The organism is Amycolatopsis sp. NPDC043889 (assembly GCF_056435645.1).
This window is the reverse complement of the sequence record NZ_JBWKEC010000001.1, coordinates 76,545-187,071: the sequence shown is the minus strand read 5'-3', so window position 1 is coordinate 187,071 and position 110,527 is coordinate 76,545. Positions and strand designations below refer to the sequence as shown.

General features: G+C 68.5%; 114 protein-coding genes, 8 tRNA genes and 1 pseudogene (1 of these 123 running past the window's edge). 75 read left to right on the top strand and 48 right to left on the bottom strand.

Features of this window, described 5'->3' with window-relative positions:
• Positions 1-712 carry the 3' portion of a S1 family peptidase gene (locus AC0685_RS01035; protein WP_478223693.1) on the top strand. 383 nt of this gene lie to the left of the window's left edge, so the window shows 712 of its 1,095 coding nt (coding positions 384-1,095); its start codon lies off the left edge, out of view; the stop codon is at positions 710-712.
• 101 nt (positions 713-813) lie between these two features.
• Here AC0685_RS01035 and AC0685_RS01030 read toward each other — a convergent pair whose 3' ends face one another.
• Together AC0685_RS01030 and AC0685_RS01025 are read right to left on the bottom strand one after the other, a co-directional pair.
• Positions 814-1,218, bottom strand: a complete 405-nt coding sequence (locus AC0685_RS01030) for an SsgA family sporulation/cell division regulator (protein WP_478223692.1) — start codon at positions 1,216-1,218, stop codon at positions 814-816.
• Positions 1,219-1,532: 314 nt separating this feature from the next.
• Complete coding sequence (locus tag AC0685_RS01025) at positions 1,533-2,006, bottom strand: Lrp/AsnC family transcriptional regulator (protein ID WP_125679070.1); 474 nt, start codon at positions 2,004-2,006, stop codon at positions 1,533-1,535.
• Between the two features lie 224 nt (positions 2,007-2,230).
• Between AC0685_RS01025 and AC0685_RS01020 the strand changes: the two genes are divergently transcribed.
• Positions 2,231-3,229, top strand: a complete 999-nt coding sequence (locus tag AC0685_RS01020; RefSeq protein WP_478223691.1) for a beta-ketoacyl-ACP synthase III — start codon at positions 2,231-2,233, stop codon at positions 3,227-3,229.
• On the opposite strand, the gene AC0685_RS01015 is transcribed toward AC0685_RS01020, so the two are convergent.
• On the bottom strand, positions 3,216-4,700 hold the full coding sequence (locus AC0685_RS01015; protein ID WP_478224430.1) for an adenylate/guanylate cyclase domain-containing protein: 1,485 nt from the start codon (positions 4,698-4,700) through the stop codon (positions 3,216-3,218). The genes AC0685_RS01020 and AC0685_RS01015 overlap by 14 nt on opposite strands.
• A gap of 84 nt (positions 4,701-4,784) precedes the next feature.
• Between AC0685_RS01015 and AC0685_RS01010 the strand changes: the two genes are divergently transcribed.
• Positions 4,785-5,285, top strand: coding sequence for an FBP domain-containing protein (locus AC0685_RS01010; RefSeq protein WP_478223690.1), 501 nt, complete (start codon positions 4,785-4,787; stop codon positions 5,283-5,285).
• A gap of 894 nt (positions 5,286-6,179) precedes the next feature.
• Here the strand turns inward: AC0685_RS01010 and AC0685_RS01005 are convergent.
• Together AC0685_RS01005 and AC0685_RS01000 are read right to left on the bottom strand one after the other, a co-directional pair.
• Positions 6,180-6,995 carry a class I SAM-dependent methyltransferase gene (locus AC0685_RS01005; RefSeq protein ID WP_478223689.1) on the bottom strand — a complete coding sequence of 272 codons (816 nt, stop codon included), beginning with the start codon at positions 6,993-6,995 and terminating at the stop codon, positions 6,180-6,182.
• Between the two features lie 77 nt (positions 6,996-7,072).
• Positions 7,073-7,765, bottom strand: coding sequence for a FadR/GntR family transcriptional regulator (locus AC0685_RS01000; protein ID WP_478223688.1), 693 nt, complete (start codon positions 7,763-7,765; stop codon positions 7,073-7,075).
• Between the two features lie 74 nt (positions 7,766-7,839).
• On the opposite strand from AC0685_RS01000, the gene AC0685_RS00995 reads away from it, so the two are divergent.
• The 3 genes from AC0685_RS00995 (at position 7,840) to AC0685_RS00985 (ending at position 9,660) form a co-directional block, all read left to right on the top strand.
• On the top strand, positions 7,840-8,466 hold the full coding sequence (locus tag AC0685_RS00995) for a GNAT family N-acetyltransferase (protein ID WP_478224429.1): 627 nt from the start codon (positions 7,840-7,842) through the stop codon (positions 8,464-8,466).
• Positions 8,467-8,817, top strand: coding sequence for a VOC family protein (locus AC0685_RS00990; protein WP_478223687.1), 351 nt, complete (start codon positions 8,467-8,469; stop codon positions 8,815-8,817).
• A gap of 81 nt (positions 8,818-8,898) precedes the next feature.
• Positions 8,899-9,660, top strand: coding sequence for a sulfite exporter TauE/SafE family protein (locus AC0685_RS00985; protein ID WP_125679063.1), 762 nt, complete (start codon positions 8,899-8,901; stop codon positions 9,658-9,660).
• A 113-nt stretch (positions 9,661-9,773) separates the two neighbouring features.
• Here AC0685_RS00985 and hisC read toward each other — a convergent pair whose 3' ends face one another.
• Positions 9,774-10,829, bottom strand: coding sequence for a histidinol-phosphate transaminase (gene hisC / locus AC0685_RS00980; protein WP_340686694.1), 1,056 nt, complete (start codon positions 10,827-10,829; stop codon positions 9,774-9,776).
• A gap of 97 nt (positions 10,830-10,926) precedes the next feature.
• Between hisC and AC0685_RS00975 the strand changes: the two genes are divergently transcribed.
• The 8 genes and pseudogenes from AC0685_RS00975 to AC0685_RS00940 all read left to right on the top strand — a co-directional run bounded on the left by AC0685_RS00975 (position 10,927) and on the right by AC0685_RS00940 (position 17,824).
• The gene (locus AC0685_RS00975) at positions 10,927-11,559 is read left to right on the top strand and encodes a dienelactone hydrolase family protein (RefSeq protein ID WP_478223686.1); all 633 of its coding nucleotides are present in this window, start codon (positions 10,927-10,929) and stop codon (positions 11,557-11,559) included.
• 49 nt (positions 11,560-11,608) lie between these two features.
• A complete protein-coding gene (locus AC0685_RS00970; protein WP_478223685.1) occupies positions 11,609-12,088 on the top strand; it encodes a hypothetical protein in 480 nt (159 codons plus the stop codon).
• A complete protein-coding gene (locus AC0685_RS00965; protein ID WP_478223684.1) occupies positions 12,088-13,212 on the top strand; it encodes a PPE domain-containing protein in 1,125 nt (374 codons plus the stop codon). The genes AC0685_RS00970 and AC0685_RS00965 overlap by 1 nt, the downstream gene beginning before the upstream one ends.
• The gene (locus tag AC0685_RS00960) at positions 13,212-13,973 is read left to right on the top strand and encodes an ESX secretion-associated protein EspG (RefSeq protein WP_478223683.1); all 762 of its coding nucleotides are present in this window, start codon (positions 13,212-13,214) and stop codon (positions 13,971-13,973) included. The genes AC0685_RS00965 and AC0685_RS00960 overlap by 1 nt, the downstream gene beginning before the upstream one ends.
• Positions 13,974-13,992: 19 nt before the next feature.
• Positions 13,993-15,969, top strand: a complete 1,977-nt coding sequence (locus AC0685_RS00955) for an acetoacetate--CoA ligase (RefSeq protein ID WP_478223682.1) — start codon at positions 13,993-13,995, stop codon at positions 15,967-15,969.
• Between the two features lie 33 nt (positions 15,970-16,002).
• Positions 16,003-17,553: pseudogene (locus tag AC0685_RS00950) on the top strand (phosphatidylglycerol lysyltransferase domain-containing protein).
• 65 nt (positions 17,554-17,618) lie between these two features.
• Positions 17,619-17,708: transfer RNA gene (locus tag AC0685_RS00945), tRNA-Ser, on the top strand.
• 42 nt (positions 17,709-17,750) lie between these two features.
• Positions 17,751-17,824, top strand: a tRNA-Arg gene (locus AC0685_RS00940).
• Between the two features lie 70 nt (positions 17,825-17,894).
• On the opposite strand, the gene AC0685_RS00935 is transcribed toward AC0685_RS00940, so the two are convergent.
• The 4 genes from AC0685_RS00935 to AC0685_RS00920 form a co-directional block, all read right to left on the bottom strand.
• Positions 17,895-17,969: transfer RNA gene (locus AC0685_RS00935), tRNA-Cys, on the bottom strand.
• A 16-nt stretch (positions 17,970-17,985) separates the two neighbouring features.
• Positions 17,986-18,057: transfer RNA gene (locus AC0685_RS00930), tRNA-Arg, on the bottom strand.
• Between the two features lie 3 nt (positions 18,058-18,060).
• Positions 18,061-18,146: transfer RNA gene (locus AC0685_RS00925), tRNA-Ser, on the bottom strand.
• Positions 18,147-18,271: 125 nt separating this feature from the next.
• Positions 18,272-18,345 (bottom strand) — tRNA-Arg (locus AC0685_RS00920).
• A 689-nt stretch (positions 18,346-19,034) separates the two neighbouring features.
• Between AC0685_RS00920 and AC0685_RS00915 the strand changes: the two genes are divergently transcribed.
• Positions 19,035-19,691 (top strand): HNH endonuclease, encoded by a 657-nt coding sequence (locus tag AC0685_RS00915; RefSeq protein WP_478223681.1) that lies wholly within the window; start codon positions 19,035-19,037, stop codon positions 19,689-19,691.
• Positions 19,692-19,736: 45 nt separating this feature from the next.
• The gene (locus AC0685_RS00910) at positions 19,737-20,690 is read left to right on the top strand and encodes a NaeI family type II restriction endonuclease (protein ID WP_478223680.1); all 954 of its coding nucleotides are present in this window, start codon (positions 19,737-19,739) and stop codon (positions 20,688-20,690) included.
• Positions 20,691-20,760: 70 nt separating this feature from the next.
• Here AC0685_RS00910 and AC0685_RS00905 read toward each other — a convergent pair whose 3' ends face one another.
• Positions 20,761-22,002 carry a DNA cytosine methyltransferase gene (locus AC0685_RS00905; RefSeq protein ID WP_478223679.1) on the bottom strand — a complete coding sequence of 414 codons (1,242 nt, stop codon included), beginning with the start codon at positions 22,000-22,002 and terminating at the stop codon, positions 20,761-20,763.
• Positions 22,003-22,099: 97 nt separating this feature from the next.
• On the opposite strand from AC0685_RS00905, the gene AC0685_RS00900 reads away from it, so the two are divergent.
• Positions 22,100-22,588: a very short patch repair endonuclease gene (locus tag AC0685_RS00900; protein WP_478223678.1), complete on the top strand. Its 489-nt coding sequence runs from the start codon at positions 22,100-22,102 to the stop codon at positions 22,586-22,588.
• Between the two features lie 17 nt (positions 22,589-22,605).
• On the opposite strand, the gene AC0685_RS00895 is transcribed toward AC0685_RS00900, so the two are convergent.
• Positions 22,606-23,202, bottom strand: a complete 597-nt coding sequence (locus AC0685_RS00895; protein WP_478223677.1) for a TetR/AcrR family transcriptional regulator — start codon at positions 23,200-23,202, stop codon at positions 22,606-22,608.
• Between the two features lie 46 nt (positions 23,203-23,248).
• On the opposite strand from AC0685_RS00895, the gene AC0685_RS00890 reads away from it, so the two are divergent.
• The 3 genes from AC0685_RS00890 to AC0685_RS00880 are packed head-to-tail and all read left to right on the top strand — an operon-like array spanning position 23,249 to position 24,814.
• Positions 23,249-23,806, top strand: a complete 558-nt coding sequence (locus AC0685_RS00890) for an SDR family NAD(P)-dependent oxidoreductase (protein WP_478223676.1) — start codon at positions 23,249-23,251, stop codon at positions 23,804-23,806.
• Complete coding sequence (locus AC0685_RS00885) at positions 23,803-23,916, top strand: hypothetical protein (RefSeq protein ID WP_478224428.1); 114 nt, start codon at positions 23,803-23,805, stop codon at positions 23,914-23,916. Before AC0685_RS00890 ends, AC0685_RS00885 begins: the two co-directional genes overlap by 4 nt.
• A gap of 4 nt (positions 23,917-23,920) precedes the next feature.
• A complete protein-coding gene (locus AC0685_RS00880) occupies positions 23,921-24,814 on the top strand; it encodes an SWIM zinc finger family protein (protein ID WP_478223675.1) in 894 nt (297 codons plus the stop codon).
• Here the strand turns inward: AC0685_RS00880 and AC0685_RS00875 are convergent.
• On the bottom strand, positions 24,811-25,803 hold the full coding sequence (locus AC0685_RS00875) for a tetratricopeptide repeat protein (RefSeq protein ID WP_478223674.1): 993 nt from the start codon (positions 25,801-25,803) through the stop codon (positions 24,811-24,813). The genes AC0685_RS00880 and AC0685_RS00875 overlap by 4 nt on opposite strands.
• Positions 25,804-25,922: 119 nt before the next feature.
• On the opposite strand from AC0685_RS00875, the gene AC0685_RS00870 reads away from it, so the two are divergent.
• The gene (locus AC0685_RS00870) at positions 25,923-26,945 is read left to right on the top strand and encodes a nucleotide disphospho-sugar-binding domain-containing protein (protein WP_478223673.1); all 1,023 of its coding nucleotides are present in this window, start codon (positions 25,923-25,925) and stop codon (positions 26,943-26,945) included.
• Between the two features lie 70 nt (positions 26,946-27,015).
• On the top strand, positions 27,016-28,845 hold the full coding sequence (locus tag AC0685_RS00865; protein WP_478223672.1) for an NB-ARC domain-containing protein: 1,830 nt from the start codon (positions 27,016-27,018) through the stop codon (positions 28,843-28,845).
• Here the strand turns inward: AC0685_RS00865 and AC0685_RS00860 are convergent.
• The gene (locus AC0685_RS00860; protein WP_478223671.1) at positions 28,832-29,083 is read right to left on the bottom strand and encodes a hypothetical protein; all 252 of its coding nucleotides are present in this window, start codon (positions 29,081-29,083) and stop codon (positions 28,832-28,834) included. The genes AC0685_RS00865 and AC0685_RS00860 overlap by 14 nt on opposite strands.
• Here AC0685_RS00860 and AC0685_RS00855 point away from each other — a divergent pair.
• From AC0685_RS00855 to AC0685_RS00840, 4 genes are all read left to right on the top strand, one after another.
• Positions 29,070-29,354 carry a hypothetical protein gene (locus AC0685_RS00855; protein WP_478223670.1) on the top strand — a complete coding sequence of 95 codons (285 nt, stop codon included), beginning with the start codon at positions 29,070-29,072 and terminating at the stop codon, positions 29,352-29,354. The two genes, AC0685_RS00860 and AC0685_RS00855, sit on opposite strands and share 14 nt — an antisense overlap.
• 928 nt (positions 29,355-30,282) lie before the next feature.
• Positions 30,283-30,447 carry a hypothetical protein gene (locus tag AC0685_RS00850; protein ID WP_478223669.1) on the top strand — a complete coding sequence of 55 codons (165 nt, stop codon included), beginning with the start codon at positions 30,283-30,285 and terminating at the stop codon, positions 30,445-30,447.
• Between the two features lie 126 nt (positions 30,448-30,573).
• Positions 30,574-31,242 (top strand): HNH endonuclease family protein, encoded by a 669-nt coding sequence (locus tag AC0685_RS00845; RefSeq protein WP_038507695.1) that lies wholly within the window; start codon positions 30,574-30,576, stop codon positions 31,240-31,242.
• A 28-nt stretch (positions 31,243-31,270) separates the two neighbouring features.
• A complete protein-coding gene (locus tag AC0685_RS00840; protein WP_478223668.1) occupies positions 31,271-31,915 on the top strand; it encodes an alpha/beta hydrolase in 645 nt (214 codons plus the stop codon).
• 78 nt (positions 31,916-31,993) lie between these two features.
• On the opposite strand, the gene AC0685_RS00835 is transcribed toward AC0685_RS00840, so the two are convergent.
• Positions 31,994-32,629, bottom strand: a complete 636-nt coding sequence (locus AC0685_RS00835; protein ID WP_478223667.1) for a nitroreductase family protein — start codon at positions 32,627-32,629, stop codon at positions 31,994-31,996.
• 55 nt (positions 32,630-32,684) lie between these two features.
• On the opposite strand from AC0685_RS00835, the gene AC0685_RS00830 reads away from it, so the two are divergent.
• The gene (locus AC0685_RS00830; protein ID WP_478224427.1) at positions 32,685-33,161 is read left to right on the top strand and encodes a MarR family transcriptional regulator; all 477 of its coding nucleotides are present in this window, start codon (positions 32,685-32,687) and stop codon (positions 33,159-33,161) included.
• Here AC0685_RS00830 and AC0685_RS00825 read toward each other — a convergent pair.
• The 3 genes from AC0685_RS00825 to AC0685_RS00815 all read right to left on the bottom strand — a co-directional run bounded on the left by AC0685_RS00825 (position 33,130) and on the right by AC0685_RS00815 (position 34,819).
• Positions 33,130-33,555 (bottom strand): ATP-binding protein, encoded by a 426-nt coding sequence (locus AC0685_RS00825; protein WP_478223666.1) that lies wholly within the window; start codon positions 33,553-33,555, stop codon positions 33,130-33,132. The two genes, AC0685_RS00830 and AC0685_RS00825, sit on opposite strands and share 32 nt — an antisense overlap.
• Before the next feature lie 77 nt (positions 33,556-33,632).
• Positions 33,633-34,406, bottom strand: a complete 774-nt coding sequence (locus AC0685_RS00820) for a SigB/SigF/SigG family RNA polymerase sigma factor (RefSeq protein ID WP_478223665.1) — start codon at positions 34,404-34,406, stop codon at positions 33,633-33,635.
• A complete protein-coding gene (locus AC0685_RS00815) occupies positions 34,403-34,819 on the bottom strand; it encodes an anti-sigma factor (RefSeq protein WP_478223664.1) in 417 nt (138 codons plus the stop codon). The genes AC0685_RS00820 and AC0685_RS00815 overlap by 4 nt, the downstream gene beginning before the upstream one ends.
• A 136-nt stretch (positions 34,820-34,955) precedes the next feature.
• Here AC0685_RS00815 and AC0685_RS00810 point away from each other — a divergent pair, with 136 nt between their 5' ends.
• From AC0685_RS00810 to AC0685_RS00785, 6 genes are all read left to right on the top strand, one after another.
• On the top strand, positions 34,956-35,264 hold the full coding sequence (locus tag AC0685_RS00810; protein ID WP_478223663.1) for a WhiB family transcriptional regulator: 309 nt from the start codon (positions 34,956-34,958) through the stop codon (positions 35,262-35,264).
• A gap of 214 nt (positions 35,265-35,478) precedes the next feature.
• Entirely contained in the window at positions 35,479-35,832 is a 354-nt protein-coding gene (locus AC0685_RS00805) for an STAS domain-containing protein (RefSeq protein ID WP_126732363.1), read from the top strand.
• 54 nt (positions 35,833-35,886) lie between these two features.
• The gene (locus tag AC0685_RS00800; RefSeq protein ID WP_395862365.1) at positions 35,887-36,672 is read left to right on the top strand and encodes a metal-dependent hydrolase; all 786 of its coding nucleotides are present in this window, start codon (positions 35,887-35,889) and stop codon (positions 36,670-36,672) included.
• 186 nt (positions 36,673-36,858) lie between these two features.
• Positions 36,859-37,416 carry a TetR/AcrR family transcriptional regulator gene (locus AC0685_RS00795; RefSeq protein WP_478223662.1) on the top strand — a complete coding sequence of 186 codons (558 nt, stop codon included), beginning with the start codon at positions 36,859-36,861 and terminating at the stop codon, positions 37,414-37,416.
• A gap of 53 nt (positions 37,417-37,469) precedes the next feature.
• Positions 37,470-37,793 (top strand): hypothetical protein, encoded by a 324-nt coding sequence (locus tag AC0685_RS00790; RefSeq protein WP_478223661.1) that lies wholly within the window; start codon positions 37,470-37,472, stop codon positions 37,791-37,793.
• Between the two features lie 35 nt (positions 37,794-37,828).
• Positions 37,829-38,221, top strand: coding sequence for a hypothetical protein (locus AC0685_RS00785; protein WP_478223660.1), 393 nt, complete (start codon positions 37,829-37,831; stop codon positions 38,219-38,221).
• Between the two features lie 44 nt (positions 38,222-38,265).
• On the opposite strand, the gene AC0685_RS00780 is transcribed toward AC0685_RS00785, so the two are convergent.
• Both AC0685_RS00780 and AC0685_RS00775 read right to left on the bottom strand, forming a co-directional pair.
• The gene (locus tag AC0685_RS00780; RefSeq protein ID WP_478223659.1) at positions 38,266-39,900 is read right to left on the bottom strand and encodes an ABC transporter permease; all 1,635 of its coding nucleotides are present in this window, start codon (positions 39,898-39,900) and stop codon (positions 38,266-38,268) included.
• Positions 39,897-40,793: an ABC transporter ATP-binding protein gene (locus tag AC0685_RS00775; RefSeq protein ID WP_478223658.1), complete on the bottom strand. Its 897-nt coding sequence runs from the start codon at positions 40,791-40,793 to the stop codon at positions 39,897-39,899. The genes AC0685_RS00780 and AC0685_RS00775 overlap by 4 nt, the downstream gene beginning before the upstream one ends.
• 93 nt (positions 40,794-40,886) lie before the next feature.
• Here AC0685_RS00775 and AC0685_RS00770 point away from each other — a divergent pair, with 93 nt between their 5' ends.
• Positions 40,887-41,390 carry a GbsR/MarR family transcriptional regulator gene (locus AC0685_RS00770; protein ID WP_478223657.1) on the top strand — a complete coding sequence of 168 codons (504 nt, stop codon included), beginning with the start codon at positions 40,887-40,889 and terminating at the stop codon, positions 41,388-41,390.
• A gap of 57 nt (positions 41,391-41,447) precedes the next feature.
• Here the strand turns inward: AC0685_RS00770 and AC0685_RS00765 are convergent, their stop codons facing one another.
• Positions 41,448-42,053 carry a TetR/AcrR family transcriptional regulator gene (locus tag AC0685_RS00765; protein WP_478223656.1) on the bottom strand — a complete coding sequence of 202 codons (606 nt, stop codon included), beginning with the start codon at positions 42,051-42,053 and terminating at the stop codon, positions 41,448-41,450.
• Positions 42,054-42,149: 96 nt separating this feature from the next.
• On the opposite strand from AC0685_RS00765, the gene AC0685_RS00760 reads away from it, so the two are divergent.
• The 6 genes from AC0685_RS00760 (at position 42,150) to AC0685_RS00735 (ending at position 47,932) form a co-directional block, all read left to right on the top strand.
• A complete protein-coding gene (locus tag AC0685_RS00760) occupies positions 42,150-42,782 on the top strand; it encodes an NAD(P)-dependent oxidoreductase (RefSeq protein ID WP_478223655.1) in 633 nt (210 codons plus the stop codon).
• A gap of 83 nt (positions 42,783-42,865) precedes the next feature.
• A complete protein-coding gene (locus AC0685_RS00755; protein ID WP_478223654.1) occupies positions 42,866-43,582 on the top strand; it encodes an SGNH/GDSL hydrolase family protein in 717 nt (238 codons plus the stop codon).
• 125 nt (positions 43,583-43,707) lie between these two features.
• Positions 43,708-43,878: a hypothetical protein gene (locus AC0685_RS00750; RefSeq protein WP_478223653.1), complete on the top strand. Its 171-nt coding sequence runs from the start codon at positions 43,708-43,710 to the stop codon at positions 43,876-43,878.
• Between the two features lie 332 nt (positions 43,879-44,210).
• The gene (locus AC0685_RS00745; RefSeq protein WP_007030724.1) at positions 44,211-44,816 is read left to right on the top strand and encodes an RNA polymerase sigma factor; all 606 of its coding nucleotides are present in this window, start codon (positions 44,211-44,213) and stop codon (positions 44,814-44,816) included.
• Positions 44,813-45,292: a carboxypeptidase regulatory-like domain-containing protein gene (locus AC0685_RS00740; protein ID WP_478223652.1), complete on the top strand. Its 480-nt coding sequence runs from the start codon at positions 44,813-44,815 to the stop codon at positions 45,290-45,292. The genes AC0685_RS00745 and AC0685_RS00740 overlap by 4 nt, the downstream gene beginning before the upstream one ends.
• Before the next feature lie 111 nt (positions 45,293-45,403).
• Positions 45,404-47,932 carry a CHAT domain-containing protein gene (locus tag AC0685_RS00735; RefSeq protein WP_478224426.1) on the top strand — a complete coding sequence of 843 codons (2,529 nt, stop codon included), beginning with the start codon at positions 45,404-45,406 and terminating at the stop codon, positions 47,930-47,932.
• 168 nt (positions 47,933-48,100) lie between these two features.
• Here the strand turns inward: AC0685_RS00735 and AC0685_RS00730 are convergent, their stop codons facing one another.
• Positions 48,101-48,541, bottom strand: a complete 441-nt coding sequence (locus AC0685_RS00730) for an SRPBCC family protein (protein ID WP_340686727.1) — start codon at positions 48,539-48,541, stop codon at positions 48,101-48,103.
• Positions 48,542-48,590: 49 nt separating this feature from the next.
• Between AC0685_RS00730 and AC0685_RS00725 the strand changes: the two genes are divergently transcribed.
• Entirely contained in the window at positions 48,591-50,555 is a 1,965-nt protein-coding gene (locus AC0685_RS00725; protein ID WP_478223651.1) for an FUSC family protein, read from the top strand.
• Between the two features lie 3 nt (positions 50,556-50,558).
• On the opposite strand, the gene AC0685_RS00720 is transcribed toward AC0685_RS00725, so the two are convergent.
• Positions 50,559-51,182: an AAA family ATPase gene (locus tag AC0685_RS00720; protein ID WP_478223650.1), complete on the bottom strand. Its 624-nt coding sequence runs from the start codon at positions 51,180-51,182 to the stop codon at positions 50,559-50,561.
• A gap of 89 nt (positions 51,183-51,271) precedes the next feature.
• Between AC0685_RS00720 and AC0685_RS00715 the strand changes: the two genes are divergently transcribed.
• The 3 genes from AC0685_RS00715 (at position 51,272) to AC0685_RS00705 (ending at position 53,021) form a co-directional block, all read left to right on the top strand.
• Positions 51,272-51,610 carry a hypothetical protein gene (locus AC0685_RS00715; protein WP_340686730.1) on the top strand — a complete coding sequence of 113 codons (339 nt, stop codon included), beginning with the start codon at positions 51,272-51,274 and terminating at the stop codon, positions 51,608-51,610.
• 202 nt (positions 51,611-51,812) lie between these two features.
• Entirely contained in the window at positions 51,813-52,745 is a 933-nt protein-coding gene (locus AC0685_RS00710; RefSeq protein WP_478223649.1) for a TauD/TfdA dioxygenase family protein, read from the top strand.
• Between the two features lie 60 nt (positions 52,746-52,805).
• Entirely contained in the window at positions 52,806-53,021 is a 216-nt protein-coding gene (locus tag AC0685_RS00705; RefSeq protein ID WP_340686732.1) for an antitoxin, read from the top strand.
• A gap of 70 nt (positions 53,022-53,091) precedes the next feature.
• On the opposite strand, the gene AC0685_RS00700 is transcribed toward AC0685_RS00705, so the two are convergent.
• The 5 genes from AC0685_RS00700 to AC0685_RS00680 all read right to left on the bottom strand — a co-directional run bounded on the left by AC0685_RS00700 (position 53,092) and on the right by AC0685_RS00680 (position 58,115).
• Positions 53,092-54,045 carry a prephenate dehydrogenase gene (locus AC0685_RS00700; RefSeq protein ID WP_478224425.1) on the bottom strand — a complete coding sequence of 318 codons (954 nt, stop codon included), beginning with the start codon at positions 54,043-54,045 and terminating at the stop codon, positions 53,092-53,094.
• A gap of 48 nt (positions 54,046-54,093) precedes the next feature.
• Positions 54,094-56,112 (bottom strand): oxidoreductase, encoded by a 2,019-nt coding sequence (locus tag AC0685_RS00695; protein ID WP_478223648.1) that lies wholly within the window; start codon positions 56,110-56,112, stop codon positions 54,094-54,096.
• A gap of 9 nt (positions 56,113-56,121) precedes the next feature.
• Positions 56,122-56,658 (bottom strand): PadR family transcriptional regulator, encoded by a 537-nt coding sequence (locus AC0685_RS00690; RefSeq protein ID WP_478223647.1) that lies wholly within the window; start codon positions 56,656-56,658, stop codon positions 56,122-56,124.
• Between the two features lie 113 nt (positions 56,659-56,771).
• Positions 56,772-57,620, bottom strand: coding sequence for an SAM-dependent methyltransferase (locus tag AC0685_RS00685; RefSeq protein ID WP_478223646.1), 849 nt, complete (start codon positions 57,618-57,620; stop codon positions 56,772-56,774).
• A gap of 27 nt (positions 57,621-57,647) precedes the next feature.
• On the bottom strand, positions 57,648-58,115 hold the full coding sequence (locus AC0685_RS00680) for a MarR family winged helix-turn-helix transcriptional regulator (protein WP_125679026.1): 468 nt from the start codon (positions 58,113-58,115) through the stop codon (positions 57,648-57,650).
• A 144-nt stretch (positions 58,116-58,259) separates the two neighbouring features.
• Between AC0685_RS00680 and AC0685_RS00675 the strand changes: the two genes are divergently transcribed.
• Together AC0685_RS00675 and AC0685_RS00670 are read left to right on the top strand one after the other, a co-directional pair.
• Entirely contained in the window at positions 58,260-59,207 is a 948-nt protein-coding gene (locus AC0685_RS00675; protein ID WP_478223645.1) for an alpha/beta hydrolase, read from the top strand.
• A gap of 124 nt (positions 59,208-59,331) precedes the next feature.
• Positions 59,332-60,549: an alpha/beta hydrolase gene (locus tag AC0685_RS00670; protein WP_478223644.1), complete on the top strand. Its 1,218-nt coding sequence runs from the start codon at positions 59,332-59,334 to the stop codon at positions 60,547-60,549.
• Here AC0685_RS00670 and AC0685_RS00665 read toward each other — a convergent pair whose 3' ends face one another.
• Both AC0685_RS00665 and AC0685_RS00660 read right to left on the bottom strand, forming a co-directional pair.
• Positions 60,550-61,389 carry an oxygenase MpaB family protein gene (locus tag AC0685_RS00665; RefSeq protein WP_478223643.1) on the bottom strand — a complete coding sequence of 280 codons (840 nt, stop codon included), beginning with the start codon at positions 61,387-61,389 and terminating at the stop codon, positions 60,550-60,552.
• A gap of 45 nt (positions 61,390-61,434) precedes the next feature.
• The gene (locus AC0685_RS00660; RefSeq protein ID WP_478223642.1) at positions 61,435-62,331 is read right to left on the bottom strand and encodes a serine hydrolase; all 897 of its coding nucleotides are present in this window, start codon (positions 62,329-62,331) and stop codon (positions 61,435-61,437) included.
• Between the two features lie 132 nt (positions 62,332-62,463).
• Here AC0685_RS00660 and AC0685_RS00655 point away from each other — a divergent pair, with 132 nt between their 5' ends.
• The gene (locus AC0685_RS00655) at positions 62,464-63,060 is read left to right on the top strand and encodes a DUF4383 domain-containing protein (RefSeq protein WP_478223641.1); all 597 of its coding nucleotides are present in this window, start codon (positions 62,464-62,466) and stop codon (positions 63,058-63,060) included.
• Between the two features lie 3 nt (positions 63,061-63,063).
• Here AC0685_RS00655 and AC0685_RS00650 read toward each other — a convergent pair whose 3' ends face one another.
• The 3 genes from AC0685_RS00650 to AC0685_RS00640 form a co-directional block, all read right to left on the bottom strand.
• Positions 63,064-64,050 carry an SCO0930 family lipoprotein gene (locus AC0685_RS00650; RefSeq protein ID WP_478223640.1) on the bottom strand — a complete coding sequence of 329 codons (987 nt, stop codon included), beginning with the start codon at positions 64,048-64,050 and terminating at the stop codon, positions 63,064-63,066.
• An 82-nt stretch (positions 64,051-64,132) separates the two neighbouring features.
• Positions 64,133-65,506 (bottom strand): nitrosuccinate lyase, encoded by a 1,374-nt coding sequence (locus AC0685_RS00645; RefSeq protein ID WP_478223639.1) that lies wholly within the window; start codon positions 65,504-65,506, stop codon positions 64,133-64,135.
• A gap of 25 nt (positions 65,507-65,531) precedes the next feature.
• Positions 65,532-66,071: a DinB family protein gene (locus AC0685_RS00640; RefSeq protein ID WP_478223638.1), complete on the bottom strand. Its 540-nt coding sequence runs from the start codon at positions 66,069-66,071 to the stop codon at positions 65,532-65,534.
• 99 nt (positions 66,072-66,170) lie between these two features.
• On the opposite strand from AC0685_RS00640, the gene AC0685_RS00635 reads away from it, so the two are divergent.
• Positions 66,171-66,243: transfer RNA gene (locus AC0685_RS00635), tRNA-Lys, on the top strand.
• A gap of 565 nt (positions 66,244-66,808) precedes the next feature.
• On the opposite strand, the gene AC0685_RS00630 is transcribed toward AC0685_RS00635, so the two are convergent.
• Entirely contained in the window at positions 66,809-67,453 is a 645-nt protein-coding gene (locus AC0685_RS00630) for a response regulator (RefSeq protein ID WP_478223637.1), read from the bottom strand.
• Positions 67,450-68,553 carry a sensor histidine kinase gene (locus AC0685_RS00625; protein ID WP_478223636.1) on the bottom strand — a complete coding sequence of 368 codons (1,104 nt, stop codon included), beginning with the start codon at positions 68,551-68,553 and terminating at the stop codon, positions 67,450-67,452. The genes AC0685_RS00630 and AC0685_RS00625 overlap by 4 nt, the downstream gene beginning before the upstream one ends.
• A 110-nt stretch (positions 68,554-68,663) precedes the next feature.
• Here AC0685_RS00625 and AC0685_RS00620 point away from each other — a divergent pair, with 110 nt between their 5' ends.
• Positions 68,664-69,401 (top strand): ABC transporter ATP-binding protein, encoded by a 738-nt coding sequence (locus AC0685_RS00620; protein ID WP_478223635.1) that lies wholly within the window; start codon positions 68,664-68,666, stop codon positions 69,399-69,401.
• The gene (locus tag AC0685_RS00615; RefSeq protein ID WP_478223634.1) at positions 69,398-70,165 is read left to right on the top strand and encodes an ABC transporter permease; all 768 of its coding nucleotides are present in this window, start codon (positions 69,398-69,400) and stop codon (positions 70,163-70,165) included. Before AC0685_RS00620 ends, AC0685_RS00615 begins: the two co-directional genes overlap by 4 nt.
• A 101-nt stretch (positions 70,166-70,266) precedes the next feature.
• Here the strand turns inward: AC0685_RS00615 and AC0685_RS00610 are convergent, their stop codons facing one another.
• Positions 70,267-71,070: a GbsR/MarR family transcriptional regulator gene (locus AC0685_RS00610; protein WP_478223633.1), complete on the bottom strand. Its 804-nt coding sequence runs from the start codon at positions 71,068-71,070 to the stop codon at positions 70,267-70,269.
• Positions 71,071-71,271: 201 nt separating this feature from the next.
• On the opposite strand from AC0685_RS00610, the gene AC0685_RS00605 reads away from it, so the two are divergent.
• The 8 genes from AC0685_RS00605 to AC0685_RS00570 all read left to right on the top strand — a co-directional run bounded on the left by AC0685_RS00605 (position 71,272) and on the right by AC0685_RS00570 (position 80,953).
• Positions 71,272-72,474, top strand: a complete 1,203-nt coding sequence (locus AC0685_RS00605) for a cytochrome P450 (RefSeq protein WP_478223632.1) — start codon at positions 71,272-71,274, stop codon at positions 72,472-72,474.
• A 36-nt stretch (positions 72,475-72,510) separates the two neighbouring features.
• Positions 72,511-73,302 carry a DUF4097 family beta strand repeat-containing protein gene (locus AC0685_RS00600; RefSeq protein WP_478223631.1) on the top strand — a complete coding sequence of 264 codons (792 nt, stop codon included), beginning with the start codon at positions 72,511-72,513 and terminating at the stop codon, positions 73,300-73,302.
• A gap of 34 nt (positions 73,303-73,336) precedes the next feature.
• Positions 73,337-74,308 carry an ATP-binding cassette domain-containing protein gene (locus AC0685_RS00595; RefSeq protein ID WP_478223630.1) on the top strand — a complete coding sequence of 324 codons (972 nt, stop codon included), beginning with the start codon at positions 73,337-73,339 and terminating at the stop codon, positions 74,306-74,308.
• A complete protein-coding gene (locus tag AC0685_RS00590) occupies positions 74,305-75,096 on the top strand; it encodes an ABC transporter permease (protein ID WP_478223629.1) in 792 nt (263 codons plus the stop codon). Before AC0685_RS00595 ends, AC0685_RS00590 begins: the two co-directional genes overlap by 4 nt.
• Positions 75,097-75,116: 20 nt before the next feature.
• Positions 75,117-76,142, top strand: a complete 1,026-nt coding sequence (locus AC0685_RS00585) for a hypothetical protein (protein ID WP_478223628.1) — start codon at positions 75,117-75,119, stop codon at positions 76,140-76,142.
• Positions 76,139-78,427 (top strand): S9 family peptidase, encoded by a 2,289-nt coding sequence (locus tag AC0685_RS00580; RefSeq protein WP_478223627.1) that lies wholly within the window; start codon positions 76,139-76,141, stop codon positions 78,425-78,427. Before AC0685_RS00585 ends, AC0685_RS00580 begins: the two co-directional genes overlap by 4 nt.
• Positions 78,428-79,170: 743 nt before the next feature.
• Positions 79,171-79,237 (top strand) — tRNA-Glu (locus AC0685_RS00575).
• An 858-nt stretch (positions 79,238-80,095) separates the two neighbouring features.
• A complete protein-coding gene (locus tag AC0685_RS00570; protein ID WP_478223626.1) occupies positions 80,096-80,953 on the top strand; it encodes a slipin family protein in 858 nt (285 codons plus the stop codon).
• A 76-nt stretch (positions 80,954-81,029) separates the two neighbouring features.
• Here AC0685_RS00570 and AC0685_RS00565 read toward each other — a convergent pair whose 3' ends face one another.
• Positions 81,030-81,458 (bottom strand): nitroreductase family deazaflavin-dependent oxidoreductase, encoded by a 429-nt coding sequence (locus AC0685_RS00565; protein ID WP_478223625.1) that lies wholly within the window; start codon positions 81,456-81,458, stop codon positions 81,030-81,032.
• Between the two features lie 460 nt (positions 81,459-81,918).
• Between AC0685_RS00565 and AC0685_RS00560 the strand changes: the two genes are divergently transcribed.
• From AC0685_RS00560 to AC0685_RS00550, 3 genes are all read left to right on the top strand, one after another.
• On the top strand, positions 81,919-82,254 hold the full coding sequence (locus AC0685_RS00560) for a hypothetical protein (protein ID WP_478223624.1): 336 nt from the start codon (positions 81,919-81,921) through the stop codon (positions 82,252-82,254).
• 745 nt (positions 82,255-82,999) lie between these two features.
• Positions 83,000-83,221 (top strand): hypothetical protein, encoded by a 222-nt coding sequence (locus AC0685_RS00555; protein WP_478223623.1) that lies wholly within the window; start codon positions 83,000-83,002, stop codon positions 83,219-83,221.
• Between the two features lie 485 nt (positions 83,222-83,706).
• Positions 83,707-84,129 (top strand): DUF6292 family protein, encoded by a 423-nt coding sequence (locus AC0685_RS00550; protein WP_478223622.1) that lies wholly within the window; start codon positions 83,707-83,709, stop codon positions 84,127-84,129.
• Positions 84,130-84,165: 36 nt separating this feature from the next.
• Here AC0685_RS00550 and AC0685_RS00545 read toward each other — a convergent pair whose 3' ends face one another.
• Entirely contained in the window at positions 84,166-85,959 is a 1,794-nt protein-coding gene (locus AC0685_RS00545) for a sensor histidine kinase (RefSeq protein WP_478223621.1), read from the bottom strand.
• Between the two features lie 529 nt (positions 85,960-86,488).
• Here AC0685_RS00545 and AC0685_RS00540 point away from each other — a divergent pair.
• The 3 genes from AC0685_RS00540 (at position 86,489) to AC0685_RS00530 (ending at position 87,986) form a co-directional block, all read left to right on the top strand.
• Positions 86,489-86,824, top strand: a complete 336-nt coding sequence (locus AC0685_RS00540; protein ID WP_478223620.1) for a hypothetical protein — start codon at positions 86,489-86,491, stop codon at positions 86,822-86,824.
• A gap of 254 nt (positions 86,825-87,078) precedes the next feature.
• Positions 87,079-87,339 (top strand): hypothetical protein, encoded by a 261-nt coding sequence (locus tag AC0685_RS00535; protein WP_478223619.1) that lies wholly within the window; start codon positions 87,079-87,081, stop codon positions 87,337-87,339.
• 14 nt (positions 87,340-87,353) lie between these two features.
• Complete coding sequence (locus AC0685_RS00530; RefSeq protein ID WP_478224424.1) at positions 87,354-87,986, top strand: class F sortase; 633 nt, start codon at positions 87,354-87,356, stop codon at positions 87,984-87,986.
• 136 nt (positions 87,987-88,122) lie between these two features.
• On the opposite strand, the gene AC0685_RS00525 is transcribed toward AC0685_RS00530, so the two are convergent.
• The gene (locus AC0685_RS00525; RefSeq protein WP_478223618.1) at positions 88,123-88,383 is read right to left on the bottom strand and encodes a hypothetical protein; all 261 of its coding nucleotides are present in this window, start codon (positions 88,381-88,383) and stop codon (positions 88,123-88,125) included.
• Positions 88,384-89,063: 680 nt separating this feature from the next.
• Between AC0685_RS00525 and AC0685_RS00520 the strand changes: the two genes are divergently transcribed.
• Together AC0685_RS00520 and AC0685_RS00515 are read left to right on the top strand one after the other, a co-directional pair.
• A complete protein-coding gene (locus tag AC0685_RS00520) occupies positions 89,064-89,396 on the top strand; it encodes a MerR family transcriptional regulator (protein ID WP_340686752.1) in 333 nt (110 codons plus the stop codon).
• A gap of 134 nt (positions 89,397-89,530) precedes the next feature.
• Positions 89,531-90,085: a dihydrofolate reductase family protein gene (locus AC0685_RS00515; RefSeq protein ID WP_478223617.1), complete on the top strand. Its 555-nt coding sequence runs from the start codon at positions 89,531-89,533 to the stop codon at positions 90,083-90,085.
• On the opposite strand, the gene AC0685_RS00510 is transcribed toward AC0685_RS00515, so the two are convergent.
• From AC0685_RS00510 to AC0685_RS00495, 4 genes are all read right to left on the bottom strand, one after another.
• Positions 90,086-90,919, bottom strand: a complete 834-nt coding sequence (locus AC0685_RS00510) for an SCO6745 family protein (RefSeq protein WP_478223616.1) — start codon at positions 90,917-90,919, stop codon at positions 90,086-90,088.
• An 83-nt stretch (positions 90,920-91,002) separates the two neighbouring features.
• Positions 91,003-91,728 carry a dienelactone hydrolase family protein gene (locus AC0685_RS00505; RefSeq protein ID WP_478223615.1) on the bottom strand — a complete coding sequence of 242 codons (726 nt, stop codon included), beginning with the start codon at positions 91,726-91,728 and terminating at the stop codon, positions 91,003-91,005.
• A 170-nt stretch (positions 91,729-91,898) separates the two neighbouring features.
• A complete protein-coding gene (locus AC0685_RS00500) occupies positions 91,899-93,107 on the bottom strand; it encodes an amidohydrolase family protein (RefSeq protein ID WP_478223614.1) in 1,209 nt (402 codons plus the stop codon).
• Positions 93,108-93,167: 60 nt separating this feature from the next.
• On the bottom strand, positions 93,168-97,607 hold the full coding sequence (locus AC0685_RS00495) for a DUF6531 domain-containing protein (protein ID WP_478223613.1): 4,440 nt from the start codon (positions 97,605-97,607) through the stop codon (positions 93,168-93,170).
• 212 nt (positions 97,608-97,819) lie between these two features.
• On the opposite strand from AC0685_RS00495, the gene AC0685_RS00490 reads away from it, so the two are divergent.
• From AC0685_RS00490 to AC0685_RS00480, 3 genes are all read left to right on the top strand, one after another.
• Positions 97,820-99,343 (top strand): nucleobase:cation symporter-2 family protein, encoded by a 1,524-nt coding sequence (locus AC0685_RS00490; RefSeq protein ID WP_478223612.1) that lies wholly within the window; start codon positions 97,820-97,822, stop codon positions 99,341-99,343.
• A gap of 160 nt (positions 99,344-99,503) precedes the next feature.
• The gene (locus tag AC0685_RS00485; RefSeq protein ID WP_005149851.1) at positions 99,504-99,707 is read left to right on the top strand and encodes a cold-shock protein; all 204 of its coding nucleotides are present in this window, start codon (positions 99,504-99,506) and stop codon (positions 99,705-99,707) included.
• Between the two features lie 102 nt (positions 99,708-99,809).
• Complete coding sequence (locus AC0685_RS00480; RefSeq protein ID WP_478223611.1) at positions 99,810-100,454, top strand: GNAT family N-acetyltransferase; 645 nt, start codon at positions 99,810-99,812, stop codon at positions 100,452-100,454.
• On the opposite strand, the gene AC0685_RS00475 is transcribed toward AC0685_RS00480, so the two are convergent.
• Together AC0685_RS00475 and AC0685_RS00470 are read right to left on the bottom strand one after the other, a co-directional pair.
• Positions 100,444-101,091 carry a response regulator gene (locus AC0685_RS00475; protein ID WP_478223610.1) on the bottom strand — a complete coding sequence of 216 codons (648 nt, stop codon included), beginning with the start codon at positions 101,089-101,091 and terminating at the stop codon, positions 100,444-100,446. The two genes, AC0685_RS00480 and AC0685_RS00475, sit on opposite strands and share 11 nt — an antisense overlap.
• Positions 101,088-102,311, bottom strand: a complete 1,224-nt coding sequence (locus tag AC0685_RS00470) for a sensor histidine kinase (protein WP_478223609.1) — start codon at positions 102,309-102,311, stop codon at positions 101,088-101,090. Before AC0685_RS00470 ends, AC0685_RS00475 begins: the two co-directional genes overlap by 4 nt.
• A 118-nt stretch (positions 102,312-102,429) precedes the next feature.
• Here AC0685_RS00470 and AC0685_RS00465 point away from each other — a divergent pair, with 118 nt between their 5' ends.
• Positions 102,430-103,518, top strand: coding sequence for an alpha/beta hydrolase family protein (locus AC0685_RS00465; RefSeq protein ID WP_478223608.1), 1,089 nt, complete (start codon positions 102,430-102,432; stop codon positions 103,516-103,518).
• On the opposite strand, the gene AC0685_RS00460 is transcribed toward AC0685_RS00465, so the two are convergent.
• On the bottom strand, positions 103,515-104,471 hold the full coding sequence (locus AC0685_RS00460) for an SDR family NAD(P)-dependent oxidoreductase (RefSeq protein ID WP_478223607.1): 957 nt from the start codon (positions 104,469-104,471) through the stop codon (positions 103,515-103,517). The two genes, AC0685_RS00465 and AC0685_RS00460, sit on opposite strands and share 4 nt — an antisense overlap.
• 55 nt (positions 104,472-104,526) lie before the next feature.
• On the opposite strand from AC0685_RS00460, the gene AC0685_RS00455 reads away from it, so the two are divergent.
• From AC0685_RS00455 to AC0685_RS00445, 3 genes are all read left to right on the top strand, one after another.
• Complete coding sequence (locus tag AC0685_RS00455; RefSeq protein ID WP_478223606.1) at positions 104,527-104,919, top strand: MerR family transcriptional regulator; 393 nt, start codon at positions 104,527-104,529, stop codon at positions 104,917-104,919.
• On the top strand, positions 104,838-105,224 hold the full coding sequence (locus AC0685_RS00450; protein WP_478224423.1) for a PPOX class F420-dependent oxidoreductase: 387 nt from the start codon (positions 104,838-104,840) through the stop codon (positions 105,222-105,224). Before AC0685_RS00455 ends, AC0685_RS00450 begins: the two co-directional genes overlap by 82 nt.
• Positions 105,225-105,330: 106 nt before the next feature.
• Positions 105,331-106,317, top strand: coding sequence for an MCE family protein (locus tag AC0685_RS00445; RefSeq protein WP_478223605.1), 987 nt, complete (start codon positions 105,331-105,333; stop codon positions 106,315-106,317).
• A 47-nt stretch (positions 106,318-106,364) separates the two neighbouring features.
• Here the strand turns inward: AC0685_RS00445 and AC0685_RS00440 are convergent, their stop codons facing one another.
• Together AC0685_RS00440 and AC0685_RS00435 are read right to left on the bottom strand one after the other, a co-directional pair.
• Entirely contained in the window at positions 106,365-106,781 is a 417-nt protein-coding gene (locus AC0685_RS00440) for a hypothetical protein (protein ID WP_478223604.1), read from the bottom strand.
• Positions 106,774-107,139, bottom strand: a complete 366-nt coding sequence (locus tag AC0685_RS00435; protein ID WP_478223603.1) for a hypothetical protein — start codon at positions 107,137-107,139, stop codon at positions 106,774-106,776. Before AC0685_RS00435 ends, AC0685_RS00440 begins: the two co-directional genes overlap by 8 nt.
• A gap of 426 nt (positions 107,140-107,565) precedes the next feature.
• On the opposite strand from AC0685_RS00435, the gene lanKC reads away from it, so the two are divergent.
• Together lanKC and AC0685_RS00425 are read left to right on the top strand one after the other, a co-directional pair.
• Positions 107,566-110,118, top strand: a complete 2,553-nt coding sequence (gene lanKC, locus AC0685_RS00430; RefSeq protein WP_478223602.1) for a class III lanthionine synthetase LanKC — start codon at positions 107,566-107,568, stop codon at positions 110,116-110,118.
• A 40-nt stretch (positions 110,119-110,158) separates the two neighbouring features.
• Complete coding sequence (locus AC0685_RS00425; RefSeq protein WP_091598068.1) at positions 110,159-110,302, top strand: SapB/AmfS family lanthipeptide; 144 nt, start codon at positions 110,159-110,161, stop codon at positions 110,300-110,302.
• Positions 110,303-110,527 lie beyond the last annotated feature (225 nt).

Here is a 110,527-nt window from a genome sequence, read left to right as displayed (position 1 = left end):
CGCCAGTGAGCGCGCGGCGGACGGCGCGATCACCGGCTGGGGTGTCGACACCAAGACCAACCGCGTGACGGTGAACGTCCTGCCGGGCAAGAGCGGCGTCGTCGACTCGTACCTGGAGAAGGCCAAGGTGGACAAGGCCGCCGTCGCGGTGGTCGAGACCACTTCGGTGCCGACCCTGAAGTACGACGTCCGCGGTGGCGACGCGTACTACATCAACAGCTCTTCGCGCTGTTCGATCGGCTTCTCGGTCAATGGCGGCTTCCTCACCGCCGGGCACTGCGGCCCGGGCACGGTGACCGGTTACAACCGGGTCGCGATGGGCTCGTTCGCCCGCGCCAGCTTCCCCGGGAACGACTACGGCCACGTCCGGGTCAACAGCAACTGGGTGCCGCGCGGGGTCATCAACAACGGCACCCGCGTGAGCGGTTCGACCGAGGCGGCCACCGGCGCGTCGGTCTGCAAGTCGGGGTCGACCACCGGCTGGACCTGCGGCACCGTCGGCGCCAAGAACCAGACCGTCCGCTACGCCGAGGGCACGGTCTACGGCATGACCGCCACCAACGTCCGCTCGCAGGCGGGCGACTCCGGCGGCTCGTTCATCGCGGGCAACCAGGCACAGGGCATGTTGTCCGGCGGCAACAGCTCGGTGACGTACTTCTTCCCGGTGCGGCCGGCGTTGTCCGCGACCGGGACCTCCCTGGTCCTCGGCTGACCTCAGCCCCGGTCATCGGGGGACCGTGAACAGGACGAAGGGCGGACCGAGTGCCTCCAGCGCACTCGGGCCGCCCTTCGTCTTCGTGCCGCGGGAAGGTCTCAGACGTTGCTGATCTCCTCGATCAGCGCCTCGACGTCGAAGTGCTCGCTCTCGGAGCCGAGCGGGACGAGCTCGTAGGTGGACTCGAGGAACGACTCGACGTCCTCACGCTCGAGCTCGAACGACGCGTAGCCGTCGGGTGACTCGATTTCGAGCGTCAGCAGCGCCTCGTCCTCCGAGAGGTCGGGGCGGACGCGGACGTCGCCGAGCCCGGCGGGGTCGGTGAGGCCGGTGACGAGCAGCTCACGCGCGAAGGTCCACTCGACCCACCGGCCGCGCTCCGTCCGGAACGACACGGTGACCGCGAACGGTTCGCCGGTGTGGAAGGACAGGCGGGAAAGAACGGGCGTGCTGCTGTTGTTCAGCAGAACGAACTGGCTCTGGTGAATTGCGTCGGTGTGCACGGCCACTCCTAAGTGCTCGTGGTTCGCGCGGCGCGAACTTTTCGTCTCGGGGAGGAGATGGCCGGACACGCGCCGGATGACGCGACTGCGACGACGTTCACGCTATCGGCTGCATATGTCCATAGTGGTGTAACGCCGGGCACAGACCCCTTGCGTTCGGGTGGATACCCGTGGTGACGAGGTCGTGAGCCGGCGTTGCGCAGGACGCAACTCGCGAAGTGGCTGTTCTCGCGAGGCCCGCCCGTCGCGAGGTCCACTGAGGACTGTCCTCTTTGGAAGCGGTCGAAACTGACGCCGTCGTCCCCTTCGGCCCCTCAGGGCTCCAGTGGCAGCGTCAGTCCGGTCTTGACCCGGTCCATCGCCACCGACGTCGTGAAGTGCCGCACGTTCGGGTTGTCGAAGAACATCCGCCGCGTGAACGTCTCGAAATCCGCCATGTCCCGGCAGGTCACCACGAGCACGAAGTCCGCGTTGCCGGTGACGTAGTAACACTGCTGGACGTTGTCGTCCGCGAGCACCTGACGCCGGAACCCGTCGAGGACCGCGAGGTTCTCGCGTTCCATCTCGACCATCACCACGAACGTCATCGACAGCCCGAGCGCGCGCGGCGACAGCACCGCCACCTCGCGTTCGATCACCCCGGTCTCCCGCAGCCGCTTGATCCGCCGCTGCACGGCGGCCGCCGACAGGCCCACCTTCGCGCCGATGTGCTCGGCGATCGTGCGGGCGTCGGACTGGAGGCAGGCGAGGATGGCGACGTCCATGCGGTCGAGGTCGGGTGTGTGCACCAGGTCAGGCTAACCGGGCGGCTCTCCCGGGCGCCTGTTCTTTGCTCGCGCCTCGACGCGGTGTGCGTCACCCGATCGGGTGCTCGGTCCGTGCGCCTGGTCGCTTCGGGAAGAAGATGAGAATTCTTTGAATTGTGACCCGGAACACAACTGACGGGTCTACTGAATGGTAGCGCTTACAAGTGAATGGCAGACCTCTCATTTCCCCGCGAAAGGATTCCTTGGTGCCCTCATCTCAGGCCGCCGTTCTCGCCGGTCTCGGCTCATGGCTGCCTCCGCGCGTGGTGGGCAACGAGGAGATCGCCCAGCGGCTGGACACCTCCGATGAGTGGATCCGCTCGCGGACCGGCATCGCCGAACGCCGGGTCGTCGATCCCGGAACGTCCACTGTGGACCTCGCGGTCGAGGCGGGACGCCGGGCGCTGGCGTCGGCGGGGGAGACCGCGGCGGACGCCGTCGTGCTCGCGACCTCCACGGCCGACCAGCTGTGCCCGGCCAGCGCGCCGCAGGTCGCGACCGAGCTCGGGCTGAACGGTGTCGCCGCGTTCGACGTCAACGCCGTGTGCAGCGGGTTCGTCTACGGGCTCGCCACCGGCGCCGGGCTGATCGCCGCCGGGATCGCGCGGCGGGTGCTGGTGATCGGCGCCGACGTCTTCACCTCGCTCGTCGACCCCGAAGACCGCGGCACGGTGCCGATCTTCGGTGACGGCGCGGGCGCGGTCCTGCTGCGCGCGGGCGACCCGGACGAGCTCGGCGCGCTCGGCCCGTTCGACCTGCACAGCGAAGGCGCGCTCGCGGAACTGCTCTGGGTCGAGGCGGGCGGCGCGAAGAACCGCCGCTCGGACGACCCGCGCGATCATTACCTGGTGATGCAGGGCCAGACCGTCTTCCGGCACGCCTGCGCCCGCATGGCCGAATCGGCGCGCGCGGTGCTGGACTCCGCCGGCTGGGCGGTCGGCGACATCGACCGGTTCATCGGGCACCAGGCGAACATCCGCATCCTGCAGACCTGCGCGAAACAGCTCGGGCTCGCGGAGGACGTGATGTACTCGAACATCGAGAAGGTGGGCAACACGAGCGCGGCGTCGATCCCGATCGCGCTGGCCGACGCGGCCAAGGAGGGCGCGCTCCAGCCGGGGCACCGCGTCGTGATGGGGGCCTTCGGCGCCGGGCTGACCTGGGGCTCGACGCTGCTGCGCTGGCCGGACGTCATTCCGGGCTGAGCGCGTTCGCCTCCCAGGCGTGCGTCGGCTCCTGGCGCCCGCGCAGCTCGAGTTCCGCGTACGGCTTCCAGTGCGCGCGCTCGCTCTCCAACGCGGCCTTGAGCACCGTTTCGCTCGCCAGGATCCGGCCGTCGGCGGATTTCGCGTCCTCGGTCAGGCGCGCGGCCTCGTTCACCGCGTCGCCGATGACGGTGTACTCGAACCGGCTGCTGGTCCCCAGCTGACCGGCGAAGACCCGCCCGCTCGCGACGCCGATGCCGAGGTCGAGTTCGCCGGTCTCCTGGACGGCGTCCCGGATGGCCCGCGCGGCCGAAAGCGCCGCCGTGGGCGCGTCCGCCAGCCTGGTCGGGGCGCCGAAGACGCAGAGCGCGGCATCACCCTGGAACTTGTTGACCAGCCCTCCGCGTGCCCCGACCGCGTGCACCACGCTGGTGAAGAACCGGTTGAGCGTCTTCACGAGGTCTTCTGGCGGGGTGCGGCTCGCCAAGGCCGTCGAATCGACGACGTCGACGAACAGCGCCGTCACCTCGCGCACGTCACCCGAAAGGGAGGCGCCGTACTCCAGCGCGTGCCGCGCCACCTCGTCCCCGACGTGCCTGCCGAAGAGATCCCGCATCCGATCCTGCTCGCGGAGCCCGGCGGCCAGGTCGTTGACCGAGGTCTGGAGCAGGCCGATCTCGCTGGAGTCGTCGACCTCGACCACGATCTCTTTGTTGCCGCGCGCGATCTCGTCGAGCGCCACCCGCAGCCGGTGCAGTGGTGTCGCGACGGCCTTCGCGAGCAGGCCCGTCCCGATCGCGCCGACACCGAGGCCGATCGCCGAAAGCATGATCAGGCTCGCGACGTGGTCGCCTTGGCCGAGGTCCGGCGGGGCGGCCACCAGCAGCACCCCGAGGAACGGCACGCCGCTCGCCAGCGACCAGGTGACGACCACCCTGGTCCGCACGGTGACCCTGAGCGTCCCCTTCGGCGGGGTCACCTTGAGCGCGATCGTCATCACCGGCCGCGCGACCCATTCGGCGGCGAGGTAGGTGAGGCCGACCGTGGTCAGCCCGCCGAGCCCGATCACCAGCGCCATCCCGAGCGCGTCCATCCAGGACCCGAGCACCCGCGCGAGCGCGCCGAGCACGATCGTGCCGATCAGCCAGAGTGTCCCGCTGACGATCCCCATGTCGACCGGGAGCCGGAGCGCCCGCTCGGCCTCGGCCTTCGTCGGCGGGCGGCCGAACACGAACCAGACCGCCGTGCGCCGCTGGAGCCACGCCGTCCACAAGGTACCGACGATCAGCGACAGCGCGACGATGCCGGCGGCGGTGACGCCGAGGATCCAGCCGCGATCGCCGACCTCGCTCGGCAGGCCCTGCAGGAGCAGCAGCAACGCGACCACACCGGCACCGCACACACTGGAACCGACGCCGAGCGCGGCGAAACCGAGACTGGTCCTGAGCACCAGCCGGAACCGGCTCGACATCGTCTTCCCGCGCACCCGGTGATCGTATGACCTCCGGCGGAAAACGGTTCGCCCGTTCTCGGGTGCGCTGGTTACCGTGCGGGTATGGAACCGCTGGGCCAGGACGAGATCAGAGCGTCCTTCGTGAACTGCACCCGAGGCGAGGCCAAGGGGGTCACGCTGCCCGCCCGGCCCGAAGAGATCCCCTGGGAGAAAAGGGAATTCCTCGGCTGGCGCGATCCGAAGGCCGCCTCCCGGGCGTATCTCGTGCTGCCGTACCGCGGGGAAACCGTCGGGCTGTCCCTCCGGGCCGCTCCCCGGCCGAAGGGCCGTGTCCTGCTGAGCAACATGTGCGGCCTGTGCACAACGACACATCCGCTGTCGGACATCGCGCTGTTCTCCGGCCGCCGCGCCGGGAAATCCGGCAGGGAAGGGAACACGCTCGGCATCTACGCGTGCGCGAACCTCGCGTGCAGCCAGTACATCCGCGGCGAGTTGCAGTCGGACGTGCCGCAGCCGTTCGAGTCCCTGACGCTGGAGGAACGCGTCTTCCGGCTGGAAGACAAACTGCGCCGATTCGTCGAGCGGGTGCTGGAGTCACGCTGACGCCGCCGGGGTACCGAGCGGCCAGGCGTTGCGAAAGCCACAGCAACCTTCAACGTTGCGAAAGATGCTTTCGCAACAGACGCCCAGACCATGAGGCTCGCCAAAGCCCCGTCGGCGGCGTAGCGAAGGGCCCCCTTCGCTACCTTCAGAGTCAGGGTCCCGGCGAAGTCGTCTATCCGCTGGTCAAATGGGTGGTGGAGGGGCTCGTCACGGTGGCCTGGCATCTCTCGACCGTCCACAGGGGACCCTTTCGGGGCAGCCGTGCCCGATTCGGGCGTTTTGCGAAGGGGTCGTGAGTGGTAAAGAGGGTTATAGAGGGGTAAGGCAAACGTGGTGTTCCGGAGTTGGCAGCGGGAGTGGGACTCGCCGACCAGGCGCCTTTCCAACTGTTCATTACGGACTTTTTCCCGGTGACAGTGTCCGACTTGGGTGATTTGCACGGTTCGGCGAGGGGGTCGTGGGGGGGGGTTTTTGGGTTCCCACCCAAAACCCCCCCCCACGACCCCCTCGTGACATCGCCCATCTGGGCATCACTCGGACATCGAGTCAGCGAAAAGTGTCCTTGGTGGACACTCGGGGGCGCGGTCGGCTCCTGTCGGCCAGTCCAGAACCACGGCCGCGAAGGCCGCCTCTGCCTTGAGCCAGTGAAGGGGTCCTTCATCGCAGAGGCTCGGTCACGCCACATTCGCCCTTCCCCTCAATAGAACCGTCCTGCTCACTCACGACCACCATCGAACCGTACATATAGGCATCAAACGGACATTCTTCTGGGATTTGGAGTCCTTTGTGGACATCGTCTGTCAGGAGGTCCGGTTCGAATCGCCAAGAGCGACACTGGCCGGCGTTCATGCGACTTCGCCGGGATCCTGACCTTCAGAGTGGGGAAGGAGGCCCTCAGAACCGGAACCGCAGGATCCGCCCCATCTTCTTGAACGCCGGGAACAGCCCCGCGAACCACAGCTGCGCCCGCATCGACGGCGAAATCCGCGCCTTCACTTCGGGCGTCGCGTAATCCGTCGAGTCGAGCTTCGAGACCAGCGTCAAGCCGAGCCGTTCCAGTTCGGAGATCTCGTCGATGCCCCAGTACAGCGTCGCCTTGGCCTTGCGGACCACCGGATTCAGCTTCTGCAGCTTGATCCCCAGCCTGCTGAAGATGTCGAAGACCATTTCGCCGCCCTGCGGGAAACGCGCGATCAGCCGCCGCAGCAGTTCCTCGCCTTCGGACGGCCTTAGGTACATCGTCAGCCCCTCCGCGATCACCAGACCGGGTTTGTCCGACGGGATCTCGTCGAGCCAGCCGAAGTCCGTCACGGACGAGCCGATGGTCCGGTAGCCGTCCCGCGCGGGGTGGATCCGGGCGCGCAGATCGACGACCTCCGGGTAGTCGACGTCGAACCACCGCACCGAAGGCGGCGGGTCGACGCGGTACACGCGGCTGTCCATCCCGCAGCCGAGCTGGACGACGGTCGCGTCCGGGTGCTCCCGCAGGAACGCCGCGGCCCAGTCGTCCATCGGCTTGGCCCGCATCGCGACGGTCAAGCCCATGTCGGCGTTCACGCCCAGCGAAGCGAAGTCGTAGTCGATCTGCTTGACGGCCTCGTCGGCGGCTTTGTCGCCGAGGATCGGCCGGTCGCTGCGGGCGTCGAGTGCCCGGCCGTACAGCGTGGCGAGCATCGTCGCCTTCTCTTCGGTGAACCGGACCTTCTCCACCGCACACCCCCGTCAGAAGTTTCACAATCTTCTGAAAACTCTACTCGCGCGGATCCGCGAACGCCATCAAGGAAGCGTCAATCCCGGGTCGTGTAGTCGTGGACGTAGGTCTTGGCGTCGAGCAGATGCCGCAGGGTGATCTCCCGCGCGGCCGCCGCGTCCGAACCGCGGATCGCCTCGAGGATCGCGCGATGCTCGTCGACGGCCTTCCGGATCTGCCCGGGAAGCCGCAACGCCGCCCGCCGCTCCTCGCCGACCAGCGACAGCACCGAACGCAGCAGATCGGTGACGTCGTCGTTGCCGGCGTTCTCCGCGATCACCCGGTGGAATTCGGCGTCGGCCGCGATCACGCGCAGCATGTCGCCGTCGGCCGCGGCCCGGTCCATCTCGTCGACGGTGCCCTCCAGCCGCTCGAGCACCCGTGGCGTGTGGTCGAGCGCGAGCCGCTCGGCCAGCGTCGGCTCGACGGTGGTCCGCAGGTCGAACAGCTTCTCGACCAGGTGCTCGTGCTCGGAGAACCAGCCGCGCAGGGGTCGCTCGTCGAGCTTCTCGCGAACGTACGTGCCCGACCCCGGCCGCACCTGCACGTAACCGATGGAATCCAGCACCCGCAACGCCTGCCGCAGCGAACCGCGGCTGATGCCGAGCTGTTCGCAGAGCGCCCGTTCGGCGGGCAGTCTCGATCCGGCGGGGAGCCTGCCCGAGTCGATCATCGCGCGCAGATGGTCGACCGTCGCACTCCACACCTGTTCGCGCTCGTCGCCCGCCACGGTGCCATCCTCGCAGGTTCGGCGGAACGCCAGGAATTGTCGGTGCGGGGTGTCATCATCCGAAGATGACTGGGGTGGCAGGGCTGATCAAGGCATGGGTGCACGGCTGGGCGCTTTCGCGCGGCGTCGGGGTCCCGGTTGCCGAACCGGACGGCTACCGGCTCGACGTCGGGCGTCCCGGGCATCGCGTGAGATACGTGCTGGCGGACGCCGGATCGGTCGCGCGCCGGGCGCGTTCGCTGACAGAGCCCGGAACATGGCTGAAGGTGAGTGGTTCGCGGGACGAGGTGGCGAAGACGGTGCCGCCGGAATGGGAGGTCGGCCCGCCGGAGTACCTGATGAGCGCCCCGATAGCGCTGCGGCCGGTGATGGCCGCGCCCGAGCCGTACCGGGCGGAGCTGGTCGGCGATGGCGTGGTCACCGACGTGGTGGTGCGCGCGCCGGACGGCTCATGCGCGGCAACCGGCCGGGTCGCGATAGCCGGCGGCACGGCGGTGATCGATCAGGTCGTGACGGAGCCCGAGCACCAGCGGCGAGGGCTGGGCAGGTTCGTCATGCGCCGGCTCGACGAGGTGGCGGTCGCCGCCGGGGCGGAGCGAGCGGTCCTGGTCGCCACGGAGGAGGGCCGCGCGTTGTACCTGACGCTCGGCTGGACGGTCGACGCGGAGATCACCGCGGCTCATCTACCGGAGGAGAACTGAATGCCGGCGGTGTTCGAGGACATCTGCCTCGACGCGAACGACCACCAGGCCCTCGCCGACTGGTGGTGCGCCGCGATGGGGTACGTCCGCCGCCACCGCGACCAGCGGCCGGTGGAGTGGCCGGTGGCGATCGAGGATCCGGCCGGTCGCGGCCCGCTGATCTGGATCAACCCGGTGCCCGAGGCGAAGATCGTGAAGAACCGCATGCATATCGACGTCTTCGGCTCCGCGGCCGAGCTGGTCGCCGCCGGGGCGAAGCTCGTGCGCGCCAAGGGCGGAGACGTCGAGTGGGACGTTCTCGAGGACCCCGAGGGCAACGAGTTCTGCGTCTTCGCACCGAACGAGACATAACGGGCTCGTTGAATGTTCGACTAGACACATCCGGAGCGCGAAAGGAGGTAACGGTGCTTAGGGTGCGGACGTGAGCGCTTTATGACGTGGTGGCACGCGGTAGTGATCTTCGTCGCGGGGCTCTGGGCGGGCACCATCAACACGGTCGTCGGTTCGGGCACGCTGGTGACCTTCCCGGTTCTGGTCGCCCTCGGCTACTCGCCGCTGACGGCGACGACGTCCAACGCGATCGGCCTCGCCCCCGGCACGGTCAGCGGGGCGATCGGCTACCGGGAGGAGCTCAAGGGCTACTGGCCCCAGGTCGCCAAACTCGCCGTGGCGTCGTTCCTCGGCGCGATCTGCGGGACGATCCTGCTGCTCTCGCTGCCGAAGGACGCTTTCGAGACCGTCGTCCCCGCGCTGGTCGGCCTCGCGGTGGTGCTCGTGATCGTCCAGCCGCGAGTGGCCGCCTGGGTCGCGAAGCGCCGCGAGGAGAACGGGACGGTCCACAAGATCGGGCCGCTCCTGCTGTTCCTGATCTTCCTGATCGGCATCTACGGCGGATACTTCACGGCCGCGCAGGGCGTGATGATGATGGCCGTGATGGGGATGCTGATGTCGGAGTCGCTGCAGCGGCTCAACGGCGTCAAGAACGCCCTGTCGGCGGTCGTGAACATCGTCGCGGGCGCGATCTACGCCTTCATCGCGCCGGTCAGCTGGCCCGTGGTCGCGCTGCTCGCGGTCGGGTCGACGATCGGCGGCCAGATCGGCGCGAAGATCGGCCGCAAGCTCTCGCCGAAGGTGCTGCGCGGCGTGATCGTCGTGATCGGCCTCGCCGCGATGGTGCAGCTGCTCCTCAAATAGGACCGGCCCGATGCGCGTGCCGACTCGTCCGCGGTGCGGGATTCCCTTGCCTTGCCCTCAAAGAGGAACGGCCCGCGCTCCGTGGACGAAGCGCGGGCCGGCCGAAAGTGTGCTCAGCGCGGGAAATCCCCGGCCGCTTCGAGGAAGAGGTCGTTCTCTTCAGGTGTCCCGATGGTCACTCGCGCGCCTTCGCCCGCGAAGGGACGCACGATCAGTTTGCGCTCCAGTGCGTGCTCCGCGAACTCGGTCGTCCGCTCGCCCAGCGGCAGCCAGACGAAGTTCGCCTGCGTCTCCGGCACCTCGTAACCCTTGGCCACCAAGGCATCCCGGACACGCGTGCGCTCCGAGACGATCTCCTTGCAGCGTTCCAGCAGCTCGTCGGCCGCGTCGAGCGAGGCGATGGCCGCCGCCTGGGCGATCATGTTCACCGAGAACGCGACGTAGACCTGCTTCAGCGCGACGGTGATCGCTTCCGGGGCCACCGCGTAACCCACGCGAAGACCGGCGAGGCCGTACGCCTTCGAGAAAGTCCGCAGTACCGCGACGTTGTCCCTGCCGCGCGCGAGTTCGACGCCGTCCGGCACCTCGGCGTCGGTCACGAACTCCTTGTACGCCTCGTCGAGCACGACGAGCACACCCGAGGGCACAGCGTCGAGGAAGCGCTCCAGTTCCGCCCGCCGCACGACCGTCCCGGTCGGGTTGTTGGGGTTGCACACGAAGACCAGCCGCGTCTTGGGCGTGATCGCGGCCAGCATCGCGTCCAGGTCCAGCCCGTGCCCGGCGGTCAGCGGCACCTTCACGCTGACGGCGTTCGCCACCTGCGTGACGATCGGGTACGCCTCGAACGAACGCCACGGGAAGACGACCTCGTCGCCAGGGCCGCACAGGGCCTGGATCATTTGCTGGCAAAGGGAAACCGAACCGCAGCCGACGGCGATCCGCTCGACCGGCTCGCCCAGTTCGCGGGCCAGCCGCTCGACGAGCGCGGAAGCGGTGATGTCCGGGTACCGGTTGATGCCCTGCGCCGTCTCGGCTATGGCCTGCGCCACACTCGGCAGCGGCCCACCGGGAACCTCGTTACTCGCCAGCTTGATCGCGCCCTGGATTGTCCGGCCAGGGACGTACTTCGGCAACGATTCGAGATCCGCACGCGGCGAAACAGGTGACATCTTCGGCGCTCCTACGTCTGGGGGACGGCTCCGACACCGTATCCTCCCGCGCGAGCGCAAGCTCCGAATATTTACCTAAGAGTGGTCTGATGGAGGAATGACCCTGACGACCACCGTGGAACACCAGCACGCCAACGGCCGCACGCTGCGCCTGACCTTCGCCGAACCGGACGGTGTCGTCCGCGGCGGGCTCGTGGTGCTGCACGAGGAGGCCGATGAGGTCGAAGAGGGTCTGGGCCTGCTCCTGGCCGGTCTCGCCGGCGAAGGCTGGCTCACCGTCACCCCGCATCTCGACCGGGACGACCTCACGCAGCAGGACCTGCTCGAAGCCACCGACGCGACGCTCTCCTGGCTCGCCGAGCGCGGTGTCCAGGCGGATCTCGTCGGTGTGGTCGGTTTCGACCTCGGCGGGACGGCCGCGCTGGTCGTGGCGTCGAACCGCAGGCTGGGCGCGGCGGTCAGCGTCGGCGGGCAGGGCGTCACCGGGCTGCCGGTCCTGGTCGAGATCGCGGGACGGCTCACCAGCCCTTGGCTCGGCATGTACGGCGACGCGGGCGACGAGGCCGGAGGCGCCGAAGTCGAGCAACTTCGCGAAGCGGCGGCGACGGCGAACGTCGCGACGAACGTCGTCCACTACCCGGGCGCCAACCACCGTTTCGACGCCGACCCGGACGCGGCCGCGGAGGCCTGGCAGCGCACGCTGAATTGGTTCGACGCCCACCTGCGGTGACTCCGTTCGCGCTAGCATTCCCCTTCAGATGTGACAGGGGAGGGGGCCGATGGCACAGTCACCCGAGACGCGCGTGACGGCGCAAGCCGCGTTCGGCGCTTCGGCGCCCGCCTTGGCGCCGCTGGCGAGCAAGGTCCGGGCAGCCAAGACCGATGCCAAGAAGGGGACCGTCAAGGTCACCGAGGACGCCGCCAAGAAGCTCATCGACGCACTGGTGAAGGCACGTCAGGAGCTCGACGCCCTGATCAAAGGCTCGACGGAGTTCAAAGCGCCCTTGAAACTGGGCGACAACTTCGTCGGGCACACGATGAGCGAACGTTTCCAGGGCGCCGCGACCAAGGGGACCGAAGCGGCCGTGCCCGTCCTCACGGACTTCGCCGGTGTCCTCGAAGACTTCCAGCTCACCGTGAAGGCGGCGCGGAAGCTGTACGTCGCCGCGGACGAGGAGGGGCAGGAACGCATCGAGCGGATCGCCCGCCGGTTCGACATGGAGGACGTCGTCGACCACGAGCGGAAGGATGAGCGCTGATGCGGATCCTGCCGATGCCGTGGCCGCCGCGCGAGCCCGACCCGGAACCCGGTCCCGACAGCCTCTACGCCGACATCGACTACCTGACCATCCCGCACCGGGAGCTCTACGAGATGGTCCACAACGAGCTGGACCTCGCGAGCGCGGAAGCCGCCGCCGGGCAGTGGGCGACCATCGGGGTGGTCCTCGACAGGATCGGTTCGGAGCTGAGGGCGGCCATCGTCGCGACCGCCGACGGCTGGACGGGCGAGGGTGCCGAGAGGGCGCGTGACGTCGCGATCAAGCTCGTCGACTGGGCGAGTGAGACGAGCCTGCGCGCGGACAACGTCGCGAACTGCGTGCGCCGCCAGGCGGACATCGCCGAAACCGCGCGGCGCACGATGCCCGAGCCGCCGGGATACGCCCCGCGGCCCAAGCCGCCGGAGATACCGAAACGCCGTCCTGTCCCGGTTTCGGATCCGGATTCGACGCAGGCCATGTCGGCTTCGCCGCCGTCGGGAGGCGGTTTCGCCGAAGCCGGCCGGATCGTCGCCGAACCCACCGACGAGAACGCGCAGGACCTGCACCGTCAGGCCGCCGACGTGATGACACGGATGCAGCGGAGCTCCGGCGAGGTCTACGAGAACGTCCCGCAGTTCGTCTCGTACGGCGAACAGCCGAAGATCCTTGAGAAACCCGAGGAACCGAAGCCGGATCCCGAGCCGAAGCCGGAGACGCCGCCGGACGACTCCACGCGCAGCAGCGGCGTCGACGACGCCGGCCCGATCCAGGTGCGGGAGCCGGTCGTCGAGGCGCCGCGTCAGCCCGGCGCGAGCAGCGGTGCCGTCGTGCCGCCGCCCGGCGTCGCGGGCACGACCCAGGATCTCGGGCAGGGCAGCCGCTCGGGTGTCGGCGGGTTCGGCCCGTCGGGGCAGCAGCCCGGTCAGGTCGCCGGGACCAGGGCCGCGGCCGCGGGGATCGGCGGCGTCGGCGGGATGCCGATGGGGATGATGCCGCCGCAAGGGCAGCAGGACGGTGAAAGCCGCAAGTCCCCGGGCTATCTCGTCGAGGATTCCGACGTCTGGGGTCTCAGCGGGCACGTGACCCCGCCGGTCATCGGCGAAGACCCGAGGACCGACCGCTGATGGACTGGATCCGGTTGCACGTCGGCGAGCTGTTCCTTCTCTGGTCGGCGCACGGCCGCGACGAACTGCCCGCGGTGCTGGAGGTCCCGCACGTCGGGCGGACACCGGAGTTCCGGGCGGAACTGGTGGCCACGGCGAGCGCGACGCTGTCCGAACGCGGACTCGGCACGGTCGACTCGCCCGCGCCCGAGCTGGTGCGGCTGCTGCACACCGTCGCGAACAGCGAACTCACGCTGGACCTGCGGCTCGACGGCGACCCGGCGTACCGGGCCGTTGGCTGCGTGTCCGACCGCGGCGCGGTCGCGATCGGCGTTTCGGGCACCGACGTCGAGCTGTCCGAGCTGCGGGAGCCGCTCGTCGCCGCGACTCTGCTGCAGGCGCTACCGCCGTGCGAGCAGGGACGGGGCCTCTCGGTCAACCTGCGTGTCGACGACTACACGGCCGCGTGCGAGGCGGGGGAGCGCGGCGGGCAGCCGGCGTTCTCCGACGTCCTGCGCGACGCCGGGCTGCGGGAACCCGAGGTCATCGTGCTGGTCCGGATCGCGACGCGGCGGATCGGCGGCGGGCGGCTCGGGGCGGCCAGGAAGTCGTGGGAAGGCCGCTGGGTGCACGGCGAAGGGGCGTTGACCTGGGTGGACACCCCCGAAGGCCGCTACGGGCTTCGCCGCGATCGAGGGTGGCTGACCGTCACCCCGCTCGACGCGTCGCGGCTGAAGTCGATGGCGTACGAGCTGTTCACGGGGGCTCGCCAGAGCGGTTAACGAGGGTTAACATCGCGGGGTGACGCACACCGCCGACGCCCCAGAAGTGCTCTGGCGCCCTGAGCCGAGCCGCCTGCCCGACACCAAGATCGACGCGTTCCGCCAGTGGCTGCGCACCGAACGCGGCGTGGAGGTCGACGACTACAACGCGTTGTGGGAGTTCTCCGTCCAGCGCGTACCGGAGTTCTGGTCCGCCGTCGCCGACTTCCTCGGCGTGCGCTGGCACGACGAGCCCGGTGAGGTGCTCATCGGCGGGATGCCGGACGCGCGCTGGTTCGAGGGCGGCACGCTGAACTACGCCGAGCACTCGCTCATGCCCGGTGTCGCGGGCGCCGCGAAGGCCGACGACGAGGTCGCCGTGATCTTCCACCGCGAAGACGGCCTCTCGTCGCAGCTGACGTACGGCGCTCTGCGGTCCGCCGTCGCCTCCGCGCGGGAAGGGCTGCGCAAGCTGGGAGTGTCCAAAGGGGACAGGGTCGTCGCGCTCGCGCCGAACTGCCCGCAGACGCTGATCGCCTTCCTCGCCACCGCGAGCCTCGGCGCGATCTGGTCGTCGTGCTCGCCGGACTTCGGCGTCCGCGCGATCACCGACCGCTTCGCGCAGATCGAGCCGAAGGTGCTGATCGCGGTCAACGGCTACGTCTACAATGGACGGTGGTTCGACAGCAGGTCGACGGTGAACGCCCTGCGGGACGAGATCTCCACGCTCGAAGCGACCGTGCTCGTCGACTACGCCGGCGGCCGCCTCGACGGCACGCTCGACTGGGACCGGCTGCTCGCCGACAACGACGGCGCGGAGCCGGCGTTCGAGCCCGTCGACTTCGCCCACCCGCTGTGGGTGCTGTACTCCTCGGGGACCACCGGACTGCCGAAGGGCATCGTCCACGGACACGGCGGGATCACCCTCGAACACCTCAAAGCCCTTGCGCTGCAAAGCGATCTCGGTCCTGGCGATCGGTTCTTCTGGTTCACCACCACCGGCTGGATGATGTGGAACTTCCTCATCTCCGGGCTGCTGACCGGCACCACGATCGTGCTGTTCGACGGCAGCCCGGGCCATCCCGACCTGAACGTGTTGTGGCACTTGGCCGAGCAGCACCGCGTCACCTACTTCGGGACATCGGCGCCGTACATCCAGAGCTGCCTGAAGGCCGGCATCAAACCGTCCGAGCGGTACGACCTCACCGCGTTGCGCGCCTTGGGATCCACCGGCGCACCGCTCAGCGTCGAGGGCTTCCGGTGGATCGTCGACGAGGTCGGCAAACGTGTCCAGATCTGCTCGGTGTCCGGCGGCACGGATCTGTGCGCGGCGTTCGTCGCGTCCGCCCCGGACGTCCCGGTCTGGCTGGGCGAACTCTCGGTCCGCGCGCTCGGCGCCGCCGTCGCCGCGTTCGACGAGGCCGGGAAGCCCGTGGTGGAGACGGTCGGCGAACTGGTGATCACCGAGCCGATGCCGTCGATGCCGGTCTTCTTCTGGAACGACCCGGACGGCTCGCGGCTGCGCGAGGCGTACTTCGAGATGTACCCCGCGATCTGGCGGCACGGCGACTGGATCCGGATCACCGGCCGCGGCTCCGCCGTCATCTACGGGCGCAGCGACTCGACGTTGAACCGCGGCGGCGTCCGGATGGGCACGGCCGAGTTCTACCGCGTCGTGGAGTCGTTCGACCAGGTCGCGGACTCGCTGGTGATCGACACGTCGGCGGCGGGCAACGAGGATGGGCAGCTGCTGTGTTTCCTCGTGCTGACCGAGGGCGCGTCGCTCGACGGGGTCGAGCCCGCCCTGCGCAAGGAACTGCGCGGGGCCCTCTCGCCGCGGCACGTGCCCGACCGGTTCGTCCAGGTGAGTGAGGTGCCCCGGACGCTCAACGGCAAGAAATGCGAGGTCCCGGTCAAGAAGATCCTTTCGGGTGTTTCACCTGACCGCGCCGTCAGCCGGGATGCCCTGCTGAACCCCGACGCCCTTGTACCGTTCGTGGAGCTGGCGAGGAGCTGAACGCAGGGGCGGAACTTGGCGGGCGCTTGGCGGGTGGCGGGGGCCACCTCGGTGGCGGTGATCACCTGGGTGACGCGGCTGGCCGGACTGCTGGCCCTGGTCTCGGTGCTGGTCCCGGTCGGGCGCACCCTGCGCGGACGCGTCGCCGAATGGCTGGAACTGCCGCACGAGGCGACGGTCGGCGCGGCGACGGTCGTGCTGGTGACCGGTGTACTGCTGATGCTGCTCGCCACCGGTCTCAAGCGGCGCAAGCGCCGGGCCTGGCAGCCGGCGGTCGCCACCGCCGCGCTGCTGATCGCCCTGATCGCGACGCGGCGCCACTTCATCGCGCTGCCCGATCCGTTCATCGGCCGGTGGCGCGCGGTCCGGGTCTTCCTGCAACTGACGGTCGCCGGGATCGCGATCAACTTCGTGCTGCTTTCGGTCGCGCGGATCGCCGCGGATTTCGGCGACCGGCTGGCGCAGTCGACGCTGGCCCTGATCGGCGTGAGCGGTCCGGTGGTGTTCCCCGCGCTGTGGCTGGAAGACCTGTCGGCCGCCGTCGGCCTGCTGTTCGGGATCGGCGCGGTGCTGCCGGCGGCGTACTTCCTGCTCCGCTCGGCCGAACCCGCGCCGGAGCTGACCGACGACGAGGTCGAACGGCTCCGCGGGCTGCTGGGGGAGCGGGACTCGCTGGGGTACTTCGCCCTGCGCCGGGACAAGTTCGTGGTCTTCTCGAAGTCGGGGAAGGCCGCGGTGACCTATCGGGTGATCGCCGGCGTCGCGCTGTGCTCGGCGCGATCGAGGAGTACCTGGACGTCTGTCGGCGGTACGCCTGGACCCCGGCGGCCATGGGCTGCTCGGAACTGAGCGCGACCGTCTGGGCACGCTTCGGGCTCTAGGTGCTGGAGATCGGCGACGAGGCCGTCGTCGACACCGAGACCTTCACCCTCGAAGGCCGCGTCATGCGCGGAGTCCGCCAAGCCGTCTCGCGCACGAAGCGCGCCGGCTACACCGCGCGCATGCGGAAAGCCGAAGACCTGCCTCTCGCCGAGCTCGATGAAACTCCGCACTCTCGCCGCCACCTGGCGCGGCACCGATACCGAACGTGGCTTCTCGATGGCGCTCGGCCGTATCGGCGACCCAGGTTCGATCCTGGTGACCGCCGAACACGAAGGACGGGTGCGCGGAGTCCTCCAGTTCGTCCCCTGGGGCGAGAAGGGCCTCTCCCCGGACGTCATGCGCCGCGACCGCACCGCCGACTACGGCGTCAACGAACTGATGATCTCCGAACTCCTCCTGACGACCCCGGCCCAGCACGTCTCGCTGAACTTCGCCGCCTTCCGGGCCGTCCTGGAACAAGGGCAGCGCATCGGCGCCGGCCCCGTCGCCCGCCTGTCCGCCCGGACACTGCGATTCTTCTCACGCTGGATCCAGATCGAGACCCTCTACCGCTTCAACGCGAAGTTCCAGCCCCGCTGGATCCCGCGCTACCTCACCTACCCCGCGGCCCGCGACCTCCCCCGAGTCGGCGTCGCCGTCTTCGAAGCCGAAGGACTCGGCGGGCGCCCATATGCCCTGCTCAGAGCCGTGCGGCGCGTCTAAGGGGGGTGCCTTCCAAGGGGGTATGCGGGGTGTGTAACCTATTTGAGCAGTGGTCGTTGGGCCTGGGAGGCTTCGCCTAGTCTGGTCTATGGCGCCGCACTGCTAATGCGGTTGGGGGTAACCCCCCCTCCCGGGTTCAAATCCCGGAGCCTCCGCTGGTACCTGTTCCGGCAGGTGCTAGATTGATAACTGAACAAGCGCCCGTAGCTCAGCTGGATAGAGCATCTGACTACGGATCAGAAGGTCAGGGGTTCGAATCCCTTCGGGCGCACGTCTGGTTGAGACAGCACTAAGGCCCTCCCGTTCGCGGGAGGGCCTTTTTGTCTGTCCGTTATGGACCGTGGGGACCCACCCGGGAGTCGAACCCGGAGTCCAACGGCTTTGCAAGCCGCCGCACGACCGTCGTGAAGTGGGCCGGAGTTTCGGTCATCGTGCCCTCGGCAGGAGTCGAACCTGCGTTCCCGGCTCCGGACGTCGGCGTCGTATCCGTTGGACCACGAGGGCTTGCGGAGGATGCAGGATTCGAACCTGCGCGACGCTTGCGCGCCGACCGTTTTCGGGACGGTTGCCTTACCTGGCTCGGCCAATCCTCCTTGCTGTGCGGCCTGATCGGACGCCCGCGAGTCGAACGCGGTGACTCCTGATCCCAAATCAGGCGGGGTCGCCAGTGCCCCTCGCATCCGTCGACCGGCGTATCCCCCTCCGATACGCCGACCAGTACCCCTGCCAGGACTCGAACCTGGGACCTCCGCATTCGTAGTGCGGCACTCTGTCCACCTGAGCTACAGGGGTGAGGTGGAGACGAGTGCACGCCTCCACCGGCGCTCGTCCTGGCCGCCTTCTTCGACGACGGGGACGAGCTTTGGGAAAAGTTTCTGTAATGGTCGGCAACAAATTCCGGAGTAGCGAACTATTCAAGCCCTATCTCGACGTTGAAGAATTGCCTTCCGGGCGCACCAAAAAGAGAAGCCGTCCAGATCGGTTTCCCGATAGACGGCTCCCTGGCGTCACGCGCTATGGCGTCATGACGGGGAGCCTTCGCAGGCCGGAACTCGCTGGCCAGGCCGTGATGACGGTCGCCAACCAAGGATCGACGGACATGCGACAGCGGACGCGATGGCCGGGTGTCGGCGCCGCGCCTTTCGCTCGTGCATGTTCATCATGGCTGCTCCTGTTTTTGATCGAGTGCGTTAACTATGCCTCGACTGCTGCGACGACGCAACACATTATGAAAATGCGACCCTCTCGCTCGGTTTGAGCGCAATTTGTGCCAGCGGGGTCGTGGCTTGGTTGCGTGTGCTGGCGGGCCTGTCACTGGACGTTGACGACCTTCGGCGCCTTGCGGGGTTGTTGCCGCTACTTGCCGAAGCAACCTTCGGCTGCGTAGAGTGCGAAGGGCGCGAAGGGTGCTACGGGAGGTTGAGTTGGCTTCAAAGGGAGACCCTGGTCCTGACTGGAGGGACCCAAATCTGGGTACTAGGGTGCGGGTTGCGCTCTGGCTGGCTGCTGAAGTCGGCGAGGGCGGGCGGTTCGTCAAGCAGCAGCTGCGTGAGGCGATGCCCGGCGTGGAGCAAATCGACAGGCGTATGCGTGATCTCAGGCCAGCGGGCTGGATCATCTCGACCTACCGGGATCGAGCCGGGCTGGCGCCGGGGGAGCTCGTTCTTGAGAAAGTCGGCCTGCCGGTCTGGGAGAAGGAACATCGTTCTGCTGGGTTGCGCGTGATAACAGCGTCCACTCGCAGGCGAGTTTTCGAACGAGATGGTAATCGGTGCATCAGGTGCGGGATTCTTGCTGGCGAAATCTATCCCGACGAGACCGAAGTCTCGGCCCGCTTAACCGTGGGACACGTGGAGGCGCATAAGTACGGCTCGCCGTCAGGTGAGGAAAACCTGGTCACTGAATGCTCTCGTTGTAACGAGACCGCTAAACACCTGGCTGCACCTAGATTTGATGGGCGTCGGGTGTGGGATGAGATTACAGAGCTCCCCCGGAAGGAAAAGCAAGCAATCCTTGCCTGGATGGCGGCGGGGAAGCGCGAGCCCACTCGTGTCGAGAGAGTGATGTCGCATGTCTGGCAATTGCCTGGTGCGCAACGTGAAGAGATATTCCGGAAGCTCGGGCAATCTCTATCTTGATGACTTTGCGACATTCTTGGGTGTTTCCGTGTTGAAATCGAGGGGTTGAAAGAATTGACTATTCCTGGCATTGCCGACTATCTGGCGACAGACGCTGAGATGCTCGCGGTGAGAGATGAGCTTTATCGTCGAGACCCAAAAGGCGATAGGGTTGCGGATGTTATCCGTGACACGCTTGATCAGTTGTACGACGGGCAGCGCACGGGGCGATGGTCCTTCGATCAGCTACACAAGACCGAGAAGACTCACATGGGGACTCTTATTGAGATAAATCTTCATCGTGAGTTCGGGTTCGAAGATGGAGATGTTACGGACTATAGAATCGCGGGAATTCAGGTAGATTGTAAGTACTCGATGTCCAAAGCGTGGATGCTGCCACCTGAGGCGATCGGTCATATCTGCCTCCTCTTGTGGGCGAATGATCTTGCGCAGTCATGGTCCGCTGGCCTGGTGAGGGTTCGCGAGGAGTTTCTCAACAGGGGTGCGAACCGGGACCGCAAGAACACCCTTAAAAGGGAGGCTCATTCAGCGATCTTACCTCTTTGGGAGGATCATGGACGCCTGGCCCCTAATTTGTTCCTCGAGATTTCCGATAGTGACAGGGAGCGGATTTTTAATGCGCGTGGCAGTCGTGGGATTACTGGTCAATCGCGAGTAAACGAGCTTTTCAGGGTAGTCCAGGGGCGGATTGTGCGCAGAGCCGAAATTGCTACCGTTGCACAGCAAGACGACTCGATGAAGCGTGCGAGAGATTCGGGTGGTGCGCGATCGTACCTTCGACCCGAGGGCATCCTTGTGCTTGGACATCAAAGCAACGATCCAGTGGTCGCTCGCTCGCTGGGATTGGACCGCCCCCGAAAAGGTGAGGTAATCGCTGCGCGGGTTGTGCCAGTTGAGTTCGAGGACCCGCGTCCAAAGGCGGAAATCGAGGGGATGTACTGGGCTATCGCGCGGCCCGATGAGAAACCATTGGTGCCGGCACCGGTAGTCCCCCGCTAGCAAGTGATCTGGTCCAGGAGCGCGGCAGGGTGCGCAGGGCGGTCTTTCTCCCGGTGCACCCTGCGGCTCCTCAGCTGATGCGAGCGCGGTTCTTGAGGAAGACCTCGTGGCGGCTATGATCGCTTTGCCCGGTAAATGCCTTAAATTTGCCCAGGCGATAGAGGGTCGTTCCGTTACTGGTCACGACATCGACATCGAAGTCCCGCTGCAGGAGGCTGATCCGCCGCTCAAGGTCAGGTACATCGAGCTGGCCGTCACTTGTCTTGATCAGCGTCTCGGCCTTGACGAAATCACCGGCCTTTTTCAGTGCTCGATACACCGGGTCGTGTTCGGTTTCCCCGCGAGGCACTCTGTCGCCATTTTTGTTCAAGGCATCGTAGATGGCCTCGCCGACGGCCTTCGCGACTGGCGGAGGGAAGGCGTTCCCGATCTGGCGGTACTGCGCGGTTTTCCTGCCGGAGAAGAAGGTCCCGGGTGGAAAGCCTTGGATCCTGGCGACCATCTCGCAGGTCAGTTTGGGTCCGATGTTGAATGTGTCACCGCTTTGGGGCGGCTCGTTCGCCACGCCCATCGCGTCGACCCCTAGCAGCTTCCATGCTTCCTTGGCCCTGGTTGGGCCGAGGTCGGCTCCGCCATGTTTCTTGGATCCGCCAACAATCGTCGGCGCGATCTTGTTGGCCTTCTTGGCCCATTCGGCGGCGCCTTCCCAGCCGGCTGATCCCATGAGCTTCTTTAGTGTCTTGCCGACAGTAGGCGCTTTGCCTTGCGGCTCAGGCCAGACGAAGTAGTCGGCATACTTGGCTTCCAGTGCAACGAGGACGAACCTGGGCCGTAGCTGTGGGACGTTGAAGTCGGAAGCTTGCAGAAGCCGCCATTCGGCGAAGTAGCCCATCGTGGTCAGGCGATCCAAGACGTGCTGCCGGTAGCCGGCGAACCTTGGCATGCTGAGTCCCCGGACGTTCTCGAGTAGCAGGGCACGGGGCTTGAGCTCAGCTACTTGCTCGACCGTCCAAGCGAAGAGGTCGCGTTCGTCGTCTGCCCCGAGCTGCTTACCGGCGATCGTGAATGGAGGGCAGGGTACTCCGCCTGCGAGGAGGTCAATTCCCTTGAACTCCTTAGCGAGCCCCCAATTCTTGGGGTCGGCGACATCGCCTTTGATTACATCGTCCGCGATACCTTGCTGCTTGAGTGTTTCGCACGCGTTATCGTCGAGTTCGAAGGCGAGCTTGTGATCGAATTGGGCCTCGTGCAAGCCAAGGGCTTGGCCGCCGGCGCCAGCGCAGATTTCGATCGCCTTGAGACGTTTAGTCATGATGATCCTTTCGAGGCGATGGCCGTGCGCTGTCCTGCGAGGGGTATCTTGCCTGACAGGCTTCGTGGTCCAGCGACAGGTTCGGTGGTAGGTAGGCGTGTCGAAGACAAGAGGTGGCGGACCTGGAGAAGATCGAAGCGCCGGGCGTCCTTACCCGGCGGCGGCCAACCCTGGTAGGTCGCGCAATATGCGGGCGAACCGACGGACCGACACGAAGCCTGAGGTTGCACTGCGTGGGCAGCTGCATCGACTGGGTTACCGTTACCGCAAGGATCTCCGGCTCGTGCTGGACAGTGGTGTCGCCGTCCGACCAGACATCGTCTTCACCGCCAAGAAGATCGCGATCTTCGTGGATGGATGCTTCTGGCACGTGTGTCCTGAGCACGGTCGTCAGCCCACATCGAACGAGTGGTACTGGACGCCGAAGCTTCGGCGAAACGTGGAGCGTGACCGTCTTGTCACAGACGCGCTCCAGGACGCCGGCTGGCGTGTGGCTCGCATTTGGGAGCACGTGCCGCTGGCTGCCGCGGTGGATGTCGTCGTGGACATGATCGAACACGGGTTCGATGCTAGTCGCAAGGGCTGACAACTTTGGGATCTTGATCATGGCGTGGCGCGGATAGTTGCTCGTTGCGGGTTGCTAGGACCAAAGACGCTGGTCAGCGTCTCGTGGATCAACCTCGCCAGGTCCGCCTCCCCGTCCGTCTCCGCCCACCGAAGCAGCGCCACATGTGCCGCCCCCAGGCACGCCATAGCCGTAGCCCGCACCTGAAACTCCTCCTCGGGCGAAGAAGAACCGAGAGCAGCCACGATCGCATCGGCCGTCGCGTACTGGCTGTCCAGGTGTCGCGCCCGCAGCGCCGGAACCGAGATCATCAGTCGTAGCCGCGCCAGCAGGAAAGCCTTCTCCTGCGAAGACCCCAAAGCGGCGGTCGACTCCAGCGCGCGCCCGATCCGCAGGGGCAAAGGGCCAGGAGGCTGCGCAGTGACGGCAGAAGCCGTCACGGGGTCGTACTCGTCGTAGAGGACCAGGTCCTCCTTCGTCGGGAAGTGCCGGTAAACCGTCATCGCCGAGACGCCGGCGGCCGCGGCGACGTCGGCGACGGTGGTCGCGTCGTAGCCGACGTCGGTGAAGAGACGGATGGCGTGCGTCTGGATGGCGAGCCGGGTCTCGGCACGCTGGCGGTCTCGGAGGCTCACGTGGTAGACACTATCAAAGTGTTAGTCACTAACATCTGGGGTGCGCATGAAGACGGCATTGGTGACCGGGGCGTCGCGGGGGATCGGGGCGGCGATCGCGCGGAGGCTCGAGAAGGACGGCATACGAACCATCAAACTGTCGAGTGAGCAGGCCGACTTGTCGACCATGGCGGGAGTCGACAACGCCCTCGAGGGCATCGACAGCCTGGACATCCTGGTCAACAACGCGGCCGCCCAGCCGGCAGGCCCGATCGAGACGGACACGCCCGAAAGCTTCGACCGCCTGATGGCGGTGAACGTGAAAGCGCCGTACTTCCTCATCCAGCGAGCACCGCTGAACGACGGCGGCCGCATCGTCAACGTCTCGTCGGTCGCGACCAGGATGGCCAACCCCGCCCAGACGTCCTTCGCGATGACCAAGGGCGCGCTCGAGACGATGAGCCGCACCCTCGCCCACCAGCTCGGACCGCGCGGGATCACGGTCAACGTCGTCGCGCCGGGCGCCACCAGGACCGCGGACAACGGCGAGATCTTCACGCCGGAGCTGGAGGCCGCCATCAAACCCTCACCGCGCACCGGAGGCTCGGTACAGCGGAGGACATAGCGGACGTCGTCGCCTTCCTCGCCTCCGACGACGCCCGGTGGGTGACCGGGCAGGTCCTCGACGCGAGCGGTGGGTTGTTCCTCGGTCCTCCGGCCCAAGGGGTTCAATAGGGCGGTGACGTGGTTCAGCGAGGACGAACTCCGCAGGCAGGCCGGTGACGTCTCCTTCGCGCGCGGCGCCAAGTACCTGGAGTCGGTCGAGACGCTGGACGACGTCGCGGGCGGGGTCACGGCGGTGGTCAGCGGCACCGACCGGTACACGGTCCGGTTGCGCGACGTCGACGGCGAGCTGGTCGGCGAGTGCACCTGCCCGCACGCGGCGGACGGCTTCTTCTGCAAGCACTGCGTGGCCGTCGGGTTGCTGGTCCTCGAGGGCGTGGCGGACGGCGGCGCGGCCGACATCCGCGGGTACGTCGAGACCCTGGACCGCGCCGAGCTGATCGAGCTGCTCGTCGGGCACGCGAACGAGGACCCGGCCCTGTTCCGCAAACTCTCGCTCAAGGCGGGCCGCGGCGACCTCGACGCGTTGCGGCGTCACGTCGAGCGAACGTTGCGGTTGCGCGGTTTCGTCGGCTTCCAGGGCACGGTCGCGTACACCGAGAAGGTGCGCGAGGTGCTCGCCACCGCCAGGGAACTCATGGACGGGCCGCTGCTGTGCCGCATCATCGAGCTGGTGGTGGAGGCGCTGGACTTCGTCGAGGACTCGTTCGGCGCGCTCGGCGACGAGGCGCGGGGCGCGCTCGCGTTGTACGCGGAGGCCTGCGCGGACTCGCCGCCGGAGCCCAAGGAGCTCGCGGAGTGGCTGCTTCGGCTGGACCTCGACGGCTCCGGCCGGGTCGACGTGAACATCGCGGACTTCACCGCGAGCCTCGGTTTCGAGGGGCTCGCGGTGTTCCGCGCCGGTGTCGAGGAGCGGTGGAGGCTCGACGACGGAGAAGACCCGTACCGCAGCCGCAAACTCCAGCGGCTGCGTGAAGGGTTCGCCGCGATGCGGAACTGGAAAGCCTAGAACCGCTGACGGTTGCGGTACAGCTCCTCCAGATCCCGTCGCCCCGCCTGGTCGCCGGTGTCGGCGGCCGCGCGGAACCAGTGCTCGGCCTCCTGGAAGTTCCCGTGGTCGGCGGCGAGCCTGCCGAGGTTGGTGTACGCGGGGACGCTGCCGAGCTCCGCGGCCTTCCGGTACCAGGCGGTGGCCTCGCCGGGATCGTTCCGGTCGTTGGCCAGCACGCCCAGGTTCGTCATCGCGGCGGCGTCGCCCCGTTTGGCGGCCTTGAGATACCAGTGTTCGGCGGCGTCGAGTTCGCCTCGGCGGTGCAGCACCACGCCGAGGCGGACGGCGGCGTCGGGGGCGCCGGCGGCCGCGGCGGCGTGGTAGCAGCTTTCGGCGCGCGTGAGGTCGCCCCGTTGCTGGGCCTGGTGGCCGAGTTTGATCAGCGACGTCGCGTCGGCTTCTTCGCTCGCCTTGCGCCACCAGGGATCCGCTTCGGAGGTCCGGCCGGTGTCGCAGAGCACGGCGCCCAGCGTGATCATTCCTTCGACGTTGCCCGCCTCCGCGGCGTCGCCAGCCCAGTACTCGGCTTCCTGGAGTTCGCCACGCCGGTGCAGTGACCGCGCCAGTTCCGCCATCGCCTCGACCCGGCCCTCGACGGCGGCACGCCGCCACCAGTCCTCGGCGGCGTCCGAATCCCCTCGTCGTGCGCAGAGATTTCCCAGATGCGACATGGCATGCGAATCACCGGCCGTCGCCGCTTCCCGATACCAGCGTTCGGCCTGTTCCGGCACGCCGCGCTCGGTCAGGAGACGCGCCAGGTTGCCCATCGCGACCCTGTCCCCGCCCTCGGCGGCCTTCCGGAACCACGCCTCCGCCTCGTCGAGATCGCCGCGCTCCAGCGCGGTGGATCCCATACGTGCCATGGCGATCACGTGCCCGCGTTCCGCGGCCTTCCGGTTCAGATAGTCGTCGACCCGGGTGTTCCACTTACGTTTTCCGTCGCCCACAAGCCCGCTCCTTCCGGCAGCGTTCCTGGGGTAGTCGCAGCTCAGGGCTTCGATGTGACAACATCGCGGCAACGACTACCCGGCGAACCCGGGCTCAAGCGGACAGTGATGATCGACCGATGATGGACTGTGTCTTCGTGCCGTACACCGCGCACGGTCATGTGAATCCGATGCTCCCCGTCGTGGTCGAACTGGTGGCCAGGGGACACCGGGTGCGGGTGGTCCTCTCCGGCACCCGATTCGAAGACGTCGTACGCCGGACAGGTGCCGAACCGGTGGTCTCGCCGCCGGACCATGTCGTGCGGGTGGCGCCGACGGCGCGGCCGCCGGAGATCGCCGCGTGGATCCGGAACCGGACGCGCCGCCGGATCGCCTGGTCCGCGGCTGCCCGCCGCTGCGAGCGGGAGTTCGCCGCCGCCCGGCCCGACCTGGTGATCGCCGACCCGGCGGTCCCGTGGGCGCGCCGTCTCGCGCGGCGGCACGCCCTGCCGGTCGTCACGTTCTGGACGACCCACGCCGGCACCGCGGCCGGTTCCGGCCCGGCGCTGGTCAACGCCCTGCCCGAACTCCAACCGCGGGCGCACCGCTTCAGCTTCGTGGGGCCGTTGATCGCGCCGGTCGCCACCGAGGACTGCCCGGCGCCCGACGGCCCGACGTTGCTGGTGTCGCCCGGCACCGTCTTCGCCAGGACACCGGAATTCTTCCGGCGGATCGCGCGGGCGTTCTCGGGCACGGAATGGACCGTGCTGATCGCGACCTCGCACACCCCGCCGTCCGCGCTGGGGCCGTTGCCCGGCAACGTGATCGCGCGCCGCTGGCTGCCGCAACGGCAGCTGCTGCCCAGGGTCGACGCGTTCCTGACCCACGGTGGGATGAACTCCGTCCAGGAGGCGCTGGCCCAGGGGGCGCGGATGCTGGTCACGCCTCGGAGCCGGGAGCAGCGCGCCACCGCGCGCAGACTCGCGGAACTGGGGCTCGCCCATGTCTGGGATCCGGCGACCTCGCTCGTGCCGGGCGTCGAGCGCCTGCTCCGGGACGGCCGAGTCCTGGCGAACACGACGTCGATGCGGTCGCGGCTGGCGACGTATCCGGCCGCGTCGCTGGCCGCCGACGCGCTCCAGGAAGCGAACGGGAAGTACTGAAGTCATCACGCTGCGAGATCGCCTCGCGGTAGGGTCGGAGCCGATGCCCGAGGGGGGAAGGAGCGGCTCCGTGCTCGCAGAGATGCGAAATCCGTATTTCGTGGACCGAGGCCCCGAACGCGCCGAATTCCGGCGGCGCAACGAAGAGGCGCGTTCCACCGGGCAGCCTCATCTGATCTTGTTCACCGGCCCCCAAGGCGTCGGGAAGACCGTGCTGGCCACGGAGGTCTGTCACGAAATCGCCGAGCACTACGAGATCGTGCTCTTCTGCGACACACAGGGTTCGGCGGGTACGCAGGGGCGTCTGGAGGCCCCGGAGATCGCTTTGCACCTTCTCGAAGACCTCGGGGTGGTCGGAGAAGCCATGCCGGCCAGGGACGAGCGCCGGATCGCGGCCCTGCGCGCCCGGCTCGCCGGACGCAAGGTACTGCTGTACCTGGACGACGTCGCCACGGCCGACCAGGTGGTGCCGCTGCTGTTCGCCTCGCCCCAGCTCGCCGTGGTCGTCACCAGCCGAAGCAGCTTCGACAAGCTGCGGATGAACGGTTTCACCACGTCGACGGTCAAGACCTTCGGGCCGGAGGCGGCCGCCGAACTGGTCGTCAAGCGCACCGGCACCATGGTCGGCGCTCGCGAGATCGAGGCCGTCAACCGGATCTGCGAAGGGCTGCCTCTCGCCCTTTCCGTCGCCGCGGTGCGACTGGGCGACACGGGAGGCACCCCCGCCGAGTACGTCGCGGAGCTGAGTGCCGGAAATCCCTTGTCCGCCCTCGAACTCGACGACGAGCGCCCGGTCCTCAAGATCTTCGACCTCGCCTACGCGGAACTGACCGAGGAAGAGCGGTTCGCGTTCAAGGCCTTGAGCCTGCTCCCCGGCGTCGATTTCGGGACGGCCATCGCCGCGGCCGTCCTCGGCCGGGCGGCGCCCCACACCAAGCGCCTGCTGGAACGGCTCACCAAGGGCAGCCTGATCGAACGCACCGGCCCCGGCAGGTACCGCTATCACAGCCTCCTTCGCGAATTCGCCAAGGACAAGGCGCTCTCCGAGTTCGACGAGTCCGTTTTCGCCGGCATCGCCACGAAGGCCGTCCAGTGGAACTGGCGGCTGGCGGTTTCGCTGGACAAGACGCTGTCGAACCGGCCCGCCCCGATCCAGGCGGAAAGCCACTACGCCGAGATCGAGGCCTTCGAAGGCGACGCCTGGGCCGAGTTCACGAAGGAATGGCCCAATATCGTGGCCGCCGCCAAGGAGGCCCGCGCGCTGCCGACCGAGGAGATCGGCGCGATCTTCCCGTTCTCCTTGTGGTACTTCGGTTATCAGACGAAGCGGCACGACGACGTCATCGACGCCTATCACGAGATCCTCGGCCGCTGGACGGAACCGCCGGATCGCTGGCAGGTCCTCCGTGACCTCACCGGGCTTCACGAGGCCGCCGGAGAATTCGATCAGACCGACGCGTATGTCAAGGAAGCCCTGGAAGTCGACTATCCGCCGGGGCGGCAGAGCACCTACGACTGGTACGCCCTGGCCCAGGAAGCCCGCGGCAACCACGAATTCGCGCTCGAGCTCTTCGGGAAGTCGCGGGAAGCGGTGGCCTCGATGGAGGTCTCGCGGCAGCCGCGGGCGCTGGCGCTGCTCGACCTGCACACCGGCCGGGTGCTGTTCAAGCTCGGCCGCTTCGAGGACGCCCGCGGACCCGCGGCGGCGGCCTGGGAATTCTTCCGGACCGCCGACCGCGAAGAGGCCAACAAGGCGTTTTCGGGCGGCCGGCTCGGCATGATCCTGCACGCACTCGGCGAGGACGCAGAGGAGTTGCTGGTCCCGGCGTTGGCCCTCTTCGAACGATTGGGAATGGCGAAGCAGGCCGAGGAGATCCGCGCCGTGCTCAGCGAAGAGTGACGCCGAGGCCGTAGCGGCCCGAGCCGAGTTCGACCGTGATCGACGGAGTGAGCTCCTCCAGAGGATGCCCGTCGTCCAGCCAAGCGCGGACGACGGAGGCGTGCACCTCGGTGGGACCTGGGCCGGAGACTTCGACACGTCGCCCCGACGGCGCCGTCACGACGCTCTTCCCCTCGCCGAGGACAGCACCGACTACTCCAGCGCGCAGTCCGGCGACGGCGTCCGTGCCGGTCAGCACCGAGGCTCCCGAGCGGATCGAGCGGAGCGGGTGGTCGTCCGGGCAGCACAGGTGCGGATCGGCCCCGGCCCCCACGCCGAAGCTCGGCCGGATACCTGGTCAGCCGGACGAGCCGCCCAGCACGGTCGGTTTCGTGGTGGACTTCGGCGGCGACGCGGTGCGACGGCAGGATCGCGAGCCGAGGGGCGGGCGCCGGACCGAGCGGGATCTCGTTCGTGGGCTCGGAAAGGCCGAGAACCCGGTAGAAGACGCCGCGGAGCCGCTGGAGTGACTCGCCGGGGACCGAGGTGACAAGTTCGGCGACCCCCGCGAAATCGCCCGGGCGGTACTCGTCGAGGACGCGCCTGACCTGAGGGAGCAGCGGGCGCCGCCGGTCGAGACGGGGCGCGGTCTCGCCGAGAACGGAGATGGCCGTTCCCGGCGCGACATCGTCGTCGCCGAAAGCCGCCAGCGCCGTCGGTCTCCCCAGCGCCGCACCGTATCCCGTCACCGATCCGTGGTCGCCGACGATCAGGTCGGCGGCGGCGAGCCCCGCCTGCCAATCGTCCACTTCGGACAGAACGACCAGGCCGGAACGGACACAGTCGGCCAGCCACGTGTTCAGCTGCCACGGACTGGGCCCGTGCCGGACGTTGGGGTGCACGACGGCGAGCACCTGGAACTCGTCGATGGGCAGCGCGGCGAGCAGGTTCCTGAGGAAATCCGGCCAGGAGCCGAGCAGGGCGTTCGACCACCATGTCGACGAGGTCAGGACGACCTCGCGGTCACCGGAACCCAGCGCTTCGCGATACCGTTCGCGGTACGGCAGGCCGGCGAGAATCCGGTCATAGCAAGGATCTCCGGCGACCACGGCCTTCCCGGCGGCGGCGGGCACCGTCTCGGTGAGCAGGTCCAGCTGAGCGGTGTGGGAGAGGACGAACGCTTCGGCGATCGGTTCGCCGTCGTGCAGCAACCATTGTGGCGAAAGGCCGAAGATCTGCCGATTTCCGGATTCTCGGTTTCCGGGCGAGTATTTCGTATATCCGATTCCGTGCGAAAGAACGACCTTGGGGCCGGTCATATCGGTGATCCCGCCGTGATGGCTCGCCGTGACGACCAGGTCGAACTCGTACCGTTCGGCCTCCGCCCAGGGAATGACGGCCATGCCCAACGTGTCGAGAAGTTCGCGCAGGCCGTGCCGGAACGGATCCCCGGCGCAGGTGAACACCACCTGGACGCGGAAATCGTTCTCGAAGGCGGGAAGCACGTCCAGCAGCCGGGTCACCGTGGTGACGTTGTGCGCGATCACGAGGACTCGGCGGCGGACCGCGACGGTCGCCCACTTCGCCGTCTTGATGCCGACCAGTGCCTCGTTCACGGCCTGACCGTAGCCGATCCGGCGAAGGTGGCCTGGATCACGTTGCTCGGTGTCATCGCCGTGTCGCACCCGGTTCCCTCACGCCGCGAGGTGATACTCGGGCGCTCCCAACCCCGTCGAAAGGAACCGCGCGGTGGCCACGCGTACCAGCCAGATGACCACGGCACAGCGGCTGCTCCTGCTGATCACCCTCGCCGCCGTCGTACTCGCGGTCTTCTGGTTCGTGAGCGGCAAGGGCGACGCGCTGCAGCCGAAGCCCGCCAACCCCGCGAGCGCCGCCGACGCGCGCAAGCAGCTGGACGAGCTCACCGTCGCGCCGCGCGGTTCGATGGACGGCTACGACCGCAAGAAGTACCCGCACTGGGACAACCAGGGGAACAACTGCAACACCCGCGAGTTCGTGCTCAAGCGTGACGGCAAGGACGTCAAGGCCGGTTCCGACTGCGCCCCGACCTCCGGCAGCTGGACGAGCATCTACGACGGCGAGACCTGGACGAAGCCGACCGACGTCGACATCGACCACATGGTCCCGCTCGCGCAGAGCTGGGTCAGCGGCGCGAAGTCGTGGACCGACGAGAAGCGGCGCCAGTTCGCGAACGACCTGACCCGCCCGCAGCTGTTCGCCGTCACCGACAACGTCAACCAGGAGAAGAGCGACAAGGCGCCGGACCAGTGGAAGCCGCCGCTCGTCTCGTTCTGGTGCACCTACGCCACCGACTGGATCACCGTGAAGCACTACTACGGCCTCACGATCACCACCGCCGAGAAGAGCGCGCTCAGCGACATGCTCGGTCGTTGCTGATCCGCCCGAATTCGGGTTGGCTGGGGCGATGGCGACCTTCGTACTGATCCACGGCGGTGGCGGCAGCGCCTGGGACTTCCACATCCTCGAGGCGGAGCTGACCGGCCGCGGGCACGACGTCGTCGCGGTGAACCTGCCGATCGACGACGAGAAGGCCGGTTTCCCGGAGCACGTCGACGCCGTCGTGAACGCGATCGGCGACCGCGAGGACCTGGTGATACTGGGCCATTCCTACGGCGGCTTCACCGCGCCGCTCGTCGCCGGGAAGCTGACGGCGCGGCTGCTCGTGATGCTGACGCCGATGATCCCCAAACCGGGCGAGACACCCGGGGATTGGTGGAGCAACACGGGTTTCGAGGACGCGAAGGACCTCACCGACGAGGAGAAGTTCTACAACGGTGTCCCCTCGGACATCGTCGCGGAGGCGGGCTCGCACGGCCGGAACCAGGTCAGCGCCGAATGGGCACAGCCGTGGCCGCTGGACGAGTGGCCGGACGTCCCGACGAAGGTGCTCATCGGGCGCGAAGACCGCTTCTTCACGCCCGAGTTCCAGCGCCGGGTCGTCCGGGACAGGCTCGGCTTCGCCCCCGACGAGATCGACGGCTCCCACTCCGTGCCCCTGAGCCACCCCAAGGAACTGGCGGACCGGCTGGAGTCCTATCTCAGCGTCTAGTAGGTGAACCCGCGTCCGCGATCGACGGCGACCTGGTCGTCCAGGTCGCGAATGCCACTTTCGCCCGGGCGACCGGCCCTACCAGCGGTCCAGCCGCATGACCTCTTCGAGCGGCTGACGCGGGGCCGGCTTGAAGGTGTCACCGGTGTAGAACGCCGTCGGGATGAGCGCGGCCTGGTGCACGTTCTCCGGCAGGCCGAGGATCTCCGCGGCCTCCTTCTCGTACGCGAGGTGCAGCGTCGTCCACGCCGTGCCGAGCGTGACGGCCCGCGCCGCGAGCATGTAACTCCACGCCGCGGGCAGCAGGTTCCCCCATAGACCCGCCTGGTTGCCGGCGGGCAGCTCCGCGCTGTTCGTCTCCAAGCACGGGATGACGTGCACGGGCACCTCGCCCATCTTGTCGGCCAGGTACTCGACACTGGAGCCGACGCGCTTCTGCACCTTCGACCGCCGGGGGTCGTCCGCGAACAGTTTCCCGGCCGCGTGCGGGGAATCCAGGTACTCGCGGCACGCCCGCTGATACAGCTTGCCGAGCTCGGCCCGCTGCCCGGGATCGGTGATCACGAGCCAGTGCCAGCGCTGCGTGTTCGACCCGCTCGGCGCCTGCAGCGCCACCTGGAGGGCGTGTTTGACCAGTTCGAGTGGCACCGGCCGGGTCAGGTCCAGTCGTTTGCGGACGGTCCGGGTGGTCGTCAGCAGCTCTTCGGGCGTCATCCGGCGATTATGTCGTTATGATCCGCTGGTGGGGAGGCCGCCGCGCGAACGAGGGATGGGCACTTTGCTCAGGCACGTCCTCGAAGTGACCGAGGCGGACGTCGCCGCGTTCTTCGAGGACATCGGGCTGGGGGACTACCGCCCGCGGTTCACGCCGTTCGTCCGCGCGATCGTCACGCACGGGCCGCTGCCCATCCGCGACCTCGCCGCCGAAGTCGGCGTGACCCATTCCGCGGCCAGCCAGACGATCGCGCAGATGGCGCGCCAGGACCTCGTCTCGCTTCGGCCCGGTGCCGACGCCCGGCAGCGGATCGTTTCGCTGACCGAGAAGACACGGCGCCTGATGCCGACGCTCGAAGCCGAATGGGCGGCGACCAGCGCCGCGGCCGCGCAGCTGGAAGCCGAACTGCCGTACCCGCTCAGGGAGGTGCTGGTCGCCGCCGTCGAGGCCTTGGAGCGGAAATCGCTCCGGGAACGCATCGCCGAAACGGACGCGGCGCTCAAGCTGGGGCGTCTGCCCGGTCGAGACTGAACACGGCCCAGACGTACTTCCCGCCGGAGCAGAGCTCGTGGCCCCAATCGTCGGACAACGCGTGCACCAGCTGGAGACCGCGGCTGCGCGCCGCCATCGGCGACGGCTCCTTCAGCTTCGGCCGCCCCGATCCGGAATCGAAAACCCGCAGGGTGAGCCTGCCGCCGGAGTATTCGACTTCGAGCCTGTCCGGCTTCTCGCCGTGCTCGAAGGCGTTCGTGACCAGCTCGGAGGTCGCCAGGAGGACATCGTCGACCGCCGGGCCGTCGAGGCCGAAGTCCGCCAGAGTCGCTCGCACCGCCTGCCGCGCGACGGCCGGTGCCGTCACATCGACCGGCAGGGGGAGGGAGACCACCGGCAACGAGCCCTCCGATCGGGTCTTGGACATCGTCATGGTTCCGCACCTCCCCTCACGAGAGACTCCCAGATCCGCTGTTCGCCTCCCAGATACCCACAAGGGCCGTCGACGAATCAGGTCCCGTTCGTGAGTTCGGTCTCGCTCAGACCTTCCCGCAGTTTCTTGAGCGTGGCGGCCAGCAATCTTGACACCTGCATCTGGGAAACACCGACACGGCGGGCGATGTCCGACTGGCTCATCCCGGACCCGAACCGCAGCGCGACGATCTTGCGCTCACGGTCGGGCAGCCGTTCCAGCATCGGCCGCAGCGCCTCGCGCAGCTCCGCCTGGCTCAGGTTGGCGTCGGCCTCGCCGAAGCGGGTGTGCGCCGAGTTCTCCAGGAGGTTGTCCAGCGAGGCTCCGTACCGGCCCTGGCCGGCACGGAGACCCTCGTAGACCTCGTCGATCGGGACGCCGAGATGGGCGGCGATCTCGCTGGGCTTCGGCGCGCGGGAGAGCCGGATCGTCAGCTCTTCGCGCACGGACGAGATGTTCGCGTTCAGCTCCTTGAGGCGCCGGGGCACCCGCACCGACCAGCTGTTGTCGCGGAAGTGGTGCCGCAGCTCGCCGGAGATGGTGGGGACCGCGAAGGCCAGGAAGTCGCTCCCCTGGCCGGGGTCGAACCGGTCGACGGCGTGGATCAGCCCGATCGTCGCGATCTGGACCAGATCCTCCATCGACTCGTCCCGGTTGCGGAACTTGCGCGCCAGATTGCGCGCGAGTTCGAGGTGCGCGCGTACCAGCTCGTCCCGCAGCGCTTCGCGTTCGGGAGCGCCCTGGGGCAGCGCGCACATGCGCTCGAACAGGGCCGGGACGTCCGCGCCGTCTTGCTCGACGGGTTCGGTCACGGCCGGGCCGCCTCGCTCTCCCGGACGAGTTCCACCCTGGACAGGTAGCCGCCGTCGGCCGGGGTGACACTCCGCCGCGCGGACGTCGCCAGCGCGGTGAGCAGCTGCCAGGACAGACCGGTCTCGTCGTCGGGTTCCGGGGAGTCCGAAAGCACCGAGACGGTCACCTCGATCCGCCCGTCCTTCCACGAGAAAACGCAGTTCAGGTGCCCGTCGGCGGCCGAGGGGAGCAGCATGGAGCACGCCTCGTCCACCGCCATCCGGAGGTCTTCGACGGCGTCCAGGTCGAAGTCCTGGCGCATCGCGATGTCCGCGACGATCGTCCGGAGAGTCGGTACCACGTGCGGTACCGCGGCCGTGCGTACCTCGATGAGTTGAGCGCCCTCCCCGCTGGGCGGGGTGTTGTCCACCACGTGTGTTCCTCTCTCGAGCTGCGCTGCCGATCGGTCAGATGCCCTGGGTGTGAGCAAACCAAACCCACGTTTGAGCCGCGCAGGGGGCGGGCATGTAACCGGCGACAAACGATCTCCTGGGAAGGCGGGGACCGACATGGCTGACGTGAGCCGGCTGCCGAACGTGGTGGCGGAAGAGTGGGATTGGCAGCTCCATGGGTCGTGCCGAGGCGCCGACAGCAGCTTGTTCTTCCACACGGACAACGAGCGTGGTTCGGCCCGCGAGCGGCGCGAATCGCGGGCCAAGGCCATCTGCCACACCTGCCCCGTGCTGGCGCAGTGCCGCAAGCACGCGCTCTCGGTGCAGGAGCCGTACGGCATCTGGGGTGGACTGGGCGAGATCGAGCGCCGCGAGCTGTTCCTCCGCGAGCGCCGCGCCGAGCGCAAGGCCTTGACCGCGCATTGAGCGCGTCCCGGGCACCGGTCGGCGACGCGCGCGACGGCGATCGTGGCGCCCCGTCCGTACTGGGTTAGGGTTGGGACTGTCGTTGCGGGGACAGCCACGCCTACCCGCCGAAGAAGAGCGTGCGTCCGTGTCCGGACTGGGCGCGGCCGTCGCTTGAGACCACAGGCGCGTTCCGGCGCTGAGCGTCGGTTCTCACCTGATGAGGAGAATGTGCATGCCCGCAGCGGACCAGAACACCACGCCGCCCGGTTTCAGCATCACGCTGGACGCCGACGCGTCTGAACCGCGTGTGGTGGTCACCGGTGAGCTCGACCTGCTGACGAGCCCGCAGCTTCAGGAAACCCTCGGGGCCCTGATCACCGACAAACCGTCGGGTCGGGTGGTCGCCGACCTGACCGGCGTGACGTTCTTCGACTCCTCGGCGCTGAACGTGGTGCTCCAGGCACAGCGTCAGGCCGCCGAGAAGGAGGTCGAGCTCGAACTGGTGCCCAGCCCGCAGGTGAGCCGAGTGATCGAGCTCACCGGCGTCGCCGAGCACCTCAGCGTGTCGGAGGAGCCTCCCGCCTGATCCCCCGATACGGTCGTGGGCTCGTGATCCGCGACACCTGGGGGCAGCACGATGATGGGGCGGACGCATGCCCTGACCGGATGGTGCGCGGGCCTCGCGCTCGCACCCGCGGTCGGGGCGGGCACGGTGCACCAGGCGGTCGTGTTCGCCGCGACCACGGCCGGATTCGCTCTCCTGCCCGATCTGGACCATCCGGGCGCTCGCGCGTCAAAGCTGCTCGGCTGGTTCACCGGCGCGATCTCCTGGCTGCTTCGCCGGGTTTCGGCGGCTCTCTACGCGCTGACCAAGGGACCGCGCGACGAGAAGGTCACCGGTAAGCACCGGCACCTCTCGCACACCGTCCTGTTCGCCGTCGGCCTCGGCTTCCTGACCTCCTGGGGTACCGCCGAGGGCGGACCATGGGCCGTGTTCGGTGTCGTCGTCCTCGGCCTGCTGCTCGCGGAAGGCGCGCTCGGCGACTGGCTCCTGCCGGTCAGCGGCGCCGCGGTCGGTTGGTGGGTGTGGACCGCCCCACCGGACAAGGCGGCGCAACTGGCGGAGATCTCCGGCTGGCTCGGCATCGCCGTCGCGGCCGGGTGTTTCGTGCACTGCCTCGGGGACGCGCTGACCGAGTCCGGCTGTCCGTTCCTGTTCCCGATCCCGATCGCGGGCGAGACCTGGTACGAGATCCGGCCGCCGAAGCCGCTGCGGTTCCGCACCGGCAAGAAGGTGGAGAACCGGCTGATCTTCCCGGTGTTCGCGGTCGCCGCGGTGGTGCTGATCCCGGGTGTCTGGGAGTACCTCTTCACCACGGTCCAAGGACTGCTCACACCGGACGGGACGCAGACCGCGGTCCACTGAGCTGTGCCCTGGGCCGACCGCTCTCCTTCACCTTCGCGACCCGGCCGCCGGTGCCGCGCCCAGAGCCCGGCGAGTAGTGAAGGCCTCCTTGCCTACCTTGAGGGTAGGCAAGGAGGCCTTCACGGAATGCCCTCGTCACCGGCGGCGTTGAATCGGAACGCCGGACCCGGTTGAGGAGGGGGAACAGTGGACAAGCCCGTGCTGCGCGCCGACGCGCGCCGCAACCGAGCGAAGGTGCTCGCGGCCGCCGAAGAGGCCTTCGCCGTCGACGGCCTCGCCGTCCCCCTCGACGAGATCGCCCGGATCGCCGGCGTCGGCGCGGGCACCGTCTACCGGCATTTCCCCAGCAAGGAAGCGCTCTTCCAAGCCGTCGTCGTGGACCGGCTCGAACAGTTCGCGCGGGAAGCACGCGAACTGCTGACCGCCGAAGACCCCGGCGAAGCGTTCTTCGACTTCTTCAAACGCGTCGTCCAGCAGGCGTCGCGCAACCGGGCACTCTGCGACGCGCTCGCCGAGACGACCGGGCTGGGTTTCAAGGCGAGCGCGGGCGACGAGTTCCGCTCGGCGACGCAGGCGCTGCTGGCGCGGGCACAGGCCGCGGGCGCGGTGCGCGAGGACATCGACGGCGACGATCTGCGCGCCCTGATCGCCGGTTGCCTCGCCGCCGAACGGTACTCACTCGAAGAGCGGCATCTCGTGCGGATCATTGTCGACGGATTGCGCACGCTGCGTAACAAAACGTAAGATCAACGCGAGAAGTCCTCGTACCTGCGCTTCGCGTGGCGAGGGGGTGCCGGATGTTCGGTCAGGGTCCCACCACCGGTCCCGTCACGGTCGCGGCCATCGCCGGCCTCGCGACCGGGCTGCTCGTCGCCGCCCTCCTGGTGGCAAGCCGCGAGCCGCAGCGCCGCGTGTACGAAACCGGCACGACCCCGTCCCCGGCCACGACCTCCCGTTCGGTCGGGCCGGTCACGGTCACCGTGCCGGGCAGCGCCCCGGAACCGCTCGTCATCACCCGCACCAACACACCGGCGCCGCGCACGGTGACCAGGACCGTGACGCCTTCACTCACCTCGACGGCACTTCCGACCAGTACGACCACGGGGTTCCGAAGCGACTGATGCAACCAGGGCGGCCTTCGCCTCGTCTGCCCGGTATGCGGCGACTTCCCGTTTTCCTGCTCCTGCTCGCGACCTTGACCGCGTGCGATTCCGGTGAGAAGGCCTGCCCGGCCATCGGCCTGGCGGAGGGGATCTCCCTCGACATCCCGCCGGAAGTGGCCGCCGGTATCACCCGCGTGTCGCTGGAGTTGTGCTGGGCGGGTGACTGTGTGACCGAGTCCGCGCCCGGTGGCGAGCACGTCTTCATCCCGACCCGGGGCTTGCCGACCACGCCGGTCCGGACCACGGTGACCCTCGACGACGGGAAACCCCACGTACTCGACGTGACGCCGGTGATCGCCTATCCGGCGGGCGAGGCGTGCGGAGGCGGCGTGCCGACCGCGAAACTGGTCGCGACACCCGGCGGCGAAGTACGGCAAGTACCGTGAAGGCCGCCCGCCCCGACGGACGGCCTTCACGGTTTCCCCTGTGGCTAGCCGACGTCGCGACGCCGCCAGCCCATGAGCCCGGCCACGAGCGCGACCACGGCGACCGCGGTCAGCCAGACCAGCGGTGTCGCGGTGAACTCCGCGGCGGGCAGTTTCGGAACGTGCGAGAACGGTGAGGCGTCCACGACCGCCTGCGGCAGGTCCAGCACCGGGCCGAACAGGCTGAGCAGCAACGCCAGCCCGGCGATCGCCCACGCCGCCGTCGAGAACTTCGGCGCCAGGCCGAAGAGCGTCACGGCGAGGCCGGTGATCACCCACACCGCCGGAAGCTGCGCCAGCGAAGCGACCACCATGTCCCCGACCGAGTCGGAGACACCGCCGGCCCGCATGCCGTTCGACAGTCCCAAAAGGACACCGCTGACGACCATCATCAGCGCCGTGCCGCCGAACGTGAACACGAGATGGCTTCCCAGCAGCCGCATCCTGCCCACGCTCGTCGCGAGCAGTGGCTCGACCCGAACGGCGGTCTCCTCGGCGCGGAGCCGCAACGCGGACTGCACGCCGTAGAGCGCGATGACCATGGCGAACAGGCCGGTCATCGCCGCCATGAAGGCGTCGATCAGCCCGTCCGTGCCGCCGAGGCGCTGGAAGATCTCCTTCGCTTGCCGGCTTTCCCCGACGACGTCGCCGATACCGCTCGCCACCGAGCCGAACACCGCGGCGCAGAACGCCGTGCCGATCAGCCAGCCGATCAACGGGCCCCGGTGCAGCCGCCACGCCAGCGCGAACGGGCTGCGCAGCGACGCCGCCGCCTCGGCGGGCCCGGGACGCGGCGGGATGATGCCGGTGCCGACGTCGCGCCGCGGGAGCAGCGCGTACCCGGCGGCGCCGACGACCACGGTCGCGGCCAGCGGCAGCAGGAACACCCACCAGCGCTCGTCGGCGAACGGCCGGATCTGCTGCGCCCACCCGATCGGGGAAAGCCAGGAGACCCAGGTCGCGTCCGAGGTCGAGTCGCCGACGGCGCGCAGCAGGAACGCGACCCCGACCGCGGTGGCGCCGATCCCGTTGGCCGTCCTCGAATACTCGGCGACCTGGACGGCCACCGCCGCGATCGCCGTGAAGACCAGCCCGGTCGCCGTGGTGGCGGCGCCGAGCGCGAGCGAGCCGCCGACGGGCAGCTTCGCGCCGATCATCAGCCCGGTCTCGACGAGTCCGATGAGGACACTCGCGCCGGCGGACACCAGCACGCCCGCGGTCAGCAGGGCGTATCGGCCGACCACCGCGGAGGCCAGCAGTTCCGCGCGGCCGGAGTCCTCCTCGGCGCGGGTGTGCCGGGTGACGGTGAAGACCGCCATCAGCCCGGCGACCAGGGCGAGGAACCCGCCGAGCCGCCAAGCGGTGAACCCGCCCGCGGTCGAGAGGTCGAAGGCCGGGCCGTAGATCAGCGAAAGGGACGGGTTCGCGCCCATGCTCGCGGTGAGCCCGGCCCGTTCGGCGGCCGTCGGGTACAGGGTTTCGAACGTCCCCGAGGAGGTCGAAGGCATGATCCCGAGCAGGACGATCCAGATCGGCAGGACGATCCGGTCCCGCCGCAGCGCCAGCCTGGTCAGCTGCCAAGTGCCGACGAGTCCGTGGACGGCACCCGAGACCGCGGGACGGTCCAGCGTCGCGGTCATTTCGCGCTCGCTTCGGTGGTGTAGTGACGGAGGAAGAGCTCTTCGAGCGTCGGCGGCTGGCTGGTCAGGCTGCGGACACCGACCTGGGTGAGCTGCCGCAGCGCTTCGTCGAGAGAGCGGGTTTCGACATCGAAGCGGACCCGGTTGCCCTCGACCTTGAGGTCGTGGATGTTCTGAAGTTTCGTCAGCCCGTTCGGCGGGCCGGCCAGCTCGGCCGAGATCGACGTCCTGGTGAGGTGCCGGAGCTCGGCCAGCGTGCCGGTCTCGACGGTGTGCCCGTTGCGGATGATGCTGACCTTGTCGCAGAGCGCCTCGACCTCGGCGAGGATGTGGCTCGACAGCAGCACCGTGCGGCCCTGCTCGCGTTCCTCCTGGATCGCGTACTGGAAGGTGGCCTCCATCAGCGGGTCGAGGCCCGAGGTCGGCTCGTCCAGGATCAGCAGGTCCACATGCGAGGCCAGCGCGGCCACGATCGCGACCTTCTGCCGGTTGCCCTTGGAGTAGGTGCGCCCCTTCTTCCTGGGGTCGAGGTCGAACCGCTCGATCAGATCCTTGCGGCGGCGCTGATCGAGCCCGCCCCGCAGCCGCCCCAGCAGATCGATCACCTCGCCGCCGGACAGGTTGGGCCAGAGGTTCACGTCGCCGGGGACGTAGGCGAGGCGCCGGTGCAGGCTCGCCGCGTCCTTCCAGGGATCGCCGCCGAGCAGGCGGACGTCGCCCGAGTCCGCATGGAGCAGGCCGAGCAGGACCCGGACGGTGGTCGACTTCCCCGCGCCGTTCGGGCCGAGGAAGCCGTGCACCTCCCCAACGGGTACCTGCAGGTCAAGGCCGTCCAAAGCCTTGGTCCGGCCGAAGGATTTGTGGAGGCCGGAGATGGAGATGGCGTTTTCCATGCGGCTGAATGTACAGTGATTTCACGAAGTTGTGAAGTTAAGAAACCATATGGATGGTGTGATCACTCTGGGGACGTAGGAGAGGATGTGCTCATGACGACGACGCCTGAGAGTGCTTCGAGCACCCAGAGAGACGAGGACGCCGTCCGCCGTTACGTGGAGCATCTGGGCCTCACGCTCTCCCAGATCGGGATGCAGAGGATGCCCGCCAGGGTGTTCGCCGCGCTGATGACAACCGACGCCGGCCGCCTCACCGCGGCCGAGCTGGCCGACCAGCTCTCGGTGAGCCCCGCCGCGATCTCGGGAGCCGTGCGGTACCTGGAGCAGATCGGGCTGGTCGCGAAGGAACGCGAACCCGGCTCGCGCCGCGACCACTACCGGCTCTTCGACGACCTCTGGTACGCCACCTTCATGAAGCGCGACCGCATGATCACCATGTGGCGCGACGCGGCCGACGAGGGCGTTTCGGCGCTGGGCGAGGACACGCCGGCGGGCGAGCGGGTCGCCGAGATGCGCGACTTCCTGAGCTTCATGATCAAGGAGCTCAACGACATGTACGCGAAGTGGCACGAGACGCGGGCCGAAAAGGGCAAGTAGGGCGCGCAGGCGCGGATGGTCGTTCGGTACAGGTGGTCGTGAGTGGCGATTCGGGTTCTAACCCGAATCGCCACTCACGACCAACGCGACCACCAGCGTGCCCGCCAGCCTCTCCGCCCACTGGTCCAGTTCTTCGGGGGACGGCTCGCGGTCGTCGAAGGACGCCAGGAACGCGTACTGGAAACAGGCCCCGAGCAGCAGCGACGCCGCCGCGTCCAGATCCGCGTCCTCGCGAACCCTGCCGAGCCGGACCTCCTCGCCCAAGTACGCGGAGACGCGCACCAGCGGGACGTCCGGCCCGCTCGCCCGGCTCATGACCCGGTCCCGATGGGTCGCGAGCAGTTCCCGCGAGGAGAACAGCGACACCGCGATCGGGAAGCTCTCCAGATAGAACGACAGCGTGATCCGCGCCAGCCGGGCGAGATTCTCCGCGAGCGGTGTGTCCGCCGCGGAGCTCATCAGCTCGTCCAGGGTCGTCCCGAGCGCGGGCAGCCGCTCGGTGAGCACGCTCATGAAGATCTCGGTCTTGTCCTTGAAATGCTTGTACAGCAACGCCTCGGAGTAGCCCGCCGCCCGTGCGATGGCCTTTGTCGTGGCGTGCGCGTAGCCCTGCTCGCGCATCACCTTCGCCGCCGCGGCGACGATCTCCTCGCGGCTTCCCATGTTCGCTCCTGAGGGCTTCTCAGCGTTCGCTCGACAAGTGGTTAGTGAACACTCACCATAGTGGGTGAGTGTTCACTAACCCAGGAAGGCGTGACCATGAAGCTCACTGTTCTCGGTGCCACGGGCGGGGTCGGCTCCGAAGTCGTCAAGCAGGCGCTGGCCGCGGGGCACCACGTCACGGCGGTCGTCCGCGACCCGTCCCGCCTGAACGCCGAAGGTGAACTGCTGGAGGTCGTCATCGCCCGGCTGTCCGAGCACGGCGCGCTGACCGAGGCGGTGTCCGGGCGCGACGTGGTGATCTCCGCCCTCGGCGCCCGCGACCGCAACCCGACGACCATCGTCACCGACGGGGCGCACGCCGCGGTCGCCGCGCTCGGATCGGCGGGCACGCGGAGGCTGCTCCTGGTGAGCGCCAGCGGCCCGTTCGTCGACGGCGACGCCTTCTTCACCAGGAACGTCGTCAAGCCGATCCTGGGCAGGGTCCTCCGGCACGCCTTCGCGGACATGGTCGCCGCCGAGCGGATCGTGCGCGCGAGCGACCTCGACTGGACGATCGTGCGCCCGCCGCGCCTGCTGAACGGGCCGCACACCGGCGCGATCGCCGCCCGCACCGACGGCAACGTCCGCGGGAGCTACAGCATCAACCGCGCCGACGTCGCCGACTACCTGCTCCGCGCGGCCGCGGACGATTCGCTCGTCCGTCAGACGGTCTCGATCGCCCAGGGCTGATTCCGCGTTTCGTCCTCCGGATGCGGTTGTCGCATGCGCAACGATCGCGTTCAGAGGACGAAACGCGGAAGTAGAGTCGCGGGGTGATCAGCCGTGCGGTGGTGCTCGCCCCGATCCTGCTCGCGCAAGCCGTCCGGGTGCGCCGTACGACGCCAAGGCTGCCCGGTGCCGCGGGGCCGGTCACCGGCCTCGTGAAGGGCGGCGGCCGCCCGGTGCGGCTCGCGGTGCTCGGCGAGTCCACCGTGGACGGCGTCGGCGCGGCCACCCACGCCGAGGCGCTGACCGGACGGCTCGCGGACGAACTCGCGCGGGACGGCGGCGCGGTCGCCTGGCAGGCACTCGGCAAGACCGGCGCCAACGCGCGCGTGGCGCGCGAGGAGCTGCTGCCGCTGCTCGAACCCGCCGACCTCGTGGTGATCGCGCTGGGTGTCAACGACACGATCGAACTGCATTCGGCCACCCGCTACCGGCGTGACCTGCTCGACCTCGTCGTCGCCGTGCGGCGCCGGGTGGGCCGGGTCCCGGTGGTGCTCGCGGGCGTGCCGCCGATGGGCCGGTTCCCGTCGCTGCCGCGTCCGCTGCGGGACGTCCTCGGCGCGCGGTCGGCCGTCCTCGACGCCGCGGCCGCGCGGCTGGCGCTGCTGCCCGGCGTCGTCCACGTCCCGATGCCCGCCGCGATGCTGGACCCGGCGACCTTCGCCGAGGACCGTTTCCACCCCGGCCCCGAGGGCTACCGGCGCTGGGCCGAACAACTCGCGGACGTGAGCCGACGGCTACTCAGCGACACCATTTCCGGGTAAAAACGCTGATCGGGTCACCCGCCTGCCACAGATTAAGAAATTTCCGCGAAAAAACTGGCTCTGCGTGTATCTGGTGGCAGCCTCATTGCGTCCTATGGAGCAGTCGAGGAAATGAGGGACACCCGATGACGACCGAGACCCACACCGCGCCCGACGCCGACGAGGCCACGGCCACCGAAGACCTCGAAGAGACGACCCCGAAGCCGAAGCCGATCACGGCGCCGGTCCCGCCCCGTCCCGGCACCAGCCCGGACGGCAACTGGGAGCCGAACGGCACCAACCCGCCGGTGAACTGAACCAACACAGACAGGTGATGTCCGGAGGCCGAGGGGGCCTCCGGGCATCACCTCCGGGTGCTCCCTTCGGGGGAGGGGGGACGCCCGGACGCGGGCCCGTTGGGGAGCGGGCCCGGGGGGAGGGAAAAAGGGCCGGCCGGTGCGCAGTCCACACCTACTCGCGCCGGCCGGTGCCTTTGGTCCTTCACCCCACATCGAGGGGATGACCGAAATTCGACAAAAAAGTTAGTGACTTGATGTATCCCAGAGCCTCTTGCACGCTCCTTCTCCCCGAAGGGCCCGCGATACTGCCAGCGCCGACACGAAGACACGTCCGAAGTGGGGCAGATACGGTGACCGACGTGCAAACGACCGAGGTAGACCCGCCATGGGAAGGACTGACCGGTGCCGACCTGCATGCCGCCTGCATGCGCGCGGCGCGGGCCGGTGACCGCCAGGCGATGGACAGACTTGTGCACGAGCTGACCCCGCTCGTGTGGCATGTCGCGCGCGCGAACGGGCTCGACCGCCTGACCGCCGAGGACGTGGTCCAGACGGTGTGGCTCGCCCTGTTCAGTCAGCTCGAGAAACTCCGTGACCCCAAGGCGCTCGCCGCGTGGCTGATCACCACCACCAGACGCGAAGCACAACATCCTTTCGGCCGCCGCGCCCAGCCTGTCCCGCTGACCGACGAGCTGGCCGAGAGTATGGAGAGCACCCACCCGGCCCCCGAAGAGGAAGCCGTCCGCGCCGACCGGGATCGCCGGGTCTGGCGCGCCTTCCTCCGCCTGCCGCACCGCTGTCAGCAGCTCCTTCGGCTGACCGTGCTCGCCGGGAGGGCCGAATACCAACTGGTCGCCGAAGCACTCCGTATGCCGCGCGGAAGTGTCGGCCCGACCAGGGGCCGTTGCCTCGAATCGATGCGCGACCTGCTGGCCCACGAAGGGGGAAGCCGATGAACGACCTCGGGACGCCGGGGGAGATGACCTCCCCGGGCGATGAGGCCTTGCTCGCCGATATCGGGCGCTTCATGAACGAACTGGACCCGCCACCGGGAGACCTGGTGCAGCGGGTTCAGTTCGCGCTCGCGCTCGAAAACCTCGACGTCGAGGTCGCCCGCTGGGAACGGATGGACGCCACCGCGGGCGTTCGTGGCAGCGACACCGGCACGATCACCTTCACCGTCAGCGACCTGACCGTGATGATCAACCTCACCAAGATCGGCAAGAAACACCGGATCGACGGTTGGCTCGTGCCCGCCGGCGAGTACGGAGTGGAGGTTCGCGTCGCCGAGCACGGCACGAGTTCCACCACCGCCGACGAGGGAGGCCGGTTCGTGCTGGACAACGTCCCCCAGGGCACCACCCAGATCGTGATCCACCTCGGCGACGTGACCTGTCGCCGGACCGTCGTGACCCCGACAGTGGTGCTGTAACCGGACGGCTGTTCCGTTATGCGGCGCGGGTGTGCTCCCATAGTGCGTGTGCCCGCGCAGCTTCCTGTCGTCGATCCCGTAGCCGAGGCCGCGGACCTCCATCGTCAGGCGATGGCCGCCGCCGCCGACCACGGCCCGGGCGCCGCGATCAGGTTGTTGCAGCGCGCTTTGTCGTGCCTCGGGCCGCTGAAGGCAGCCGGGCCGGAACGGCTGGAGATCCGGGTCAGGGTGCTGATCAGCCTCGCCGCGGCCGAGGCCGAGGTCCTGTCCCAAGAGGACGGATTCGCGCGGCTGGACGAGGCGGAGCGAGTGCGGCTTTCGCTGCCGGAAGGCGAAACCCGGCGGCTGCTGCGGTTCACCGTCGTCCTGCAGCGCGCCGTCGTCCTGATGCGGATCGGGAGGTTGGAGGAGGCACTCGCGCTCTACGACGCGGTGCTTCCCAGCCTGGCCGACGAGGTGGAGGACCACAGCCTGCTCCTGACCCGGAACATGATGAACCGGGCGTGGCTGCATCTCCAGATGACCAATCCCGACGGCGCCTACCAGGATCTGAGCGGCGCGCTGGACATCGCGGTGAAGTACGGCCATCGCCGCCTCGAAGGGAAGATCCGGCACAACCTGGGTGATCACGCCCAGTTGCTCGGCGACATCCCCGAAGCGCTCCGGCACTACGAACAGGCGGCCTCGATCTTCGTCACCGACGGTCCCGGCTCGCTGCCGCTCGTTCGGCTCGACCAGGCGAAGGCCCTGCTCACCGCCGGGCTCGCCGAGGAAGCGGCGCGACACCTCGACGAGGCGATCCCCGAACTCCGGGACAACGGTGCGCGCCATCTCGTCGCGGAAGCGGAGGTCGCGCGGGCCGGGGCCGCCATCCTCGAGGGTGACCACGTTCTCGCGAAGAAGCTCGCGACGTCCGCACGGCGGAGCTTCCTGCGGCGTGGCAACGGCCGGTGGGCGGAGATCGCCGAGTTGACCCGGCTCCGCGCGGACGCGGTGAAGGTACTGGCGGACCGGGAAAAGAAGCCGTCCGCGAAACTGCCGGAGCGGCTGGCCGATCTCGCCATCCGGCTGGCCGGGCTCGGTCTGCGCGACGAAGCGGGCGCGGCCAGGATGTTCGCGGTGCGGCTGCTGATCCGTCGCGAAGAGACGGTCGCCGCGCAGGAACTCCTGGCGCAGGTACCGAAACCTCGGCAGACCACGCCGATCGACCACCGGATGCAGCTGCGGCTGTGCCGGGCCGAACTCGCGGTGGCGTCGCATCGGCCGCGTTCGGCGCTCGCGCAGGCGCGGGCAGGGTTGGCGGAACTCGGGCAGATCCGCGACCGCATGGGCGGGCTCGACCTTGTCTGCGGGACGGCGGCGCACGGCGAGGAGCTGGGCAAACTCGCGCTCACGCTGGTGCTCAAGAAGGCGAGGCGCAGCGGCGCCGGGGCGAAGAGCCTGTTCGCGTGGCTCGAACGCACGCGCGCGCAGGTGTACCGCTACGAACCGTTGCCGGTCATCGAGGATCCCGCGCTCGCCCGGCACATCAACGAAATGCGGCACTTGCAGGGGACGATCCAGGCGCGGCGGTCGTCCGGCGAACCGGTCGGGAAACTCGAGGAGCGCTACGACCGTTTGCAGCGGGAGGCGACGCGGCTCGGGTGGTACACCAGCCAATGGGGTCGGCCGCGCCCGGTCTCGGCACCCGAAGAGGTGGTGGAGCGGCTCGGCGATCGCGTGCTGGTCAGCCTGATGGGGTATCGCGACACCTTGTACGCGGTGGTCGTCGACCGCGGCCGGTTCCGGCTGCTGAAGCTGGGGCCGCTCGCGGAGATCGTCGAGACCGCGCGGCAGTTGCACGCGGACCTCGACGCGCTGGCACCGGACAACCTGCCCGCCCCGCTGGTCGAGGTCGTCACCGGTTCCGCGCGGCGCCGGGCGGACAAACTGGACAAGCTGATCTCGGCGTCGCTGGCGAAGACGCTGGAGAACCGCGAGCTGATCATCGTGCCGATCGGCTCGCTGTACGCGTTGCCGTGGGGTGCTTTGCCGTCACTGCACGGACATCCGGTGTCGATCGCGCCGTCGGCGACCGCATGGGTGACCGCGTCCGGGAGGCGGAGCTCCGGCCCGGTTCTGCTCGCCGGCGGGCCTGGGGTGCCGGGTTCGGTCGGTGAGGTGCGGAACCTGCGGACCGTGTACCCGCAGGCCCGCCTCGTCGACGGGAAGGACGCGACCAGCGACGCCGTACTGTCCGCTTTGGACGGTTCCGGGATGGCGCATCTGGTCGCGCACGGCGCGCACGAACCGGCGAACGCGCTGTTCTCGCGGCTGGAGCTCGTCGACGGCCCGTTGTACGCGCACGAAACCGCCCGGCTCGCGAAGCCGCCGGAACGGGTGGTGCTGGCCGCGTGCGAACTCGCGATGAGTCATATCCGGCCCGGCGAGGAGGCGCTCGGTTTCGCCGGGACGCTGCTCGCCAGTGGTTCGCGGACGGTCATCGGCGCGATCGCGCGAGTCGGCGACAAGGCCGCCGCCGCCGCGATGTCCGACCTGCACCGGCGGTTGGCTTCGGGGACCGCGCCCGCTTTGGCGCTCGCGGAAGCGACCGCCGCCGATCCGTTGCGGCGCCCCTTCCTGTGCCTGGGCGCGGGCTGAAGGGACTTTCGCCGCGTCCTATGCGGCTTTGGCGTCCTTCAGTTCCCCACAGGAGTTGTCCACAACCATCGCCCCCTGTGGACAACTCAGCCGAGCGGCCCTTTCCGTACCCCATCGCCGGTAGACTGGACTCGGGGTCGCCCCCCTTGGGAAGGGCGGGGGGTGGGGTCAGGCGCGTTCCGCGTGTTTCACCAGGCGAGTGGCCAGGATCGAGATCACGGTGCGCAGGGCCGTGCGGACGGCGGCGCCGGTGCCGGGCAGCGGTTCGGTGAACCGGCCGGCCCAGCGCAGATCCGTACCGCCGGAAGCGTTCGGCGTGAACGAGACTTCGGCGCGATAGTCCTTGAGCGGTGCGAGACCCGCGAAGCCGTAGACGTGCTTTCGGTCCTGTTCGTACTCCAGCGTCTCTTCGTGGAGATACACCGGCCACAGCCCGACGGCCCGGACTGCGCCCACTCCGTCCGCGTCCGGCTTCCGCGCCCAGCGCGAGTGGAACACCACCGGCTTCGCCCATTCCGACCACCGGGAACCGTCGGCCTCCAGAGCGAACAGCGAAGCGGGCGAGGCGCTGCTCGTCCGGTTGACCTCGAAGGAGTACGTCTTGCCCATGTGGCGACGATAACCGCTCCGGCCGCCACGGATAAGTCAAGATAGGGGCGTGAGCACGACGCGCCGCGAGATCGCCACACCACATTGGCTGGTGCAGCTGCTCCGCAGCACACCGGTTCCCATTCCGTGGAACATGGTCGCCCGCGCCGTCCTCGCCCTCGCCGTACCGCTGGCCGTCGGTTACGCGCTCGGCGACATCGCCGTCGGCGCGCTCATCTCCACCGGCGCCCTGCCCACCGTCCTTTCGGAATCCGCCGGCCCGTACCGCTACCGTGCCCGGCGGCTCGGCGGCGCCACCGCGGCCGCCGTCCTCGGCTACTTCGCCGGGTTGATCACGGGCGGCATCCCGGCCGCGTCCATCCCGGTCGTCGTCGGGGTCGCGGCGGTGTCCGCGCTGATCAGCGCGGCGGGCAGCAACGCGTCGGTCGCCGGGCTCCAGATGTTCGTCTTCTGCGTGCTCGGCACCGGCCAGCACGTCACCGGCCTGCGCGTCGAAGTCCTTCTCGGCTACTTCTGCGTCGGCGCCGCCTGGAGCCTGCTCGTCGCGCTCGCCACCTGGACCTTCCGCGCCACCAGCCCCGAACGCGGCGCCGTCGCGCACGTCTACGTCGAACTCGCCGCGATGCTGTCCGCGACCGACGAAGCCACCTCCCGCGTCGCGCGCCACCAGCTCACGACCGCGATGAACACCGCGTACGACCGGCTGCTCACCGCGCGATCCTGGCTGTCGGGCCGCGACGCCACCTACCGCCAGCTGCTCAACCTGCTCTCGGCCAGCACCCCCGCCGTCGAGGCGTCCGTCGCGATGGTCAACGCCGGCCGCCGCGCCCCGGAAGACGTGATCGACCACTTCATCGCGACCTCGGCGGCCGTACTCGCGAACCAAGAACTGCCGGAGCCGCCCGAAGCGCCCGAAGGCGCCGACCCGGTCCTCGCCGCGCTCTACGCCGGACTCGCCCGGATAGGCAAGGGCGACAACCGGAAACGGCGCGAGATCCAGCCGTGGCACAAACGCCTCCGCGGCTGGGCGGGGTCGCTCATCTCCGGCCCGCTCACCTGGTTCGCCGCTCTCCGCCTCACGTTGTGCGTCGCGATCGCCGAAGTCGTCGCGCTGCTCGTCCCGTTCGAACGGTCCTACTGGATCACGCTCACCGTCGGCATCGTCCTCAAACCCGACTTCGGCTCGGTGTTCGGCCGCGCCGTGCTGCGCGGTATCGGCACGGTGATCGGCGTGGGCATCGGCGCGGCCGTACTCGCCGCGGGCGGCGAAGGCTGGCTGCTGGTCCTGCTGATCGCCGTGTTCGCGGGCGGCGTCGCGGTCGGCAAGGTCCGCAACTACGGCATCCTCAGCGCCTTCGTGACGCCGTTGATCATCCTGCAGATGGATCTCGCCAGCACCGGAAGCTGGGACGTCGTGCTCGCGCGGCTCGTCGACACCGTGCTCGGCTGCGCGATCGTCCTGATCTTCGGCTACCTGCTCTGGCCGGGCAGCCGGCGGCCGCAGGTCGGCGGACGGCTCGCCGACAGCCTCGACAGCCTGGTGAAATACGTCGACAAGGGGCTCGTGCTCGCGCCGTCGGGCGAAGCGCGATTGGAACGTTCCCGCGCCCGTCGCCGCGCCTACCGCGCACTGGCCGACCTGCGGACCGCGTTCCAGCAGGTCGTCGTCGAACCCTCGGCAGCCGGGCGGCAGGCCGTCGCCTGGTGGCCGGTGATCGCCGGGCTCGAACGCGTCGCCGACGCCGTCACCGAGGTCGGCGTCACCCTCGGCCGCGGCGCCCCTGCCCCGGCCGATGCCGACATCGCCCTCCTGACGGCCGCCCTCACCGAACTCGCGGCCGCCGTCCGCGAAGAACGGGAACCGGCGGAGATGCCGATGCCCGACAACGAGCAGCTGTCCGGCGTCGTCGACCAGATCGGCGCCGCCTTCGACGCCGTGCGCGGCCCGGACCTCGTCGAACGCGCGCCGCTGCGGCTGGTACGGCGGTTCCTGCCCTACCACCGCCGCGCCTGAGCGTCAGCCGAACCGGATGTGCTTGACGCTCGTCCACTTGCGACGCACGAAACCCCGCAGCGCGCCGTCCGTGTTCGGGGCGAGGGGCAGCCCGGCCGACGCGGCGATCCGATCGGCGACCCGCGCGACGGCGAGCGTGTCCGTGTGGATGTGTTCGCCGAACTCCGCACCGCTCAGCCGGTCCAGGCAGAGGTCGAGCTTCGACACCGCGAAACTCTCGCGCTTCGGCGGCCTCCCCTTCCGCCGTACGGAATGGACGATGCCGCGTTCGCTCAGCCGTCGCAGCACGGTTTCGCGTTCGGCCAGCAGCGCGAAGTGCCGGACGTCGTGCCCGCGGTCGGCCAGCCTGCCGACGATCTCCTCGAAGTACCGGGGCTCCACCAGCGTCATCGGCACGATCACCGGACCGTCCTGTTTGCCGAGTACCAGGTCGAGCACCTCGAAAACGCCCTGGCGCCAGGCGGCGAGGTCCTGGAAGTCGCCGCGCAGCCGTGGCGGCATCATCCGGTGCAGGCCGAAACCCGCGACCTCGGGATCGGACAGGACGCTGCCGGGCAGCCGCCGGTGCAGTTCGTGCGCGGTCTGCGTCTTGCCGCCGCCGAACGGGCCGTTGATCCAGACGAGCATGCCGCCGACCCTAGCCACGCGACCACCCGTACGGGGGAGGGTGAGCATCATCTCGAACTAATGTTCGAGTTTTCACGCATAATCGACGCATGCTCGACACTGGTGACACGCTGCCGCCGGGGCCGCGTCACCTGCACATGGTCCGGCCCAACCAGCCCGTTTGGGTCGATCTCAAGCTGGTGTACCCCGTCGGCGCGGTGAAGACCCGCCTGCCCGACGGCCTGGATCTGACCGGCACCGTCCCCGGGCTGCTGGGGATGTGGCGGGCGACGACGACGGGGCACTGGGTCGGCTGGGTCACCTTCCAGCTCGGTCCGGTCGGCCGGGGCGGCACGACGCATTCGCAGTGGGTGCTGGCCGAGGCGCTGCGGCCGCGCGAGGAGCGGAACACGTGGTCGGGCAGCTTCCCCTCCGAGCGGAGGCGATGATCGTCCCGTCTCATGGACGGTGTTGACCGCACGCCGGATCGCGCCCACGATGGCCCCGTGTCCGTCCACTGGGAGTCCGCGCCGACGCGTTCGGCCGGCGAAGGCGTTGCCGCATTGCTCCTGCGCCGTGGACGTTTGGGCTCTCCGCCCGCGTAGCTCCTCATCTCGCCAAGTCGTCCGACGGTGAATCCAGGGAGCCTCCATGTCCATCGAACTGCCCGACAGTGTCCGCCTCCGCCCCGCGACCGTCCCCGACGGCGGGATCCTCGAAGGGCCGAGGCTGCTGCGGCGCCTGCCGGAAGGCGTCGAAGAACGCCCGTACGAGCTTTTCGCGCTGCGCCCGCTGGGGCGGGTGATCGGTGCCGAGATCGGCGGCGTCGACCTGGCCCGGCCGCTGACGCCCGCCCTCCACGCCGAGCTGAATCGCGCGTTGCTGGAGTGGAAGGTGTTGTTCTTCCGCGACCAGGACATCACTTCGGCGCATCAGCGCGCCTTCGCCGCCAACTGGGGTGAACTGGAGACGAACCCGTTCATCCCGAAAGGGGAGACCGCGGACACCACCCGGTTCACCCGCTCGGCGACCATGCCCGCGTTCGAGAACATCTGGCACGTGGACGTCACCTTCCGGCCAGAGCCCGCGCTCGGTTCGGTCCTGCGGCTGATCGAGATCCCGCTGGTCGGCGGCGACACGATGTGGGCCGACATGGCCGCCGCCTACGACAACCTGCCGGAAGACGTCCGCGACCGCGTCGACGGGTTGACCGCGGTGCACGACTTCATCCCCGGCTTCGACCGCTTCTCCGATCCGGAACTGCTGCTGCGCCACCAGGACGCGTTCCCGCCGGTCGAGCATCCGGTCGTCCGCACGCATCCGGAAACCGGGCGGCGCACCCTCTTCGTGAACCAGGCGTTCACGACGCACATCGTCGGCATGGACCGCGACGAGAGCGACAGGCTCCTGCGGTACCTGTTCAGCCGGGCGCATATCCCGGAGTTCCAGGTGCGCTTCAGCTGGCGGCCGGGTTCGGTGGCCTTCTGGGACAACCGCGCCACCCAGCACTACGCCGTCAACGACTACCACCCGTACGCGCGCGTGGCCGAACGCGTCGCCATCGTGGGCGACCGGCCGTTCTGAGCGTCCCCACGACGGGTGATCGCGGGGCGTGTTCGCCGGTGCCTGTGTGACGATGTGACCATGGGCATCAACTTCGATGAATTGAAGAACAAGGCCACCGACGCTCTCCGCGAGCACAACGACAAGATCGAGGGCGGCCTGGACAAGGCGGCGGACTTCGCGAAGTCGAAGTTCTCCGGTCACGATTCGCAGATCGACTCCGGGGTCGAGAAGGCGAAGGGCTTCATCAACAAGTTCGACGACACCCCCGACACCCCGCCCCAGCAGGGCCAGTAACCCCTGCGCATTTCGTCCTCTGAATGCGGTAGTTGCGTGTGCAAGGACCGCGTTCAGAGGACGAAACGCGTCAGGAGACCTCGCCGATCGCGGTGTCGCCCTCGATCGCGGTGATCCGGCCGCCGCGCTCGCCGAGCGCGATCAGGCCGTCGCGCGCGTCCGGCGCGCTCAGACTGACCCGAACTCCCGCGCGTTCCGCGTCCTTACTGGCCGCAAACGCTTGCGCGCCCTCATAGCCCGCGTTGACCGTCACCGCGAGGCCGCCCGTCGACGCCAGCGAGCCCCGAGCGGCACCCAGCCGTCCGAGCGCTTCGTCGACGATCGGCAGCAGCGCGTCCCGGTTGCCCTCGGTCATCGCCCGCACCAGCGCCGGGCTCGACCCGGCCACCCGCGTGCCGTCCGTGTAGGACCCGGCGGCCAGCGCCATCGCCAGCGGCCCGCCCTGCGCGCCGATCGTGGCCAGGATGGCCGCGAAGATATGCGGCAGATGCGAGATCCGCGCGACCGTCTCGTCGTGCGAGTCCGACGGCAGCGGCACGACATGCGCGCCGACGTCCAGCACCAGCTGGGCGACGTCCGCCCAAGCGGTCAGATCGGTGTCGTGCTCGACGCCCAGCACCCACGCCGCGCCGCCGAACAGCGCCGGGTTGCTCGCCTTCCAGCCGGAGCTCGCCGTCCCGGCCATCGGGTGCCCGCCGACGAACTTCGCGTACGGCGCGCGACGGCGGACCGAGTCGAGCACCGGGCCCTTCACGCTGGTCACGTCGGTGAGCACGCAGTGCCCGGCGACGCGCGAAACGGTCCGGAGCACTTCCTCGACCGCGGGCAGCGGCACCGCGAGCACGATCATCGCGTCCCGCTCCGCCGCCTTGCCCAGCGCGGCTTCGACCTGTGTCGTCACGTCGAAACCCGCCCTGCTGGCGGCGTCCGCGTCAGCTTCGGAGGTCGTCGCCCCGAACGTGGTGCGGCCGATCGAATGCGCCGCGCGCAGCAGCGAACCACCGATCAACCCGAGCCCGATCACGCATACGTCCCGCACAAGGGTTCATCCTGCCATCTACGAGGCCACTCGTCAGAGAACGGCGGCGAGGCGGGTTCCCTGATCGATGGCGCGTTTGGCGTCCAGTTCGGCCGCGACGTCGGCGCCGCCGATCAGGTGCACCGGCAGTCCGGCCGCGCGCAGGTCGTCCACGAGGTCGCGCACCGGCTCCTGGCCCGCGCAGACGACGACGTTGTCCACATCGAGCACGCGCGGCCGGTCACCGACGGTGATGTGCAGGCCGTCGTCGTCGATCCGGTCGTAGGTGACCCCGGTGAGCTGCTCGACGCGTTTGGCCTTCAGCGCGGCCCGGTGCACCCACCCGCTGGTCTTGCCCAGTCCCGCGCCGATGCCGGACTTCTTGCGTTGCAGGAGGAAGACCTGCCGCGGTGACGGCTCGACCTTCCGCTCGGTCAGCCCGCCCGCCGCCCGCTCGGGATCGGTGACGCCCCATTCGGCCATCCAGGCGTCGAGATCGAGCGCGGGGGAGGTGGTGTGCGTCAGGAACTCGCTGACGTCCACGCCGATCCCGCCCGCGCCGATCACGGCGACCTTGCCGCCTACCGGTTTCCCGTGCCGCACGACGTCCACATAGGACAGAACCTTGGGGTGGTCGATACCGGGGAGCGACGGCACCCTCGGCGTCACGCCGGTGGCCAGCACGACCTCGTCGAACCCGGCGTCGATCAGATCGGCGGCGGCCACGCGCGTGCCGAGGCGCACCTTGACGCCGGTGACCTCCAGTCGTCGCGTGTAGTAGCGGATGGTCTCCGCGAACTCCTCCTTGCCCGGGATCTTCCGCGCGATCCCGAACTGGCCGCCGATCTCGTCGTCGGCTTCGAACAGTTCGACCGTGTGCCCGCGTTCGGCCAGGCCGGTCGCGGCCGCGAGCCCGGCGGGACCAGCGCCGACGACGGCGACGCGTTTGGTCTTGCGCGTGGGTGAAAGCGTCAGCGTGGTCTCGTGGCCCGCACGCGGATTAACCATGCAGGACACCAGTTTCCGCTTGAACGCGTGGTCGAGACAGGCCTGGTTGCAGGCGATGCAGGTGTTGATCTCGTCCTCGCGCCCGCTCTCGGCCTTGCGGATCCATTCCGGGTCGGCGAGGAACGGCCGCGCCATCGACACCAGGTCCGCGTCGCCGCTCGCCAGCGCCTCCTCGGCGACCTCGGGCATGTTGATCCGGTTCGACGTGACCACCGGGATCCCGACGTGCGGCTTGAGCTTGCCGGTCACCCAGGTGAACGCCGCCCGCGGCACGGACGTCACGATCGTGGGCACCCTCGCCTCGTGCCAGCCGATGCCGGTGTTGATGATCGTCGCGCCCGCCTCTTCGACCTCCTTGGCCAGCGCGACGACGTCTTCCCAGCGCTGTCCGCCTTCGACGAGGTCCAACATGGACAGTCGATAGATGATGACGAAGTCCTCGCCGACCGCCTCCCGCGTGCGGCGCACGATCTCGACGGCGATCCTTCGGCGGTTTTCCGGGCTGCCGCCCCATTTGTCGGTGCGCTTGTTGGTCCGCTCGGCGAGGAACTGGTTGATGAAGTAGCCCTCGGAGCCCATGATCTCGACGCCGTCGTAGCCCGCTTCCTTGGCGAGGAAGGCACAATCGGCGAACGCGCGGATCTGGCGCAGCACGCCGTACCCGGAAAGGGCCCGCGGTTTGAAGGGGTTGATCGGCGCCTTGATGCCCGACGCGGAAACGCTCAGCGGGTGGTAGGAATACCTGCCCGCGTGCAGGATCTGCAGCGCGATCTTGCCGCCCGCCTCGTGGACGGGATCGGTGAGTCGCTTGTGCGCCTTGGCTTCCGCACGCGTCGAGAGCTTCGACGCCAGCGGCAGGAGCCAGCCGGTCCGGTTCGGGGCGAAGCCGCCGGTGACGATCAGCCCGACCCCGCCGCGGGCGCGTTCGGCGTAGTACTCGGCCAGTTGCGGGAAATGCGCTTCCTTGTCCTCGAGGCCGGTGTGCATCGAACCCATGATCACCCTGTTGCGCAGGGTGGTGAAGCCGAGGTCGAGGGGGGACAGCAGGTTCGGGTACGGGCTCATCGCTGGTCCTTACGCGTCGTGGTGGAATGCCCGGAGGACTTCCTCGAGCCACTCGACGTGGCCCTGTTCGGTTCGGATTCCTCCGCGCAGCACGAGGAACTGATGCAACGACTGTCCACTGAGGACGCTGGGGTCGGGGAAGTCGCGCTTCTCGATCAGCAGGTACGCGTCGAGCTGTGCCGCGTGCGCGTCGCGATGCCGGGTGACCTCGGCGGCGACGGCGGCCGGATCGCCGAGGGTGGCGCCGCGGATCTTCACGGCGAGTTCCCTGGCGGTGGCCGACGGATCGGGTTCGGCGAGCCAGCGGGCGAGTTCGGCCCGCCCCGCGTCGCCGACGGTGTAGACCTTCTTGTCGGGTTTCCCGGACTGCGCGACCGGGGCGACGGCGACCCAGCCCGCGTCCTCCATCCGCTTGAGGACGCGGTAGATCTGCTGGTGGGTGGCGCTCCACCACAGCCCGATGGACTTCTCGAAGCGCCGCGTCAGCTCGTAGCCCGAGCCGGACCGCTCGGACAGTGAAACCAGGATCGCGTGCTCCAGTGCCATGCACCTAGTTTCATATGCACCTAGTTGCACTGCAAGGCGACGTGGGTCACAAAGCGCGTGAAGGCCCCTTTCCCTCGGCCCAGCCGAGGGAAAGGGGCCTTCACGCGGGAAAGCTACGGCTTGCGGGCGATACCCCCGATGACGCGGGACTCCGAGGGGTTCGCGGCGAAGAGGGTCTTCTCGTCCGGGTGCCACGCCGGCGCGTAGACCAGGCCCGGCTCCAGCAGCGGCCAGCCGCCGAAGAACCGCCGGAACTCGTCCATGGTGCGCAGGAAACCGGGGTTCGTCGTGGTCTCGTAGTACTCGAGGATGTCGAGCAGCGCCTGCCGTTCCTCGTCGCTGGCCGGATTCTCGTTGGTCATCTGCGAAAGCACCAGCAGCGAACCCGGCGCGAGCCGGTCGCGGTAGAAGTCCAGCAGCCCGTCGGGGTCCTGCTCGTCCTTGATGAAGTGCATGACCGCGTTGACCACCAGCGCGATCGGCTCCCGGACGTCGATGATGCCGGAGTCCATCACCCGGTTCCAGAGGTCTTCGGGGTCGAACAGGTCGGCGGCGATCGCGTGGTGACGGTCGGGGTCCGCGGTGTCGGCGAGCAGCAGCGTCGAATGCGCGAGCGCGATCGGCTCGTTGTCGATGTAGAGGACGTGCGTGTCCTCCTGCGGTCGCGCCTCGTCGGCGACCTCGTGCACGTTGCCCGCCGTCGGCAGGCCGGAGCCGATGTCGACGAACTGGCGGATGCCCTGTTCGGCGCAGTGTCGCACGGCGCGGCCGAGGAACTGCCTGCTGGTCTTGCAGTAGTCGCCCATGAGCGGCAGGCGCTCACGCACCTTCTCGGCGAAATTGCGGTCGATGGCGTAGTGGGTGTCGCCGCCGATGAAGTAGTCGTAGACCCGGGCCGCGGACGGCCGGTCCAAGCTGTTCTCGACGGCCCTGAGCGCCGCGTCGTGATCGATCATCGTCATCCCTTTGTCCGCGCCGGAAATCCCATGCTAACCGGCCGGGACGTAGGCCTCGCGATAGGCGTTCACGGATTCGGTCAAGCGATCGAGCTCCGCGCGGGTGCGGGCGAGACCGGCCGCGTCGAGGCCCATCGCGTCACCGATGATCTTCGGGATCCCGCTCGCGCGTTCCCGGAGCCGGGCGCCGTCCCCGGTCAGGCTGATGCGGACGGACCGTTCGTCGTCGGCTTGGCGGACGCGCTCGACCAGTCCGGACTTCTCCAGCCGCTTGAGCAGCGGCGACAGCGTGCCGGAGTCGAGGTTCAGCACGGTGCCGAGTTCCTTGACCAGCCGCTCGTCCTCCTCCCAGAGCGCGAGCATCACCAGGTATTGCGGATAGGTCAGGCCCAGATCGTCGAGCACGACGCGATAGAGCGCGGTCACGGCCCGCGATGCCGCGTAGAGCCCGAAGCACAGCTGATCGTCCAGGCACAGCGATCCGGTGTTGTCCGTCGGCATCGGTCCTCCTCGTCCCCATGGTGCGTCGATCATGCCGCAGATCGCCACTCGAGTGAGCCAAATCTCCTTGAGTACATTTTAGTTGTGCACAACTAAGTTGCGAGCTACTTTTGCTGCGTCGACTTTGGAACCCAGGAGGCAGAAATGACCGCCAACCCGCACAACCTGGCCCTCGAACCGGCCGCGCAGGCTTTCGTCGAGACCACCGCCACCCCGCCATTCCTCTTCCAGCTGCCGCCGGAGGAAGGACGCAAGGCCGTCGACGAGGTCCAGGGCGGCGTCGTCGAGCTGCCCGCCGCGGACGTCGAGACCACGCACGTGGACGGCGTCGAGGTCCGCATCGTCCGGCCCCAGGGCGTGACCGGCCCGCTGCCCGTGATCGTCTACATCCACGGCGCCGGCTGGGTCTTCGGCAACTTCCACACCCACGAGCGCCTGGTCCGCGAGCTCGCCGTCGGCGCGGGCGCGGCCGTCGTCTTCCCCGAATACGACCGCTCGCCGGAGGCGCGCTACCCGGTCGCCATCGAGCAGAACTACGCCGTGGCGAAGTGGGTCGCCGAGCACGGCGCCGAAAACGGGCTCGACGGCACGAGGATCGCGATCGCCGGCGATTCCGTCGGCGGCAACATGACCGCCGCGCTCACCCTGCTCGCGAAGCAGCGCGGCGACGTCACCTTCCGGCAGCAGGTGCTCTTCTACCCGGTCACCGACGCGAACTTCGGCACCGAGTCCTACCGGCGGTTCGCCGAGGGGTACTTCCTCGCCCTCGACGGCATGAAGTGGTTCTGGGACCAATACACGACCGATCCGGCGCAGCGCGCGGAAATCACCGCTTCGCCGCTGCGGGCGAGCCTCGACGAGCTCGCGGACCTGCCGCCCGCGCTCGTGATCACCGCCGAGGCCGACGTCCTGCGCGACGAAGGCGAGGCGTACGCCGCCAAGCTGCGTCAGGCCGGAGTTCCGGTGATCGCCGTGCGGTACCAGGGCATCGTGCACGACTTCGTCATGCTCAACACGTTGCGCGGAACGCACGCCGCGGAAGCCGCGATTTCGCAGGCGATCGGGGTGCTGCGCACCGCACTCGAAGGCTGAGCGATTTGTCCAGGGTGACACGCGTCACCCTGGACAACACTTTCCGGTGGTCGCACGTCTCTTGATCCAGATGTGGGAAGTGCGGTGCGGGGGCGTGCCGCCGCCGGAGAGGGACACGATCGCCATGGGACTGGGACTGAGTGCCATCCGGCTCGATTCCACACTGAACCTGGTCATCGTCGTGGTGCTGACCCTGCTCGCGATCATCGCCGTACCGTTCTTCTGGGAACGCTGGCGCCGCAAGGTGCTCGGCCGCAGTGGCACGATCCTCGTCGCGGTGGTGCTGATCGTGGTCAGCACCGGGATGGGCGGGAACATGATCGGCGGGTTCTTCCCGACGGTCGGCGCCCTGTTCGGCACCGGTGTGTACTCGGCGGAAAACGTCGACGCCGTCGCCGGCGAGAACGGCTCGGACCTCGACAAACTGCGTGACGCCGGGGCGATGCGGGCCAAGGAGGGCAAGGGTTCCGTCGTGCACATGACGGTGACCGGCAAACGCACCGGCCTCACGCGCGACGTCTCGGTGTATTTTCCGCCCCAGTACTACGATCCCGCGTACCGGTCACTCAAATTCCCGGTCATCGAATGGATCCCGAATTATCCGTCCGGTCCGGAAGTGGTCACCGGCCCGTACGGGATGCCGGGCAGGCTCGACGAAGCGATCGCGAAGCACGTGCTCCCGCCGACCCTGGTGATCATCCCGGACCCGACCGGGAAACCGAAGGTCGGCCACGACACCGAATGCGTCGACGAAGTCAACGGCGCCCCCAACGACACCTACCTGACCGCCGACATCCGCGACTGGGCGATCGAGAAGCTCGGCGCGAGTACGCAGCGGAAGGCGTGGACGATGGCGGGCTGGTCCTCGGGCGGCTACTGCGCGATGAACCTGGTGACCAGGCATCCGCAGTGGTACGGCCAGGCGGCGAGCGTCAGCGGCTACTACAAGGCTTCGGTGGACGCCGAGACGGAGAACCTCTTCAAGGGCAGGCAGGACATCGTCGACGCGAACACGATCACGGTGAACCTGCAGAAGCACCCGTCACCGGTCGACATCCTCGCGATCGCGGGGGAGAAGGAAAGCTTCGAGAGTTTCTCGCTCGACCAGCTCCAGTCCGCCGTCCGCGCGCCCGCGACGCTGTCCACTTGGCGGATCCCGGACGCCGGGCACAACATGAACACCTTCAAGACGCAGATCCCGGACGTCCTGGCGTGGATCGGCGCGCGCACCGCGCCGCCGAGCGCGCCGCAGGACAAGAAGATCGTCGGCAGCGGCGGAGTCAAGCCGTGGCCGCTGCCGAACACCGGCGCCAAGGGCGCGCTGGTCGACGTCGTCGAGTAGCTAACCGCGCTTGGCGCGATAAGCCTTGGGGTACAACCGAAGCCGGTCGGGAACGCGGTTCCCGGCCACCTTCATGACCGCGCCAAGGCGCCGGAGTCGGCGCTCGTCCGCGTCCATCCACTTGAGACTCAAGCGATCACGCAGGGGCTGAGGGAGCAGGCCGATCGCGCACAGGGTCAGCACGTTCCCGCCCGCCGGCCGGACGGGGCGCCACAAGGCCTCCGGCAGGAACCACCACGGCGGCGGTGGCGTGTCCCGCATGGTGATCGAGTGGAGCAGCTCCCGGACCGTGTGGTTGTCCTCGAGCCGGTTCGCGACCACGTCGTCGAAATAGGCGTCGAATCCTTCCAGGTCCTCGGGCATGTGGTGCTCGCGGAGGCCGAGCAGCAGGCCCAGGCGTCGCCATTCCGCGTAGAAGTGACGCTTTTCGTTGTGGGACAAGGGATGTATGAACACCTCCTGTATGCGGACCGTCGTCCAGAACGTCGATCCGTGCACCCACCAGTAGGCCTCGGGGTTCAGCGCGTGATAGCGCTCGCCGTGATGGTCGATGCCCTTGATCGCCTTGTGCAGCTCGCGGAGCCGTTCGGCCTCCGCGGTCGCTTCCCGGCCGCCGAAAACCTGGCACAGCAAGGAATCGATGGTCCGGTCGAGGCGGCCCCACGGGTCTTCGGTGTAGTTCGAATGGTCGTGGACGCCGGCGCCGACCACCGGATGCGCGACCTGCAGCAGCAACGCCGTCCCCGCGCCGAGTAGCAGTCTCCGGTCGCCGACCACTCGCCAGGCGACGGAATCCGGGCCGAGCGGGGCCACGGCGGGCAGGCGGGCTTCGGTGCTCATGACGACCTCCCGAGAGAGTGGCGTGCGGCCACTGTCCCACCTTGTTTACAGGTCGTCAATAGCCGGTCGAAGCGCTTTCACCACCTCGGTCATCCGCTTGCCGGCGCCGGTGTAGGTGGTCGACACCGGTTGGGACGTCAGGACGACGACGATGTGGCGATCGTCTTCGCCGACGGTGCCGGAGCTGTGCAGGATCCGCGAGCCGCGGCAGCACGCCCAGCCCTGCTTGATCGACCAGCGAAGGGAACCGACGGCGTCCGGGATGCCGAAGTACTGCCGGACACCGTCGGAACCGCTCTCCGTCGCACCGCTCAACGCCCGCATGATCGTCGTCCGCGTTCCCGCGCCCGCCTGGTCCAGCAGATAGCGGTAGATCTTCGCGACGTCCGCCGCGGTGATCCGGGTGTCGCCCCAGCGGCCGGGATCCTCGGGAGGACGCGTGCCGCCGAGGCCGATCTTGCCCGCCCAACGGGTGACGATGGCGGGTCCGCCGAAGGCCGTCCACAGCCTGCTGGCGATGTCGTCGTCGCTGGCCGACAGCATCCGCTGCACGGTGCTCGCCGGTGTGCCCGCTTGAAGCGCTTCCAGTGCGATGAGGAGCTTCACCAGGGAAGCCGAGGTGTACGGCCGGTCCGCTTTGACGGAGACCGTGGTCTTCTTGGCGGTGCGGTCGTAGACGACCACGCTCACCTGCCCGCCGGGGACGAGGCCTGGGAGTGCCTCGGTGTCGACGGACTTCGGCGGTGGCCCTGGCGCCGCCGAGGAGGACGGAGCCGGGGATTCGACCGGTTCCGGTTCCGCTTCGAGGGTGATCACCGTGTCCCTTGACGCGGCGGCAGCGACCGCCGCCGGGCCGGGACGGTGCGGCGGAAGCAGCACCATCGCGACGATGGCTCCCAGGCACAGCCCCACCAGAAGGAAGACCCCACTTGCTTTGCCCACACGAATTGTTGACCGCATCACCCGTTCGTGTTCACGGCTAGGCCGTTCGGACGCCTCGGTTTGCCCGGGAGGACCCCGGGGTATCCGGCGCCCAAGCCTGAAATCAGGTCGCCAACTCTGGGAGGCGGAGCAATGGCACGTGCACAACGCGCTCGTATCCGGACCGCGGGTGTCCAGCCCGCGCAGGTTCTCGCCGGGCTGTCGAGCCTGGCCTTCCTGGTGTTCGGAATCGTGGGCTTCACCAGGACCGGGTTCGCCGATTTCGCCGGCCGCAGCGATGCGACCGTGCTCGGATTCTCGGTGAACCCGCTTTACAACCTCGGTTTCGTCCTGCTGGGCGCGATCGGTCTGCTGCTGACCTTCGGCTCGGGCCGGTCCCGGGCCTTCGGTCTCCTGACGTTCGTCGTCTTCGGGGCGCTGTTCGTCTGGGGCCTCATGATCACCGGGACCGTATCCACGAACCCGGTCTCAGAGGCGGGGAACCCGTTCAACCTCAACGCGACGGACAACTGGCTGCACCTCGGCCTCGCCGCTCTCGGGCTGCTGATCGCGTTCCTGCCCGCGCGGCACAAGGTGCTGCTGCCGGAGGACGAAGAGGAGAACGTGGTGACGGACCGGGCCGACAGCGCCACGGTCGTCGACCCCCTTCCGGACGGCTCGCGACGGCCGAAGCATGAAAAAGGCCCGACCGTCGCTCGTGAAGAGCGACCGCCGGGCCTCGCCCACTAGGTCTCAGTAGCCGTACTCCTGGGCGGGAGCGTCGTCCTTCTTGGGGGCGGCGTTCCCGCTCTGCGCGGCCTTGTTCTTCACCGGCGCGGTGCTCTTGCAGCCGGCGGGCTCGATGACGAACCAGGTGCCGCCGACGCCGTGCCCGTTCGCCTCACCGGCGTTCGCGTCCTTGGCGTAGCGGTAGACGGCCCATCCGCCGACGGTGACCTGCGTGGTGCCGTCCGCGCGCTTCACCGTGCCGAGCAGCTTCTGGTCGATGCCTTCGAGCTGGACGTCGCCCTCGGCGAGCACCGGCGGCCAGGTCTTCGCGCAGTCACCGTTGCAGGTCGGCTGCTTGTTCTTCTTGTCCTTGGTGAACATGTAGAGGGTGAAGCCGTCCTTGTCCACAATGGCCGGTCCGATGCCGTCGACGTTGCTCGCGACCAGCTTCGTGGTGCCGTCCTTTTGTTCGGCCGGAGCCGCCTCGGTCTCCTTGGCCGCCTGGCCCGCCTTGCCGCCCTTGGCGTTCGCGGCGAACCAAGTGCCGCCGACGCCCTGTCCCTTCGCCTCGCCCGCCTTGGTGTCCTTGGCGTAGCGGTAAAGCGCCCAGCCACCGACGGTGACCTGCTTGCGTCCGTCGGCGCGGGTCACTTCGCCGACCAGCGCCTGATCCACGCCCTCGAGCTGGACTTCGCCCTCGGCCAGCATCGGCGGCCAGGTCTTCGCGCAGTCACCGTCGCAATTGGACTTCGGCGGCTTCGCGCTGTCCTTGTCGAAGCGGTACAAGGTGAACCCGTCCTTGTCGACGAGAACCTGGCCGAGATCACCGGCTTCGGCCACGGCCACCTTGGTCTCACCCTTGGCCGCGGGGGCGCTCCCTCCCGCCCCGGCCACCGCGGCGGCGGGAGCGACGGCCGGCGCCGCCGTCTCGGTGCCGCCGGAGCAGGCCGACAGCGCGACCAGGCCCACGGCCGCGGACGCCGCTGCGACGACGAAACGCTTGCGAAGCATGGGATTTCTCCTTGTTCGTAGGGGTTCCGCGGCTTGGCGCGGTGAGCTTGTACCCCCTACACGGACCCGGCGCGGGACCGGTTCAAGGAGTTTTCGGATTTTCTTCGCGTGCCTCCAGGGCGGCGTCGGTGAGCACCCCGGCCGACCCGGTGTAGTTCGCCGGATCCAGCAGGTCGGCGAGGGAATCCGTGGGGAGGACTCCGGTTATCTCGGGCAGGCCGGAAAGAACCTCGCCGAGCGCCTTGTCCTGTTCCAGCGCGAGTTTGGACGCGCGTCCCAGGACTTCCTTGGCCCGTGCCTTGCCGAGCAGCGGCGCGAGCACCGTCGACAGACGCTCGGAGACGATCTGGCCGTGCGTGAGGCCGAGGTTCTCGCGTATGCGTTCGTCGTTGACCACCAGGCCGCGGGCGAGCTCGGCGGCCGTGTGCGCGGCGCCGCCGGTCAGGCGCAGGCATTCGCGCAGCAGTTGCCACTCGGCGTGCCACGCGCCCGCGGATCGTTCGTCCTCGGAGACCAGGGCCTGGGTGACGCCGGTGGCCAGCACCGGGACCTGGAGCGCGGCCGACCGGATCAGCGTCGCGAGCACCGGATTGCGCTTGTGCGGCATCGCCGAGGAGCCGCCCCGGCCCTCGCCCGCCGGTTCGGTGACCTCCCCGACCTCGGTGCGCGTCAGGAACTGGACGTCGACCGCGATCTTCCCGAGCGCGGCGGCCGTGAACGCGAGTCCGGCCGCGAGGTCGGCCGTCGGGGTGCGGAGCGTGTGCCAGGGGAGCGTGCTCTCGGCGAGACCGGTCTCCTCGGCGAAGGCCGTCTGGAGCCGCTGCGGATAGCCGTCGGGCAGGTCGGCGAGGCGCGCGTACTCGGCGTACGCGGCCCTCGTGCCCGCCGCGCCACCGAGCGAGACCGGCAGGACGACACGATTCAGCCTGTCGAGCGCGTCGAGCGTCATCTGACGCCAGCCCGCCGCCTTGAGCCCGAACGTGGTGGGGACCGCGTGGGCGGTGAGGGTGCGCCCGGCCATGATCGTGTCGCGATGCGCGCGGGCAAGTTCCGCCAGCGCGTCCGCCGTCGCCTCGAGATCCGCGACCAGTAGCGCCCGTGTCCGCGCGGCGACCAGCATCATCGCGGTGTCGAAGATGTCCTGGCTGGTGGAGCCGCGATGGACGTACTCCGTCCCGGCGGCCTCGGTCAGCTCCTTGATCAGCCCCACGACCGGGTTCGCCGTCTCACGAGCCGCCCTCGCCAACGCGACCACGTCGATCTCCACCGACGCGGCGGCCTCGGTGATCGCCTCGGCGGTGGCCCGCGGGATCAGCCCCGTGCCGGCCTGCGCCCTGGCGAGCGCCGCCTCCGCGTCCAACAGGGCTCGCACCCAGGCGAGATCACCCGTCGCCGCCTCGGCGGGCGTGCCGGCGCGGACCGGGGACAGCAGGCCGGAATCGGGATCGGCGTTCATCGCCCCAGCATCGCATTTCAGGGTTTCAGTGGCCTGTCCTCCCGTCTATGCGCTCGCGCAGCAGGTCAGCGTGGCCGGCGTGGCGCGCGTACTCGGCGATGTGATGCGTCAGCAACCACCGCAACGAGAACGGTTCCCCGTCACGGCGGCTCTTTCCCGTGTCGTCGAGCGACGCGGCCGCCACGATCTCCCGCGACCGCGCACACTCCTCATGCCACGCCGCCCACGCGGCCTCGACGTCGCCGCCGGTGTCCTCGAAGTCCTGCTCAGGCCACTCGTCGGAGTAATAGAGCAGCGGGACGTCCTCGCCCGCGAACTGCAGGCGGAACCACCAACGCTCGGTGCCCGTGAGGTGCCTGAGCAGTCCGTGCAGCGACAAGTCCGACGGCTCCACCGCCCGCAGAGCCATCTGCTCCGGCGTCAGCCCCTGGCACTTCAGTTCGAAGGTGCGGCGATGCCAGTCGAGGGTGGACGTCAGGATCTCGCGCTCGCTCGCCACGCGCGGAGGCTCCGGACGGTCGCCCTCCCAGTTGGCCGCGTAGTTCTCGTCGGGGATCGTGTCCATGCCCTCGACCATGGCAGAGACCCCCGACAATTCCGTGGCGCTCCGGCGACCGCCCCGGCATCCTGGTGGCCGACGGCGGTCTACTAGACTCGGCCGCACGGGCCGTTAGCTCAATTGGTAGAGCTGCGGACTTTTAATCCGTAGGTTCTGGGTTCGAGCCCCAGGCGGCCCACTCACTCGACATTCCCGCTGACCAGCGGGGATGTTCTTGTTTGTGGATCATGTGGTCGTCGGCGTGATCTTGGGTGGGCTCGCGGTGGGCTCTCCCAGCGCTCCGTACAGGAAGATCTCTGCAGCACTCGAGCAACGGCGTATCCGAGGGCGTGCTTCACCGTCGCGGGTTTGTGCCCTTTCTTGATCGGGCTTTACAGGTCTCCAGGGTCTCAGGCAGCGGTGTTCGTGTGGCGGGTCCGTCTGCCGGCGGCCACCGGGCGGCGCTCGTACACCACTCGCTTCGACCGGACGTGTTCGGCGATATGGTGGCGCTCCGACTGCACCAGCGGTGGCTTTCGCCGGGTTCGCGGCCGGGTCGGGTTCATTGACGAGCAGCTGGCGCGGCATCTGCCGGGCAACTTCGACCGCCTCGGTCCTGCCAATCCGCTCCATGCTTGGCGGGACGTTCGCCGGAGTACGACCGCTATTTGTGCCCGCGACGTCCTGAGGTGGCCACAACGAATGGCTGCTGTTCGACGACAACCTTCGGGCGGTGTGAATGGTCGGTGAGGGGTGGGTATCGGTCAGCGCAGGATTCCATCGTGCAATGCGCGGAGCACGGCGTTGGTGCGGTCGCGCGCTCCGAGCTTGAGCAGGATCGTCGACACATGGTTCTTGATCGTGCCCTCGGCCAGGAACAGGGCTCCAGCGATCTCGCGGTTGTTGTACCCCGCGGCCATCAACCGCACCACCTCCAGCTCGCGCCCGGTGAGTTCCCGCACGGGCGGTGCGTCGGCTCCGGCTGGTGGGGGACCGGACCGGATCGCGCGCAGCAGGCGGCTGGTGATCGACGGCGCGATGAGCGTGCCGCCCTCGGCCAAGGTGCGGACCGCGCGGGTCAGTTGTTCCAGGGTGACGTCCTTGAGCAGGTAGCCGCGGGCGCCCGCCCGAAGCGCGTCCAGCACGAGCGTGTCGTCGTCGAAGGTGGTGAGCACGAGGACCGGCGTGTCGAGACCGCGTTCGCGAAGGCGCTCAAGTGTCCAGATCCCGTCGTACCGGGGCATTCGCAGGTCGAGCAGCACCACGTCCGGGGCGAGGGCCGCGATGAGTTCCAGCGCGGCTTGCCCGTCGTCGGCCTCGCCGACGACATCGACGTCGGCGAGGCCAAGCAGTCCGCAGATGCCCTGTCGTACCAGTGTCTGGTCGTCGACCACCACGACGCGGGTCACGACGTGGGCATCCGGGCGGTGACCCGGAACCCTTTCCGGCCGTCGACACGCACCTCGCCGCCGAGCGCCTCGAACCGTTCGACGAGCCCGCGCAATCCGTTGCCGAGTACCGGATCGGCCGCGCCGTTGCCGTCGTCCGCGGCGGTGAGGCACACCGCGTCGCCGTCTGCCGAGATGTCGATCCACATCTCGCGCGCGTCGGCGTGCCGGATCGTGTTGGTGACGATCTCCTGTGTGGCCCGCACGAGCGCCGCGGTCTGCTCCTCGCTGGTCCGCACCTCGGACGCGACCTCGATCGCCACTTTGAGGTCGGGCAGATCGCACACGATCCGGCGCAGGGCCGTGGTGAGGTCCGGGAATTCGATGCGCAGCTTGCTGACGGTGGCGCGGACGTTGCCGAGCAGGTCGCGGGCTACCTGGTTGGCTCGCTCTACGTGTTCCCTGGCCCGTTGCCCGTCTTGGTGGCGGGCCACTTCGAGTTCCAGCGCGAGCACGGTGAGCTGGTGGCCGAGAAGGTCGTGCAGGTCGCGGGAGATCCGGAGCCGCTCGGCGGTGCGCGTCGATTCCGCCAGCAGCACGCTCACCGCTCGCAGTTCGATGTGCGCCTCGGCCAGCTCCCGGCGCATTCGCTGCTCCCGGAGGAACGCCAGTGAGCTGAGCAGGGTCGCCACCTGGATCAGCGCGTAGAAGCCGGCACCGAGCACCACGCCGGCGGTGTCGTCCACCTTCAACGCTGTGACCGAGGCGATGACCGCGGTGTTGAGGCCCACCACCGCGAAGCCCGCCCACGCCGGCACGACGTAGACGCTCACCGCGGCGACGACCACGAGCAGGACCGGCAGCAGACCCAAGTGCGTCGCGGACGCCACCAGCCCCCACCCGGCCACGACCGCGGTCGCGTAGGCGGTCCGCCGGACCCGCAGAGGAGGAACCGCGCCCACGGAGATGAGAATGGTGGCGACGAACAACGCGAACAGCACGACCCACCAGAAGCGCGGAACGGCCGACTCGTTCACCCCGACCAGTACCGGGCCGACGACGACCATCGACACGACGAACATCACCAGACCCGACCACTCGTCCGGACCGAGTCGACGCATGAACCCACTCTACGGCCTGATCCGACCGGCATCGGGTGCCAAAAGTCATGGTTCGTATTCCTGACCTCCGGCACCCGCGAATGCCTGCTCGGCCCGCCTACCGTCGGCATATGGTCGACACAGCCGCGGCGGTCACCGCCGAACACCTCAGGAAGCGCTACGGCGACACGGTCGCGATCGACGACGTGAGCCTGCACGTCGAGCCGGGCGAAGTCCTCGGGATTCTCGGCGTGAATGGCGCCGGCAAGACCACCCTGGTGGAAATGATCGCGGGGCTGCGCGCACCCGACAGCGGCCGCGTCAGCGTGCTCGGCCTCGATCCTCGGCGCGATCGCGCAAAGGTCCGCCAGGTGCTGGGCGTGCAGCTCCAGCAGTCCTACCTCCACCACGCGCTGACGGCCGCGGAACTCATCGGCCTGTACCGCAGCTTCTACCCGGATCCGAGGCCCGCCGGGGAACTCCTGGACCTACTCGGGCTGACCGCGCACCGCTCGACCCGGTTCGAGAAGCTCTCCGGCGGTCAGCAGCAACGGTTGTCCATCGCGCTGGCCCTGGTCGGACGACCTCGGGTGGTGATCCTCGACGAACTCACCACCGGGCTGGACCCGCGCGCGCGTCGCCAGATGTGGACCGCCGTGGAGCAGCTGCGCGACGACGGTGTCGCGGTTCTGCTGGTGAGCCACGCGATGGAGGAGGTGGAACGGCTCTGCGATCGTGTCGCACTTCTTGACTGTGGTCGCGTTGTGGCGCTCGAGACGCCCGCCGGGCTCGTGACGCGTGCCGGGGCCGAAACCCTCGACGACGCGTTTGTCGCCCTTACCGGAAAACAACTGGAGGAGACCCCGTGAACACCACGATCGACGCGCGCCGTCCTGGTCCCAGCTCATGGCTGGCGCTCATCCGGTGCGAGGCCAAGATGGTCGCCCGCGACACCGCGGGGCTGGTCATCCCCATCGGACTGCCGCTGCTGATCCTCGTCATGAACGCGGCATCGGCCGATGAGCAGGTCGTGGCGGACGGCCGCACCGCGCTCGACGTTTACGTCCTGCCTCTGGTGGTCACCATGGTCCTGGCCACCATCGGCATCGTCAATATGCCCAGTTTCCTGGCCTACTACCGGCGTTCTGGAATCCTGCGACGGCTCTCGGTAACGCCGGCGTCACCGGCTATGGTGCTCGTCGCCCAGGTAGTGGTGAGCGTTCTCCAGGTGGCCATCGGCATCGGCGTCGCGTTCGCTGTCGCCGCGGTCGTGTTCGACGCCGGCCCGCCCGCACGCCCCGGTATGACGATCGTCGTCCTGCTGCTCGCGATGGCCGCCCTGTACGGGGTCGGCATGATCGTCGCCGCGATCGCTCCGACCCCGAACTCCGCCGTGGCGATCGGCCTCATCTCCTTCTTCGCTCTCGGCGCACTCGGCGGAATGTTCGGTGGCCGCGACACGCTCCCGGACGCACTGGCCGACATAGGAGAACGGCTCCCGTTCGGCGCCACCTTCGAAGCACTGTCCGCCGTATGGGGCGGTAACACGGTCGAGCCGGCCCACCTGGTGAGCCTCGCCGCGGCGACGGTACTCGGGGTAGTCGTCTCGGCCGCGTTCTTCCGTTGGAGCTGAGCCGGTGCACCGGGTGACGAGGCCAAGCGCTCACCGTTGACCTCGAAGTGACGCCCGGTCAGCCGAAACGGCGTAGGCGCTCGACCAGCTGACTCGGGGACCTAGAGGTTCTGCTCCCGTACCGCCGAATGGTCCTCTCGCCAGTGTTCCGCTGCCCGGACAAGTTCGTCATGGACGCGCTCGAGGAACTGACCGGTGTCGGTCAGCCGGGTGCCGGCGGGTGTGGTGCCGCCGAGGGTTTTGGCGCCTCTCCTTACGGTTTCGGCCAGAATGGCGTTGGTTTGGGCGCTCGCCAGCATGGACCGGTACCAGACGTCGTCGTCGATGACGTAGCGATCGCGTCGTTGGTGGGGGTCGCGTTCGCGGCTGATGTGCTCTTGTTCTTCGAGGTAGCGGATGGCAGTGGAGACCGACGCCGGGCTGACGCCGAGCCGCTGAACCAGTTCGGCCGCGGTCATGCTGCCGCTGTCCGTGGTGTAGAGGCAGGCGAGCACCCTGGCCATCATCCGGGGAAATCCGGTCCTGACCAGGACGGTGGTCAATTCCTCCTCGAAGTCGTGCACCGCTTCGGGGTCACGTCCGTGTGGTTGGGCGGTGGTGACCGGTACCGCCGGGGTCCGGACCGACCTGCTTCGGCGCGCACGCTGTTCGGTGGCCTGGTGCGCTTGATCGGGGCGATAGCCGTCGGGGCCACCGTTGCGGATCACTTCCCTGGTGACGGTCGACCGTGGCCGGCTGAGACGCCTGGCGATCTCGGCGTAGTTGAGTCCTTCGCGCAGCCAGGTCGCGATGCGTTCGCGGTCCTGATGACTCAGCCTGCTGCCTGGCATCGAGTTCGCCTCCTGGTGTTCGGTCGGCCCGTCCGGCGGAGCGGAGCGCGGGGGTGGCCGCCAGTATGCGTTCATCCGCAGTCCATTGCAACAATGCTCGGATCCGATGTTGCATTAGGCTCCAAGTCTGTTGCAACACAAGAAGCTTCTGACCTGCAAAAGGCTAATAATTCAGAAATAGCTGTTTGACGATTTACTGAATGCAACGTAACCTTCGCCATGTTCTGAATGATCGGCACCGGCTGCTGATCGTCTCTGTCCGCGAAGGAGCCCAAGATGACCGAGTCCCACTCCGCCTTGACTGAACTGCCCGCCACCCGCGCGCCGGGGTGTCCCTTCGACCCGCCCGCCGAGATGGCCCAGCTGCGCGAGCGGCGGCCGCTGACCCGGATGGTCTTCCCCGACGGGCACGTCGGCTGGCTGGCCACCAGCTACCAGCTGGTCCGGAAGGTGCTCGCCGACCCCCGTTTCAGCTCCAGGTCCGAACTCATGCACTGGCCGAACCCCGGGGTGATGGCCGCCGCCGGCGGGTTCCCGCCCGCCCAGCCCGGCGACTTCATCGGGATGGACGCGCCCGAGCACACCCGCTACCGGAAGCTGCTGACCGGGAAGTTCACCGTCCGGCGGATGCGCCTGCTCACCGAACGCGTCGAGCAGATCACCACCGCGCACCTGGACGCGATGGAAGCGAACGGCCCGTCGGTTGATCTGGTCGAGGCTTTCGCGCAGCCCATCCCCGCGCTGGTGATCTGCGAACTGCTCGGCGTTCCCTATGCCGAACGCGAGTCTTTCCGGGGATATCTCGCGGTGATGAGCAGCTCCGACGTCTCCCTTGACGAACAGGCCGCCGCGATGGGCGAGCTCGGTGGCTACCTGTACGGCCTGATCCAGGCGAAGCGTGCCGAGCCGACCGACGACGTCCTCAGCGATCTCGCCTCGGAGGACCTCACCGACGAGGAACTCACCAACGTCTGCGCACTGCTGCTCGGCGCCGGTTTCGACACCACGGCCAACATGCTCGCGTTGGGCACCTTCGCGTTGCTGCAGCACCCCGAGCAGCTCGCCGCCCTGCGCGCGGAGCCGGCACTGGTCGACGGCGCGGTCGAAGAGCTGCTGCGTTATCTGGCCATCGTCCCCTCCAACCAGCGGACCGCGCTGGAGGACATCGAGCTGGACGGCCAGATCGTCAAGGCCGGCGAGACGGTCGCCCTCGCGTTCGGCTCGGCCAACCGTGACCAGACGCGGTTCGCCGACCCCGACACCCTCGACCTGCGCCGCACGGCCACTGGGCATCTGGCGTTCGGGCACGGCATCCACCAGTGCCTCGGCCAGCAGCTGGCGCGAGTGGAGATGCAGGTCGCGTTCCCCGCGCTCTTCGACCGGTTCCCGGAACTGCGGCTCGCGGTGGCGCCCGAGGAGGTGCCGACCCGCGCCGGGATGGACATTTACGGCGTGCACCGGCTCCCGGTCACCTGGTAGCTCCGGTTTCCCTTACCAACAGCGAGAAGGATTGACATGACCACGTTCGAAACGCCCGGACCGATCCACGCCACGATCGATCTCGCAGCCGGTGGTGTCCGGATCACCGCGAGCGAACGCTCCGACACCCACGTCCTGGTAAGCCCTCTCGATCCTGGTTCCGCGGACGACATCAAGGCCGTCGAGCAGACCCAGGTCGACTACGGCGACGGGCGCCTGGTGGTGCGGACCGCCGGGAAGTTCCTTGATTCACTGCTCAAGACGAACGGTTCGGTCGAGGTGACCGTGGACCTGCCGGAGGGTTCCCGGCTGAATACCGGGAGCGGCGCGGGCAATCTGCGCGGCGAGGGGCGCCTCGGTGACACCAGGATCCGCACCTCCTTCGGTGAGGTCGACCTCGACCGGACCGGAAACCTCGAGCTGACCACCGGTGCCGGCGGGATCCGGGTCGGGGTGATCGATGGCTCGGCCTCCGTGAAGACCCTCAATGGCGACATCGAAATCAACGAGGTCACCGGAGGACTGCTGGCCACCGCGGAAAACGGCGACATCGCTGTCGAACGCGCCCTCGCCGACGTCGAGGCCAAGACCGGGTACGGCGGCATCCGGATCGGCGAAGTGGTGCAGGGCAGCGTATTCGTCGAAACCTCGACCGGACAGCTCGAACTCGGTGTCCGCGAAGGCACCATCGCCCGGCTGAATGCCAGCTCCCAGTACGGCGCGGTGAAGGACCTTCTCGGCGCGACGCCCGATGGCGCATCGGCCGGTAAATCGGTCGAGGTGCGTGCCGTCAGCGGTTCCGGCGACATCGTGATCCGCCGCACCTGAATCCTCTGGTCCCTGCTAGCAGAAACGAAAACACATGAATACCAACCGAAACCAACCCGCGCTCGCGGTTTCCGGGCTGCGTAAGGCGTACGGCGATCACGTCGTCCTCGATGGCATCGACCTCACAGTCGACGAGGGAACGATCTTCTCACTCCTCGGCCCCAACGGCTCCGGCAAGACCACCATGGTGCAGATCCTGTCCACGCTGATCACCGCAGACGGCGGCGAGATGCGGGTGAACGGCCACGACGTGGTCCAGGAGCCGGACGCGGTCCGCGCGTCGATCGGCGTCACCGGCCAGTTCTCCGCGGTCGACGGCCTGCTCACCGGTGCGGAAAACCTGCAGCTGATGGCGGATCTGCACCGCCTGCCACGGCGCGAACGTCGTCGGCGCGTCGTCGAGCTGCTCGAACAATTCGATCTGGTCGAGGCCGGCGGGAAGCCCGCGGCGACCTACTCCGGCGGGATGCGGCGACGGCTCGACCTGGCGATGACCTTGGTCGGGCGGCCGCGGTTCATCTTCCTCGACGAACCGACCACCGGCCTGGACCCCCGCAGCCGCCGCACCATGTGGGAGATCATCCGCAGGCTCGTCGCCGAGGACGGGGTCACCATCTTCCTCACCACCCAATACCTGGAAGAGGCCGATCAGCTCGCCGACCAGATCGCCGTTCTCTACCAGGGGAAGCTGGTCGCCAAGGGGACCGCGGCCGAACTCAAGCGCCGGGTCCGTGGCGGGCATATCAGCCTGACCTTCGCCGACGCGCGCAGCTTCGACATCGCGTCCCGGTCGCTGGATGTGTTGTCCCGCAACGCCGACGCATTCAGTGTTCAGGTGCCTAACGACGGTGAAGTCCGGACACTGCGCACCCTGCTCGACTGGCTCGACTCCGCCCGCCTCGTCGTCGACGGGCTGTCCGTGCACACTCCGGATCTCGACGACGTCTTCTTCGCCCTCACCGGCAACACCACTACCGAGAACGCGCAGAAGGAGATGGCCCGATGAGCACGGTTTCCCACGCCATCAGCGATTCCTCCACCATGTTGCGGCGCCAGCTGCGCCATATGCGGCGCTACCCGTCGCTGACGCTCGTCACCGCCGGTATGCCGGTGATCTTCCTGTTGCTGTTCGTCTACGTCTTCGGCGGCACCCTCGGCAACGGGCTCGGCGGCCCGCTCGGCGGCCGGGCCGACTACATCAACTACGTCGCGCCCGGCATCATCCTGATGACCGTCGCCGGCGCCGCACAAGGTACGGCGATCTCGGTCGCCACCGACATGACCGAAGGTATCGTCGCCCGCTTCCGCACCATGGCGATCGCCCGCGTCTCGGTACTCACCGGTCATGTCGTCGGCAGCCTGATCCAGGCCCTGCTCAGTATGGTGATCGTGATCGGGGTCGCGTTGCTGGTGGGGTTCCGGCCCACCGCGACTCCTCTCGACTGGGTCGCCGTCTTCGGTGTCCTGACGATGATCACCTTCGCGCTCACCTGGTTCTCCGTCGCTCTCGGCATGGTCACCAAGAGTGTCGCGGCGGCGAGCAACCTTCCGTTGCCGCTGATGATCCTCCCCATGCTGGGCAGCGGATTCGTCCCCACCGATTCCATGCCCGCCGGGTTGAAATGGTTCGCCGACTACCAGCCCTTCACGCCGCTGATCGAGACGCTACGGGGACTGCTCATGGGCACCCCTATCGGCAACAGCGCGGCACTGGCCGCCGGCTGGAGCGCCGTCATCGCCCTCGGCGGATACGTCTGGGCCAAAAAACTCTACAACCGCGAACCCACCCGGTGACCGGCGAAGCGGGCCCAGCCATGAAAACGTTCCTGGTCACGGCGTGGCGGGAATGGCATCGCCCGCTGATGGTGAGCGTGCTCCTCATGCTGGCGCTCATGCTGGCGTCCGGAGTCGGCCTGCTCGTGGACGACCGCACCCTGCTGAACGAATCGGTATGGGTGAAACCGTTCAAGTTCGGCTTCGCGTTCGCGGCCTACGGTGCCACGTTGGCCTGGTTGCTCACCAAGCTGGGCAAGGCGAAACGGTTCGGCTGGTGGCTCGGCACCGGTCACGCGGTGTTCACCGCGGTCGATGTCGGCGGGATCGCGGTGCAGGCGGCGCGTGGCACCTTCAGCCACTTCAACACCGATCTGGATGATCCGGTCAACTCGGTGGTGCTGGGCATCCTCACCTATGGGGTGCCGCCGGTCCTCCTCTTCAACCTGGTCATCGCGATTCTGGTGCTGATCCAGCGCGCCGGCGGCAGGGCGCTGTCCATGGCGCTGCGTGCCGGGCTGGGGATGGCGGTCTTCGGGATGAGCGTGCCGTTCTGGCTCGGTGTCTCACAAGGCATCAAGCCCCGCACCGTGCTCGATGCCAATGGGAACGCGGTGACCATGTACGTCGGGCACGGCATCGGTGACCCCGATGGCACCGGCATGCCCCTGACCAACTGGAGCATGACCGGCGGTGACATGCGAGTGCCGCACTTCGTCGGAATGCACGGTATTCACGTCCTGCTACTGGTCACGCTCCTCCTTGGGGCGCTCGCGGCCCGGTACACGTGGCTGCGGACAGAGAAAGTACGCGCACAACTGGTCGCCGTCGCCGGGCTCGGCTACTCCGCGCTGCTGGCCGCCGTGGCCTGGCAGGCCGCTCGCGGCCAGTCCCTGGTCCACCCGGACGCCGCGACCGGTACCGCCTTTGCCGCGGTAGCGGCGGGAACGGTGGCGGCGTTCCTGGCGGTGATCCTCTCCGCGAAGCATGGGGCGGCCTATCTGTCCACATCGGACGAAACTTCAACCGCAGGTCTTTCGGCACAGAAAAGGAAAGTGTCACGATGAATACGGCACAACTCGATGCGGCGGTCTATCAGAACGCGGAGAAGCTGATCCGGCAGTATCGGCCGGGACTGGTGTTCGGCGCTCGGGTGCAACCACGGTGGCTCGACGGCGGAAGTCGCTTCTGGTACCGGGTGAACACGGCCGTGGGGAAACGGTTCATCCTGGCCGACCCGGAAGCGGGCATCCGGGAGCAGGCGTTCGACCATGAGCGGCTGGCGAAGGCGCTCGCGGACGCTTCGGGGGAGGACGTGGACCCGGCGGCGCTGCCCTTCAGCGCCATCGAACCGTCCGACGGCGCGGTCGAGTTCGACGCGTTCGACGAGCACTGGCGTTGCACAGTGGAAACCTATTCCTGCGCGAAGGAGCCGCGAAAGCCCTTGCCGGGCTTCCTGGAGGTCGCCTCGCCGGACGGGAAACACACGGTCTTCCTCCGTGGCCACGACATGTGGCTTCGCACGCTGGAGAACGGCGAAGAGCGTGCGCTGACCTTCGACGGTGAAGAAGACCACGACTACGGGACCAGCGCGGACTGGTGGCACCGCAGCACGATGAGCAAGAGGCTCGGCTATCCGACGATGCCGCCGGCGGCCTCTTGGGCGCCGGACTCCACCCGGGTGCTCACCCACCGGACTGACCAGCGGGGCGTGCGTAAGATCCACCTGGTCGACGCCAGGCCGGACGACGGCGGCCTGCCCGTCTGGTACACCCAGCGCAACGCGTTCCCCGGTGACGAGCGGCTGCCCCTTGCCGAACTCGTCGTACTCGACGTCGAGACCGGCGAAATCGTTCCGGCACAAGCAGATCCGCTGCCGATGAGCATCCTGTCGCCGGTGATGGTCCGGCTGGCGTGGTGGTCGGCCGACGGGGCGGCGGTCTACTTCCTGAGCCAGCCGCGGGACCTGCGCACGCTGACGCTGCATCGGCTCGACCCGGCGACCGGTGTCGTGACGGACATCCTGTCTGAGTCCGGCCCGACCCGCGTCGAGGCGAATCCGTTCGCCGGTGACGGGCGGCCGCCGGTGCTGGCGGTGCTCTCCGGCGGTGACGAGGTGATCTGGTTCTCCCAGAGGGACGGATGGGGACATCTGTACCTGTACGACGCGAACACCGGCGAGCTGTGCCACCAGCTGACCTCGGGCGAGTTCCTGGTACGGGAGATCCTGCACGTCGACGAGGAACGGCGGCTGGTGTACTTCACCGCCTCCGGGCTGAGCGACACGGATCCGTTGCGCCGTTCGCTCTGCCGGGTCGGTCTGGACGGGTGCGGTTTCACCCTGGTGGTCGACGACGACCTCGACCATACGGTCACGGTCGCGCCGAACCGGAGCTACTTCATCGACTCGGCGGCCAGCACCGGCGACGCGCCGGTGATCACGGCAAGGGACTGGGACGGCACCGTGCTCGTCGAACTGGAACGCGCGGACATCAGCGGGCTCACCGCGCTCGGCTGGGCGCCCCCGGAACACTTCTGGACCAAAGCGGCCGACGGTGAGACCGACATCCACGGCGTGCTGTACAAACCGCACGGGTTCGATCCCGAGAAGAGCTACCCGGTCATCGACCACATCTACCCGGGGCCGCACACCAACCGGGTCAGCCCGGCCTTCGAGGACGCCTACTCCGGCTGGGGTGAGGTGGTCGCCGCGCTCGGGTTCGTCGTCGTCGCCGTGGACGGACGCGGAACACCCGGACGAAGCAAGGCGTTCCACGATGTCTCCTATGGCAACCGCGCTGACGCCAGTGGCCTTGGCGACCACGTCTGGGCGATCCGGCAGCTCGCCGAGACCCGCCCCTGGATGGACCTCGACCGGGTGGGGATCTTCGGTGACTCGAGCGGTGGATACGCCTCGCTGCGCGCCATCCTCGATTACGGCGACTTCTACCGGGTCTGCTCCTCCAACTGCGGCGATCACGACCTCCGGAACTATCACGCCGGGTGGGGCGAGACCTACGAAGGCCCGCCCGGCGAGACCGACTATTCGAAGGCCGCCAACGAGAACGTCGCCCACAAACTGCGAGGAAAGTTGCAGCTGATCCAGGGCGGTATGGACACCAACGTCAACTTCACCAATACGTTGCGGGTCGTCGACCGCTTGATCGCCGCGGACAAGGACTTCGAGTTGGTGATCGTCCCTCGCGCCGACCACATCTATCTCGGCTACGACCACTATCTCTACAAGCGCCGGTGGGATTTCCTTGTCCGTAATCTCCTGGGTGTCGAACCGCCGAACTACCGCATCAAGCCACTGCCGTTCGACGAGGATCTCTTCTCCGGCTGGGTCTGACCGGATGTGACTTGGTACTGAGGGGTCTCGGCGAGCGGCAGGGAACTCAGCGGCGAATGCCGTTTCGCCGAGGGCCTGCCGGATCTTGGCGGCGTGATGGTGGTCGCCGTCGAGATGCAGAGCGAGTGCTGATCTCATTGAGACGTCCGAGGTGGCGTCGACTGAAGCAGTAACCCGCTCGGATTCATGACGACAGCCGAACGCGTGTCAGTGGCCAGTTCTTTCTCCCCACTGGCGGCCAGTTACCGGGGAGCTATCTGGCCGTCGGTGAGGCGTGCGTTGCGTAGTCGCGGGTGCGTGTGATGGCAGGGCTGAATCCGGAACGACGGGCATGGTGTCCGCGCGCTTCGCTCCGGCGGGTGCTCGATAGACCAGGTCGGGGCGCGGACGTTCGGGGGCGGTGTCCGGGCCCGGCGCGCGGACCGGGCGCCTCGGCGTCGACCGGTAACCCGTGGGGGTGCTTACCGTGCGTGCAACTGGCCGCCAGTGGGGAACCACGATGGCCGTCCTTGTGTGGCCGTCCGTGGGGAATTTCAGCTGGCCGCTGACAAACGCGGCCGGAGTCATAGCCGCAGGCAGTGCGGACACCGTCTGGGACTAGGTTCGCAGCCGCTACACGTCGTCTCCGATTGGGCTCCGTTGCCGAAGTAGAGCCTGATACGGCTTAGCACGGCGCGACACTCGACACCGGCCTAACGTTGCGCTGACTTGCACGAATCACCAGAATCTGACACAGATCGGCACTGGCTGATATAGCCAAGTTGTGGACTTTCAATCCGTAGGTTCTGGGTTCGAGCCCCAGGCGGCCCACTCATTCGACATCCCCGCTGGCCAGCGGGGATATACCTGTCTGATGATCCTGCGAGACTCGACGTGGGATCGCGGTGGGCCATCCCAGTGCTCCGTGCGGGAAGCCGCGGCGAATCTGCCGTCTCCGGCCGTCCGGCCACGGCGGCATCTTCGCCCGGAAGTACCAGCTCCCGCGCCGCCAACCTCGACACCGGCTGCCCAGCAACCGCGAACCCACTTGACGGATCATCCTCCGCGCCGCCATCCCCGGCGCGACCGCGGCCGCCTTGGCCGCCCTCGCCATCACCGCGATCGCCGTCCCCGCCCTGGAACTCGGCTTCGCCGGTACCATCGGCTTCCTGCGGGGCGCGCTGGTCGCCCTCAACCAGGCCGTCTCGACGCTCCCCGGACCCGCTGTACGCACTCGCGCACTACTTCCCGACCCACGGCGCCGTCCTGGCCCTGCGCGCCGCGGCCATCGACGGCACCGGCCTCACCACTGGGATCGCCCAGCTCGCCGCGTGGTCGGCACCCTCTTGTCGATCCTGATCACCGATCGCCCCCGCCACCTGTCCGGCAAGAGCATCCGGCTTCGCCACGCGCATCCGCTCGCGACCGTCCGACCGCGAGAGGACCGCTCCGATGAGCCGGGCAGCATGCCGTTGATCGCCGCGCCCACCAGGCAGCCGGCGTGCGGGCAGGGGCGAAGGGCCGACACATCGGGGGTGACCCGAAGGTCCCGGTCCGAGATGACTTCCGGCCGTAGGTCCGGCGACGTCGGAGGGCTTGGCTGGAGTCATGGGCGGCGGCTGGAGTATCCGCTGCCCCGCTGGAGAACCTCTCAGCGGTCGATTTCCACCGGTGAACTGGAGAAGCATCATGAGTGGCTGGGTCATCGCCGCCATCGCCGCCGCTGTGTCGCTGGTGGCGGGTACGGCGATCAGAATCGTGAAACAGTACGAGAAAGGCGTCCTGTTCCGGCTGGGCCGCGTCATCGGTGTGCGGGAACCCGGACTGCGGCTGATCATCCCGGTGATCGACGTGTTGCGGCGGGTGTCGCTTCGCATCGTCACCATGCCGATCCAGTCGCAGGGGATCATCACCCGCGACAACGTCAGCGTCGACGTGTCCGCGGTCGCCTACTTCCGGGTGGTCGACGCGGTCAAGTCGGTCGTCGCCATCGAGAACGTCTACGCCGCGATCGACCAGATCGCGCAGACGACACTGCGGAAGGTGGTCGGGCAGCACACGCTGGACGAGACCCTGTCCGAAACCGACGCCATCAACCGGGACATCCGCCAGATTCTCGACGTGACCACGCTCGATTGGGGGGTGGAGGTGACCTTGGTGGAGCTGAAGGACATCCAACTTCCGGATTCGATGAAGCGGGCGATGGCCAAGCAGGCGGAGGCCGAGCGGGAGAAGCGAGCCAAGATCATCAACGCCGAGGGCGAGGCCCAGGCCGCCTCCGCGCTGGGCAAGGCGTCGGACACCATGATGGAGCACCCGCTGGCGCTCCAGCTGCGCAATCTGCAGAGTCTGGTAGAGATCGGAGTGGACAAGAACACGACCGTGGTGTTCCCCGCACCGTTGATGAGCACGATCGGCGAGCTGGGTTCGTTCCTGGCCCGTGAAGCCACTGCGGCGGCCACTCCGGTCCCGGCTCCGACCGAGCCTGTCGTCACGGTCCCGGCGCAGGGGGGCGCCGGCCAACGGCGGACCGCAACGCCCGCCTGAAGCCCGGCCCGCCGTCAACGTGCTTGAGTCCAAAATGGACGCGTTGACGGCGGCCGTCGACACGCGCGCGTGAACCTCAGTGTCGACCACCACTGAGGTTCACGCGCGCGTATTTTTGGATGCCGAGAAGCCGCCACACCCTTCCTCGTCCGGGCGATACTCGCGGGAGGACGGTCGCGGCGTCGAGGATCGCGGGATCCACGACGTCGTAGCTGTCGCCCTTGACCTCCAGGGTGGCGTGGCCGGCGGCCAGGACGTTCCGCAGCCAATCGACTTTCGTGCCGTATGGCAAGGGAATGATGAAGCCGTTCTCGGTGCGTTCCGCGACCACGGGCGTGGCATACGGCTTGCCGGAACGACGGCCGGTATGCCGTAGCAGGGCCGCGTACCAGTGTCGTCGCCCCGCCATGCGCAGCATCACCGGGTTCAGCACCCGCTTGTTGAAGGCGCGCACCGTGTCGCCGACGCGGCCGTGCTTCGGGTGGACGTGCTTTCCGATCACCATTTCGTCCTCCTGCAGCGGGAATCCTCAGGCGCCGACCGCGAGCCTCGGGGTCGTGCGTGGCGCATCCGGCCATCGAACGGCCAGCTCGTTCGACGAGCGCTCCGGCGGGCCGGCCGTCACACGCGTCCCACGGTGCGAAGCGGAGCCTTGCCGGGCCACGTTCTTCACCGATACGAAGAACATCCGTCCCTCCGTTTCGCGAGGCTCGACCGGCCGGCGTACCCGGTGACGCGGTCGGTTCGTCTCGTCACCAGGCGATGTTCCCCACCTGGCCGCATTCGGGTGAGAGGCCAAAGCCCTCTGACGGCAGGGGCGATGGGCCTTCAGCGCCGTCAGGCCTTCGACACGAGTGCCACGGTCTTCGACGAACGGGCTTTGGTCCCTATCTTCGGTTCACGCCCGGCGCGCACGCTGGATTCGGCAACCGGAAGAACACAGTGGAGTGCAAAGGAGACGTGACATGTTCGCTTGGGGAATGCTCACCGCGTTCGGGCTCGGCGTTCTGACCATCGCGGCGATCGGCGGACGCTGGCTGTCCCTCGGCCGCGAACTCTGGGCGATCGCGTTCGTGGTGCTCGGCATCGCCATCGCCTGGATCGCGGATTTCGATCTGTTCGCCACGTGGAACCTGCCCGTGCGCAACCACGGACTCGGGATCGTGTTCACCGGCATCGCCGTCGCGGGGACGAGCTACTTCTGGCGCGAGGTCCTGCTGTTCTGCGAAGGCCTGTCTCGTAAGCACACCGACGAAGCGCAAGCGCTCGAGAAGACTCAAGACCTGCGTCGCGTGGCGTGACGGGCAGGTCCACTGTGGACGACATGGCTGTTTCATCCGCACAGCGCCGTGAACGAGCGGTTCAGGGTCTTGTCGCGCTCGGCCGGCACCGAGACCACGGTTTGCTGCTTCGCGTTCGCTGTCATGCCGGACACCAGGTCGCGGTCGTTTACGAAACTCCGAACGGTCGCGTCGTGGTGACGCTGACGGGCTCTCATACGCGCGATTCGCGTGATTCCACCGAGGCGGGTCGTCAGGGGCAGGAGCATGTCGCGCTGCTCGACGATATGCCAGGACAGGACTACGACCTCCTGCCCTCGTGGTGTGCATGTGGCAATCACGCACTCTCACAAGCCACTTTGCGCCGGCGTATCGCCACACGGCGGAAGAACCTCGTTCTCAGCTGAGAACGGAACCGACGAGAGGACGTGGGTGCATGGACCGCATCTCCCTGACGCATTCTGAATGCGTGAAACTCGTCCGAGGACCCGAACGGCGCCGTGACGCGCTCGTATCCATAGACGGAAGCGGCCCGATGCCCCTTCTCTGTTTCGTCCTCGACAGCGGAGACGTGTTCATTCCCATCGGGAAGGACGCGACAGCCTTCCACCTCGCCGCGTTCCGTCCTGTCATCGTCGAATTCTCGCACCTCGACGGTCACTCACCGGGTAGCTGGATCGTCACCGGCGCCGGGATCGCCTACCCCATGTCGCGCCGGAATCACCTCCCTCCGGTCACGTGGCGGGCGACCCGGTGGGCGAGGGTCATGACCTTCGAGAACGGCCTGCGAATCCGGATCGCCCGCTTCACCGGCTCTCTCGGCACCGGCGAGGCCACCGTTCCCCGGCAGCGCGATGGCCGGTCGGGTGAATCCCCTTTCATGCCCAAGGTTTCCGATGCGAGGGAAGAAGGTCCCTGGACCGTGAAAGGCCACGTGGCCCCGTGTGCGACCGACGGATGCGAAGGCAGCGATGATGCGTCTGCGTGACTTTCCGGACTGGTTCCGTTCCACCTCCGCGCCGGGAGCACCGTCGAGCCGGGTGTGCCTGTGGACCGCCACTGAGCGGGAGAAAGGAACGCTCGCTGCGAGAAGAAGTGAGTCGCACACCGCCGAACCGTTTCGCCGGACCAGCGCCGGGACGCGCCTGAGATCGCGTTGGAAGCACTTCGCCTCGTACGGTGTGAGATCGAACGCGGCCCGGAGTTGGATCCGCGCTCGTCGCCGTCCGAATCCCCGGCTGTGTCAAGGGACGGTGGAGTTGGCTCTGGCGCTGGAAGAACGGGAACGCGCCGAGGCCGTGCGAAGGCGGGCGCATAGGGCTCTCTCCTGACGGCCTGGCGGGGACGAAAGTCCTCGGGCCGTGGGTCTTGTGACGCCATCCGGGGACTGCGGCTGGGCCATATGGTCGTCGTCGGGTGATGGCAGATCGCGACGAGCGGTGGATCGTGCCGATATGACGGAGGTTGATTCCCTTGATCACCGGTATCGAAAGCGATCATGATCTTCGGTGTGGCCTGACCGGCTATGTGGCCGCGGTGAGCGCCGTGGTGGGGTCGGGGAAGAGTCCTGCATCGTGGACTCGGTCCCCCGCGTCGGCGTATGTCGCGTTGGACGTGCGGCTGCCGCGCCATCCCGGGCGGGACATGGCCTTGCTGTGGGACGAGCGGCACGGGTGGGCGCTCGCGATGGAAACCCATTCCGGGGAGGAACTGCTCGTGCTGGCCTACATCGGTGGTGACCCGGTGGCGGCCCGGTCCGGCGGTGGAACCGGCGCGCTCACCACGCCGGTTGCACCGGGCCCGCGGGGTGAGCGTGGCGAACTGAAGGACCGTTTGCTGCTGTTCCGCCGCGACCCGTGGGCCACCGGCGCACCGCTCCTCCGGCGGGCGATCTGACCTCGCCCGTGCGTGGGTGTTGCCGACCCGGACGGGTTATCCGGGGATGAGCGGAACCTGCCAGGCCAGGTGGCCGCCGGCGGGATGGTGGGGCCTGAGGGTGCAGCGTCCGCCGTGGCTTTCGGCTCGGGCGCGTATGTCCGTGAGGCCGCTGTGCCGTTGGGTGGGGTCGATGCCGTTGTCGGTGATGTCGAGGATGATTCGTTCGTCGTGGGCGGTGATCTCCACGTCGGCGTGGGTGGCGTTGGCGTGCTGGGCGACATCGTTCAAGGCTTCGCTCAGCACCGTCAGTAAGTCGTCGGCGATGGCGGGTGTGGTGATGCCTTCCAGCTGGCCGGCGAACCGCACTGTGGGATCGAATCCGAGGGCCTCTGTCGTGTCGGTGACGACGTCCAGCAGCCGGCCGCGGAGGCTGATGTCGGCGAGCGGGGTGATGTGGCCGAGCTGGAAGATCGTGTTACGGATCTGTCCGATGGTGACGTCCAGGTCGTCGATCGTGCCGAGGATCCGGCCGGAGGCGGGACCCGGGCCGAGACCGGACACGGTTCCCTGCAGGGAGAGGATGGTGGCGAACAGGCGCTGGATGACGCTGTCGTGCAGGTCTGCCGCGATCCGGTCGCGTTCGTCGAATACGGCGACGCGTTGCTGCTCTGCGCGTGCGTCGGCGAGTTCGATCGCGACACAGGCCTGGTGGGCGAACGATGCCGCCATGTCGAGGTCCTCGGCGGTGAAGGCGGGACGGCCGTGCCGCCGGGCGGCAGTGATGGTCCCGGTCACCCTGCGGTCGCTCAGCGGGACGATCATCATCGACTCGATGTCCATCCCGGCCGGTGCGTCGGCGGTGGTCGAGGACTGTTCCTGCGGCCAGGTCCCCAGTAAGGGCCTGCCGGTGCTGTAGACCCGGCCGGACAGCGAGTCATCGATGGGCACACCGGTACCGAGCAACGCCGCCGCGTCCGGACCGACCGCGACCTCGACAAGCAGGCGCCGATGGTCCTCGTCGGGCCGGCAGATGGTCACGATGTCGGCGTCGGCGGTGAGGCGGCTGTGCTCGGCGACAAGTCCCAATGGATCGCTCGTCTCCGGGGTCAGAACAGCCAGGGTGATCGCGGTCGAAGCCTGTAGCCAGTCCTGGCGGGACTGGGCGGAGCCGAACAGCCGAGCGTTCTCGATCGCGACCCCGGCGGTGGACGCCAGGGCGGTGGCGAGCTCTTCGTCCTCGGCGCTGAACCGGCCCTGAACGCTCTCGGCCAGATACAGGTTGCCGAACACCGTCGTGCGTGCGCGGATCGGCACGCCGAGAAAACCGCGCATCTCAGGATGGCCGTCGGGGAATCCCGACGACCGGTCGTCGTCCTCGATCCGGTCCAGGCGGATCGGACGCGGGTCGGCGATCAGCGCGCCGAGCAGTCCTTTGCCCTGGGGCAGGCTTCCGATCCGCCGCACCATCTCCGGGGGCATTCCCACGTGAACGAATTCGGCCAATGTCCCGTCGGGGGCGATCACGCCGAGCGCGGCATAGCGGGCGCCGACCAAGTCCCGGGCGGCTTCCACGACGTGCCGCAGCACCGCGGGAAGGGTCAGGTCGGAGGTCACCGCCCGGTTGGCGCGCAGCAGCCCGCGCAGCCTGCCCTGGGTACTCAGCACCTCCTGGGCATGTTCCACCAGCCGACCCAGCAGCCGGTCGAGCCCGAGCCGGGGGACATCGGGGAAGGTCAGCGGTTCCTCGTCAGCCGCTTGCGGCCCGGCCGGGTCGATGTGGGGCGTCTCTGTCCCGGTGTCCTGTTCGATGACGCGGGGTTTGTGCCGGCGATCGGGCTGCTCGCCCATAGCGTCCTCCCTTTCGGGAATCGATTCCGCTTCCACCTTGGCCGGTACGGCCCCGATGTGACCGGGGTCGAGCGCAGCACTGTTCGACGTCACCGGTCCTGGGCCAGGGGACGCCACCAGCGGCGAGGAAGCGCAAAAGTCCGGGCAGGAACCCCGGCGCGCCAGATGCGAGCCAGTCTCTCATGAACCGGCACAAAACGACATGTTCGTGAGAATCGTGCTTTCGCCGGATTCTCACGAACACCCGGCCTGGGACGGCCGACGAATCACGGGCCTTGACCGCAGGCGCCGCGGCTGGGCGAGTACGGCGCCCCTTCGGCACTTCCCCCGTCCTCTGGCGTAAAGGCGCCGACGATCCGATTCCGTCGCCGCGGAGAGGACATTCGGTCCGCCGCTCCCTGCCGAAAGTCCCTTCTGAGACAGAGAATCCCGTGTCACGGTGAGCGGGAGGGGTCTGCGTGCAGCATTGGACGAGGGAGAGTCCGTGTCTTGGAGATCGCATGACGAGGGCAGCTGGCGGCGGAGCAACTTGATCACCCGCCACCGGGATCACCTGCCGCAGGTGAAGGTATTGGTCGATGAGCTGTACGCGGCGTTGTCCGAGGACGGACCAGGCGCATACGAGGCCATGATCGAGGCGGAGTACGCCGGGCCACGTGAGCACGTTGAACATCACCCATGCGGTGATGGCGTGCTCAGCTTGATGGCCGAACCCACCCGGGATCCGGAGCGGATGCGGCTGACCCACCTGGTCTACGGCGGATGCACCACACACCAAGTCCGGCAGGACCTGATCAGTCGCGGTCTGGGATCGCTGGGCATCACCTGGGTGTACCCGCCGGAAGCCGGCTTGTCCGAAGGCTGAGCGGCGGAGACGAGAGTCGGCAGGAGAGCGGTTCCACTCGATGCCGCACAGAACGAAAGCGCTTACCCCCGCGACGGCGATAGTCGTCGTCCGCCATGTGCGCTCGTCAAGAGACCTGCGCCCGGGAGGGCGGGACCTTCTGCCCTTCTCGCTCGATCCCTTGCGGGACAAGGTGAAATGGTCCGGATACGCAATCGGCTCACCTGAAGAGTTTCGAGCGAAACGAGGTCCGATCAATGCGAAAACCTTCCGTCATGACCACCTGTGCCGCGGCTGCCGCGACGCTCGTCGGCGGTCTGCTGTTCGCCGTGCCGGTCGGGGCCGCCCAGCCTCCGACGACCACCACCCCGACCACCACCGGGCCGACCACGACGACCAAGCCCACTGGCCCCACCGCGACCACACCGACGTCGAAATCGCCGACGGCGCCGCCGACGACATCCAAGACCACGACCAAACCGAAGGTCCCCTCCGGCGGAGTCGAGACCGGCGGTGGTGGCACCGCGGCCGGATAGGAAGCGAAATGGGAATGCCCGGCTGGGCCCGCAGTCATCGAGGACTCCTGCTCCTGGCAGGCGTCCTGCTCGCCGTCCTGGCCGGGCTGACCTTCGTCCTCACGGGCGGACGGGAACAGGCCGTGTCCGGCAGCACGACCACATCGGCTCCGCCGCCGGCGGCGAGCACTCCTCCCGCCACCACGGCGCTGCCGCGCTCGGATCCGGTTCTCGTCGAGATCCCCAAGATCAGGGCGAAATCCACGTTGGTGCCCCTCGGGCTCAACCAGGACAACACCCTGCAGGTGCCCCCGGTCAGCCGGCCGATGCAGGCGGGGTGGTTCGCGGAGGGTACGTCACCCGGCGAAATCGGCCCGGCCGTGATCGTGGGTCACGTCGACGGCAACGAACAACCGGGGATCTTCTACCGGCTCAAAGAGTTGCAGGCAGGGGACCACGTCGTCGTCTCTCGCGCGGACGGGCTGGTGCTCACTTTCGTCATCACCCGGGTCATGCAGGTCGACAAGGACGAGTTCCCGACTGACGCCGTCTACGGGGACACCAGCGATCCTCAGCTTCGGCTCATCACCTGCGGCGGTGGCTTCGACCGTACGGTGCGCAGCTATCGTGACAACATCATCGCCTTCGCGGTTCTCCGGCAAGGGTAGGGAACGGCTTCACACTCGACCGCGGTGAAAGCAGGTTTCCAGTCACGGGCTCGCCCAGAGGGAATGCGTTCAGGCAGGCCGAAACCGGCGATCCGCGGGGCTTCTCATCGCCGTCGGCCGCTGAGTTCGGCCGTGTTCAGGCGCCGAGCCGGTTGTAGATCCGGCTGGCCAGAGTGGCGGCCAGCTGGTTCAAGGCGCTCCAAGGTTCATCGAGCGCGAACCGGGCGAGCAGTTCCGCCACAGCGTAGGCCTCGGCCTCGGAGAGCAGTGGCGCGCGCCGGTCCTGGAGCCCCTGCTCGACCAGCCGGGACAGGGCTTCGGCGTACTCCTCCAGGTCACGCACCACAGCCAGGCCGTACCGCTCGTCGAGCGAATCCCCGGTGAGGTCGTCACTCATGGTCGCCTGCCCCTTCTGTCTTCACCCGTCCGACGCGCCTCAGAAAATCTATGCTGACTGGGGTAGACATTCAACGCCGGGTGTGTGTAATGTTCTCCTTGTACCGAGAAGACAACGTCAAGCAGGCGCGGGAGATGACGTAACTGCCCGCGAGGTGAGACAAGCCGGTCAGGCGGTACGGGGCCGATCAAGGAACAGGTCCCGGACGGTGATCGGACGCAGGACGCGGGCGGAGCAAGCGCGCCCGTGAAGAACACGAAGTTGTAGTCAGTAGTGCAGTTGCAGGACCGGTCAGGTGGCCGGAGCCGATCTGTGACGGGGCTCCGGGCAGTGGCCAGCGGCGTCAGCGTGCTGGGACCGATCAGTGGAAGGGTTCCCGTCGTTGGCGTCCGCAGTAGGTGAAGTAGCAGTACCCAGCAAGGTGAGAACACAGGAAAGAAGGGAACGGCAACATCATTGGATCGCCCGCAGCGGCAGGATAGCGCCGCGCGGGTGCCGTAGTTCCATCGAGTTCGGAGGTGGTTCGCGGTCACGAATGAGCGATCCCCGCGAGGTCCGGCTTCCCAGCGGACGCGGGTGCAAGAGGCCGGCGGTCACGTCGGTTGACAATGGTGAAACCCAACCCTGAGGACCCCGGGTGCCGTTCTGGCACCCGGGGTCCTTTGTGATGTGGAGGTGGAATGATCCCTGACCAAAACGGACCGGCCGCGCCCGACGGGGCCGACAAATTCGATGACGAGCACTACCCCGCCTACACGATGGGGCGGGCAGCCGACATGCTCGGCGCCACCCAGGGCTTCCTTCGCAGTCTCGACGAGGCCGGTCTGATCACCCCGCAGCGTTCCGCCGGCGGCCACCGCCGCTACTCCCGGCACCAGCTTCGCCTGGCCGCCCGGGTGCGGGAACTGGTCGATCAGGGCACCGCCGTCGAGGCCGCCTGCCGCATCGTCACTCTCGAAGACCAGCTCCACGAAGCTCAGCGCCTCAACGCCGAACTCCGCGCCGACGACTGAAACCCCACCTGTGAACGCCCTTGTCCGAACCGGGCAAGGGCGTTCGTGCGTGGATGTCGAGACGGCCGAGCCCGCTCCGACTCCCTCTCGAAAGCGCCGGACAGCGGCGCCACGGGAGCGAAGGAGGCCTTGCGATGAGCAAGGTGGTGCTGGATGTGTCGATGTCGCTGGACGGCTTCACCGCCGGGCCGAACGTCCGGGCCGAAGAGCCCATGGGCGACCGCGGGGAACGCCTGCATGAATGGATGGCCGGGGGAGGCCCCGACGCCCGCGTTTTCGAAGAGGTGAACGCGATGGTCGGGGCGACCGTCATCGGCAGGCGCACGTTCGACCTCGGGTTGCGGCCGTGGGGCGGAACTCCGTGGCCCGGTGTCCCCAGTTTCGTGGTCACCCACCGGACCAGGGAAGACCTCCTCGGCGACAACGGCGGCACATTCGTCTTCGACGGGCTGGAGGCCGCGGTCCGCCGTGCCAAGGACGCCGCGGAGGACAAGGACGTACTCGTGATGGGCGCCGACGTCGCCGGGCAGCTGCTGGCCGCGGGCCTGCTCGACGAGGTCTTCCTCCACCTCGCCCCTGTGGTGCTGGGTCAGGGGACCTCTGTGTTCGCCGGGCACGTGGGCGAGCTCGTTCCCCAGGGTGAAGCTGTCGCGGGCGTCGCCACCCACCGGCGTTATCGCGTCCGGTGACTACCACGGGATGGTGGCTCGGATGGCGGCCGAGACCGGTTCGAGGTCGGCGACGAGACGCTCGAGTTCGCTGGGGCTCAAGGCGTTGTAAGGCGCCTCCGCGAGCCGGTCGGTGATCGCCTCGACGCGCTCTTTCGTGGCCCGGCCGGAGTCGGTGAGCCGGCCGTCGGACCCGATCAGGCCGCGGTCGCGCATCCCGTCCACGACGGCGGCCAGCTGCGCGGCGGGGAGATGGCCGACCCGGCCGAACTCGTGCGCGGGTATGCCGACGGACAGGGCGTGGAGCACGTGGCACTCGGTCCCGCCGATGCCCTCGGCCAGCAAAGCGACGGTGTGGCCGTCGCCGCGGTGCTCACGCAACAGGGTGGCCGCGTGCCACAGCCGTGCCACGGGCTCCTCCGGGACCGGAAGCGTTCGGACGGCGGCGAAGAGGGCGCGTCCCTCCACGGGTGCACTGGTCGCCGCCTTCAGCAGGAGTTCGCCGGCGCGCGTGACGCCGGGGTCGTCGGCGAGGTCACCGAGGATCCGCCGCATCCCCGCGACGCATCCCCGCTCGCGGGCGGCCAGCGCCGCCTCGGGCGTGGTCAGCTCCCACACCTTCGGGAGGTGGCGTGCCACCTCGCCCGGGGCGAAGTTGTAGAAGATCGCGTGGATCACCTCGGCGGGCACCGACCGGCCGAACGGAGCGGCCCGCCCGGCGAAGTAGGCGTCCCACGGGTTGCGGAGGCCGAGCGCCATCAGCGCCTCGTCGGACTCGTCGGCGAAGTAGGGGATCAGACCGATGGGCTCGACCAGGTCGTACATGCGGCGGGCGACGGGTTCCGGGTGCGACATCGTGTCTCCTGTGGTCGTGGCGGCGCCCTCGTGGCGACCGCTCGACTACCCCACGAACGACGCACCCGGAAATCGACATCGGGTTACTTCAGGTGCCGGGTGAAGAACCGGCCCGCGGAGTCTCCTTCGAAGTGCGGGACGCCGGTGTGTCCGCCCATGTTGGCGTGCAACGTCTTCTCCCGCGAACCGAAGGCGTCGAACAAGTCGAGGGCGTGCTGCCGGTCGTTCCCTTCGTCGTCCCACTGCAGCAGGACCAGCAGCGGGATGGTGACCTGCCGGGCCTCTTCGAGGATGCTGCGAGGCACGTAGCTCCCGGCGAACAGGACGGCTGCCTCGACGCGGGGCTCGACCACTGCGAGCCGCGTGGCGATGGCGATCACCCCACCCGAGAACCCGACCGGGCCAACGATTCCGGGTAGTCCGAGGAGGGCGTCCAAGGTGGCCCGCCATTCCGGGACCGCCGTTTCGACCAGCGGGAGGACGAGCCGGTCGACGATGTCGCCGGTGACCGGCTCGCCGGCCTTCACCGCGCGCTGCAGGTCGGCGCGGGCTTCGTCGACGGCGGGGAAACGGGGCCTGTCACCGGCTCCGGGGAGTTCGATGGTGGCCGCGGCGTAGCCCGCCGCCGTGCAGGCCCGGGCCCTGGCCTCGAGCCGGGGGTGCATCTTGCCGAGTCCGCCGGGGTGACCCATCAGGATCAGCGGGGCCGGTGCCGCCGATTCGGGCGTCCACAGGATTCCGGGGATGTCGCCGAGGGTGAATTCGCGCTCGAGGGCGTCTCCGAGGCGTCGTTCGGAAGTGAAGTGCATGGTCGTGCCTTTCGGGAGTGCTCGTGAAACGGCGCTCCCGGACGACCTACCGCCCGACCGTGACCCCTGAGAGGAGCACCCATGTCGAAATGTCCACGGGTACCACCTCCTCGTTCGCTCGCACGGCCTCCGGCAAGTTAGCAGCGGCCGGCGATCGCGCGCCAACGGTTTTACCCGAGCACCGAAAGCCCGTCCGCCACGACGACGCCGTCGTGCAGCACCGTGCGGTCCTTGCCGCGGTCCATCACCGCGCTCGTCGGGGTCTCGCCGTCCACCAGCACCAGGTCGGCGCGGTCGCCGGCGGCCACCCCCGGCCGGTCGGCGATGCCCGCCAGCCGTGGGACGTCGTGACTCATGATCGACGCGCCGCCCATCGTCGCGACGGCCAGCGCCATCTCGATCAGGTCGTCCCGGCGGAAGCCGTTCGTGAAGGCCAGCTGCCAGGTGCGGTCGAGCAGGTCGCAGTTGCCGTACGGGCTCCAGTAGTCCCGCTGGCCGTCCTCCCCGAGACCGACGCGCACACCCGCGGTCGTGAGGTCCGCGAGCGACAGCTGGCCGTCGGTGGACGGCGCGACGGTCGCCATCGCGATGTCCAGTTCCGCGAACGTGTCGATCAGGCGGCGGCTCACCGATTCCGAGATCGAGCCCAGTTCGTACGCGTGCGACATCGTGACCTTGCCGCGCATGTCCAGCGCGCGGACCCGTTCGATCACCAGGTCGGTCGAGAACACGCCGAGGTGGCCGGGTTCGTGCAGGTGGATGTCCACCTCGACGCCGTACTTCTCGGCGAGCCCGAACACGACGTCGAGATGCCCCTTGGGGTCCTTGTCCAGCGAGCACGGGTCGATCCCGCCGACGACCGTGGCGCCCGAGCGCAGCGAGGCCTCCAGCACGTCCACGGTGCCGGGTTCGCGGAGGATCCCGGCCTGCGGGAACGCCATGATCTCGACGTCCGCCTGCTTGGCGAAGCGCTCCTTCGCGGCGAGGACGGCGTCGAGCTTCTCAAGCCGGCAGTCGACGTCCACCTGTGCGTAGGTGCGCACGCGGGTGGTGCCGTTCGCGATCATGCGCTCCAGCGTCCCGATGACCCGTTCGGGCAGCGGGACCTCGGCGTCGCGCCAGTTCTCGCGGTCGTTCAGCATCATCGCCCACACGCCCGGCGCGCCGGTGTGCGGCCGGAACGGCAGGCCGATGCGCGTCGAATCCAGGTGGACGTGCACGTCGCTGAACGAGGGGAACAGCAGCCGCCCGCGCCCGTCGACCGTGTCCGGAGCCGGCGCGGCGGCGGGATCGTGCGGCCGCACCGCGGTGATCCGGCCGTCGGCCACCTCGACGTCGCTGCGCTGTCCACCCCACGGGCGGACGTCACGGATCAACACGGGGACACCTTTCTCGCCGGACTCTCTTTGGTATACCAAATCAGGCGAGCGGCGGCAACGTCACTTGGTGTGCCGGTACGGGCGCGTGTGCCCGGTCTCCGCGTTGTGCTTGGTGATGTGGTCGATCCCCATCGATTCGAGCCTCGGGTACTCGGTCACGTCGAACACGTTGTCCTCGCGGCGATGCGGGTAGATGTCGTGCCCCTTGCCCGGCCAGTAGGGGAAGACCACGTGCGTGTCCTTGTTGGAGTTCTTGGCGAAGGTTTCGGAGACGTAGTCCCATTTCTCCTGGACGAGCGGTTTCCTCGGGTCGTTGGGATCGTTGATCCACCCGGGCATCTTGATGTTGTTGTCCTTGAGCGTTCCTTCGAGGGTGTTGCCGCCGTTCTGCTTCGCGATCTTGGTGGCCTTCTCCTCGACCGAGCCGAGGTACTCGTCCTCTTCGCCGCGTTTGCGTTTCTTGGTGCCGCCGGACCAGAAGAAGTGCTTGTCCGCCTTCAGGATCTGGTCGAGCTTCGGCTTGAACTTCTCGAACTCCTCCTTCGACATCTTGTCGACGTTGACAGGAGGCTTCCGCGGGCTCCTTCGCGGTGGCTGAGGTTGCCCGCTGGGGCCGACCGGCTGCGGCCGCTGCTGGTTGCCCGGACCGCTCTTCCCGCAGGGTGGGACAAGGCCGAGCGGGTCGCCGATGAGCAGTGGCTGATCGACGTAGCCGACAGGATTCGGCGCGGCGGCGAGGCCGAGCGGGTCCTGGCTGAGATACCGCGAGGTCCTGGGGTCGTAGTACCGGAAGACGTTGTAGTGCAGCCCGGTTTCGTCGTCGCGGTGCTGGCCGGGGAACGCCAGCGGCATCGACGCGGTGTCGGCGCCGGGCAGCGGCACGCCCCAGAAACTGCTGCGGTCCTGCCAGACCAGCGTGCCGTGTTCGTCGAGCAGCTCGGTCGGCGTCCCCGCGGGTGACGTGATCACGGCACGGAACACGGCGTCTTCGAGGGCGCCCGTTCGCTCGATCTGCACGACGGGGCGGTCGTCGTCGTAGCGTTCCCAGGTCAGGAGCCGGTAGGACTCGTCGGCGGGGTCGTAATCCATCCGCTCGACCACGTTCATCCCGCTCCACAGGAACCGGACGTCGTGCGTGAGCTCGGCTTCCCCTTTCGGATCGAGCAGCCAGCGGCGTTTGGCGAACCGTCGCCCGAGCGCGTCGTAGTGGTAGGTCCAGAGCGCGCCGTCGGGAGTGCGCACGGAGCGCAACCGGTCGAGGTGGTCCCACTCGTAGGCGCAGGACTGATCCCCGGTGACCCGGCCCCGCTCGTCGTCGCTGTAGACGCCTTCGCCGAGGGCCATGGCTCCCGCGGCGTCGTGGGTGAACCGTTCGACCCCGGCAGGCCCGCGCGCCTCGCTGACCCGGCCCGCGGGGTCGTAGGTGAGCTGCCAAGGCCGGATGGCGTCGTCGACGGCGGCGAGCCTGCCGTCCGGCCGGTAACCGTAGACGCGCTGACCGACGCCCACGATGTGCTCTTCGGCGAGCCGGTCTTCCGCGTCGAAGCGCCGCCGGAGCACCACGGTGCCGTCGACGCCGCGCGTGACCTCCCGTCCGGCGTCGTCGTAGCCGAACTCGATTTCGTGGCCGGCGATCCGCAGCGACCGCGGCAGCCCGGACCCGGTGAACCGCCACTCGCTGTCCACACCGGACGATGTCCGGCGGACGAGCACGTCGCCGTCGTGGCGCCAGCACACCCCGAGCCCGTTGATCGTGTCGACGACGATCTGGTCCCCGTCGTCATGGACGAGTTCGACCCGCGACTCGGTGTTCTCGGCGACGGTCATCCTGCCGAGCGCGTCGTATTCGTACAGCGTGACGTCGTCCGGGGTACGCCTCGCCACGACGTTGCCCTGGAGGTCGTAGTCGTACTCGGTCGCGTCACCCGTACTGCTGGTCATGCGAAGCAGTTGCCCCGCCGCGTCGTAGGCGTAGCCGATCCGGCGGCCGTCGTAGTCGACCTCCTCGACGAGCCTGCCCGCGGCGTCGCGGACATAGCGCCAGGTGCGGCCGTTCGGGTTGGTCACCGAGGTGAGCCGCAGTTCGCCGTCGTAGGTGAACAGCGTGCGCGCGCCCGCGGCGTCGGTCTCTTCCAGGACGAGGCCGAACGGGCCGTATTTGCGGCGCCGCGCGGCACCCGCCGCGTCGCGGTGCTCGACGACGTGGCCTTCGGCGTCGTGCACCCACGTCTCGCGGCCGCCGTCAGGGCCGAGCCGCCAGGCGCGGCGCCCGTCGGCCGTCCAGCCGAGCCTCGCCGCGCCGCCGGAGGCCGTATACGCGAGGCGAGGGCGGCCGAACAGGTCACGGTCGCCGGGGCGGTCCGTCACGGGCGCGTCGGCCAGCGGATCGGGCGCGTCCGGGATCTCCACCGGCATTCCGGTGCCGACCAGGGTGGTGGCCGGGTCGAACGCGGGGACCGTCCGCCGGACGTCTCCCGCCGACAGCCGGACCTCGCCGTCGGCGTGTGTCAGCAGCACCGTCGATCCGCCGGGACGGTGGACGGCGACCAGCGCGCCGTCCTCGTCGTACTCGTAGCCGGTCTCCCGGCCGAGTTCGTCCACTGTGGACAAAAGTTCGTCGCGCCGGTTCCAGGCGTAGCGCCGGGAGTTGCCCAGCGGATCGACGCGTTCGACCAGTTGCCTGGCATCGTTGAGGCGGTACGTCCACGTGTGGCCGTCGGCGTCGGTGTGCTTGGTCGTGCCGGGTTCGTAGGCGAACGTCGCGTTGTAGTAGCCGCTCGCCCCGACGGCGCGGACGCAGCGCCCGGCGTCGTCGTAGACGTAGCGGTACCAGGTGCCCGTGCGGTCCTTCCATCCGACGAGCCGGTGCCCGAAGTCGTAGTCGAGCGTCATGGGACGGCCCGCGTAGTCCGTGACGGCGCTCAGCTGGCCGAGCCGGTTGTACGAGAAGCGCACCAGCGGCGGCTGTCCCGGAGCCCCGAGCGCGACGATCCGCCCCTTCGCGGTGCCGATCGCGAGCTCGACACCGTCGTCACGGCGGATTCGCGCGGGCGTGCCGTCGGCCGCGTAGGTGAACTCGGTGCGGGCGCCGTTCCGCTCGATGGCCGTGAGAGGCAGGATCCGGCCCGCGCCGGCGAAGTGCAGCTCGCGATCGCCCATCGACAGCCGGTAGCCGTCCGCCGCGCGCCGCAGCCGGTGCCGCGGGCCCTGCACCGGCAGGACGGGGCCAGTCGTCGGGACGGGATAGGTCAGCACCATGCCGTCTTCGGCGTAGAACAGGATCCGGTCGCTCTGTATCGCCAGCCGTTGATCCATTGTGGACGTCCAAGAGGGACCGAACCAGCGGCCGGCGGTGTAGGCCGACAGATGGGTGCGGGAGAGTTCGAGATCGCCCGCGTCGCCGGGCAGGGTCACGTCGACCTGTTTCATGACGACTTCGCCGGTCGCGACGTCGACGGGGTCACCGCAGTAGTTCTTGGAATCCGACGACGTCGAGCGGTCGCCGTTGCCGTCCTTCTTGGTGGTGTCGGTGCTGCCGCCCCGGTCGCGGGTACCGCCGCCGCCGGTGCCGCTGGTGTTCGTCTGGTCGTTGTCGCTCTTGGTGTTGGTGCTCTTGTCGTTGGTGGTGCCGTCGTTGCCACCGCCCGGCTTGCCGTTGCCGTCGGCGCTGGAGCTGGTGGTGCCCTCGTCGATCCCGCGGTCGTTCCCGCCCTTGGTCTTGGGTGGCGGCGGGGCGTCCACCTTGCCGCCCTGCAGCTTGCGCAGGGCCTTGGCGGCGTCGTCGAAGAGCGTGTCGGCCTTCTTGAGCAGCGGCATCAGGCCCTTGAGCGCCTTGACGAGCTTGGTGGTGAGATCGGCGATCTTCGAAGCGGTCTTGGCGACCGCGGTCACCACCTGCGGCACCACCCAGGTCAGGCCGATGCCGAGGGTGAACAGCACCTGCAGCGCCCAGCTGATGAGGTGGCCGACGAGTTCGGCGATGATGTCGCGGACCAGGGTGCGGACGGCGGCGACGACCTCGCCCGCGGTCTTGACTCCGCTGGAGGCTCCCTCGCACCCCTTCTGTGCCGCGGTGAGCACGGTGACCGTGTCCTGGGACCGTTCGCGGTAGCGGTCCGCGGCGTCGCCCGCCCATGTCTGCAGGTCGGCCTTGACCAGGTCGGTCAGATCCGTGCCGATGGCGCCGAGTTCCTTGGCGATGTTGGACCAGGTCTCGGCCTGCGCCTTGATCTGATCGGCGTCGCCGGTCAGCGCGTCGAGCGCGTCGGAGAGCGGGCCGACGTGTTCGAGCAACCAGCCGACGCCCGCGGCGAGGATCGAACCGAACGGATCCATGGCCATCGACAGCGCGTCGAGAGCCGTCCCGACGGCGCCCATCGCGACCGCGGCCCAGTCGCCCTTCTCGATGCCTTCCTTGAGGTCGATCGCCGATTCCAGCAGCGGGACACCGGAGTGGTCCTTCGTGGAGTCCTGACGCTCAGCGATCAGCGGATTCGCCATCTGTGCCGTCTTCCTGCCTCGGGATCCTCACCGACTGGGCAGGCAATTTCTACCATCGCCGCGCTCCGGTGCCCCTGTGCGGAAAGGATCTTTGCCCGCCCGCCGGGAGGACGACCCGTACGGGCAGGGTCTTGCGAGTTCTGCCATGCGGAAGTTAACCTCCGCAGATTGAAATTGCCCGGCATCGCTCGCTTCTATCGAGAGGCGGATCCATGGTGAAGAGGACGCGGGCCGAAGCGGCCGCGAGCGGCAGGCCCGAGGACGAACGGCTCGGGATCGGCAGGAGTTTCACTTACGGCATCCAGCACGTCCTGACGATGTACGGCGGGATCATCGCGCCGCCCCTGATCATCGGCGGCGCCGCGGGCGTTTCGACCGCCGAGATCGGGCTGCTCGTCGCGTCGTGCCTGTTCATCGGCGGCCTGGCGACGATCCTGCAGTCGTTCGGCATCCCGTTCTTCGGCTCCCGGCTGCCGCTGGTCCAGGGCACCTCCTTCGCGGGCGTGGCGACGATGACCGCGATCGTGGCCGACGGCGGGCTGCCCGCCGTGTTCGGCTCGGTGATCGCGTCCGCGGTGCTCGGCCTGCTCATCACGCCGGTGTTCTCCCGGCTGGTGAAGTACTTCCCGCCGGTGGTCACCGGGACGGTGATCACGGTGATCGGGCTCAGCCTGATGCCGGTCGCGGCCCAGTGGGCGATGGGCGACAACACCAAGGCGCCGGAGTTCGGCTCGGTCTCCAACATCGGGCTGGCCGCGATGACGCTGGCGATCGTGCTGCTGCTCAGCAAGGTCGCCGTCCCGGCCATCTCCCGGCTCTCGATCCTCCTGTCGATCGTGCTCGGCACCGTGCTGGCCGCCGTGCTGGGCAAGGCCGATTTCTCCCAGGTCTGGGACGGCCCGATCTTCGCGGTGCCGACCCCGTTCGGCTTCGGCGCGCCGACCTTCGACATCGCCGCGATCGTGTCGATGTTCATCGTCGTGCTGGTGACCCTCACCGAGACCACGGCCGACATGCTCGCGGTGGGGGAGATCGTCGGCACGCGGGTCGGCAAACGCCGGATCGGCGACGGGCTGCGCGCCGACATGGCGTCCTCGGCGGTCGCGCCGGTCTTCAACGGGTTCATGCAGAGCGCGTTCGCCCAGAACGTCGGTCTCGTCGCGATCACCGGCGTCCGGAGCCGGTTCGTGGTGACCGCCGGCGGCGTGATCCTGCTGGTCCTCGGCATGCTCCCGGTGCTCGGCCGGGTGGTCGCCGCGATCCCGTACCCGGTGCTGGGCGGCGCCGGTCTCGTGCTGTTCGGCACGGTGGCGGCGTCCGGTATCAAGACGCTGTCCAAAGTGGACTACAACGGGAACATGAACCTGGTGATCGTCGCGGCCTCCGTCGGGCTGGGCATGGTCCCGATCGCGGCGCCGGAGTTCTACCACCACTTCCCGGCGTGGGTCGGCACGATCTTCCACTCGGGGATCAGCTCCGCCGCGCTCATGGCCGTCGTGCTGAACCTGCTGTTCAACCACCTGAAGCCGGCCAAGGCGGGCAGCGACCCGTCGGTGTTCGCGACCGCGACCAGGGTGATCGACTACTCCGACCTCAAGGCCTTCTCGCGGCTCAAGGACGGCGACAAGATCGTCGACGGCAAGATCGTGGACGCCGAGGGCAAGCCGGTCCAGGTGCGCGACGAGGACGGCAGGCCCGTCCCCTACCGGATCGGGTCCGAGCCGGAAGAGCACTGAATCCGGCCGCCGGATGGCTCGCCGAAGGTGATCCTGACCTGGGGGTCTACAGAAATTTGGGACGGCGACGTGTGCGACGCGGCAAGACCTGCGACAATGGACGGCGAGATCGGGGCATCGAATGAGCTCAGACTCGCTATGAAGAGCAGGTAGAAAAAGTATGGCTCAGGGCAGCGTTAAGTGGTTCAACGGCGAAAAGGGCTTCGGCTTCATCGCTCAGGACGACGGCGGACCGGACGTTTTCGTGCACTACTCGGAGATCCAGGGCAGCGGTTTCAAGTCCCTGGACGAAGGGCAGCGCGTCGAGTTCGAGATCGGCCAAGGTCAGAAGGGCCCGCAGGCCCAGCGCGTCGTCGCCATCTGACTTTCTTCACGCCGAAGGCCTCCATCCGTACCGGGTGGGGGCCTTCGGGCGTTTCGGGACCCGATATCGTCGATGCATGCTTGTGATCCTTCGTGAGCACCCGTGCGGCCGGACGCGGTGAGCCGCTCCGCCCTGGAGCCCGAGCAGGTCGGGCGGAAGGTGCGGTTGCGCGAGGTCGGGCTCCGGGATCGCCGGGTCCTGATGGGCTTCGACCGTGACATGGCCCGCGAGGCGACACCGCTGCTCGGCGGCGGGCACCGGCACTGGGCCTCGCACCGCTCGGGGTCCTCGGGCGACGACATCCACTTCGGCATCGAGACGGTGCGCGGCCGGATGCTGGTCGGTTCGGTGTGCACCATCGGCGCCGACCCGGTGACCGGCCGGTTCGGCTACGGCATCGGGATCGCCCCGCGCCACCAGCGCTGCGGGTACGCCACGGACGCCATCACCGTCCTCCTGGCGCATATGTTCGGGCAACGCGGCTTCCGCAAATGCGAGGTCAGCGTGTACGGCGGCAACCTGGCGTCGCTTTCCCTGCACGGCGGTCTCGGCTTCCGCGAGGAAGGCAGGCTGCGCGACACCGAGGTCGTGCGCGGCGAGATCAAGTATCTCGTGCGGATGGGCATCACCGCCGAAGAATTCGCCGCGCGCCCCGTCGACAGCCTCGCCGGCCTCGGCAGGCGCGGACAGCACCGGCGGCCCCGGCGCGGCAAGCACTGGCGCACACCCGCCGCGATCAGCGGCTGATCATCCCGGATTCGTAGGCGAAGACGACGGCCTGGACGCGGTCGCGGAGGCCGAGCTTCGTGAGGATGCGGCCGACGTGGGTCTTCACCGTGCCCGGCGAGAGGAACAGCAGCTCGGCGATCTCGGCGTTGGACAGGCCGCGTGCCAGCTGCTGGAGCACCTCGTGTTCGCGGCCGGTGAGCAGGGCGAGCCGGTCGTCCGGCGGCGACACGGGCAGGCCGGTGACGACCCGGTCGAGCAGCCGCCGGGTGACGGTGGGCGCCAGGGTCGCCTCGCCCGCGGCGACCACCCGGACCCCGGCGAGCAGATCCGGCGCCAGCGCGTCCTTCAGCAGGAAGCCGCTGGCCCCCGCCTGGAGCGCGGCGTAGACGTATTCGTCCAGGTCGAACGTGGTCAGCACCAGGACGCGGGCGCGCTGAGCCGCGGCGATCGCGGCGGTGGCCTCGACGCCGTCCATCTCGGGCATCCGGATGTCCATGAGCACGACGTCGGGATCGAGCTCCGCCACCAGCGCGACGGCCTCCGCGCCGTCGCCCGCCTCGCCGACGACGTCGATGTCGTCCGCGTTGTCCAGGATCATCCGCAGGCCGGTGCGCACGAGCGCCTGGTCGTCGGCGATGACCACCCGGATCGTCATGACGGCAGGGTCGCGCGGACGGCGAAGCCGCGCTCCGCCCGCGGACCCGCGTCGAAGGTGCCGCCCAGTACGTTCACCCGTTCCCGCATCCCTTCGAGGCCGTGCCCGGTGCCGGATGGCGCTTCCGCCGCGATGCCGTCGTCGGTCACCTCGATCTCCAGCGTCCCTGGCTCGTACCGCATCACGATAGTCACCGACGCGTCCGGACCGGCGTGTTTCAGCACGTTCGTCAGCGCCTCCTGCACGATCCGGTAGGCCGCCAGGTCCACTGTGGACGAAAGTGGCCGGGGTTCCCCTTCGACGCGGAACTCGACCGGCGTGCCCGCCGACCGGATGTCGGCGGCCAGCCGCGGCAGGCGCTCCGCACCGGGCCGGGGCTCCCAGTCCGGCTCGTCCTGGCCGAGCGCGCCGAGCAGGCGCCGGATCTCGCTCAACGCGGTCCGCCCGGTGTCGACGATGGCGTCCAGCGCCTCCCGCGATCGCTCGGGCCGCCGGTCCAGTTCCGCCTGGGCGCCCTGCGCTTGCAGGACCACCACGGAAAGCGCGTGGGCGACGACATCGTGCAGTTCGCGGCTGATGCGGCCGCGTTCGGCGGCCACGGCCAGCGCGGCCTGGGTGTCGCGCTCGCGTTCGAGATCGGCCGCCCGCTGCTCCAGCACCGACAGGCGGATCCGGCGCTGCCGCGTGTTCAGCCCGGCGAGCCATGCCACTCCGAGTGACAGGCCGATAGCCGGAAAACCGCCCCAGTCCTGCACTTGGTGGTCGTCGGCGTCGGTGCCGACCGGCGCCAGCCGATCGATGATGATGAGTCGCGGTGGCGTCGGGCCCGGGGTCCGCGTGTTCGCTTCCGAGGCATAGAAAGACCATGCTCCGGCGACGAGCAGTCCCGCCGCCAACAGGGCGACGGAACGCCGCCGCGACCCCCAGGCCGCGACGGAGAAGAGGCCGACCAGCGCCACGACGTCGACGGGTTTGAGGTCGTTGCCCAACGCCAGATGCAAGAGCGAGGCCGTGCCCCCGGCCGCGAAGGTGATCGTGGGATTCCGGTGCCGGACGAGCAAAGAAGCCAAGGCCACCAAGGAGACCAGCCACCACTCGAAGCCTTCTGGGTCGTCTGCCGAGACCACAGTGGACAGTCCGATGAGGATAGTAAGGCCGCGGTCGACGGCTCTCGGGTGATTCCTGAGGAAGGCCAGCACCAGCCGAGCGTAATCCCGCATCCGGTGCCGCGGATCCCTCTCGCGGCAGACCTCGGGATACGACCTGCGGCAGACGCGCGAATACGGCGCCGGGCTCCAGCCTGGACGCAGGAAGATCCTCGACAGAAACGGAAACCCCATGAGACGGCTTCTCGTCGCGCTGACCGCCCTCGCCGGCATGGTGTCCTTGGCGAGCCCGGCCGCGGCGGCCCCACGCTTGACGTTGCCGCCGCCGACCGGATCGCATCCCGTCGGCTCCACCGAACTGCATCTCGTCGACCGCTCGCGCCAGGACCCCTGGGTGCCGTCCGGTCCGCGCGAGCTGATGGTGTCGATGTTCTACCCCGCGCTGCTGCCGATCGGCCCGAAACGGCCCTACCTCACGTTGGCCGAGGCCAAGGCGTTCCTGACCGAATCGGGCCTGCCCGACATCGACCCCGCACTGGTCGCCGGGACCCGGACCGGCGCCAGGGTCGACGCGCCCCCGCTGCCGGGCAAGCACGCGCTCGTCGTCCTGTCGCCGGGATTCGGCAAACCGCGCACGACGCTCACCGGGCTCGCGGAAGAGCTGGCGAGCAAGGGGTTCGTCGTCGCGCTGATCGGCCACAACCACGAGTCCCACGGCACCGCTTTCCCGGACGGCCACGTCACCGGATGCGCCGCGTGCGGATCGGATTCGAAGCTGCTCCCGCCGATCCGCTCCGCGGACGCCTCGTTCGTCCTCGACACGTTGACCAGGCCTTCGTCGCACTGGTCCCGGCTGATCGACCGGACGCGCATCGGGATGGCGGGCCACTCGATCGGCGGGTACAGCACGCCGGCCGCGATGGTCGACGACCGGCGGATCCGCGCGGGCGCCGACCTGGACGGCAGGCTGTGGTCGCCGATCCCCGCGTCCGGGATCGACCGGCCGTTCCTGCTGCTCGGCCGCGAAAGCGAGTACACCCCGGCCGGCCCGGACACCACGTGGGCGGGCAGCTGGCCGAACCTCACCGGCTGGAAGCGCTGGATCAGCGTCGCGGCGGCCGGGCACGCGTCCTTCACCGACGTCGGCGTACTCGGTGAGCAGCTCGGCCTGAGCCAGCTCGGTCTGCTCGGCGGCGAGCGCGGCATGGCGCTGACCAGGGCGTACGTCTCCGCGTTCTTCGACAAGAACCTGCGCGGCGGACATCAGCCGCTGCTGGACGGGCCGGTGCCGGGCAACCCCGAGATCAAGTTCTGGAACTAGCCGAGGAAGGTCCCGGTGAGGCTCTCGGAGAGCTTCCAGAGCCGCGCGGCCTCACCGGGATCGATCGCGTACGGGCGCACTCCGACCCACTCGCCCTCTTCGGGGGCGATCTCGGCGATGTCGCAGTCCTCGCAGTAGAGCCCGCCCATCCCGTCGAGCCGCGGTGACGTCGCCGCCCAGACCTGGGTCGCCGCGCCCTGCTCCGGCGTTTTGAAATCCGGGTCGGCCAGGTTGCCGTGCTCGTCGATCCAGCCGCGCTCGACCATCTCGTCCTGCCGCAGATGCCGCTGCAGGGGCGTGAGGATGGCGCCCGGATGCAGGCTGAACGCGCGGATCCCGTGGTCGGCGCCGAGCGTGTCCAGCCGCACCGCGAACAGCACGTTCGCCGTCTTGGCCTGGCCGTACGCGAGCCAGCGGTCGTAGCCGCGCTCGAACTGGACGTCGTCCCAGCGCATCGGCGAGGAATGGTGACCGGAGGAGGACACCGTGACGACGCGGGCGCCGCCGTCCGCCTTCAGCGCGGGCCAGAGACGGCTCACCAGGGCGTGGTGGCCGAGGTGGCAGATCGCGAAATGCGACTCCCAGCCGTGGCCGACCCGCCGTTCCGGCGCGGCCATGATCCCGGCGTTCGCGATCAGCAGGTCGACCGGACGCCCGGTGCCGAGGAACCGCCGGGCGAAGGCCTCGACGCTCGCCAAGTCGGCGAGGTCGAGCTCGTCGACCTCGGCACCGGAGATCCCGGCGAGCGCGGCCTCGGCGTCGGCCGGACGGCGCGCGGGGACGACCACCTGCGCGCCGGCGTTCGCCAGCGCGCGCGTGGTTTCCAGGCCCAGTCCCGAATAGCCACCGGTGACGACGGCGAGCTTGCCCGAAAGGTCGATCCCGTCCAGTACTTCCCCGGCGGTGCTGCGCGCGCCGAAGCCGGAGCCGATCTTGTGCTGTGAAGTGGTCATGCGGCGGACGCTAGGAGCTAGAGGGCCCTCTAGGACAACCGCTATCGTCGCCGGCGTGACGGAACTCGCGATCGGCCAGGTCACCGCCCGGACGGGCCTCAGCGTGCACGCGCTTCGCTTCTACGAGATGGAAGGACTGCTCGCGGCGGCGGTGAAACGGGACGCGAACGGCCGCCGCGTGTACACCGAACAGGACGTCGACTGGCTGGTGAACTGCACGAAGTTCCGGGCGTCCGGGATGCCGCTCGCCACCATCCGCGAATTCGCCGAACTCGTCCGGCAAGGACCGGGAAACGAGGAAAAGCGGCTGGAGCTGCTGCGGGAACACCAGAACACCGTCCGGGACCGGATCGCCGAACTGGCCGACTGCCTGGAGCTGATCAGCCGGAAGGTCGAGGTCTACGAGGAGCATGTCGCGCGGGGGACGGCGGACGGGCTCTGGCGCTAGGGGACGGGACGCCGGTCAACATCGCCGTCGAAGGGGATCACGCATACATCCGCACGTATGACGCGGCGTGGAAGGCCAAGCGCATGCGGAACGATCCGCGGATCGAGATCGCCCCTTCGACGTTCCGCGGCATCCCGACCGGCGAGGCCGTGAGCGGACGGGTTCGCCTGCTCGACGGTGACGAGGCACGGCACGCGGCCGATCGCCTGGCCAGGAAGCATCGGCTCTTGCACGGGTTCCTCGTCCCGCTCGTGCACCGGTTGAAGAAGTACAAGACGCTCCATTACGAAGTACGACTCGAATAGAGTCCACAATGGACAGACACTGCCACCCGATCGGTGCAACGTTTCGCCTGGCGATGGGCAGGAGCGGCCCCTAAGCTTTGCCGCTCGTGACCTGCGAGGTGAGACGATGAGGTCGTTCGGCGCGGTGGATCCGATCAAGCTCGCGCTCGCCGGGCTCACCACGATGGCCCTCGGGATGGCGGCGGCGCTCAACGCCGACGCGCTGCCGGTGATCGGCGGCGGCATCACCTATTCCGCCGAGTTCTCCGACGCGGGCGGACTGCGCGCGGACAACGACGTCCGGGTCGCCGGGGTCAAGGTCGGCAAGGTGTCCGAGATCGGCCTCGAAGGCGATCGCGTGCTCGTCTCCTTCCGGGTGAAGGACGCGTGGGTCGGCGACGCCACGAGCGCGTCCATTCGGATCAAGAACGTCCTGGGGCAGAAGTACTTGGCGCTCGACCCGCGCGGCGAAGCGATCCTCGACCCCGGTGACCCCATTCCGCTGCGGCGGACCACCGCGCCGTATGACGTCCTTGAAGCGTTTCGGGATTTGTCGAAAACCGTCGACGCCATCGATGTCGGCCAGCTCGCGAAAAGCTTCGACACGATTTCGGCGACCTTCGCCGATACGCCTGCCGACGTCCGCTCCGCGCTGGACGGGATCTCGAAGCTCTCCGGCACCATCGCCTCCCGCGACCGGCAACTCCGGACACTGCTCGCGAACACCCGGCAGGTGTCGCAGACCCTCGTCGACCGCGACACCGAGGTCCAGCGGTTGATCCAGGACGGCAACGCGCTGCTGCGCGCGATCTCCACCCGGCAGCAGGCGATCAAGGATCTGCTCGACGGATCGAAACGGCTCGCGACCGCGCTCGACGGCATCATCGCCGACAACGACGGGCAGCTCGGGCCGGTGCTCGAACAACTCGACCGGCTGACGTCGATGCTCCAGCGCAACCAGGATTCGCTGGCCAGGGGGATCGCCGCGTTCGCGCCGGCGATCCGGGTGCTCACCAACGTCGCGGGCAACGGGCGCTGGATCGACGGCTACCTGTGCGGGCTGGTCCTGCCCACGTTCGGGCCGCTCAACGAAAAGGGCTGTTTCGACTCGTGAGTGGTAAGGACGGTTCTAACCGTCCTTACCACTCACGACCCCCACGCTCACCGCCGCTCTTTCGTCCGCCGCAACCAGTACAGCCCGATCACCGGCAGCACCAGCGGGATGAAGAGGTAGCCCTGGCCGTAAACCGACCATACGGTGGCGTGCGGGAAGGCCTCGCGGTCGAAGAGGCTGAACGTGCCGACGGTCAGCACGCCGAGCAGCTCGACGGCGCAGGCGATCAACGCGACCCGCCACCAGCCCGCGCCGCGGCGGGCCAGCGCGATGGTGGCCAGGAGGTACACGACGGCCGCGAACGCGGAGAGGGCGTAGGCCAGCGGGGCTTCGTGGAACTTGGTGCTGATCTGCACGGCGGCGCGTGAGGTCGCCGCCAGCGCGAAGATCGCGTACACGGCGACCAGGATCCGTCCTGGGCCGGAGGCCTTGTCCACCGTCTTCTCCTCGGTCTCTTCACGCACTGGCGCCCGCCCACACCTCGTGCAGCCGGAGCACCATCACCGGGATCGCGAGGCACGCGATGCCGAGGATCACGGTGCTCGACCGGGTGCGCTCGGCCAGCGCCCAGAACGTCCCGAGCGGGAGCACGACCAGGCAGCCGATCAGGTAGGCGAGATAGGTGGCCATGCTGCCGGGGCTGCCGCCGCCGATCAGCAGTACGACACCGATCACGAGCTGGGCCACCAGCAGGAGTTCGACCACGGCGAGGCCGCCGAGCAGTGCGTTGTCGGGCAGCTTCCCGCGTGCGGCCTGGACGAAACTCCACGCCGCGACCAGCGTCGCGCAGATCGCGACGGTCACCGCGAAGCCTGTGATCACGTCGGCCTCCTTACCAGCTCCACCGGCGACAACGTACCTCCGGGCGGATCGTCGCCGACGGGCGACCGGTGGGGTGCGTGGCGGGCGCCACGGCGGGCTCAGTGGTCCAGACCTCGGGTGAATAGATCACGAAACGCGTTCGGTTGGCGCACCGTCAATTCGGTCGCGCGTTATTGCGTTGGCCACCTGGACCAGGGATTACGCCGCTGGTTCGTTCCTGTTACACACCGACCGGGTGGTTTAAATGCGAGTTGATCTCACGCTGGGTACCCCTACCATTCGGTAGATTTCGAATTCACGTCCCTGAACAGCCCATCCGAACCCCCGATATGGCGGATTGGCCGTTCGGGATCCGGCAGGTGGAATATTCTCCATCGCGATGGTGCACATGGCCCATCCGATTGGTGCCAAGGAGGGGGCGCTCGAATGGACGTCCGGTACGAAGCGTATTGCTTCGCCGATCCACTGTTCTTCGATGAGCAGCGGGAAACCGGGGACGCCGCCGACGATTTCGCCTCCCTGTTGCCCGCTCCTGAGGTCGGCTGGCGCACCGGAGTGCGCGGAGTGTGGCGGCTGTTGCACCCGATTGCGCGAAATCTTCCCTTGCAGGGCTGGAAAATCCACGTTTCAGCAGGTTTGGCCAATGCCGAGCGGGTGCTCGTGAAGGTGCACGAGCATTGTGTCGAGCACGACGTGTCCTACAAGCATCTGCGCTCGCGGAGCACGCTGCTCGCGAGGAATTCAAAATACGCTCCGCGTGACGGAAGCGGTAAGTTACTGACTCTTTATCCGGCTGACAACAACGAGCTGGAACGCGTTCTCGCCGAGTTGTCGGCGAAGCTCGACGGCGAACCGGGGGCGTACATTCTCAGTGATCTCCGGTATGGTGCCGGGCCGCTCTACGTCCGCTACGGCGGATTCGCCGAGCAATGGGTCGAACTCGACGGCAAGCGGGTCCTCGCGGTGCGCAAACCGGACGGCACCCTGGTCCCGGACAAACGCGAGCCGACCTTCTCCGTACCCGACTGGGTGACGATTCCGGAGTTCCTCGCGCCTCATCTCGCAGCTCGCAAGAGCGGCAGCGCGGATCAGTTCCCTTATCAGGTGAAAAGCTCGCTGCACTTCTCCAACGGCGGCGGCGTGTACCTCGCCGACCGGAAGACCGACGGCGAACGGGTGGTCCTCAAGGAGGCCAGGCCGTTCGCCGGCCTGGACCGCGACGAGGTCGACGCCGTCGAACGTCTCCGCCGCGAGCACGAGGTGCTGGAGCGGTTGAAAGGTATCGACGGCATCCCCGCCACCTACGACCGCTTCACCGTCTGGGAGCACCACTTCCTGGCGATGGAGTACATGCCCGGCGTTTCGCTGGGCAACTGGCTCGCCCGCAACTACCCGCTCACCAGGCGCGACACCACCGAGGCCGACATCGCCGCGTACACCGAACGCGCGCTGGCGCTGGTCCGGCGGGTGGAGGCGATGGTCGGTGAGGTGCACGGCCGCGGGATCGTCTTCGGCGACCTGCACTCGCTGAACATCCTGGTCGACGGGGAGGACGGGGAAGACAAGACGGTCTCGCTGATCGACTTCGAGATGGCGTCCGACGTCGAAAGCGGCACGCGGCCCGCCCTCGGCGCGCCCGGCTTCCGCGCTCCGCGCGACCGGAAGGGCTTCGAGGTCGACGAGTACGCGCTCGCCGTCCTGAAGCTGTGGATCTTCCTGCCGCTCACCACGCTTCTCGAGCTCGCCCCGGCGAAGCTGCGCGGGCTCGCGGACTTCGTCCAGCAGCGCTTCGACGTCCCGGAGGGTTACGCCGACTCGATCGTCGCCGAGCTCGCACCCCGGAACGTCCCGCCGCTGACGAGCGCGACCGAGCTGGACCAGGACAAGCCGAACTGGGTGCTGGTGCGCAAGCAGATCACCGAGGCGATCCTCGCCAGCGCGACCCCCGAGCGCACCGACCGGCTCTTCCCCGGCGACATCGAGCAGTTCCGTGTCGGCGGAGCGTGCTTCGGTTACGGCGCGGCCGGCGTCCTCTACGCACTGAAAACGGCCTGCGGTGAGCGCCACCGGGAGCACGAGCGCTGGCTGCTGGACTCGATCCGCCGCGAACCACCGGGACGTCCGGGGTTCTACGACGGCTCGTACGGGATCGCGTACGTCCTCGAAGAACTCGGGTACCGGGACGAGGCCACCAAGCTGCTGTCGGCGTCGGCGACGCTGGTCGAGCAGACCACCGACCACGGTCTGGAAGGCGGCCTGTCCGGTATCGGGCTCACCCAGCTGCACTTCGCGGTGTCCCGCAAGGACAACGAGTTCGGCAGGCAGGCGCTCGCCACCGCCGTCCGGCTCGCCGAAGCGCTCGAAACGGCCGACCCGCCCGGCGACTTCGGCAGGGCCGGGCTGCTCAACGGCTGGTCCGGTCCGGCGCTGCTGTTCGTGCGGCTGTTCGAGCGCACCCGCGAAGAGGGCTGGCTGTCCTTCGCCGACCAGGCGCTGGAGCGGGACATCGAGGAGTGCGTCGAGTCCGACGACGGCTCGCTGCAGGTCCGCGACGGCGAGACCCGGACGTTGCCCTACGCCGGTGTCGGCAGCGCCGGGATCCTCATGGCCGCCGAAGAACTGGCGAAGTACCGTCCCGGCGCGAAGGCGTTGAAGAGCCTTCCCGGCCTGCGTGAAGCGTGCCGCGGCGAGTTCGTCATCCATCCCGGGCTGCTGTTCGGCCGGGGCGGGCTGATGACCGCGCTGGCCATGGGCGCCGAACCGGACCAGCGCGTCCGCGACGCCATCGACCTGCATCTTTCCCGGCTGGCCTGGTACGCGGTGCCGTACAAGGGCGGCCTGGCGTTCCCCGGCAACCAGCTGCTGCGGCTGTCGATGGACGTCGTCACCGGCGGCGCGGGCGTCCTGCTCGCCTTGGCCGCCACCCTGGACGGGAAGGCCGCACTGCCTTTCCTGTCCTCTCGAACTGCTGTCCAGTGAGGACGGCGGACCAAAGAGATAACGAGTGAAAGGGAACACCATGGAACTGGTTCTCGACCTGCAGGCCCTGGAAACCCCCGAGGTCCTCGAGGGCGGCGGCGGTGGCAGCCACGGCGGCGCGAGCAACCTCAGCCTGCTGGCCTCCTGCGCCAACAGCACCGTCAGCCTGCTGACCTGCCACTGAGTCACGGCTGACCACTGACGGCGCGGGAGCGGCACAGGCCAAGTGCGCCGCTCCCGCGCTTTCATTTTGCCGTCTGGTTCATCTCGTTGGGATCACGTTATAAGGAGTGGGATGCGGAGCCGGTCGGGTGGGTCGTGGGGGGGGGGTTTGGGTGGGAACCCAACCCCCCCCCCCCACCCCCCCCCCCCAACCCCCCCCCCCCCCCCCGAAAAAACCCCCCACCCA

Coding starts and splice junctions, on each gene's coding strand:
- AC0685_RS00645 (WP_478223639.1), bottom strand. CDS start 65,506: ATGAACGCCGATCCCGATTCCGGCCTGCTGTCCCCGGTCCGCGCCGGC.
- AC0685_RS00680 (WP_125679026.1), bottom strand. CDS start 58,115: ATGCCGACGGACAACACCGGATCGCTGTGCCTGGACGATCAGCTGTGC.
- hisC (WP_340686694.1), bottom strand. CDS start 10,829: ATGTCACCTGTTTCGCCGCGTGCGGATCTCGAATCGTTGCCGAAGTAC.
- AC0685_RS00835 (WP_478223667.1), bottom strand. CDS start 32,629: ATGACGCCCGAAGAGCTGCTGACGACCACCCGGACCGTCCGCAAACGA.
- AC0685_RS00535 (WP_478223619.1), top strand. CDS start 87,079: ATGACCACCTGTGCCGCGGCTGCCGCGACGCTCGTCGGCGGTCTGCTG.
- AC0685_RS00570 (WP_478223626.1), top strand. CDS start 80,096: ATGAGTGGCTGGGTCATCGCCGCCATCGCCGCCGCTGTGTCGCTGGTG.
- AC0685_RS00545 (WP_478223621.1), bottom strand. CDS start 85,959: ATGGGCGAGCAGCCCGATCGCCGGCACAAACCCCGCGTCATCGAACAG.
- AC0685_RS00710 (WP_478223649.1), top strand. CDS start 51,813: ATGTCCATCGAACTGCCCGACAGTGTCCGCCTCCGCCCCGCGACCGTC.
- AC0685_RS00445 (WP_478223605.1), top strand. CDS start 105,331: ATGAGGTCGTTCGGCGCGGTGGATCCGATCAAGCTCGCGCTCGCCGGG.
- AC0685_RS00970 (WP_478223685.1), top strand. CDS start 11,609: ATGGCACAGTCACCCGAGACGCGCGTGACGGCGCAAGCCGCGTTCGGC.
- AC0685_RS00685 (WP_478223646.1), bottom strand. CDS start 57,620: ATGACGATGATCGATCACGACGCGGCGCTCAGGGCCGTCGAGAACAGC.
- AC0685_RS00675 (WP_478223645.1), top strand. CDS start 58,260: ATGACCGCCAACCCGCACAACCTGGCCCTCGAACCGGCCGCGCAGGCT.
- AC0685_RS00695 (WP_478223648.1), bottom strand. CDS start 56,112: ATGAGCCCGTACCCGAACCTGCTGTCCCCCCTCGACCTCGGCTTCACC.
- AC0685_RS00690 (WP_478223647.1), bottom strand. CDS start 56,658: ATGGCACTGGAGCACGCGATCCTGGTTTCACTGTCCGAGCGGTCCGGC.
- AC0685_RS00505 (WP_478223615.1), bottom strand. CDS start 91,728: ATGCACTTCACTTCCGAACGACGCCTCGGAGACGCCCTCGAGCGCGAA.
- AC0685_RS00515 (WP_478223617.1), top strand. CDS start 89,531: ATGAGCAAGGTGGTGCTGGATGTGTCGATGTCGCTGGACGGCTTCACC.
- AC0685_RS01015 (WP_478224430.1), bottom strand. CDS start 4,700: ATGTCGAGCCGGTTCCGGCTGGTGCTCAGGACCAGTCTCGGTTTCGCC.
- AC0685_RS00485 (WP_005149851.1), top strand. CDS start 99,504: ATGGCTCAGGGCAGCGTTAAGTGGTTCAACGGCGAAAAGGGCTTCGGC.
- AC0685_RS00605 (WP_478223632.1), top strand. CDS start 71,272: ATGACCGAGTCCCACTCCGCCTTGACTGAACTGCCCGCCACCCGCGCG.
- AC0685_RS00965 (WP_478223684.1), top strand. CDS start 12,088: ATGCGGATCCTGCCGATGCCGTGGCCGCCGCGCGAGCCCGACCCGGAA.
- AC0685_RS00555 (WP_478223623.1), top strand. CDS start 83,000: ATGACCTTCGAGAACGGCCTGCGAATCCGGATCGCCCGCTTCACCGGC.
- AC0685_RS00735 (WP_478224426.1), top strand. CDS start 45,404: ATGGCCGCCGCCGCCGACCACGGCCCGGGCGCCGCGATCAGGTTGTTG.
- AC0685_RS00560 (WP_478223624.1), top strand. CDS start 81,919: ATGTTCGCTTGGGGAATGCTCACCGCGTTCGGGCTCGGCGTTCTGACC.
- AC0685_RS00610 (WP_478223633.1), bottom strand. CDS start 71,070: ATGAACGCATACTGGCGGCCACCCCCGCGCTCCGCTCCGCCGGACGGG.
- AC0685_RS00470 (WP_478223609.1), bottom strand. CDS start 102,311: ATGCGGGATTACGCTCGGCTGGTGCTGGCCTTCCTCAGGAATCACCCG.
- AC0685_RS00840 (WP_478223668.1), top strand. CDS start 31,271: ATGGCGACCTTCGTACTGATCCACGGCGGTGGCGGCAGCGCCTGGGAC.
- AC0685_RS00665 (WP_478223643.1), bottom strand. CDS start 61,389: ATGAGCACCGAAGCCCGCCTGCCCGCCGTGGCCCCGCTCGGCCCGGAT.
- AC0685_RS00760 (WP_478223655.1), top strand. CDS start 42,150: ATGAAGCTCACTGTTCTCGGTGCCACGGGCGGGGTCGGCTCCGAAGTC.
- AC0685_RS00670 (WP_478223644.1), top strand. CDS start 59,332: ATGGGACTGGGACTGAGTGCCATCCGGCTCGATTCCACACTGAACCTG.
- AC0685_RS00765 (WP_478223656.1), bottom strand. CDS start 42,053: ATGGGAAGCCGCGAGGAGATCGTCGCCGCGGCGGCGAAGGTGATGCGC.
- AC0685_RS00780 (WP_478223659.1), bottom strand. CDS start 39,900: ATGACCGCGACGCTGGACCGTCCCGCGGTCTCGGGTGCCGTCCACGGA.
- AC0685_RS00510 (WP_478223616.1), bottom strand. CDS start 90,919: ATGTCGCACCCGGAACCCGTCGCCCGCCGCATGTACGACCTGGTCGAG.
- AC0685_RS00705 (WP_340686732.1), top strand. CDS start 52,806: ATGGGCATCAACTTCGATGAATTGAAGAACAAGGCCACCGACGCTCTC.
- AC0685_RS00890 (WP_478223676.1), top strand. CDS start 23,249: ATGAAGACGGCATTGGTGACCGGGGCGTCGCGGGGGATCGGGGCGGCG.
- AC0685_RS00585 (WP_478223628.1), top strand. CDS start 75,117: ATGAAAACGTTCCTGGTCACGGCGTGGCGGGAATGGCATCGCCCGCTG.
- AC0685_RS00730 (WP_340686727.1), bottom strand. CDS start 48,541: ATGGGCAAGACGTACTCCTTCGAGGTCAACCGGACGAGCAGCGCCTCG.
- AC0685_RS00620 (WP_478223635.1), top strand. CDS start 68,664: ATGGTCGACACAGCCGCGGCGGTCACCGCCGAACACCTCAGGAAGCGC.
- AC0685_RS00960 (WP_478223683.1), top strand. CDS start 13,212: ATGGACTGGATCCGGTTGCACGTCGGCGAGCTGTTCCTTCTCTGGTCG.
- AC0685_RS00640 (WP_478223638.1), bottom strand. CDS start 66,071: ATGGACACGATCCCCGACGAGAACTACGCGGCCAACTGGGAGGGCGAC.
- AC0685_RS00870 (WP_478223673.1), top strand. CDS start 25,923: ATGATGGACTGTGTCTTCGTGCCGTACACCGCGCACGGTCATGTGAAT.
- AC0685_RS00600 (WP_478223631.1), top strand. CDS start 72,511: ATGACCACGTTCGAAACGCCCGGACCGATCCACGCCACGATCGATCTC.
- AC0685_RS00790 (WP_478223661.1), top strand. CDS start 37,470: ATGTTCGGTCAGGGTCCCACCACCGGTCCCGTCACGGTCGCGGCCATC.
- AC0685_RS01010 (WP_478223690.1), top strand. CDS start 4,785: ATGGAACCGCTGGGCCAGGACGAGATCAGAGCGTCCTTCGTGAACTGC.
- AC0685_RS00990 (WP_478223687.1), top strand. CDS start 8,467: ATGCCGGCGGTGTTCGAGGACATCTGCCTCGACGCGAACGACCACCAG.
- AC0685_RS00715 (WP_340686730.1), top strand. CDS start 51,272: ATGCTCGACACTGGTGACACGCTGCCGCCGGGGCCGCGTCACCTGCAC.
- AC0685_RS00830 (WP_478224427.1), top strand. CDS start 32,685: ATGGGCACTTTGCTCAGGCACGTCCTCGAAGTGACCGAGGCGGACGTC.
- AC0685_RS00740 (WP_478223652.1), top strand. CDS start 44,813: ATGAACGACCTCGGGACGCCGGGGGAGATGACCTCCCCGGGCGATGAG.
- AC0685_RS00625 (WP_478223636.1), bottom strand. CDS start 68,553: ATGCGTCGACTCGGTCCGGACGAGTGGTCGGGTCTGGTGATGTTCGTC.
- AC0685_RS00495 (WP_478223613.1), bottom strand. CDS start 97,607: ATGGCGAATCCGCTGATCGCTGAGCGTCAGGACTCCACGAAGGACCAC.
- AC0685_RS00720 (WP_478223650.1), bottom strand. CDS start 51,182: ATGCTCGTCTGGATCAACGGCCCGTTCGGCGGCGGCAAGACGCAGACC.
- AC0685_RS00905 (WP_478223679.1), bottom strand. CDS start 22,002: ATGACTAAACGTCTCAAGGCGATCGAAATCTGCGCTGGCGCCGGCGGC.
- AC0685_RS00975 (WP_478223686.1), top strand. CDS start 10,927: ATGACCCTGACGACCACCGTGGAACACCAGCACGCCAACGGCCGCACG.
- AC0685_RS00805 (WP_126732363.1), top strand. CDS start 35,479: ATGCCCGCAGCGGACCAGAACACCACGCCGCCCGGTTTCAGCATCACG.
- AC0685_RS00425 (WP_091598068.1), top strand. CDS start 110,159: ATGGAACTGGTTCTCGACCTGCAGGCCCTGGAAACCCCCGAGGTCCTC.
- AC0685_RS00590 (WP_478223629.1), top strand. CDS start 74,305: ATGAGCACGGTTTCCCACGCCATCAGCGATTCCTCCACCATGTTGCGG.
- AC0685_RS00785 (WP_478223660.1), top strand. CDS start 37,829: ATGCGGCGACTTCCCGTTTTCCTGCTCCTGCTCGCGACCTTGACCGCG.
- AC0685_RS00520 (WP_340686752.1), top strand. CDS start 89,064: ATGATCCCTGACCAAAACGGACCGGCCGCGCCCGACGGGGCCGACAAA.
- AC0685_RS00490 (WP_478223612.1), top strand. CDS start 97,820: ATGGTGAAGAGGACGCGGGCCGAAGCGGCCGCGAGCGGCAGGCCCGAG.
- AC0685_RS00565 (WP_478223625.1), bottom strand. CDS start 81,458: ATGGTGATCGGAAAGCACGTCCACCCGAAGCACGGCCGCGTCGGCGAC.
- AC0685_RS00525 (WP_478223618.1), bottom strand. CDS start 88,383: ATGAGTGACGACCTCACCGGGGATTCGCTCGACGAGCGGTACGGCCTG.
- AC0685_RS00770 (WP_478223657.1), top strand. CDS start 40,887: ATGACGACGACGCCTGAGAGTGCTTCGAGCACCCAGAGAGACGAGGAC.
- AC0685_RS00985 (WP_125679063.1), top strand. CDS start 8,899: ATGACGTGGTGGCACGCGGTAGTGATCTTCGTCGCGGGGCTCTGGGCG.
- AC0685_RS00530 (WP_478224424.1), top strand. CDS start 87,354: ATGCCCGGCTGGGCCCGCAGTCATCGAGGACTCCTGCTCCTGGCAGGC.
- AC0685_RS00750 (WP_478223653.1), top strand. CDS start 43,708: ATGACGACCGAGACCCACACCGCGCCCGACGCCGACGAGGCCACGGCC.
- AC0685_RS00475 (WP_478223610.1), bottom strand. CDS start 101,091: ATGACGATCCGGGTGGTCATCGCCGACGACCAGGCGCTCGTGCGCACC.
- lanKC (WP_478223602.1), top strand. CDS start 107,566: ATGGACGTCCGGTACGAAGCGTATTGCTTCGCCGATCCACTGTTCTTC.
- AC0685_RS00775 (WP_478223658.1), bottom strand. CDS start 40,793: ATGGAAAACGCCATCTCCATCTCCGGCCTCCACAAATCCTTCGGCCGG.
- AC0685_RS00460 (WP_478223607.1), bottom strand. CDS start 104,471: ATGACCACTTCACAGCACAAGATCGGCTCCGGCTTCGGCGCGCGCAGC.
- AC0685_RS00465 (WP_478223608.1), top strand. CDS start 102,430: ATGAGACGGCTTCTCGTCGCGCTGACCGCCCTCGCCGGCATGGTGTCC.
- AC0685_RS00580 (WP_478223627.1), top strand. CDS start 76,139: ATGAATACGGCACAACTCGATGCGGCGGTCTATCAGAACGCGGAGAAG.
- AC0685_RS00595 (WP_478223630.1), top strand. CDS start 73,337: ATGAATACCAACCGAAACCAACCCGCGCTCGCGGTTTCCGGGCTGCGT.
- AC0685_RS00650 (WP_478223640.1), bottom strand. CDS start 64,050: ATGCTTCGCAAGCGTTTCGTCGTCGCAGCGGCGTCCGCGGCCGTGGGC.
- AC0685_RS00810 (WP_478223663.1), top strand. CDS start 34,956: ATGGCTGACGTGAGCCGGCTGCCGAACGTGGTGGCGGAAGAGTGGGAT.
- AC0685_RS00655 (WP_478223641.1), top strand. CDS start 62,464: ATGGCACGTGCACAACGCGCTCGTATCCGGACCGCGGGTGTCCAGCCC.
- AC0685_RS00825 (WP_478223666.1), bottom strand. CDS start 33,555: ATGACGATGTCCAAGACCCGATCGGAGGGCTCGTTGCCGGTGGTCTCC.
- AC0685_RS00800 (WP_395862365.1), top strand. CDS start 35,887: ATGGGGCGGACGCATGCCCTGACCGGATGGTGCGCGGGCCTCGCGCTC.